Genomic DNA, 115,343 nt, shown 5'->3' with positions numbered 1-115,343 from the left:
TGCCAGCGAGACGCTGGAGGAGCTTTTGATGCGAAACGGCGTTCCTGCGGAAATGCAAAAGTTTTATTTTTGAAGCGAGGCTTTATGATTTAAGTGAATCGCTGTTGTTAAACAAAACAAGCTGCAGTCTAGGGCGTGAACTTCATGCTCTAGGCTGCAGCTTGCTGCTTTTAGATCAGATTATTTTCTTTGTAGGATTCAAAGCCGCGATCGGTGAGCTGCTTTAATTCGAGCAAAAGATCCTGCTCTGTTTTTTTGAAATTAAAGCAAGACTTTCCCTGCATGCGTTTCTTCAAACCGTCTGACATCTCGCTTAGCAATTCAGGAAATATATACGGGCATAAGGTGGTAGCTTATATCATTTTTTTTGCTTGAACCGCCCCAAAAAAATCGGTTTCTTAATTATAGGATATTAGTTAAATATCACGTATGCTGGCAAAATGGATGTTCCTTGCAGGCTGCTTCACAGCGACTTTCGCTGAAAATGGATTTCCGGGCGGAGGAGCTCAAATGGCCGTTTGGCGGGAGCTCTCGCTGAAATAAGTCTAGTTTCTAGCCTTATTTCTGAAAATCCAGCTAGTTTGTTGAGAATAGAGCTAGTTTCTAGCTCTATTCCTGAGCGAATGAGCTCAAATGGCGGTTTGGCGGGGGCTCCCGCTGAAATAAGTCTAGTTTCTAGCCTTATTTCTGAAAATCCAGCTAGTTTGTTGAGAATAGAGCTAGCTTCTAGCTCTATTCCTGAGCGAATGAGCTCAAATGGCCGTTTGGCGGAGGGGACCAGCGTCCATAGGGTTCACGAGGTTCACCTTATCTATTTCAAAACGGACATCATCTTCCCACATAAAAAATGGAATCATGCTGTAAAAGCCATGATTCCATCCCATCAATCCATCAACCCATCCGTTCTACGGATTAAAGATCTTCTGAGCCATCATCGCAAGGTCGAGAATATCGACCTTTTTGTCGCCATTCAAGTCGGCAAATCTTGCAACGTTCCAATCCGGACTGTTGCTATCCTTGCCGTAGTGGCTCGCTATGATCGCCAAATCGCCAACCGAGAACCTGCCGTCATGGTTCAAGTCGCCGTCGGAGCCGCTGCCGCTTTCCACAATCGTTACCGTAAGCTCAGCGGTTGCTGCTTCTGTCTCGTTGCCTTCGCCATCAGCCAGCACCGCTTTGATCACCGAAATTTTGCCGGAGGCCGCAGGGGCGCCTTTCGCTTTAAAGACAACGTCAAGAAGCAGAAGCTCCTGCTTGACTTGATGATCATCGCCTATGTTCACCAGCACGATGCGCGCATTGCCTTTTCCGTCATCCACAACCTTCACGACTTCAATGCCGTCCGCAGCGGAGTCTACCTGCTGCAGCTCGAACAAATTCGCATCATAGCTCAGCGTGATATCCGAAGCGTATACGGAATCCGTCACGTTCGCCGCGCCGAGCTTCACTTTAAACGTCGACCCTTCTTTCACGCTGCCAGCGCCATCCAATGTCATGCTCAGCGGCGCTTGCTCATTCAACGATTGAACCGTGAAGTAGTCAATATCCGCATTCATCGATGTGCTATCCAGCGCAGAAAAACCGTAGATGCCGATCTTGACTTGACCCAGCTCTGCCGTTAGCGGATCTGCGGCCTGCTGCCACTCGGTTCCATTCCAGAAATAAGTCGTATACGCATTGCCGACTTTTTTGATTTTCATAAATACGTCATCCGTGCCCGGATGCTTCGCCATATTCGTCGCCTTCGTATATTTCTTATTTACTTCCTTGGCCGTTTCCAAGCTGTATCCCGCAGCACCGAGCGTATCCCAGACATGGCCGTATCTCACGTAGTTATCGACATCCTGCCATACGATTAAGCCTGCTTGCTGGTGATTTTTACGGATAGGAGCGTTTAGCTTGATCGTTGCCTCAAAATCTTCGCTCGGAAGATCCCGCAGGAATACGTTTTTGATGTCATTCGACCCTTCAAACATTTCCCCTCTTTGCGTCACAATCCGCAAGGAGCCCGGGTTATCCGTAAGCGACCAGCCGCTTGCATCCGGATTATGAATGCTCCATTCATCCTTTAAGGCCGGCTTATCGAATGAATCAAGCCATGCCTTCGGCGAAATCGGCGGCACTGCTTTTACCACGCTTTTGCCGAACTTCTCGATCGCAGCATTTAAAGCGTTAATCGCCTGCTCGATCACTTCGGCAGAAGCATCCGGCTTATCCGATACAGCCTGCGCAGCCGCAATCGCAGCGACCAAGGCATCTTTCGCAGCCTGCGGATACTCGCCAGGGTTAGTGCCAACAACCGCCTTATCCAGCGCCGCCTGTGCCTTCGTAATAACGCTCGTTAAATCCGAGATATGGAAGCTTCCGATTAATTCCTTATGTGCTTGCGCGACGCGGATAAAATCCGCTTTTTCCACTTTGCGGTCATAGGAGAGCAGTCCGTTAATCTCCATTTCAACGTCTGTTATTTGAGTGTATACCGCAGCACTTAGTCCTGTTTTCTTCAATGCCTTCAATTGGTTAATGAAGGTCACATAACGATCCGTCAGCTTCGTTACGTTCTCTTGCTCCTCGTAGCTGAATACGTTCGAGTTCCACTCATGCCCAGGCACCTTCAGGCCAAGTCCGCCATATTCGCCGAGCACAGCGGCCCGGGTATCCGTCGCTTGCGGCGCATTAGGTGCAGGGTACGCGTGCATGTCGACCAAATGCCCGACATTTTTATCCGTCCAGCCGCTCGCATTGTTAATGAGGCGGGTTGGATCATAGCTCATCGCCCAATTCGTCAGCCGTTCGGTTTCGTATTGTCCCCAGCCTTCGTTAAACACGGTCCATACGACAATGGAAGGATGATTGCGGAACTGGTCGATCATTTCTTTGAATTCCTTCTCGAGATGCGCCCGGTTATCGGCAGAATCCCCGAATTTGCTCACTTGATCCTGCCATACCACGACGCCAAGCTTATCGGCCCAGTAGAACCACCGATCAGACTCCACCTTCATATGCTTGCGAATCATGTTCATGCCAAGCCGCTTCGCCGCCTCGATATCGAACTTCAAAGCTTCATCCGTTGGCGCTGTGTATAAGCCATCCGGCCAATACCCTTGATCGAGAGGTCCCATTTGGAAAATAAACTTACCGTTAATGAGCGGACGCGTAATGCCGTCTACTTTGCCGAGCTTAATATCCCGCATGCCGAAATAGCTGGCGACTTCATCCACCTTCGCGGAGCCTTTCACCAGATTAACCTTTAGATCGTACAAGAATGGATCATCAGGCCACCACAGACGCGGATTCGGAATTGGGATCGACAATTCCTCGCCTACCGCTCCGTTTATGCGTGCAACTTCCTGGCCTTCCTTCAACACAATCGCTTCAACTGTTTCATCCGTAACGCCAGCGCTTCCTGTAACCTTCAGCTTCAACAAATCATCAGCAAGATTCGGTGTCATGTCCAGCTTTTCGATCGAGGCAGCAGCTACCGGCTCCAGCCATACCGTCTGCCAAATGCCCGATACCGATGTATACCAGATCCCTTCCGGCACATTCCGCTGCTTGCCGATCGTGTACCCGCCATCGTCTGTCGGATCTGTTACATAAACGATCAACTCATTTTGCCCCGCAGCCAATTGGTCGGTAATATCAAAGCTAAAGCCCGTATAACCGCCGCGATGCTTGCCGACTTCATGCCCGTTGACATAGACCGTCGCTTCAAAATCAACAGCTCCAAAATGAAGCTGCACGCGGCTACCATCCCAATCCGCAGGAAGCGTAAATTGGCGTTTGTACCACATTTTATCTTCCTGACGCTCAAGTCCGGACAGCTGTGATTCGACCGCAAACGGAACAAGAATCGTTTCGCTTAATTTTTTGCCAGTAGGAAGGACCGCTTGCTTCGTGCCGCTCTCAAACTCCCACTCGCCGTTAAGATTTAGCCACTTGTCACGGACAAGCTGCGGACGCGGATATTCCGGAAGGACTTGGTCTTTATCCACATCCTCCGCCCATGGCGTCTTAATCATAAATTCGGAGCCGTTAGTCACTTTGGTAGCTACAAACGTGGATAATGGCTGTCCGTCCTTCCTGACAATGGCCCCTTGCCCGTCATACGTGAGCATGATCGCATTATCCGGCTTGTAGACAGGAATATCCCATTTCAGCTGAATGACCGACGAATCATTTGGACTCAGCGCTGCGCTTGTCGGAATATGATTGCGCAGCCCTGCCGCAACGGTAAAATGTTTTGCTGCATCCGCTGGAACCGTTTGTAGTTCACTGCCAAAATGCAGCTCAGCCTGCATCCCGTCCTGAAGAATGACGCTTTCCTTAGGGCTGTGATTCACAAACCCAGCAGGCAGCAGGAAAGCACTTTCCGGTACAGCTTGCTTCTGCAGGTTAGCTCCCGACCATTTTAGATTAATGTATGCTCCGCCAAAGTCCTGAAAGTATTCTAATTTAAAGCTAACCTTCTTGCCGGCTTCCAAATGGATGGCTGCACTAGTCTGCTCCTTATCCCAATCATTCACCCAGTGATCAATGGCAAGCTTGCCGTCGATCCATAGGCGGAATCCGTTATCAGCCTTAATGTAAAACTTGTAATCATCCGTAGCCGGCGCTTCCAGCTCGCCAGTCCACCTGACCGCATTAAACTCATCCTGTCCGGTAAACGCTTTCAGAATCGGTTTAATATTAGCAAAATCAATTTTTGCATCTACCGTCGTAATCTTTAAGGTTTTAAAATCAAATTGCCCTCTTCCCGATGTAGTGTAATATTCTGCCTTTAATCCACGGTTCTCCGAGCTGGCGCCCGGCGTCTCCTCTGCCGCCATGGCAGTAGACATGCCGAACACCTGCAGGATCATCATCACAGTCATGATAAGCGAAACAGTACGTTTTTTCATTCGTTACAGCTTCCTTCCCTGATTCCTGTTTTTGACGTGCATTTAAAGCAATGTTTTCATTCATCCGTTTTTTACATCGTTTCCCCCCTTCCCGACAAGAGTATTGTACAAATAATCCCATGGGAAGTATTTGTAATATTTGGCGAAAAGTTGTGAATTCCCGCCGTACTTTTACATACACAAAGAAGCCTCCCATTCGCTCAACATGTGAACGAGGGAGGCTTCCAGGCAGCCTGCTGCTGTATCATTTTCGTACAAAAGCTTATCTTATCAATAAGGGCTTTCTATCTTCATGATATCGAGGAAAGGCACCTTCGTTACGCTTCCCATATGCTCGACATGAACCTTCTTCGTTCTTGAATCGAGCGTTGTAATGACGCCTCTCACTTTCTCTTCCGCCGCCCAAATCGTGAGCAGCAGCTCCGTGCCTTCCTGCTTGGCCTCTACTAATCTCTCGCCCAGCTCCTCAAGCTCAAATTCATCCCTTGTTGGCCGCTTCGGTCCTTTTGCCACCTAATTCCCCTCCCGCTATGTATGGCAACCCGTATTTTCAATAAAAAAGGATCTCCTCCGCTCCGAGGAGACCCTAATCCTATCCAGTTAAGTTACGCGAATAGTTCTATTATAGCATGTTGGCGATTGACTCTGTTAAAAGAAAAAACTAGAAATCCATGCAGCGGCCTCTATCCGGCTATTTGACCTTATGATCGTGGTTTCTCCTTAAATAGAACCAGCCTAGCATTAAGGCAGGAAGCAGCACACAGATCGTCAGATCGAACAAAGGCCAATAGTCTTTATTGATTTCATTGTAAATGACGATATTAGGGGCGCTGATTACAGAGCCTACCAATAAAATCATAGCCAGCGGAATCGTCAGCATATTGCTCTCTTTTAACCGAAGCAGTTGGGTTATTCCTTGCGTGATCGCATAGAAGATAACTAGTGTTTTAAAGAACACCGTTACGATCCAGATAAATGCCAGAATAGCCTCTATCCGCTCCAAAAAATTGCCGATCCTTATTTTCTGAGCGAGCACGAACATCGGGTAATACTTCGTTTCCATTAAGCTTGCTCCGAGCACGAACACGCACAGAATGACAGTGATGAATAAAATCGTACCGCTTATGAGAATGCCGAGCAGCAGCGGCTTCATCGTCGCATTATTGCCCGCTACATGAGGCACAAGCATTAAGATAACGAACAGCTCCGAGAACGGTACCGTAAAGGAAATGAATACCCCGTTCATAACAGGTGCCAGACCATCTGCTAGCACCGGCTCCAGCTTGGAGAGATGAATCTGCGGCAGCAGGAATACGGTCATGAGCAGAAACAGCAGCAGAAATAGGGGAAATAGCAGCTCTCCCATCCGGGCAAACGCTTCTACACCAAGGCGGTAAGCAATGATAATAACCGCCATAAATAACATAACAATCGCATTGATCGGTGTTTCCGGCATCAATTGCGTCGTCATGAATTGGCTCATTTCACTGGTTAGCGTCATATGGATATAAAAGAAATAAATGATCAGCAAGATGCCAACCAAGCTCCCCGCCACATTTCCCATGGACTGCTGGATGAACGTGATCAAACCGACTCCCTTCATCATTTTCGCAACCGATCCAAACAATACGCCTACCGCAAGTCCCAGGACAAGGCTAACGAGCATCGTTATCCATGCGTCTTGCTTAGAAGCCGAGGCAAGCAGCGTTGGAATAACCAGCATGGAATCGCCTATCGTATACATAATAACCAATATCATAAATTGTCTAGGCGATATTTTGCCATTGCCGTTTACCACGTCGTCGCTCATCCGTCTCACCTCCTCTTCATAAGGCGTTCCTTGTTCAGTACAGCCCTCCGTAGACAAGCTTGATGAGCAAAAACGGATTAGGCAGGTTCACATTCATAGCTAGCGCACCATACAGACCCGTACCGAGGAGTAGAAGCGTAATAAACACTGCCATCTCCTTCATAAGCTTCTTTTCTTTCAGCTTCGGCAGCTCCCACCAAGCAACGAGTATAGCAAAAACAACTACTCCAATTAATGACGGCATCGTTATCCTCCCGCGCTAAATAGGCTACGATCTCATTTTTGTATTGCCGGTCGTACCCGTTTTGCGGATAAATACTTTGACATGAAAATGCGTTTCCATGACGGGGAACATCCTTGTATTCCATTCCTGCTTAGCCTGCTTCCATAAAGCCGGGTGCTGCTGTCCTAACGTAACGCCAAACCCGAATACATCGGTTTGCAGTTTTTTCGCGTGCCTGATCGAGGCATCTGCATTGCTTTTCATCACTTTCTCTMCCTGCCGCTGCAGCTTTTCAATCGTCTCAGGATCCGTTAGATCTACAGACTTGCAAGCTCTATCCACGATATTAGCCTCTGTTCGAAAATAAATATCCGCTACTGGCTTGCCATCCTTCATTCCCATCTTAATGCGTGATTCGGAAGATTCAATCTCTACCCCCATATACTTATTGCCTTCACATCGTATCTCAACGGAAGTGCTTTCCAAATGATTGGTAATGTCCGTGTAACCCTTGCTCTCTTTTTCATTTAACCAGCCTATTAGCTTATCCTTTTTAAAAACCGCGAGCCCCGTATAGCGAAAGTGTCCTGCCGGCTTAAAGATTTCCACATTTTGCTTCGTCTCCGCTTTTTTTTGGTTTCCTATCACTTCAATGCCTGTTAACGCCAGCTCCTTGCCTTCACCGGACAGCGTGCTTAAAATATCGTCCAGCGTAGTGGAGACGGTAGGCGCCCATGATTTGGCTGAGGTCTCGAGCGACCTAAGCATATTTTGGGTAGGCAGTTTCTCAAGCGGCGTATAGATTTTCAATAACTCCTCCGCTTTCATCCCTTTTGCGATCACGACGTTAAAATCCATTCGCGATTCGTTATCCCGTAGCGTGCTGTCCAGAAACTGGCTTATCCCTCTTCTTGCCATCTTCTCGCCGATGACATAGATTTGCAAATGGCCTAAATATACTTTACGCGGCGCTTCTGCCGTTAACGTGCGCGCAGCCTCAAACATCGTTTTCCCTCTGCCTTGATACAACGTGCCCGGCGGGCGATCGCCGCCTCGCCTCTGCGCGGATATTTCGCTTGGATTAACAACCTGAAAGGACACGACAAACTGCCCATCCTCCCAATCCACGGCTATGCCAAGCACGATTAACAGCTCATTAAGCTCGCGTCTGCTCCAGCAGCCTGTCAGAAGCGCCATGCACAAAATGATCATCACCGTTTTACGCAGCATCATGGCAAAGCTCCTTCCTGCATCTCCCTGCTATTTCTTGCGTTGCCTGATCCGATTGCTTTTCTGCGCTGTGCTTGGCCTTATAAAATGGATCCAACGCGGCATGCGGATAAGCGTATCCTGTTGATTCGATGCAATAAAAGGACTAAGCGGCGACATATACGGCTCTCCGAAGGAACGCAGCGAGCATAAATGCAGCAGCAGAACAAACAAGCCCATAATAATGCCGAACAAGCCGAAGCTTGCCGCGAGCCCCATTAACACGAATCGCAGCATACGTATAGGGATCGATATACTGTAAGCGGGAAACGTAAAGGTTGAAATCGCCGTTACCGATACGACGATAACCATCGCGGCGGAGACGATTCCAGCCTCGACGGCCGCTTGGCCGATAACCAGCGTACCCACGACGGATACGGCTTGACCGATCGCCCGAGGCATTCGAAGTCCGGCTTCCCGCAAAATCTCAAACGTAACCTCCATCGCTACCGCTTCAATAAAAGCAGGGAAAGGCACGCCCTCCCTCTGAGCGGCGAGACTGATTAACAAGGAGGTAGGGAGCATATCCCTGTGAAAAGTCGTAATGGCAATATACAAGGATGGAAGCAGCAGCGAGATAAATCCGCTTATATAACGCAATAATCTTAGAAGACTCGCGTAGAGAGCCCTTTGGTAATAATCCTCGGCAGATTGAATAAAGCTGACAAATTGCGTAGGGACGATCAGCACGTTCGGCGATCCATCCACTAGAATCGCTACTCTGCCCTCAAGCAGCTGCGCGGCTACGCTATCTGGCAGCTCGGTATTGTAAACGGTTGGGAAGATGGACAATTTCGCATCCTCGATATACTCCTCGATATAACCGCCTTCCAGCACGCCATCGATATCAATCGCTTGCAGCCTCGAGCGTACCTCCGAGATAACGGAAGGTTTGGCAATGCCATTCAAGTACATGATCGTAACGTCGGTTTTCGTAATTCGGCCGATCGCAACCGTCTCAATCCATAACCTCGGATCTTTGATTTTCCGGCGCACGAGCGAAGTATTAACCCGCAGCGTCTCGGTGAAGCTCTCCCTTGGTCCCCGGACGGATGTCTGGTTGGTCGATTCCGTAACATCGCGGCCTTTCCACTGGCGAATATCCGCCCGGTAAGCATGGTCGCTGCCGATCAGGAAAATAATCGCTTCGCCAGAGAGCAGCGACTGATACAGCTCGCCTGTCTTCGCGACGGGGTGAAGCGAGCCTATGCCCGATAACAGCTGCTGTGCAAGATCTTTATGATCCATCTCAAGCTGAAGCGAGCGGTTTAGATAGTCAAAAATATAAGTATTAATGATGGTGGCATCGGACATGCCATCGATATATACAATGGCAGCGGTTGACGCATCACTGCCGGCAGAGCGAATTTCACGGATGACAACATCATCGCTGCCGCCCATATCCTTTAAAATCATCTTTAAATTTTGCTCGATATTTGCTGCTAAGGGTTCTCCCTCATGCTCAAGCCGTGATTTATCGTCGATAAATTCCTTCGTTGGCTTTGTCATAGTCAGTTGTCTCCGGTTCCGTTGTCTCTTTCCATTATGACCACGTTGGAAACTCGTTAAACTAAACACCGGCATTCGCCATATACAACAAGAAGCCCTTTGCAGGGTTCCCCATGCAAAGGGCTTCTTTATTATTTATGAACGCTTAACGCCGACAGTCAAAATCTCGCATGGTCCAACCGTCAATTGCAACGACGATTGTCCATTAAGGGCAAGTCCTTCGACTTCGTGCTCAAGCACATTGCTTTTGTATGCTTGTCCGAGTGATCCAGCAGCTGCCTCTGACAGGTTCAGCTCCGTCTCAGCAGGCTTCATGTTAAACCATCTTAGCATGAAATCACCGGACTTCTCGTTCACCTTCAAGGAGGAGAATGCCAGTCCGCTGCCATCCCAGTTGAACAAGGACAATGCTGGAGCAAGCTTGCCAGAGTGGACACCAGTCTGGCTGACTGTCCACGGCACTTGGAATTGATAGCTTCTCGCGTAAGCGCCAGATTCAGCGCCGTCTCCGTTATGCGGGAGGATGGTCAAGCTGAAGCTCTGCTCGCCCAGACATTGTGCTTCCGGAGTAGGGAACACGCCCCAGTCGCCAAGCTCTGCTACCGAACGAAGCAAGGTAATCGCAATGGAATTGCGTCCATCGCGCAGTACTTCGTATTCGTTTAAGCCGAGGTTCGAAACCGTCAGACCCGCATGCTCGCCGCTCACGTCAACGAATGCTTGCTGATGCTGCGCATTGCTTGGATTGATCCACTCCGCTGCCGGCTCGATATCGCGCGTTGCAATCTCGAAAATTGAATCCGCTTGATGGACAGCTGTCTCAAGATCAGTAGGGAACAATACGCGAACCCGGTGATCCTTGGCTTGGTTGTTGAAGGAAGATTTCCATTCCACACCTTGCCCAGAGCGGCTTATTGCGATTTCCGTACGAATCGTAAGCGGGACGGTCGCTTCTGTACGCTGCGACTTCCGGTTAGGGAAATAAACCGCCTCTTGCTTCTCGACTTCAAAATATGGCTCTGCCGAAGCAGGTACCGCCCATTCATGCACGATTTCGATTGCTGCGCGGTAAGGCGTATTCTCGACAAGGCGAATGCTGGCTGGCAGACCCTTCGTCGTTAATGTTTGTTCGCCTGTTGGCTGCTTGTACATGTATTCATTGCCGATATCGCCTGTGTTCTCATATACGCCAAGATCGCGGTAAATTTGACCGCTGCGTTTATCGGTTAGACTAAACGAGCCGTCGGCTTCCACATCGATCCGAACAAATTCGTTCTCCAGCGATTGCTCTCCTGCGACTAGCGATACTAGCGGCAGTTCAGCTGCTTTCGCGTTGCGAACGTAAGCAAATGCTGCCAAACCAAGCGCAGCGACCTGCACCGCTTCAAGCGTTAGACGCACTCTGCGGCTCATATATGGCTGGCGGAATTTGTCATCCGGCAGATCATAGCCAAACTGAAGTCCCAAATCAACTGCCGAATGAGCGATTGCTGTACCAAGGTGATCAACAACTGTTCTTCCTGTTACATCAACGCCGTACATTTTTTGATTCATTTCATCAAGCGACAAGCCGTCACGGAAATAGATGCGTTCGATATCAAGCTCGACTTCAACCACTCCGCTGCGCTCCCAGCCGGTCGTATTATAGACGACAAACGGTAGGACGTCCTCGCCGTATTGCTCGAATACGGTCGTGTCGACCGCATCTGCAATGACGGCTTTGCTGTCGTCAATAATCGCTTCCGCCACATGGCGGCTCTTATCGAAGCGGGTCACCATCTCGCGGTGAACCTCGTCCACGCTGCAGCCGCAAATGCTGTCATGCGGATGGTTCTGCATGAGCGTTTTCCACGCATACGTAAACAAATGATGCGGATACTCATGCCCAAGCGAATACGCAAGCGTAGCAAGCGGCTCCGCTACCTTCTCCAGCATAGCTTGGCCGAGCTGATTCATTTGCTTCAAATAGACGCGTGCGGATGCTGTATTCACAAGCGTTGACCAGCCGTCCGTCCGCTGGCTGCGAAGCTCGCCCTTCACGACAGACAGCTCGCGCGTCAAGGACTCGTTCACAGAAGCTAGGTAATCTTCGAAATTGGAATGAATAAATTCCGTTTCAGGGAAGAGCTGCCTTGCTGTGTCCAGCGCAGCAGACAAATCCTGCTGGATCGGCTGATGGTCGCAGCCGTTCATGAACAGCAGCTGGCCGGTAGCGGCATATTTCTCCGCTTCCACAAGCTTCCGCTCCCAATATTCTTTGGCAGCAGCTTCATCCGTTGGCACTTCCATGCCGTTGCAGTACCAGTTCGCGAATAGAACGCCCAGTACGCGGGAGCCGTCCGGCCCCTCCCAAATGAGCTCGGAGAAGGACGATTCATAATCCGAATCCGCTACCGTGTTATTAAAGCCGGTTGGCTTAACGCCTCTTCCGAACACGGCATTATCAATGCCGGCTTGCTGCAGAATCTGCGGAGCTTGGCCGATATTGCCGAACGTATCCGGGAAATAGCCGACTTTCGCTATCGTGCCGTAACGGCTCGCATCCTGATTGCCGATTTGCAAATTGCGAAGATTCGCTTCGCTGCTCGTCAGGAAGGCATCCTGCAAAATATACCAAGGTCCAATTGGAATACGGCCTTCTTTAATATAACGCTCAAGGCGCTCACGGTTCTCCGGACGAACCTGTAAGTAATCTTCTAGGATGATCGTTTGCCCGTCCAAATAGAAGCTTTTGAAATCAGGATCGGTATCCAGCGTATGAAGCAGCGTATCCATTAGTTTCACAAGCAAGACATGATGCTTCTCATAGGGCAAATACCATTCCCGATCCCAATGCGTATGCGAGATAATATGGGCTGTGCGTTTGTAGGTCATCGTTCAACACCTCTTCTTGTTCGTCATTATGATACGGCTATACACACTTGATCCGGCCGATAGACAGCTAACAGCTGACCCTCTTTATCCACTGCGAATAGAACAGACCTTTCCTTCTCCAGTGCAAAGGAATATCGGACGCCAGTCACAGGGTCCTTCACTTCAATATCAGCATTATGGCTGTACTCCGACACGAATACGTACAGCGCTCCCTCTTGGAAAGTCAGCTTGCGGCCGTAGACGCCCGGCAATTGTCCGCCTGCTATCCACTCCAGCTCCTCGGAACAACCCGCGGAAGCCAGCGCGTATTGGTACAAGGCCGAGATCGGCTCGATACGGTCGTTCAGCTCAACCGGCAGCGGACTCCAAATGATGCGTCCTTTGCCGTGCGCCAGCTCGATGAGCTGATCGCTGCCAAGCGCAGTATCGCTTACCTGTGCTTCCTTCCAAACCTGCGCAATGCGGCGGCTGCCATAAGAGACAGGCAGCACGCGATCTCCGATACGAATTTGTTCCTCGCGGAGCACGTTCACAAGCTCTCTTGCGCCAAACAGCTCCGAGTGGCGATCAACTGGACGCCAATAAGCGTCAAGGCTTGTTGGCCCCGTCAGCAGAAGCGTCGCACCCGTTCGTTCAACATAACCTAGCAGCTGCTCAAGTGCAGTATCGTCTATATTGTGGGCGCTTGGAACGATGACGAGCTTGACAGGATTTGCTTCAAGCTCCTCCAAATGATATTCCGAAGCACCGCGGAAAGGTTTATTCAGCTCGTAAGCAAGCACTCGCGTTGCTTTCGTTGTTGCGTCAAACGCCAGCTTGCGATTTGAGAAATCGTTCGAATAAGGGAAAACGACAGCGGTATCCTCAAGCTCCCGCCCTTTGAACAAGTCTCTGATCCCTTCCATAAACCGTCCAAAATCGTAGGACACATCTGCTTCCGGCTTCTCTGTGCCATCCGCACGAAGCGCGCCGATATGCGATTCATTGGCGTTATCCATATAGAAGTTGGTATTCCAAATCCACTGAACCGCACCTGCTCCGCCAGTCGCAAAGGCATAAGCATATTTGCGCTCAAGGATGTTCCGCAGCTCCGCTTCCGAACGTTTCGCGCGGCCCTCCGGCGTCTCTACATACATGATGCCGGTTTCCTGCACAAGATTAGGCTTGTCAGCTGTTTTCGCAAAGATGCTGTCCCAAACGAGCTGATCATTCAGCCACCACGAATGGACAGTTGTATAGTCAACAGCCTCGCCATAGAAGAATGGGGAAGGCCTTTGCGCGCCGAGCGCTTCATCCTGTCCAACCGTAACCATATGGTCAGGGCATTCTTCTTTGATCGTTGCGTACAGCTCCTGAGCCCAGCGATTATGCATATCCATGGAAAACAGCACATAATCAAGCCAGCGTGTTCCCTTCTTGCCTTGATGCATGTCTTGCACGTCAAAGTTGATTTCCTCTGGCTCCGGCGGCACAGCCGATTCAAAGCTTGGCAGCTGCTCCGGGGTCATGTTCCACAATTTTTGCAGCTTCGTAATCGACCCGTGACGCTCTTTCAGCCAAGCAGCATAAGCAGCCTTCTCGAATGGATCACGCGTTGATCTTGGGCCATCGGAGAAAATACGCGGCGGATCGAACATCGACGGCTCATTAATTAAATCCCAGTCCACATGCTTGGACTGGCTATGTCTAGAGACGATCGCCCGAATAAACCGTTTCTGAGCCTCGACGCTTCTTGGGTCGAGGTATGGATTTTGCCCTTCCCACGTTTCCGGGGTAAAGGAGAAGAACGTAAAGGTTACCTGCAAATCATTCCGCTTCGCCGTGAGCAGAAATGCGTCAATGGCGCGAAGCGCCTCTTCTGACGCATGGCCGTCCACCTGCATCACATTGCGGTAAGCGGTCCATATGCCGGTTCTGATCCAATTGATGCCCGCTTTGCGCATTTGCGCCATATCCCGCTCCCATACGGAAGCGTTCGGCAGGAACAAAAACTTGCGCGCCACATCCGAGGTCATGTATGTCATGCCCACAACCGGCATCGGCCGGCCGTCCTTCATGAAATAATCGCGCTCAGCGGTAACAGGGCTGCCTTCGGCAAGCAGCTCGCGGTCAAAGCCCCAGAACCCTTGACGAAGATAACGAACTTCTCCTTCAGAGGATTCCGCTTTGCATTCCACGCTGTAATAGCCGCTCACAAGCTCAAGCGGAACCGGAATGCGAACGATAAGCTGCTTGCTTGCAACATCCTCTTGCAGGCTGGTTGTAAAGCGCTGCTCCGGCTTGCTGTCATGCTGAACCACAATGGAGAAGCTCCAGCTTACAGGAGATGCGCTTGAAGAACGACTAAGCTTCTGTGCTTGCAGCGTCAGCATAGCCCGCTCACCCGGCTCGAAGGAAGCGTAGTTTGGCTTAAGCCAAAGCTCCGTTACCCCTTCTCCGCAAAACGCCGTCCAGCGGCGAAGCTCCTCAGCTCCCCCGCCTTGCCAGAACTGTTCCGTAAGCGGCTGATTAACGAACAGCCAGCGCCCTCCCGCGAACATCCCCTTCGTATTTTCCCAAAGCACGATCGGAGCGGCTACCTCTCTATCTTCAGCAGAAACGCCTTTTAGAAGCGGGAACAAATGGGCGTCCATTGGACCTGCCGAGCCCATCTGATGAGGCAAATCGCTTGTTTTTGTCACATGCGGCACTAGATTCCAAGTGTTGGATACTTCAAACAACGATTCCTTGCCTTGCAGCAGCGGAATGTCAGCATGCGCAGACAATGTCCTAATCGGAGCTGCGTCAACAGGCAGCGCTTCGTGAATATGAAGCTCGCGGTGATAAGCCGTTTGCTCGGATTCGGTTTCCCATGCGCCATCCGCATTCTTGGTAACGGGATATTTAAACGGAGCTCCGCCAATATTGATCAAGCTGCCGCCGCGTTTCAAATAAGCTAGGATGTCTACCCAAGCTTCCTTAGGGAAATAAGGCGCGTGCATGTTTACGAAGCAGCCGCCGTCCGCATCGCGCAGCGCCTTGCCTAGCGCATTCGCGCGAACAACGTTGCCAATTTGAACAAGCTGCCCCTCGGAATCAGAGCTTAGCCGTGAACGCAGCGGAAACGACGGATCATAAAAAATAATGGTGCTCATGCTCATAGAATGTCATCCTTCATCGCCTGATAGACAAGCTGTGAGAATAGGCTGTTCGACCAAGCGAACCATTTGCGCGTGAACAAAGCAGGATCATCCGAATGGAAGCCCTCATGCATGTAGCCTGTATCCGCGTCGGTTGCTTCCAGCATCGCAATCAAAGCCAGCTTCTCTTCGCTGCTTGTTGCCGTAATCCCTTGCATCGACAACGCCATATGCCAAATGTAGCCAGGAGGCGTATGCGGGCTGCCGATCCCTTTCGCTGCCGTGCCTTCGTAGTAGAACGGGTTATGCTTGCTAAGCGCAAATTTTCTCGTATTTTGATAGATCGGATCATCTGCATTCGTATAGCCAAGATAAGGAATCGACATCAAGCCCGGCGTGCCTGCATCGTCCATTAGGCAATAGTTGCCGAAGCCATCTGTTTCATAAGCATAGATAGGGCCAAATTCCGGATGCTGATAGATACCGTACAGTTGAATGCCATGATCGACATCATCCTCGAGCTTTTTCAGCTCCTTAACGAAATCCATGTCACGGAATACCCATTCCGCTATTTCTCTCATTTGGCGCAGCGCGACCACAGCGAACATATTATCAGGTACGTTATAGTGGAAATCACACGCATCATCGCTCGAGCGGAAGCCCGACCAGATCATGCCGGTATAGTTGATTGGCATGCCTAGGCCGTCATTGCGAAGCGAGTCTGTCGGAATGCCGTTATCACGGATAAAACGGTACGGGGAGCGCTCAAAGTGGCGCTGCTCCGTTTTCCAAAGCTCAACGATGCTGCGCATCGCTGCCTTGAAGCCCGAATCAAAAATATCCGTCAGCTCCGTTTCCTTCCAGTAAGCATGCGCAAGGCGCATCGAGAAGCAGATAGAATCCAGCTCGAACTTGCGCTCCCACACCCACGGAGACATTTCCGTCTCATCCGTAGTATTCCAGTGCCAATCATTGTCCGTTTCGTTAAAAGCATTCGCGTAAGGATCGATCTGGATATAATCGATATGGCGTTTGATCAAACCGCCAATGATGCGCTGCAAGTCCTTATCGTTCTTAGCAAGCGGAACGTAGTGAATGACTTGCTCGACGGAATCGCGCAGCCACATTGCAGGAATATCGCCTGTGATGACAAAAGTAGTGCCATCGTCCATCAGCTTCGTCGTCGTTTCCAGCGTATTGGGGAAGCAGTTTTTGAACAATTGCAGCAGCTTCGGACGGTGCGCGAGCTTCTGCTCCGCTTCCTTGAGTACGTCTTGGACAGCCTGCGGCAGCGTCAGCTCCGGCATTGGAATTTTCGGTAATCTAAATTGCTCCATGATAGTTGCTCCTTTAGGAAACAGATTCGTTATTATTCTTTAACGGCACCAACCGTCAAACCTTGAATGAAATATCTTTGGAAGAACGGATAAGCGAATACGATTGGGCCGGTTGCAAGCACCACCATCGCCATACGCGACGTATCCTGCGGCATCGACTGCAGCACGCCTACGCTGAGCGAAGCATTTTGCGAGTTCTGCATAATAAATTGCATACTATTTTCAATCCGCATCAGCATCGATTGAAGCGGCACTAAATTCGGCGTGTTAATATACAGCAGCGCATTAAACCAATCGTTCCAATAGCCGAGCGTGCTGAACAAACCAATGGTAGCAAGACCTGGAAGAGACAAAGGCAGCACCAGCTTAAAGAAGATGCCAAACTCTCCAGCGCCGTCTATTTTACCTGATTCGATAATAGCATCCGGTACCATCGTTGAGAAGAACGTGCGCAGAATCATAATATAAAAGGCGTTGACCGCAAGCGGCAATATCAGTGCCCAAATCGAATCTTTAAGTCCAAGAAGCTGCGTGACAATAATATAAGTCGGCACAAGGCCGCCGTTAAACAGCATCGTAAAGAAGGCAAAGAAAGCGAAAAAGTTGCGGTATTTAAAGCTGTGGCGCGAGATGGCATAAGCGAACAGCGCCGTGAACACAACGCCGATAGCCGTACCAATAACCGTAACGGCAATCGTTACCCCATAAGAGCGGAGCAATTGATCCCCTGCTTTAAACAAATAGCTGTAAGCCTCTACGCTCCATTTTTCCGGAAACAGCTGATAGCCGTTCTTGGCAAGAGTGGACTCATCCGTAAAGGAGATAACTGTAACGAATAAAAAAGGAAATACGCATAGTAATGCAAAAATACCGGCTACAGAATGAAAAATGATATTCCAAGCGGGCGTCAGCCTATGAAAATCGCGGCCTTTCGTCGTTTGAGCGGACACAGCGGTTTTCCTCCCTTCGCAATGCTTGTCTATTGGGCCGTTAAGCCGCTATGACTAGAACAAAGCATTGTCTTTGTTGAATTTGCGAACGATCCCGTTCGAAGTAATGACAAGAACGAAGCCGATAAGCGATTGATACAGGCCTGCCGCCGTACTCATACCGATTTCACCTGTCGATTTAAGACCACGATATACATAAGTGTCGATAACGTTCGTTACGCTGTACAGCGTTCCGGAATCGCGCGGCACCTGATAGAAAAGTCCAAAATCCGCATAAAAGATTTTCCCGATTGCAAGCAGTGTCAAAATCGTAATAAGCGGCGTTAGCATTGGAATGGTAATGTTGCGAATTTGCTGCCATTTGTTCGCGCCATCGATCATCGCTGCTTCGTAAAGCGATTTGTCGATACCCATAATAGCCGCCAAGTAGATAACGCTGTTATAGCCTACCGATTTCCAAAGGAACACAACTACGATAATGATTGGCCAGTAGGTTGGATCTGAATACCAGTTCACCGGATCGATACCGAACCAGCCGGCAACTTGGTTAACGACACCTCTATCCAAGCTGAGGAAGCTGAATACGAAGTAGCCTACGATAACCCATGATAGGAAGTACGGAAGAAACATTCCCGTTTGGTATACTTTTGCTAATCTTTTGTTCGTAATTTCCGCCAGCATAATCGCCATCGCAACGGCAATAACCAGCCCAAGCACGATAAAGAATATGTTATATAACACCGTATTGCGCGTTATGATATAAGCATCGTTCGTACTGAATAGAAATTTAAAGTTTTGCAGGCCAACCCATTTGCTTTCGATAATGCTTGCCAAGAACCCATCTCGGCTATAACGGTATTCCTTGAACGCGATAACCATACCCGCCATTGGCAAGTAAGAGAAAAAAATAAACCAAAGTGTAGCTGGCAATACCATGATCAACATCGCTGTATTTTTATTAATATCTTTGAGAAAACGCCCTATGGCTCCCACGTGATCACCTCTCTGCAGTCAGATTAATGAGAGAAGGTATGAATCGAATGCCGAGCATTCGCCTCATACCTCCCGCTTGTTTACTTGTTAGCGGCTCTCCACTCGTCAAGCTGACGCTGAGCCTCAGCCATGATTTTATCAAGTCCAGCTGCCTTAAACTTCTCATTCGCACGCGCCAAGTATGTTTCAGGATCAACTGTTCCTGTCATAAGTGCCGCCCAATATTCTTCCTTCACGTTGTTTACGGACGCGATTTCCGTTGTTACCTTCGACGTATCGAAGTTGAAGCCTAGAAGCGGAGCTTCCGTACCTGCATCGTTAAACTTCTTGAACTCTTCCCACTTGTTCGTAGGGTCAGTCGTGTTCAAGTACGTGAGCATAACATTGCCAAGCGAGAAAGTTGGCATATCATAGTTTTTGGATTCATCAAGGTTTTCCATTACATTGTCGCTTGCTTTTTTGTAGTGAACGCCTTCGATACCTGAATCAACCATGTTGCGAAGTACAGGATCTGTGTTAAGCAGGTTCAAGAATTCCATTGCTTTCTCTGGGTATTTCGAGTTAGCCGAAATCGCTTGCATCGAGCCCATTACAGACCAGTTATAGATAAGAGCATCGCTTGCTGGCGTCGATACGACTGGGTAGCCGTAGCTTGCCGACCAAAGGTTATCAGCGAAAGGCTGCGATGTCGCGCGGTCAGCGAACCATTTGCCTGTCGTTTGAACATCTGTCATTGAATCCATAGTAGCGGCTTCAGTTGGGATGTAACCTGCTTTGTAGTACTTGTGCATCGTGTTCAAAATTTGTTTCATTTCCGGTGTTTCTAGTACGTTAACGATTTTGAAATCCTTCGTATCGAGCTTAACAGCCATTGGCAGCTTCTCGATTACATAGTCGTAAGGCACGTAAGGCATTTGGTTTTTATCAACGGCGAACGGATATACGCCCGGCTCGTTTTCTTTGATTGTTTTGAGCATTGGCTCTAGGCTTTCAAGCGTGTACACTTTCGAAATGTCCAGCTTGTATTTGTCTACATACTGCTTGTTGAAGCGCCATACTTCTTGGGCAGGCAGCTCTTTGTTAGCTGGGATGCCGTAGTTGTGACCATCGATTTTGGAACCTTCAAGGAATGCTGGGTCAAGCGTCTCAACGATGCCTTTGCCTTGCTCTTTAAGAAGGTCATCGATTTGCATGAACGCGCCTTTTCTAGCATTTTGAACGTAGTCGAATGCCCATGAAGCTGTAAACATAATATCTACTGCTTCGCCGGAAGCTGTCATTACTTGCAGCTTCTGTGCGTAGTCGCCCCAATCGATCATGTTCATTTTAACGGTAACGCCAATTTTTTCAGCTGTATATTTACTAACTTCAGCCATAACCTTGTCCACATCTTTTTGAGGCGTTCCGATCGTGTACCAGATCAGCTCTACCGGTTTTTCGGCAGTGCCTTCCGAGCTCTCGTTTTTGCTGCCCCCACATGCGCTAAGCACAATGGACATGACCAGCATCAACGTAAGCGCTGGTATAAATCTTTTTTTCTGACTCATTGTAAATCCTCCCCGTATCGTGTTGCGAAGCACAAACCGATTGCGTAAGCATACGCTTACTTTATTGTCTTGTCCCATATTCGCGATGCGTCTTAAGGACTAATATAAAAATAACGGATGTAACGGTTTTCAAATAGAGAACAAAGTAAAGGTATGGTGTACAAATTAAAGAAAAAAGACTGCCCAATCTTGCTTTAGAGCAGTCCTTTATAATCAGTGGGTGAAATGCCGACATATTTTTTGAATTGCTTGTAGAAATAACCAGTTTCCCAGTAGCCTACCTGCATGGCGATCTCCTGCACCTTTAATTGCGTTTCCTTCAGCATTTCCTTTGCCTTGTTGATTCGATATTTGTTGATATATTCGGTGAACGTCTCACTCGTCTCCTTCTGGAATAAGTGACCCAGATAGACCGGATGAATGTTGTATTGCTGGCTGAGCGATTTTAGCGACAGCGCCTGCGCGTAATTTTCATGCACATAATTGAGCAGCTGCTGAATAATCGGGCTTTTCACGTCACGCATAAGCGAATCCACCGTTAACGTTGCTGCTTCCTTGACGACCGAGACCAAACCTTCAATCGTCTCCGCGTGCATGATCTGCACGAAACCCGCTTTGTACAGCTCCGGCTGATCAGCCTGCTTGATTTCTTTGAGCTCCATCTTGAAGCGGATCATCAGCTCGATAGCCATGCTCTGGATATAGGCTGGCGTAACTCCCTCAAGCGCTTGATACAGCTCAAAATCAGCATCAATCGCCGCGTGCAGGCTCTCCAAATCCTTGGCCTTAATAAGCTTCGAGTAGGAAGACCAATCCAGCGGCTGTGCCGCTATATTGACGATGCCATTCTTCTCCGTCAGCGATCCGTAATCCAAGATAGCCGGTTCGTCCATCAGCAGAAAATATTCCTGCGCCTTCTTCGCATGGGCATAGCTTCTTGGCGCTCCCTCGCCCATTTCCTCCACGCTGCCAAGCGAAATTCGCATCTTGCTTGGCGCGAGCCGCTTTTGCATATTGTCAAGAATGCTAATCGCCTTTTCCTTGCCGGCAGCAGGATCATCGAGCATAAACACGATAACCAGGTCGCCATCAATATCGACAAAAGGCAGCATCGACGGGTCTTGAACGGCAAGCCGCTGAGCCGCCTCATAGGATGGCTCAAATTGATTTTCCGTACGGAGAACGGCCGTGACGAGATACGGCGCATCGAGACGAATGTCCAGCATATCGGTCCGCTCGCTCAGCTCATTTGGCGCTATGCGCCCGGTTAACCAGCGATACAATATATTATCCCTAAGAATGCGGATATCATAATCGCTAAATAACCGGTCTGGCCTCGTCGTATTCAGCTTGTCGATCGTACCGACGAGCGTCTCCTGCAGCTCGTCGATATTAATCGGCTTGAGCAAATAATTTTCGACGCCAAGCTTAAGCCCCGACTTAATATAATCAAATTCATTGTAGCCGCTCAAAATAATAACCTTCAAATCCGGCCGAAATTGCCGCGCTTCCCGAATTAAGGTTAGGCCATCCATGATCGGCATCGAAATGTCCGTTAGCAAAATGTCCGCCGCTGATTCCTTAAGCGCCTCCAGCGCATCTTGGCCATTCTCCGCGGAGCCGACGATCTCTAGGCCGTATGCCGACCAATCGATAATATCGTAAAGACCCTCGATGATGAACGGCTCGTCATCTACTACGAAAACTCTATACATGCTGTGCTTCCTCCTCGCTTGGAAACTCAATCGTTACGATCGTTCCAACGCCTTGCGTGCTTGTGATTTCAAGGCCATAGTCCGTTCCATAAAGCAGCTTCAATCGCTCATGCACGCTGCGCAGGCCAAAGGAATCGCCAACCTCCTCCACCGAATCAAGCGACTGGCGGATCGCCTCGAGCCGCGTAGGATCAATCCCGATGCCATTATCCTCCGCTTGAATGCGCACTCGCCCATCTGCCTCATAAACGCTTATGCGGATATGATTATCCGATCTGCGGGGCTGGAGACCGTGCACCACGTAATTTTCTATAATCGGCTGGAGCGCCATGCGCATAATATTTTTGCCTGCCAAGCTCTCGTCGCACACAATCTCGTAGGATAACTTGTCCTTGTATCGAATGCGGAACAGCTCCAAATAAAGACGGGATGTCTCAAGCTCATCCTTAAGCGTGTTTTCGCCTTTGGGCTGCACGAAGCTTTTGAACAGGACGGACAAGCTATAAATCATCTCGCCTACATCCTTCGCCCCTTGCGACACGGCGCGCATGCGAATGACTTCGAGCGTATTGTACAAAAAGTGAGGGTTCACCCTTGCCTGCAGCGCAGCAAGCTCCGTGTGCTTCTGCTTGATTTCCGCTTTATATACGCGGTCGATATGGCGGGTCAGCTCGCCCAGCATATCATTAAAGCTGCGGGATATTTGTCCGAGCTCGTCTTCCTTATCGTCTTGAATGCGTGCCGACAGGTCGCCGCTTTCCACCTTGCGCATGAAGCGGATAATTTTATTCGTTCGTTTCGCAAAATTAGTGACGACCAGAACCGGCACGAGCAGCACCACGATAATGCAAATCGCGCTTATGAGCGCAATGGTATGCTTCAGCCTCTGGTACGCGGCGGCAACCTCTGCTTTTGGCGCTACGCCTACGACCATATAACCCGCTTGATTCTGGGTAAGCGTCGTCACATACGATTCCTGTTCAAGCATCGCTGTATCGAACAGCGATTCGATTTTATCCGCATAGGGATAACGGATGCCATAATAGCGGTCAGAGGAGTCGAATAACACCTCGCCCGTTGGCCCAAGCACAATAATATAGCCCTTTAATTGCTCCTTATAGCTCTCTAGCGCTTGATTTATTCGATCGGAATCAAAATAAACGAGCAGCTGCCCTAAATTTTTTAATGAATTTTTGTCCGTGATCGGTACTCGCATCGCATAGAGCTTCGGATCTTGCTGATCAATCGCTTGGCGAACCCAAGCATTCGGTACGGACATCATGCTATTCTCCAGCGCCATTGCATCCGGTATATAAGAGCGAGAGGCGTTAGTTGAAATCAACTTGCTCACATGCCCCTGCTTATAAGCGAATAAAAACTGCTTCTCCGAGCTGTACAGCAGCAAATTTTCAATATCCGCATCGCTATCCAGCTTATTTTCAAAAAAATCGAGTCCCTTTGGCATATCCACATCTGCTTCATTGGTATAATGGTCCAATTGATATTTCATGTAATCCTCGAACGGATGCTGCAAGAAATAAGTAAGATGAAGCGCTAGCGACTCATTCCTGTACACATCCAGTACCATCGATTGCACGGATTCATATTTGCGGGTCATGTAGCTATTAACGCTATCCATCGCCTTTTTCTGATTTTCCAGCTCGTTGCGAATGATCGATTGCGACATGACATTGAACATGAAATAAGAAAAAGTCACGATCGTTACGGTCGTAATGAGCGCGAACAGCAAAATCATTTTCATAAACAGATTATTTTTGACATAGTTGTCGTACAAGCTTCTAGCCTTCAAAATAAGCTCCTTCCTCGTGCTGCCCGGAACCATTGGTGAGAGGAGAACACGATAAACGCTACAACGCTTAATAATACTTCACGATGATTTGTAGACACAAGTAGGCTTCCTATCCCTAGTTCCAATGTTCTCTCATGAGGCAATGGTTAAAGGCAAGGGTTGAATGACGCCGCGGGAGGAGCGTATAATGAAATGGTGAGGAAATCCGCAGGGATTGGAGATGAGCGCATGACGATTGTCAAAATGCTTCGCAATGTTTCCTTCGGCCTTATATTCGGCGTGCTTGCTATTGGATTATTGCCGTTTCTGGTCATTTTCAACTGGGCGGAGATGCTCAATCTGGTCGAACTGGAAACCTCGCCATTATTTATTCTACTCGGACGTTTTATTGGACCTGTGGCCCGCAAGGGCAGCACTAGAAGCACTAGCCGGCCGGAGCAAAAGAAGAACCTCGATCAATAAAACAAACAGCAGCTTGAATGATTGGAATGAATCATGGCCCGAAGGAAGACACTTGGTTGAAGGTGTCCTGCTTTCGGGCCTTTCTTTTCTCGCTTAAACCCGTTATCTATAGTAAAATGGGGCGATGCAACACTATACGATTATGAGGTGCCTCCATGTCCATTAGCTTTACATCGTCCATTATAAGCCGTTTAAAAAGAGAAATCGCCGACATTCAGATGCAAAGCGCAAGCGATAAGATAAAAAGAGAGAAAGCTCTCGCCAAAATAAAACAGCTGCAAAAGAACATTAAAATGAGCTCGTCCCCAACCGATCTCAGCAGCAAAATGACGCAAATTACGAAGCTAACCGAGGAAGCTGCCCGTATCGAGGCTTCCCAGGCTGCTATAGCCAAGCAGCTCACCGCTAAAAATGCGGAGCTTAGGCAGCAGCTCGCTAAAAACGCCCCGCAGGATTAGAACAGCACAGGACTAGAATAGCAGAGACCTTTCACCAGCTCCATTGAGCGGTGGAGGGTCTTTTTGCTATTTGGTGGCCAGAGCCGCCTGCCTATCCGCTTTTTCGTATACTTTGACCAAACGCGCGCATCCTATTGAAAAAAAGCAGGGCGGGGATTGGATGCATACAGTTTGGAAAGGCGCGATTAGCTTCGGATTGGTTCATGTGCCGGTGAAGATGTTTACGGCAACGGAAGACAAGGACGTCCATTTTCGCCAAATACACAAAGTTTGCGGCATGCCTATTTCTTATGTGAAGACGTGCCCGCATTGCGAAGAAGAAGTTAAGCCTGAGGATATCGCCAAAGGCTTTGAATATGAGAAAGACAAGTTTGTTCTGTTTAATGAAGAAGAACTGGAAGCGATGAAGCCGGAATCGGCGCGGGTCATCCAAATTCTCGACTTTGTTGATCTCACCGATATCGACCCTTTGTATTATCAAAAGGCTTATTACCTCTCTCCTGACATGGCGGGAGCCGGTGCCTATAGTCTGCTCCTTGAGGCGATCAAGCAAACGGGAAAAATCGGCATCGCCAAAATTTCGATTCGGAGCAAAAGCAGCTTGGCGGCGATTCGAGCCGTCGGAAATTGCCTTTGCATGGAGACGATGCATTACCCGGATGAAATCCGGCCTCTGGCGGAGGTGCCTAACCTTCCCGAGCAAACGGTTATTAACGAAAAGGAGCTGCAAATGGCAAAGCAGCTCATCGAGCAGCTGTCGGAGCCGTTTAACGCTGACAAATATACGGATGATTACCGCGCTGCGATGCTGGAGGCGATATCGCATAAAATTGCCGGCGAAAGCGTCGACAAGGTATCCGCGCCTGCCGCTGGCCGATCCAATATCATTGATCTTATGAGCGCGCTTCAAGCCTCCCTCGAGGCAGCTAAAATACCGCCCGCCGCTGAACCGAAAAAACGGAAAAGCAGCCCAAGGAAAGCGAAGGATGTTGTGTCATGAGCAAGGCGTCCCTCCCGCTTCCGAAGGTCCCGATGGCGCCAGTCACCTCACCCGATATTCCAACCGGCCCGGAGTGGGCTTATCAAATCAAATGGGATGGCGTCCGTACGCTTGCACGGCTGGATGGGAGCGGCGGCGTTGAACTATTTTCCAAACGGGTCGAGCCCCGCAATGCCACATTCCCAGAAATCGTTGAGCTTTTGTCGCCGCTGCGCGTGGGATCTTGCATCCTTGATGGTGAAATTGTTTATTTTGACGGCACGCGGCCAAATTTTCAGCGCAGCAAGCTAGGCGTCCAGAAGCGGCCAAAGGGCAATGAGCTGTTGTTTGTCATGTTCGATATGCTTAACGACAACGGCGAAGATTTGCGAAGCTTTACCTTCCGCGATCGGTACGAGAGGCTTGCCGCCAAATTTCCGAACAAGTCGCCGCAGCTATTCGTTACCGACCTATTCGACGACGGGCAGTCCCTTTGGGAATGGCTCATCGAGCGGGAATGGGAAGGGCTCATCTCGAAACGTCTGGACAGTCCATATACAGAGGGCAAAGGCCATACGGATTGGTTTAAAAAGCGCAAGGAAGTGCGAATCGTCGCGGACGTAGTCGGCATCAAATTAAAGGATGGCCGCGTCTCAAGCCTCGTGCTGCAATATGAAAACCGATACATCGGACATGTGTCGGGACTCGACAACGCCTCCAAAAAAATGCTGCTGCAGTTCATGCAGGAGCATCCTGGCGATTGCCCCTTCCCTTCGCTCTCGGCAGGCATGAAAAAATCGGACGTAGCTTGGCTCGCCGTACATTTCCCATGCAGAGTGACCGCATTAGAGTTTACCGACTCCGGCCTGCTTCGCCAACCAAAGCTGCTTGGCTTTGGTGCAGGAGATGGAGGTGGTTAAAAAAGTTGGTGCGGCTGGTTAGGCTGGTGCAGCTATTACTACAGGAGCACAAGCCACATGATTAACAGGAATTTCTCCCGCTAATTCAAGAAATTTCAGCTGCATTTAAGAGTTTACGGGAATTTCTCCTGTTAATTTCGCGTACTTTAGCCAAGTCGTGCGATCCTGCTTCATTTAGCGGGAGTTTTTCCCGTTAAATGGTTTTTCCGGCTCTACAGCGGACAATTAGATGGATATTTTCCCGTTAATTCCTTACAGCTGCAGCGGTTTAGGGTGCGAGTCACAATGCGCACACGTACACGCCGCCTTCTCCCATCATGCAAAAACGAGCCTTAGAAGCGATTCTTCGGCTCGTTTTCGTTTCATATTTTTCTATCCCCGCTAAGCTTTAAGGCCTGTATGAATCGCGTCAAGCAGACGGTGCGTCTCGTCGCAGCCATATTCCCAGAACATGACGCCGCCGAGCTCGTTCAGCTTCACATATTCGCATTTGTGCTGCAGCGATTGTTCGTCCTCGTAGGAGATGAAGCTGCTTCCGTTAAAGAGGTACGGCGCTTTGGCTTCATTGTCCCAGTATCGAACATAACCATTTTTATCGATGTACTCTGCTGCAAGCGTGGTGAAATTCGGCCCATAACCGCCGGTGGTTCCAGCCATTTGGTGCAGCCCATGATTACGATCAGGGACCTGATTCCACATTCGGGAGTAAAATGCCGCGCCAATGACAATCTTCTCCTTCGGCACGCCTGCGCGTACGAACAGGTTAACCGATGCCTCCGTACTGATGCGGAATAGATCACCAGTCGGCGTGTACAAATTCGTATGGTGACCCGTCAACACTTGAAAGCCTCCGCGCATGTCATAAGTCATCAACTGAACAAAATCCAAGTACTGCTGGACTTGATCCATCTCCGTGCCATCTACGTAATATTGATCCGCTCCCGCGGCAATCGTAAGCAGGTAATGCCGGTCATCGCTCGCACCTTGACGATCGAGCGCCTCGCGCATCGTCTTAAGCAGCAGCGTAAAGTTTGTCTTATCTGCCGGGCTCGACGCTATTTCGGCTTCGCCGTAGCAAGGATATTCCCAATCGAGATCCACTCCGTCAAACGGAAGGTCGGTCACTGCGCGAACCGCCGAATTCGCCATGCGGCTTCTTCCCTCTTCGGTAGACGCTGCTTCGGAGAAGCCGCCAGCGCTCCAGCCTCCGACGGACAATATAATAGTAAGCTCCGGGAAATCGCGCTTGATTTTCCATACGGCATCCATATTTTTCAAATGTTCTGTCGTAATCTCATCATTGCGCACATGTCCAAACGCCACATTCAAATGCGTTAATTTCATCAAATCTTCCTGCGTCATATCCGGCAGTACGGAATCAACGGCGTAGCCCGCCACGATATATTTCTGCTTTGTCACCAAGTATCACTCCTTTAGGTTTATTGCTGCCATACACCGCTTAGAAGCTGCAATGCTTCCTTCCCGGTTCCGATCTTATATCCGGATGCGGTATAACGAATTTGGTCCTCGCCATCCAGCACGAAGAGATGCGGGAAACCCGCCTCGCTTGCTGGCGGTCCTGCAATAAAAGCAGGCAGCGAAGCATAGCTGGAATCTCGAACAAATATCGTGTTAGGCGGGAGCTTCGGATAGCTTGAAGGATCAAAGGAAGCGGTCCACTCCAGATCGCCGACAATGAGTACGATTGGGGCACCCAGCTCTGCGAACGGCTCAACCAACTCGCTCATTTCGCGAATCAAATGCTTGGTCGGCTCCCGTTCCGGCTCCATCCATGCGACAATTGCGCCATTGCTTCCGATCAGCTCACCCAGCTTCTTGCTCGTTCCGTCAAGAAGGCTGACGGTACTGCTCCGATCCATCGTTCCAAGCACCGGAATATCGAGCATAGCCTCGCGGAACGTGAGCGGAATTTCCGTTTGTTCTCCTGCCCTAACTGTAAAATAAGTCAAGCGTACGCGTACCGTTCCATCCTTGAGGCGTATGCCTGACGTTAATCGATAGGAGCCTTGTTCGACCTCGAGCGGTTCATCGAACATATCCGATTTGCCGTGCGGGTAAACCAGCGTTTTATAGACTCCGTTCTCCAGCCGCGCAAACGTAAAATTGTCGGAGTACGCAGCTGCGGGTGCATCTGCCGCCGCCTCGTTATCCCGAAGCAGCCGCAGCATGCCGTTGTCATTCTTCTCTAACTGCTCCGCACTCTGCGCAATCAACTGATCCTGCCGCCTGTCGTTCTGCTCTGATTGTTCCGCCGCTCCTTGCGTAAACCACGCATCCTGCCAGCTGCCGCTCGCCATGAATTGCGGCTTTTGCTCGCTCGGATGCAGCCTTGCCGGAATGCCTAAGCTGCGGCAGATCGCCACGAACAAAATATCGACGGAAGCCCGGTCTCCCTTCTTGAGGCCAAAGGTACCTACCGGATTCCCCTTCCCTTTCAAGTTCGGAAGGTCCTCCCATAGCGCCCACTCCCTGTCCAATATACGGACAAGACCTCTTGGATCTTCGCGGAACGAACCCGCTTCCTCTTCGGTAAACGTATCCTGAAAGAAACGTTTATAGGGAACGATCATCTCGTGCTGCACACGCGGGCAAAGGACATAGGGGACAAATAAATCTTCCGAAAGCTCTCCGCGCTGCGACAGCGAGCCGATCAAATGATCTTCAAGCGCAGGTCGGAACGTATCGATAAGATCCTTCTCCCTCATGCTCTCGAGCAATAGCAGCGGCCACTCCCCATGCACGGTGGAATTCTCCTGCAAAAAAGCTGCAATCTCGCGGCTATTTCCGCGCGCCTTGCGCAGCACTTCCCACACCCGCTCCGGCGGAAGTCCAGCGGCGAGCGCAAGCTCCGTCGCTTCTGCTTCGGTAAGAAACGTATCTTCATAGCTGGTACGCAGCTTTGTTCCTTCTTCAATCCGATGATTATGCTTTAACAGCTTCTCCTCGGACAGCGGATCAGAAGACTCTCCGCTCCGCTCCGGCGGAGGAACCATGTCAAAGTCCAAGATTCCTTCCGGCTGCTGCGACTGATTCAAAATAACCTCGAAATAATCGGCTTCAGCGACGGTAACCTTCACTTCTCCCCATATGCCATCCTTCACAGCACGGATCAACAGATCGCCGAAGCCCGTCTTGAACGTTGCCTCGCCCTGCTCATTAGAAGGCAGAATAGCAATCGGATAAAATTCAGCCATATTGTACAGCTCGAAATAAACATCGGCTCCGCTAACAGGCTCTCCTTGCTCATCCTTCACATGGACAGTAATGCTGCGCGTTGGCGCGTAACCCTCTAACAAATTAATTTCGGTGAACCATTCATCGGCTAACGTAATATCCTCAGGTCCCGGATAATTCGCAAAAATCCGCGTATTAATCAGCATCGCCCGCCGGGCAGGCGGACTGAACCAGCCTTGGTTCAGCCGCGCTTCCGGTTCGCAAGCGCCGATGTAGTGCCACTTGCCGTCCGCCCATGCTTCCACCCATGCATGGTTATCGTCACAATGTGCCCAGCGCGGCGTGTATACTTGGCGGGCAGGAATGCCAATGCTGCGAAGCGCAGCAACGGCAAGCGTTGACTCCTCGCCGCAGCGGCCCCGCGCATTCCGAATCATCGTCAGCGGCGATATCGTCCGCAAATCGCTTCCGATATAGTTCGCCTTCTCATGGCACCAATAGTTCGTCTCGAGAATCGCATCTTCCATCGACAAATGCGCGGTCCGTTCCGCCAGCTCACGATACAGAATGCCGCGTGAATCCTCGATATTTTCCGTGTTTACGCGGTATGGCAGCACAAAATGCAGAAACAGGTGATCAGGCACTCGCTCGCCCCATGGCACTTGCCTTCGAATATCCAACGTCTGGCGCACATGGCTCAAAAATAACGTCCCGTCATAATCCGCCAAATCGTTCACCGGCATATAGGCGAATAAATATTTGAGCGCCCATGTCTCTTCCTCGGTCAGCTCTTGCTGAAACACGTCAAACAGCTCAGCCGCTCTTGCCCGGGCGATCAGCTGCTTCTCACGGAATTTACGCTCGATTTGCTCCATCGCATCATGTTCTAGTGAGAACACAGAGGTTTGTATCGCCACTCGCCTTCACTCCTTCCATAGCTTTCCGTCTTCTCTAATGCAATAGATAGACTTTCCGTCCGTTGACGGTGCTGAAATTTGAAATAAGGAGCGGGTCGTTTCAATTTCCGGTAAAATGCTCCAATGCTCATCGTCCTTCTTGAGCAGGTTCGCTTCCTTCGCAAATTCCCCATGGCTGGCAAAGTAATTGCGCTCACGGTAATAAAGCTTGCGCAGCTCCCACTTGATGCGCTCATCCTGCGGCAGCTCGAACGATTCCAGAGCATCCACATCCTCAAACACGACATAACCCCATAGCTCAGGATAATGCATATTAATAAGTCCCATCGGCGACCACACCCAGTTATCCTCTGGATAGGACTTCCCCGTATCCGGGTTCACAACCTTGCGGTACTCGCCATCCTGCACCTCTGCCTGCCATTCGACGCGGGAGAAGTTGACGCGCCAGAACTCACCCTCAGCCGGCGGCCGGCTTTCGGCTGCGCATTCGCGCAAGCTTTGCCAAGGCATCGCCACCTCGATGCTCCACTTCCGGTTCTCCGCTCCCGGCTTGTTCAGCTCGCCGTCAATGTGTACCGCCGTCCGAAGGCCGCTAATATCCCAGCCATTTACCGGAGGGCCTCCGTCACGGTAAGGCTTAACGAGCATTAAATCCCAAACCGTGTTCAGCGCGTTAATTTCGAACTCGTAATAGTTATGGGTGTCGCCGTCGGGATCAATGAAAATTTCAAAATCATTATCATAAAAAATAACCGATTCCCGCTCCGTCAGCGTCGCCCAAATTTGATCCTCAATCAATTCCGCCGCGAAATAAAAATACTCGTCGTCCCAAAGCATTTTGACCCGTGTCTGCTTCGCTGGCTTCGGCTTAAGAGCGCCTTCGATATCGACAAAATCATCCGTCCAGTCCGCCGCTGCCCAAAACGGCTTATCGACACGCCCATCAAGAACGAGCTCTCCTGTCGCACGCTTGCAAATATAATGCTTGGGAGCGTATTCAATCCTAGGCTCCGGCACTTCGTTTAATTTCATCTGATTCCCTCCGATTGTATGTGCTTTAGTCTACGAAGCTAAGCAATCGTTAACACTCATCCCAGAAGCGGCGCAAGTTGTCCATTGCGATGCGGGATGCCGATTGGCATTCCTCCATGCCTTCGAACTCGATGGTGATATATCCGTCATATCCCGAGTCCTTGATAAGCTTGACGATCTTGCGGATCTCAATATCCCCATGCCCTACAATTGCCCCGCGCAAATAGTTGCCGTTTGACGTCAAGAACCAATCCCCGCCCCCAGGCTGCTGGTCATACGGACGGAAGTAAAAGTCCTTGAAATGAATGAGCGATGCGTAAGGCAGATTCTTTTTGACGCCGATGATCGGATTCTCATCCACGCACATGAAGTTTCCGACATCAAGCGTCGTCTTAAAATTCGGCCGGTCAACCGCATGCAGCACACGCTGCACGCGGTCGCTGGACTGCACGCTAAAGCCATGATTTTCTATCGTCGTTGTAATGCCAAACTGCGCGGCGTAGTCAGCGATAAGCTGGCTGCCCTTCACCATAAGATGCAGATGGTCCTCGAACCATTTGATCGTCGTCTTCTCCTCTGGGAGGGTAAAGGCGGTCACGTCATGGCGCATATGGTTCATGCCAAGCCGGTGCACAAGATCAACATGCTGCTTGACCCGGGCAATCTCCTCGTCGAACAATTCATCCGTATCCTGCACAAAATTAGCCGGCATCGAATAGTTCGACAGCGCAATGCCCGCTTCCTTCGCGGTCTCCCGCACGGCATCTGCAAGCTCTGGGTTGTCCACCAGCGTATAGCCATAGGGAACGATCTCCATATGCTCCCCTCCGTTATCCGCAATCCAGCGGATCGCATCAAGAACGGTCATTTCTCCAGCTTTAATCGCGTTCAACAAGCTATAAGAGCTTAATCCCAGCTTCATCGTTTCTTCCTCCTTGGAGAGCATGCAAGACTACTAGATTAGTTATGGGTGACAACAGCGCCGGAACCGCCGTACATATCCAGCTCTTCATCGAATTCCAGCTTAAGGACCGTAACTTGATTATGAGTGTCTTCCGAAGTCATATGAATCCATGTCGTTCCCGGTATGTTGAACCACGGCACGCCGCCGTGAATTTCATGCGCAAGCTCCTTGCCGGAGTGAAGCACCGTAATTTTTTTGATCGGATTCGATAATCCCTTCAGGCACACATTTTCTTTCGGATCATCGTAAACGAACAGGTACAACGTCTTTTTATCCTTCGAAACCGTACTCCCGCCTAGATAATAACGTGGCATAATGCCTTCTTCCGTTCCGAACACCGCTTCCTCGTGCGTGCGAATCCATTCTCCCAATCCTAGCAAAATGTCCTCCTGCCTCTTATCGATCGTCCCGTCTTCCATAGGACCGATATCCAGCAGCATATTGCCGCCCAAGGTAATGCAATCACAGAACATCCGAATGATCTGGTTCAAGGATTTGTACTTGTCATCCGTTGGAACGTATCCCCATGAGCTATTGATCGTCGTGCAGAACTCCCACGGACCCTCCGGGCGCGTAATCGGAATGCCTTGCTCGGGTGTCTTGTAATCGCCATAGCCTTGCAGGCGCGAATTGATAATAATATCCGGGTTAAACGATTGAAGGTACTGCTTGAACGCTGGCAGATTCCACTGCTCCGCGCTTCGTTCCCAGTCACCGTCGAACCAGAGCAAATCAACCTTTCCGAAGTTCGTCAGAACTTCCCGCAGCTGGTCATTGTTGAACTGTAGAAATTTTCTCCACTTTTCTTCATCCTGAATGCCATCGGCAGGGCTTGAAAAACGATTCACCGTACTCAAATCATCAGGCACCCTGCCGCCTTCAAAAACGGACGGGTAATCGGGATGCGACCAGTCGATGAGCGAATAATACATCCCAAGGCGAATGCCTCTGCTCGTAACGGCTTCCGCATACTCTTTAATAAGATCGCGTTTGGCCGGCGTTTTTTTCACAACGTTCAAATCGCTGTACTGCGTGTCCCACAAAGCTACCCCGTCATGATGCTTCGTCGTTAGCACCGCATATTTAGCGCCGGATTGCTCGATCAAATCCGCCCATTTGTCCGCGTCAAATTGGGATGCCGTAAAGCCGTCCAGCTGTTTCATATAATCCTCATAGGACATTCTCCCGTTATAAAAGGACCATGACTCCGCAACGCCGTCTACCGCATAAATCCCATAATGTATAAAAATACCGAGCTTCGCTTCCTTGAACCACTCTTGCATCTCTTCTTGCCCCTCTCCGCTACTTGATTCGGAATACATGCGCAATTGGCGCTTGCACTAACCGTTCATTTTCCGGCAAAAGCACGATAATCCCGTTGTCCGTTCTACGATATTGCAGATTTTCCTGACCTCCTACGAGATCGATCTGGCTGAAGGCTTGCCGGTAAGGAATATGCAGCTCCTCCATCACAGCCTCTTGCTCGTCCTTGTACAAGTAGAAGGCATAAACCGTATCGCCTTTTCTCGTAAACTGGCAATTGTCTACCGAATACGGCTCGCAAATACGCGTCCCATAAATCGCCTCGCCATAGACCTTGAGCCATGCGCCCATCCCTTTGATTCTGCTAATTGCGGTTTCAGGAAGCCTTCCGTCTGGCTGAGGGCCTACATTCAAAGCCAAATTGCCTCCTTTTGCAACAATTTCGACAAGCAAATGAATCAGTTGCCGAACGGTCTTATATTTATCTTCATAACGGAAGGAGAATGAAGTCCCCATCGTGATGCAGCTCTCCCACGGCACATGAAGCGGACGCTCCGGCAAGGTCTGCTCTGGCGTAATCAAATTCTCATAAGGTCCGCCGACGGTACGGTCAGCCGACAGAAGCCAAGGCTGCGTCTCGCGCGCCTTCTCCACCACTTCGCCTAACCGGATGTTTTGGTCGCGATAGTCATTGACCCAGCCTGCATCGAGCCACAGCACATCGATTCGTCCGTAACGCGTCATCAGCTCCATAATTTGCTCATGGGTGAATTGCACGAACTTCTCCCACAAGTGGGGATATTGCTTCGGATCATACGAAGGTCCGCGCGCCGTAAACGATCCGCGCTCCATCCCCGGCGTCCAGTAGTAGGGCGTATGCCAATCCGCTTTTGAGAAATAGGCGGAGATGGCAAGGCCCTTGGCGCGAAATGCATCAAACAGCTGCTTGCAAATATCGGCGTTTTTGTTCATATGGAAAGGGCAATCCGGGCCTGTAATCCGGTAATCGGTCGTATGGGTATCCCACATGCAGAAGCCGTCATGGTGCTTAGTCGTGAAATTCAAATACTTAAACCCGTTCTCCGCAGCTAGGTCCGCCCATAGCTCGGGCTGCAATCGAAGCGGATTAAACGTCTTATTCAGCCCAAAATACTGCCGCTTCAGCTCCTCCGCATCAACATCCCAGTCGATGCCGTCGCGCGACCATTCTTCGTCCTTATCGCTAAGCGCCCATGATTCTACGACGCCAAGCTGAGAATACGGCCCCCAGTGCATCATCAGTCCCAGCTTCTGGTCCTTGAACCATTCGAGCCGCTCCAGCAGAAGTGGTTCCTCTGGTTTTACCCACTGCTCTTCGCTGCTATAGTTGTGCACTCCCTGCTCGACCGCTTGCTCCTCTGCTACCTTCATCTCGCTCATCGTATACCTCCAGCGCCATAGGCTTATTGTTATTTGATCGTTTCTAGTATTCTTTCGCTCTATGTCCAAATTGTAAATTTGTTGATATGATAGGAATCAATTAAACGGCTTGGTCAATAACAGGGGGCAGAATACATGAAACGGAACTACTTTAAATCGAAACTGTTTTTAAAATATATCTGGTCCTACTTGTTTATTTTACTTATCCCTTTAATCCTGATGACACTATTTATCTACCAGAACGCCGTTACCAATCTGAGATCCGAAATCGAACATTCCAGCTTGAGCCAATTAACGCAAACGAAAGTCATCATTGACGGCAGGATGAAGGAATTAAGCGAAATCGCATCCCGCATCTCCTATGACAAGAGGCTGACGCCATTCCGGGTCCATGATTCTTACTACAGCGGAGAAGCTATTCAAGCGCTCGACCAATACAAAGCAACAAGCTCGATTATCGGGGAATTGTTCTTATATTTTCATAACGACAAGAACATTTATTCGGCAAAAGGTCTGTCCAGCCTTGACGTATTCTCAAGCACCTTCAGCTTCAACAACTGGAGCAAAGATACGGTTCTGCAAGACTTGAACCGCGTTAAATTCCCAACGATGCGGCCAGCCGATACCGTTATCCGCAACTCTACCCTGCAGGATACGATGCTCGCTTATTTGGTTCCCATCACGCCATACAGCCCTAATCCGCACGGAACGATTATGTATCTCATCAAGGAATCCGAGCTGACCAGCTTAATTGATTCGATTCTAGGCAACTACCAAGGCTTAACTTATATATTGGACAACAATGGCCAAATTTTAGTAGACAACCGGCAGGGTGAAGCCTTAACGAATGCGGAAGCGCAGTCCTTGTTCGGCCTATCGCCCGGCATTCATGACAAAATTTTAGACGGCAAGCCGCACTCGATCGTATCGGTAAAATCAGAGAACAACGGCTGGACGTACGTGACCGTTATGCCTAGCGCGCAATTTTTCAGCAGCGTCGTGCATGTCCGGAGCTTTATCGTCATGTTGTTCATCATCGTCGTAATCGTTGGCGCTGCGATTGCTCTCTTGCTAGCCAGAATGCAATACCAACCGATCTCTACGCTGCTTGAGTTTGCCAATTCCAAATCCAAACCGAAGCATCAGGCCAATGAAGCTGCCGGAGCCGGCAACGAGCTTGACCGGATCCGAACAGCGCTGCAGGAGTACAGCTCGCGCGTAGATCTGCAAGAGCCTTACGCCCGCAATCATTTTCTGTCCATGCTGCTCAAATACGGAAATGCGCAAAGCCTTACGCCTGAGCTACAAGAAGCGTTCGATGTCCATTTCGACCGTACCCATCACTTTGTCATGGTGATCGGCTGGGGAGAATCGGGCGATACGCACGAAGATAAGCAGGATCGCCAGGAAATTATTGAGCTTCTAGCCCAAATCGAGTTCCCGGAATTGGAAGCGCATGCCTACGGCGTGGAGCTCCCTCAGCTCGAGCAGCTCGCGCTTATAATCAGCTTCAATATGGATGCCGAGCAGCAGCCATTCACGCCAGCTCGCCTCATCGTCGAAGCGGTTCTAAGCAACATGCTGGAAACGTTTGATGCCGCTCCTTCAATAGGCGTTGGAACCTGCTACTCCAGCCCGGATCAGCTGAACCAATCCTTTATCGAAGCTTGCTCCGCCTTCGAGATGAGAGGCTCGAGCGGCCACGGCACCGTCACTTATTTCGAGAAGCTGCTGGACACGACCGACCATACCTTCTGGATTCCGGCTAACTCGCTGATGAAGCTCTCCCAAAGCTTAAAACAGGGAAGCTATGATGTCGCTGAACAGACGATCAGCCCATTCATCCGAAGCCTGCAATCACCTGAAATGTCCGCTTTGCAAAAACGTTGCATCAGCTTCGATATTTTAAATACGATGCTCAAAACCGCATCCGAGCTTGGCATTCATAATTTGATCCAGGATATGGCGCCGAATATGATTTACAGCCATTCGCTGGATGAGCTGGAGGCCGGCTTCCTAAGTCTCGCCTCCCGAATCTGCACGCAAGTGGAGCGGGATAATCAGAAGGAAGAACAATCGCAGATCGACCGGATTGTATCCTATATTGACGAGCATTATAGGGATCATGCGCTCAGTCTGGAGACGATCGCCTTTGAATTCGCAATATCGCCTTCTCATGTCAGCCGATCCTTCAAGGAAAAGATGGGTCTTAACTTTATTCAATACATTTGGCAAAAAAGACTGGAGGAGGTTATGCACCAGTTAAAAACAACAAGCGCTCCTCTTAAAGACATCATCATTCAAGTCGGCTATTTGGATACGCCCAACTTTATCCGAAAGTTCAAGAAGGAAACCGGCTATACGCCCGGCCAATTCCGCAAGCTGTTCTGGGAGAACGGGCAGGCTCCAGCCGTATCCGAGCTGGATGACGAATAATAAAACAACACCCGGTCATGATTTCGCATGACCGGGTTATTTGTGTTTCTTGCTTCATGCCCTTATACGGTTATTTCCTGCGGTCCTTATCTGTCGTAAGCGCTTTGGTAAAGCTCAGCGATACGGTCCCCGCCCATTTTTTTAATTTGCTCTAAATACTTGTCCCAATTGGAGAGAGACTCTTGCCCTGTCACGAACTTCGCTTCCATTTGTTGAACATACGTGTTCAGATCAGATAGCAGAGTAGAAGCTTCCGTTTGCTCTTCATTCGTCAAGTAAACGTTAGGGAATGGCGCTTTGGCGATTGGCACAAGCTTTTCTTCATTTTGCTTATCGATCCATAAGTCAAAGTCGCTCCGCAAACCGATGGAAAGCTCGCTCGAATTCACGCCCGGCGTAAGGATACCGTAGTTTGGCGTAATCGTACCGCGGTATTCGTCACGGTCGCCGCCGCCTGGAACCGGAAGCCATTCTTTCTCATGTTTTTCTTTGTCCTTATATTTCCAAAGCAGATTCTCTGGCCCTTGGCCAAACAATGTAGCGCCTTCATAGCTGTACAGATAATCTACCCAGCGCATCGTTGCTTCCGGTGCGGGGTTGCTGCTCGTAATCGCAAACGTACCGTTTGCCGAAATACCAGGGTGTTTGCCGTAAACAGGAGAATCGGCTATTTCGCTTTTCACAGGCGTCATAAGCGGGTTATCCTCGCTTGGCTCGCCGCCTAGCGTAAAGTAAGGGAAATAGTCGTTGAACACGGCAACTTGATTGTTTTTCCCTTTCGCTTTCTTCTGCTCATCCGTCTGCGAGAATGTCTCATGGTCAAGCAAATCTTCTTTCCATAGGCGGTTCAGGAATGTCAAATATCCTTTGTATCCTTCTTCTTGCGGCGTGTAGTGTACTTTTCCGGCCTTATCCGCATATACGACCTCGTCATAAATGCCCCAGAAGCCGAGGAAGTACATGCGCAAATCATTCAGTTTCACAGAAGTGAGCGGAATTTCATCCTTTTTCCCGTTACCGTTTGCATCTTCATCCTTAACGCGCTTCAGATAAGCATATAGCTCTTCTGTTGTTTTAGGCTCTGATGCCCCAAGGGATTTCAGGAATTTACCGTTGTACCACATCGGGCCGCGGTACCACACGGCAGCCAAATCGACTGTAGGCAGCGCATAAATATGGCCGTCTGGCGTTGTGAATGACTTGCGGATATCGGGATGGTCGTCAAAAATCTTTTTGATATTAGGCGCATATCCCTCATCAATATATTTTTCTAAAGGGATAAGAACGCCTTGTGTACCGTAAGTCACTTGTTCTGCTGGCTTAAGGTCTGCTGCATAGAACATATCCGGCAAATCGCCGCTCGCAAATACGAGGTTCTTCTTGGTAGCAAAGCTATCAAGCGGGGCGTTTTGGAATTCAAGCTTAATGCCTGTCAGCTTCTCCATCTCTTGCAGAACAGGCATCTTGTTCCAATCGGCAACGCCAACATCCTGAGACATCATCTTGAGCGTGATGGGCTCGGTTACGACAGGAAATCCTTCTTTGTTCACCCCTTTGGCCTCATTGGAGGTTGACGCCTCTTTGCCAGCATTGTTGCCGCTTGTTTTCCCCTCGTCATTCGCGGAACCACAAGCTGTTAATACGGAGACAAGCAGCGTGAGGCTAAGCAAAACCGATGATGCTTTCTGTAGCTTTTTCATCCAAAAACCCTCTCCCTTTTTTCATATCATTTATGAGCAAAATCAGCCCTTAACGGAGCCAATCATGACACCTTGCACAAAGTAACGCTGAAGAAACGGATAAATGGCGATAATCGGCGCAGTCGCCACGATAATAACGGCGTATTTGACCAGCGAAGCGATCTCTGCCTTGTTGTTGAGAGCAGATGCGCTCGCCGCATCGAGTGCGCCCCCGCCTTGAGCCGACATCTCCTGCAGAACAAGAATCTGGCGCAGGACAAGCTGCAGCGGGTATTTAGCGGCATCGTTCAAATAAATAAGTGCCGAGAAGTAGCTGTTCCAGTTGCCTACGCCGTAGAACAAAGCCATTACGGCAATGATCGGCATCGACAGCGGCAAAATAATTTTCATGAACAGCCGCAGGTTGGTACAGCCGTCAATCTGTGCGGCCTCCTGCAGCTCTTTTGGAATGGAGGATTGAAAAAACGTGCGGGCTACGATAATGTTCCAAATCGATGCGGCTGACGGTATGACAATCGCCCACATCGTATTGACCATTCCGAGTTCCTTGACGAGCAAATAACTTGGCACCAGGCCGCCGCCAAAAAACATCGTAACCATAAACATGCCCATAAAAAAGTTGCGTCCCATAAAATCCTTGCGGCTTAGCGCATATGCCGCTGGCAGCGTCACCAATAAATTGATCGTCGTTCCAACCACCGTATAAAGGATGGTGTTGCCGTATCCGGTCCAAATGCTCGTGTTCTGGAATACACGCTGGTAGCCTTCAAACGTAATGCCTTTGGGCCATAGCCACATCTCGCCGGAACCGACTAGCTTAGGATCGCTTATAGAAGCGCTGATCATATAAATAACCGGATAAGCTACGACAATAAAAGCCAAGAACACATAGATATAGTTGCAAATGAGAAATACTTTGTCCCGTCCGCTCTCTTTAACGGCGCTCGTCATCGGTCGCACCCCCTTCTTTTACCACAAGCTGTTTTCATTGGTACGTCTTACAATCTGATTCACCACAACTAACACAAACGCATTAATAACGGAATTGAACAAGCCGATCGCGGTCGAGAAGCTGTACTGGGCATCGACAAGGCCTGAACGATACACGAATGTCGAAATGACATCGGATGCTCCCATATTCAGCGAGTTTTGCAGCAATAAAATTTTCTCAAACCCTACTCCTAGAAGACTTCCCATATTTAAAATTAATAATATGGTCATCGTCGGGACAATCGTCGGAATATTAATGTGACGCACCCGTTGGAACCGTGAAGCTCCGTCAATAATCGCTGCTTCATGCAGGCCTGGATCTACGCCTGATAGCGCTGCCAAGTATATGATCGTACCCCAGCCTGCGCTTTGCCATACACCTGAGAGCACATACATCGTCTTAAACCATCTCGGATCAGTCAGAAAATCAGGTGCGTCAAACCCTAGCCATTGAAGCAGGTGCGTGACAATCCCTGACGAAGGCGACAGGAACGTAATGATCATACCCGCCATAACGACGACTGAAATGAAATGCGGCGCATAAGTGACGGTCTGAGCCATCTTCTTAAAGAAGCCGCCCTTAATCTCATTGAAGGCAAGCGCCAGAATAATCGGAATCGGAAACCCGATAGCCAGTTCATACAGGCTAATGCTCAAAGTGTTCCATATCAAGTCCCAGAAGTAATAAGAATCAAAAAATCGGACAAAATGATCAAAACCTACCCAAGGGCTTCCTAAAATCCCTTTTGTCGGTATAAAGTTTTTGAACGCAATTTGTATGCCATACATCGGAAGATAAGAGAAAATAAGAAAGTAGAAAAAGGCGGGGGCGATGAATAGATACAGCTCCCAATTTTGAAACAATCTTTTCCCCACTCTGCTCTTCATCTTGCCCGGCTTCAGCATGCTGCCCGTTGCAATACGTTTAACCTCCTGCATAGAATCACTCCTTCCCCGTTTCGTAATTATTGTTCTTGTTTGTGTTTGGCGATTAGGATTTCACAAATGCTATCGCTTACAATTACAACGATAGCCGACAAACGGAAAACCCGTAAATATGTCGTTTTCCATCTTCATGAAAGCGCATAACTCTTATGAAGATATATAAGGAAAATAACTAGTCCGACTATTCCGACAACAACGATTATGTGTCATTTTTGTCCGAAAACCCCCGGTTTTACTGCATCCGCAAAATATACCAATCGCATTTAAAGCGGCTGACACCCCTTCGGGACAGTCAAAAATGGTGAAATCAAGAATGACATGTATGCGTTTTCATAAAAAGCTTCAAAAAGCGCCTCCAAATTAGCCAGCCGCTTGCGCTACTTTGAAAAGGCATAAAAAAGAGGCCCCGCAAAAGTTCGATGAACTTCTGCACAGCCTCTTATTCAACCTCTGCGGTTATAACCTGCGGCACCTTACTTCGACTCCATCATTGCCGCAAAAGCATCCTCTGTTATTACTCGGCGTGCCGTTACGTAACGCTTCTCATAATAGCTATCGCTCAGCTTCGTAATCGTAACCCCTTTGCTTGTAGAAGAATGAGCGAACTTTCCTTCTCCTATGTAAATGCCTGCATGGGAGACTCCTTTTCCGCTTGTATTAAAAAATACAAGATCTCCCTCACGCAGCTCATCTTTATTGACCTCAGTACCCGTCTCGGATTGAGACTGGGATGTTCTTGGCAGCTTCACATCAAACTGGTTAAAAATATGTAAAATAAAGCCCGAGCAATCAAATCCTTTATTCGTTGTGCCGCCCCATTTATACGGAGTTCCGATAACATCGCCTACTGAAGCGTCAAGCACCGAGCGCTCTGACTTCTCAGCGAGCACGCTCCCTCCGCCAAGCAATAACATGATGCAGGATAAAAATACGACTAAACTTCTTTTCAAAGCTGCTTCTCCCTTCGCTGCCTACGAGGTTAGCTTATGGGTTCGGTTGAAGATCCCTATGCTGTAGGATAATCCTTGAGCAATTCACCCTAGGTGGTTCCCCCGTTTCTTACAAAAACAAAGAATTAGGCACGTAAATAGACTACATAGTATAGTTTAATTCGATTGTTTCAGCCATAATCCTCCAAAATCTATATTAGAATCCTTTCATTTTTCATTATCTTTCCTTTTGGTTTGTCAAATAGTTGATTTATTCATGCCAAAACTGTGCTCGAGCTAGCCGATAAAAAAAGAGTATCCGTATTTACATACAGTTACTCTTTGCTTTTAAGCGTGCTCCAAATGCTTCAAGGTTTGAACAAAAATCTCTTTGACATGGTCATCATCAATGGAGTAATAAACCGTCTTGCCTTCCTTGCGGCGCTTAACGATTCTCACATTGCGCAAATAGCGAAGCTGGTGGGAAACGGCGGACTGCGCCATGCTGAGTACGAGGCATAAATCATGCACGCATAACTCATGGTTCAGCAAAGCATGTATCATTTTAACCCTTGTAGGATCACCTAGCGCTTTAAAAAGCTCAGCCAAATCAACCGCTGTCTGCTCCTGCAGCTTTGCTTGATTTAACACATTCAGATTCATATCGGTGCCTAAACAAGTATCGTCGCATTGTTCTTCCACTACTCGATCCATCTCTCTTTGCCACCGCCTTTATATTCGTACTTTTCATTATATCAGAAAGATTACGTTTAAGGCAGTCTATCCTTGTATATCAAATTTTCGGTCATTTGTCATATGAGCATACATTCATTTATTGCCAATTATGATATGATGCTTTAGAAACTAACCATCGAAACGGAATTTGGAGCTGGTAACCTTGTATATTTACTTTTTCGAAACACTGCTTTATTTGTCCTTTGCCTTTACTGGCGGTTACATATGTCTTTTATTCGTTCCTGACCGCTCAAAGCCAGCCATTAAATATCCAGTGGACTTATTCCAATACGCGATTCTCGGCATTCCATTATTCTCGTTTATGTCAATCATACGAACAACGATTGTCCTCAGCGATTTTGCCGAAAATATGTCCTTTGTGCAAATTTTGCTCATCGTATTAAAGGATTACAACTACGGGAACGCATGGATCTGGAACCTTATCATCTGTACGGTCATGTACATGATCACGGTATTAAGCGGCTTTCAGCATAAGTGGACCAAGTGGCTGCTTGCCATCACCTGGATATGCAGCATACTTGCTCACGGATGGGCAAGCCACCCGACCGGTTTCTCCGCCACATGGGGATTTCTCTCCCAATCCATCCATGTCGCTGCCGTATCGATTTGGCTTGGAACGCTTCTCTTGGCAGCATGGTTCACAAGGGGCGAACTGAGATGGAACGCTTTTATCCGCTGGTTTACGCCGCTATCGATTGTAAGTATGGCGCTTATCATAGCCGCTGGGCTAGTGATGATGTCGCTTATCGTTGACGGATATATCAATTCATGGGGCATCAATTACGGCGAAGCCCTTCTGCTCAAGCATCTTGTCTTTCTGCCGCTTCTCCTTCTTGGCTTTATGAACGGTTTTCTGGCGAAGCTAACGAATAATGGCAAAGATGAACGCAAGCTGCTATGGTGGCTTCGCCTTGAAACGTTTGTAGCCCTTGCGGTTCTTATCATTACAGCCTTTATGGGCGTACAGGAGCCCCCGCATGAAGACGAGTTTGAGCTGCCGACGCCTTCTCCGTTATTTAAGCGGCTGCATGGCCAAATGCAAACCTTAGACCTGCAATGGAGCTGGGGTTTTGCGCCGCTTGCGATGATCGCACTCGGGCTCATTGCTCTGGCTATGCTGATTCCTCTATATAAAAGAGAAAAACGCGGCCTATTTATCACAAGTATGTTAATGGGTATATTGCTTCCGTTCCTCGGTATACTCTTATCTGTTAAGTAAAGGCACGAGATCATTTCCTGCGAATATGATACCATCGGACTGTTTAGAAACAGCTCGATGGTTTTTTTATGTTTTTATGTCACATTTGGGGAGAATAAGTTTGACATAAATGTTGGATTCGCATATTATATGAGCAAGTATTCATATATTGATTTTGAAAGAAGGCTAACGTATGAATGAATATCGCATAAAGGGGCTGTCCTGCGGCGGATGCGCCCTCCGTATGGAGGAAGAGATCAAGCAATTGGAGCATGGCGATGATGCAAAGCTTAGCTATAACTCAGGAAAATTAACGGTTAATCCGCAAATTTCCATGGTCGAAGTCAGAAAAATTTTAAAATCGGACAATGCCTACATCGAATCGAGCGCGGAATCAAATACCGAGCACAATCATAATCACCATGATCATGACGGTCATACGCATGATGGACATGATCATGGTCATGACCACAGCCATGAAGACGGCAATGGGAAAATGCTGAAATTGCTCATTACATCCGGCGTTGTTTATGTCGCGGCATTGCTGCTTGACGGCGTACTCGACAAACAAGCGGTCATTATTTTGTACGTGCTTGCGACGATTATTAGCGGCTACACCACCTTTTTCCGCGGACTCAAAAACCTATTCAAACTAAAATTTAATATCGATACGTTAATGACGATTGCATTAATTGGCGCGGTTGCCATTGGCGAATGGAAGGAAGCTACGCTCGTTGCCATTTTATTTGGGCTTAATGAGCTGCTCGAAGGGTATGGAATGGAGAAGGCGCGGCGTTCCATGGAGGCTTTACTCCAAGTTGCCCCTAAGGAAGCCTTAAAGCTGGACAACGGCCAAGAGGTGATCGTTCCGATCTCCTCCCTGCAAGTCGGCGACTTCGTGAAAATAAAGCCCGGCGAGAAAATCCCATCGGACGGTACGGTCACAGACGGGAAAAGCTCGGTGAACGAGGCTGCGATTACGGGAGAATCGCTTCCGGTTGAGAAGGAATCCGGCGAGCCCGTATTTGGCGGCAGCATTAACAATGAGGGACTGCTGGTCGTTCGAATCGATAAAGCGTACAAAGATTCTTCCTTGGCTAAAATACTCCATCTCGTGCAAGAAGCACAGGAAACCAAAACGCCAACTGAACTCTTTATTAATAAATTCGCCAAATATTATACGCCGCTTATTATGCTTGTTGCAGCGCTTGTTATGCTTGTGCCTCCGCTCCTCTTTCAAGGAGATTGGATGACATGGCTTTATCAAGGCTTATCGGTACTCATCGTTGGCTGCCCATGCGCACTGATTCTTTCCTCCCCCATTGCGATTGTTTCGGGAATTACGAGAAATGCACGCAACGGCGTACTGGTCAAAGGCGGCGTGTTCCTAGAGCAGCTTGGCAAGATCGATACGCTCGCTTTTGATAAAACAGGCACTTTAACGAAGGGCGAACCGCATGTCGCTCAATTGGAAGCTTATGAAGAGGAACTGTTTTTCCAAGTGGCTGGAGCGATCGAGAAGTCCTCTTCCCACCCGCTGGCAAAAGCGATTATGAAGGAAATAGACAGCAGAAGCATCATCGTGCCTGAACCGGATGAGATTCAAACGCTGACTGGCCGAGGGATTAAAGCGCAGGTTAACGGTCAGACGTACTGGCTTGGCAATGAAAAGAGCATCGCGCATATTGCGGTTCCAAGTCCAATCCAAAGCCGCATCGAACAATTAAAAGACGAAGGCCTCACCCTTGTACTCGTTGCAGACGAGCAGCAGATTCTAGGCATGTTCGGCATTGCAGACGAAATTCGTGAGGAAAGCCGCTCTGTCATTGCAGCTTTGCACAAGCTGGGAATTACAAGCACCGTCATGCTGACAGGCGATCATCAGAAGACCGCTGCCAAAGTGGCTTCGGCTGTCGGCGTCTCCGAATTTTACGGGAGCCTGCTTCCGGAAGACAAAGTGAAGCGAATTAAAGAGCTTTCTGCCAACCATAAAGTAGCGATGATCGGTGACGGCATTAATGACGCTCCTGCTCTCGCGTCCGCGCAGCTCGGCATTGCGATGGGCAAAGGAACGGACAGCGCGATCGAGACGGCGGATATCGTCCTTATGCAGGATCATTTGGGCAAGCTTCCGGAAGCCGTTTCGATTGCCAAGAAGGTCAATCGCGTCATTCGTTTCAACATCGTTGTCTCGCTGGGGCTGAAAGTAATCGCGCTCTTGCTTACGATTCCCGGCTGGCTCACCTTATGGATCGCCATTCTCTCCGATATGGGAGCTACCGTATTCGTTACGCTGGTCAGCTTGACCCTATTAATCGAAGGCAAGAAACGTCTCGGTTAAGCACATCATATAAAGAGCCGCTAGAAACATTCTAGCGGCTCTTTGCTTGCACGTTTATTTGAGCTCCTTCGGCTTCGATTGATCGTCTGCTTTCTCATCCGGGTCTATTATACCTTTTGCGCCTCTTCTGAACTCGGACAACGTCGTGCCAATCGCTCGGCCAAGCTGTGGCAGCTTGGATGGTCCAAAGAGCAGCAGCCCTAAAATAACAAGCAATATAATGCCCGCGACACCAATATTCATCGGCATTTCAATCTCCCCATTTCCTGCTTGGTCCTAGAAGTTAACCAAAAGAGCCGTTACATACATCATCAAAATGCCAAGCGTCAGACTGGAGAAGTTAAGCCATGAGACGGAAGGTGCCCCTGCAGCCCTAGCGTCTCTTAAAATCATTTTGAAAATCACATAAATGACTTGAACGATGGCACCTGCGCCAATCCCGAAGAACAACGCTGCCAACGTCTGATTAAAGACGAATCCGCCGACCCAAGTTCCGATAATTGCCGGTCCTCCGCCCAAGACGGCTAAGGCGAGGAAGGTTTTGAGTGTCGGCTTCGCTTTCAGGAGCGGCGCTGCGATTCCAATTCCTTCGGTGATATTGTGCAGCGTAAAACCAATAATAAGGAATGATCCGAGCGCAGCCTCTCCCGCTGCAAAGGCAGCGCCAATTGCGAGACCTTCTCCGAGATTATGAAGACCGATGCCGCCGGCTATTTTGAAGGATACCTGCTTGCCCGCGTCAATTTGGCTTAGAGCCTTCTTCGATTTCGTCTGATCTATGGCAATCAGGAACAAGAAGCTGAGCGCCGCCCCGAACCAGACCAAGCCTGTTCCTTGGAATACGCCAGGTGCTTCCGTGCCAAGCTCTATCCCTTCTTGAATGGTGTCTATGGCAAGGAAAAATAGTAAACCAACCGTAAATGCCATAACCGCCTGAATACCTTTAGTTGAGAAGCGGCGCATAAAAGGATACCATAATAGCCCGAGCCCCACCGGTACAACGCCAACATAAAAGCCAATAAGCGAATATTGCAGGAACCGGTTCGTATCCGCAGCCGGCGTTTTTATCGCAGCCGCAACTTCCCCTACAAAGATTAAGCCGTTAGAGGTGATGAGCTTAATTTCATGAGGATCACCCTCTACCCATGGATAAGGGATCATAATCGTCGCGCTGCCGAACCTCTCCAGCGTCGGGCTTGGTGAATAAGTCGCATTCCAAAAGGAGCCATCCACCACCACTTGAGCAACGGTCAGCTCCTTAGGCCCAGAATTGAGAACACGAACCTCGAAGCCATCATCTGTCAAAACAATACGTTCCATATTCAGCACTTCTATCGGTGCTGCTTGCTGTTCCTTCACGCCTGTACCCCATGTCGCGATGATTGAAATCATGCCTGCCAGCAGCAGCAAAGGCAGTACGCCAAGCAGCCAGACGACTGCTCGATTAGGCTTCTTCATTACCTTTTCGGTCTGCACACCATACACCCCCTCGTGTTATCCGACTTCAAAAAATCCCATCCAGCCGAGCTCCGTGAACTCACTCTGGTGCGCATGGAACATATATTTTCCTGGAGCGGGGAACGTGACTTCAATAATGCCTCTCTCCCCCTGGCATAACATAATCGTATCCGTATAATAAGGCCTCGCGTCCGGATCAGCTCCAGTCGCATAATAATGAAAGAAATTAGCATGCAAATGGAAGGAGTTAATCGGATCAAATTCTGTTAAATTGCTTATATAGATTCGCACCAGCTCTCCTGTTTTCACCTTAATCGGCCGCGATTGATAAGCAAAAGCGTAGCCATTTACGGTATATACCTCGTTTTCGCCATCCAAATCCAAGTCGAACCCATTCATCACCATGCTCAGCTCTTTTGCCGGCTTCCTTGGTTTCTTCGGATCAATAATGAACTGCCCATAAAGCCCTTTGTGGATATGTCTGGCGAGCGGGGGAACATGACAGTGATAAGGCTGAAGCCCTGCTGGCCTCGCTTCAAACTCATACACAAATTCACCGCCGGTCGGCACTGGCTCCAAGCCGTCCATATTCGTTGGATGAATGCCATGCAAATGAATAGAGTGCGGATGCGCCGAGCCGTTCCCGAACTTGATTCTGACGATGTCTCCCTCCGTGCAGCGCAAGGTTGGTCCCGGAACTGTACCGTTGAAGGTCCACCCTGGAAACTTGAGGCCTTTCGCTATTTCCACTTCAGCATCCCATGCTTGAATATCGTATTCCCTTATCGTTCTTCCATCCGGCGAGGTGCTAACGACCCCGTAATCGAAAGCGGTTAACGCTTTAACCGCTGCTTCCAATCCCGGCGTTGAATCCGTTCCCGGATCATAGCCATGCGCCATCCCTTGCTTCATTTGATCTTTGAGCGTATGGTGCATTTCCTCCTTGCCCATCGCACTGGCAGACTTGCCGAATAGAGCAGTAGTGTTTAAAAAGCTGCTCCCAAGCACACCGAGCAGGCCCGCTGCTCCGACTTTAAGAATGCTTCTCCTTGAAAATGACCGATTTGGATCGAGCGGCATGACATCCACCTCCATGTTTATATAAGGAAATTATTTTGCCCGGACGCAAAATAATTAATAAAAAAATTTTATTTTACTTAGGGACAAAAAGTTTACTCAAGGAAACTTTTTTGAATATGTAAAATATATGCTAACCTAGGCGCTTTGTAAAGTGTTTTTTTCATTGCTTGTTCCCTCTTTATTGAGAGAGTAAAAGACCGCCAAGCTGCTTGGCGGTCTAGTCGATTTAGTTTATAAATTGCAAAGCTTGCAGCATACGTTTCAGCGTTACCGCAGCTTGCGCGCGTGTTGCTTGTTCATTCGGAGCAAACGTTTTTTCCGAGACGCCTCGTATAAGTCCTTCTTTCAAAGCCTGCGATACCGCTTCTCTTGACCATTCGCCAATATCGGGGGAATCGGCGAAACGGTCCAGCAAAGCGATGTCGCCTTGGATTTCCTTTCCGCCCGCTTTCATCGCGCGAATCATCATCGTCACCATTTGTTCGCGAGTGATGTTGGCATTTGGTTTAAAAGTACCGTCCTCGTAACCCGTGATCAATCCGGATTTAAGTGCTGTGCCTACGGCACCGGCGAACCAGTCGCTTGGCTGTACGTCGCTGAATCCGCCCGCCTTGGTTTCAACTAACCCAAGCGAACGAACCAGCATGGCTGCAAATTCCGCACGCGTAATGGAGGAATCCGGCGCAAAGTACAGACCGGTTTTTCCTTTTAAAATCCATTTATTCGCGAGCAGCTCTACATCCGCCTTTGCCCAGTGTCCTTGCAAATCGCTAAACGATTTGTCGGATTGGATGACAGTGTAAACACTATTGTGCGGAGAACGAATCGTTATCTCGGAAGAGCCGTTTTTCGTTGTAATTAAAGCTGGCACAAAAAATAGGTTGTTGTTCGAATCGACCCATACCGCCGTTACCTTACTCGGGTCAACCGGCAATGTCCCCAAGCTAATCGTACGATTGACGTAAACACCGCCGAAGTCGGCTATTTCATTGCCGCTAACCGTGACCGTAAATTCGATTGGGTTCTTAATGGATTGCTCCGCATCCAAGCTTTTTACAGCGGCCTTTATCTCCTCACCGACCGTGCCGGTTACTTTAGAGATCATGACGTTTACGGTTGATCCTTGAGCAATATCTTTTAGCAAACGTATCGGCAGCTCATAGCTTGCGCCATTTGCTTTAATTTGAATAACCGCGCTGCCTTGCTTACTGAGCGCATGCAAGATCGCATTGCCCGGCAGCTCAACATTTACGATGGAATCGCTGCCTTTTACAGCAATGACAACTACCGGAACCGCCAACGCTTTTTCAAGCTTATCTGCGTCTATAGCAACCTTCGATACGGACGTCCCGTCAGCGGCTGTTTCTTTCGTTACTTTCGCATCCTTTTCAACATCGATGATGCCCGTATTTGGCCCGGATGGCGATGTCGTTGTGCTGCCAGGATTTGTCCCCGGACCGGTTGGACCACTAGCCTCAGTAACGGTTATTGCTGCTGCTGCCTTTATGGACGTACCGGCTATCGTCGCCACAATCGTTGCTGTTCCTGCTTTTATACCAGTAACGAGACCGTTTGCATCTACTGCTGCAACGTTAGCGTCGCTGGACAGCCAATTTACCGTTTTATTCGCGGCATTACTAGGTAATACCGAGGCTTCAAGCTGCTCGGCAGCGCCTTTATTGATCGTCAGGCTGCTCTTGTTCAGCGATAATGATTCCGCAAACACAGCCTCCAGCAGTGTTGGCGCCGAGATCATAAATTTGCGCGAATACGGGTCTGTTCCCTTAGACCTTGCCGTTATTTTAGATAAATCAGTCACATCACTTGGCAAAATAAAGCTTGTTTCGCCTGCCGCTAAGTTAGCCAGCACCGCTTCGCCGTTGTAAACCGCGTAGCCTTCGCTGGATGAATTGGAATCCCATTTCACGGTTTTAGCGGTACCGCTATCTTCAAGCAAAAGATTCTGCGGAGGCGTTGGCGCATTAAATACTTGCACTTGCGTAAGCCGTGGCGGCCCCGTAAGATCCGTATCCGTATTGCCGCCTGACGCGTTCTCAACCGTTACTTTGATGTACCGTGAATGATAGGTTTTGCCAAGGTTTATCGGGTATGAGCTGTCTTCGGAATCAACGCCGCCGTTAAGGTTGCCGGTAGCAAACGTGTATCCCTCGGCTGTCTTTTTATCCACTTGCTTAAATGCCACAGCTTCAAAATCAGCAGCCGATGTATGGTTTCCGATATCATCCGATACATAAACAGTTGCGCCTTTTAATCTCGTTGATTTGGCAAGCAGCCTGATTTGGCTAAAATCCATCGCTTGCCCAAGGTCGATGACGAAGCTTCCTTTACGCTCACCGTCGGCGCCGAGCCATGAGTAATCTCCGATTTGATCGAGACTGGTCACATTCGTAACCGGCCAAAGCTTCGGATCCTGCAGCACCCCGCTCGTCAGCTTGTTGGCATTTCCGTATACATTGCTAGTAACGGACTGCAACTGGACCGCATTGGCTCCTACCGTAGGGCCTATGTTATACGCTTTTTTATTAAGGGCAAGGTTCACCGAGGATATGCCTGATGCTGCCTTGCTTATCGTGATGTCCGAGAGCTGAAGCTCCGCATCATAGGCAGAGTTTGTGCCGTTAGCGGAGCTGCGGTAAATGCCCCATTTTGGACGCAAATATTGGTCAAAGGCAGCGGGATATTCGGTTTCAAAACCGCCGCTTCTCTCCGGTCTTCTCCATAAGTCTTTGCCGCCGTCGGTTGCGCCTTTGTCTGCGAACGGTTGAAAAACATCCGGGTTGTCAAACGTATATATTTTGCCGGTAACCATATCGGTAATCTTAACGGTGAACCAGCCCGAGTCCGAAATAAGCGCGTCAAGCTCCACCTTAATCCAGTGGCCGTCGATTTCCTTTAACGGAATTCTCAGCATCGTCTTGTCGCCGTCGTATCGGTTATGGTTCACAACAAGCGTCCTCGTCGTCGTCCCCGAAATTGACATTGCGAGAATGTATGCGCCGTTCTCACCGCCAGAGTTGCCGCCGGGCAGCGTATTGGCCTCTTGTGCATTCACTGCCTTGAGCTGGAAGAGATGCCTGAAGTTCGGCTGGTTCCACTGGTTGCCGTCAGGAATATTCCAGAGCCATTCATAGGAAACTAAGTCGCCCTCATATGCAGTAAAATCGTTGGTCGAATCCTCGCTTGGGCGAATTTCAACTCTTTGCCTGTCCGTAATGGAAGCTCCGCCTACGACATAACCTTTTTCCGGGTCAAAAACGCCTTTATGGGCGTATTCGCCGTCGCGAACCTTTTCTTCGAATTCATTGTTCATGCCTCTGCCATGCGCCGTGACTTTAAATACGTTTTTGTTAAGCGTACTGTCCCAAACGGTCTTTATATGATCGTCCGCCGCAGTCGCCAAAGGCTGATTGCCATAATAACCGTGGTAGGCGTCCCTTATGCGCTTGGTCACGCCTTCCACCGGCTCATCCGTTTCCATTGCGCCGCCCAAAATGTTATATGGAGACACGCCTTCAATGGCGTTCATCTTAATCGTCTTATGATTCGCGCCATAGCCGCGGGCGGTTACGTCCAGTGCAAATCGGGATGGATCACCGTTGTTGAAATGGAACGCAAACTCATTAGTGCCAAGCGGAAGTTTAGCAAGATAGGAATGAGCAAATGTAACCGTATTGCCCGATGACGAATAATCCGTATCCGCAATAAGCGTATGGCCTCCATTCGTTATGCTCGCCAGGGTCTGCCCGTCAGCAAGGCTAATCGTTGTCGTTATGGGTGCCGCCTGATCCCATGTGCTGTAGGTCGCTTTAGCCGGTTCGAGTATGGTTGCGTTAGCTGCCCAGTCTTTCCCGTAAATGGCGAGTCCAGACAGACCCATCATCGCGGCGCTATCTTCTGTACGCGAATCACGGGGACCAACCAGTACCGTGTTGATCATCACATAACGTGCTGTAAACGGATACAAAAACGTCTTCGTATCAAAGCCCCACTGTTGCCCGTTGTATGTAACATAAGACCATAAGCCTTCCGTTTCCGTACCGCCTGCGAGCGTCCAGCCGTTTCCTTTCCAGTCGTAATTGTACGCCGAATCCGAAACCGTGGGCGCGCTTTCCCATGAATCGATATTATTAGAATAGTAGACTTCAAATCTAGTCGCGTTGCTTTGGATGTTCGGGATCGAGTTGGGTATTTCAAGATACAGCTTATCAATCGTTTTGGGAGCGCCAAAGTCGAGGGTTAAAGCCAGCGTGGATGGCGAGTAGTCATTCATATATACGTTTGAGCTTGAAAAACGCCAATAACCACTGCCCCCTGTTCGCAAAGCGTCTGACCCCGGATGACCAGCATCCTCCGAGCTTGCCTTGAGATTCACATCTGCCACAGGCGTAAAAAGCGATGGGTCCAACAGGTTGACAGAACCTGCTGTCGAGCTTCCCGCTGCATCCGTTGATGCCGGAAAGACGCTAATAAGCGATAGAACAAGCGCAAACGATAGAACTGAGCTGAAAACCTTTTTTAAACCTTCTTGCTTAAACATCATAAAGCCTCCTTAGAGTCCATTAATGATTCATTAAACGCGGGCGAAAAAGATTAGCTGCATGTCGAGATCCTACTTGCGTTGCAGAATTGATAGATAGAATAGCGGGTAGCCTACACATTCATTTTAAGGAAACGGTTGTGTTGAAATCGCTTACAATTATTCCTTTTACGCTCCTCCTCCTTCCTAGCAATTGTTATCTTAAAATACGAGCCCCCTTCCGAATATGGAAAAATTTACGATTGGGGTGGCATTATTTATTATTTAGCGGGAAATACGCGGAGCTTCCATTCGCTTTTCACGACAAAAGAAGAGACCTTCTACAAGTTACATGAACTTGTGAAAGGCCTCTTCTATTCCATAAACGGCTGTTTTCTCAAACCTATCTCTGCTTCTTATTGCATGCTTTTGCTCTTGCCTAATCGAATCACATGCCAGGAATGTTTAGCCAGGCGAGCCTCCAGCAAGCCATCCTGCACAGACGAATGCCCATCGCTATGCGGCTTTACGTTTTGCCCCGCAATCGAATTTACAGCTTTTAAATTCTCGTTCTCCAATACGATATGCTCTATTATGGCGTAGTTAGTGAAGCTTCTCATATCGCATGCTAGACTTAGCGACTCCTCCAGACTGCGATTGAGCGCAAACACCGTTAATTCCTCCGTCTCAGGATTATGGACGGCTACACTATCCAAATACGGCACGTCCGTAAACTCTTTCGAATCGTATTTATCAGAGGAAATGACCGGCTGAAGCGCAATTCCTCTGCCATAGACAGATGCATGCATATACGGATAATAGATCGTTTGCTTCCATGATCCGCCTCCGTTTACCGTCATAATCGGCGCTATTACGTTAACAAGCTGTGCGAGGCAAGCGATCTTGACCCGATCAGCATGCTTCAAAAGCGTAATCAGCATACTGCCTACAAGCAGCGCATCCTCAAACGTATAAATATCCTCAAGCTGAGGCGGCGCAATGGACCAAGGCTCAATTTGTTTATCTGCCTCATTCGAATGGAACCATACATTCCATTCATCAAAGCTCAGATTAATCGTCTTCTTGCTGCGCTTCTTAGCTTTAATGTAGTCGCAGGTCGATTTAATCGTTTTGATAAAATGGTCCAGATCCATGGAATAAGCGAGGAAGCTGGCGGTATCGCCGCTTCGGTTGCCATAATACTGATGGAGCGAGACGTAATCCACAACCTCATACGTATGCTCAAGCGAAATTGCTTCATATTGCGGGAAAGTAGGCATGCCCGTATTGGAGCTTCCGCAGGTGACCAGCTCGATCGTCGGGTCTACCCATTTCATCGCCTTCCCCGTCTCCAGCGCAAGTCGCCCGTATTCCTCCGCTGTTTTGTGCCCGATCTGCCAAGGACCATCCATCTCATTGCCTAGGCACCAAGTCTTAATCGCATGGGGCTGCTCGTAACCATGCTTTTTGCGCAAATCGCTCCAATACGTACCGCCTGGATGATTGCAATATTCAAGCAAGCTGCGAGCTTCGTCAATGCCGCGAGTGCCGAGGTTAACCGCCATCATCACTTGCGCGTTCACGCTGCGCGCCCAATCTACGAACTCATTCGTTCCGAATTGATTGGTCTCAATCGTTCGCCATGCAAGCTCCAATCTTCTTGGCCGTTCCTCCTTCGGTCCGACTCCATCCTCCCAATTGTACCCGGATACAAAATTGCCGCCCGGATAACGGACGATAGGTACCTGCAGATCGGTGATCAGCTTCGCGACATCCTTGCGAAAGCCGCTCTCATCGGCTTCAGGATGACCCGGCTCATAAATACCGCCATAAACGGCGCGGCCTAAATGCTCGATAAAGGACCCATAAATGCGCGGGTCAACTTCGGAGATGGCAAAATCTTTTTCTAACGTCATTTTCGCTTTAAGTGTCATGGAATCACCTTTCTTTTTGAAAAGATAGTTTGGTATGCGAGCTGCCTTAGCCTTTGACTCCGCCTGCGGTCATGCCTTCGATAAAATACTTTTGGAAAAATAAAAACACGAGCAAAATGGGGACAATCGCCATCACCGCGCCTGAAATGAGCATGTCGAAATTGTTGCCGTAAGGCGTGAGGAGCGTCGCGAGGCCAATCGGAATCGTCAGCTGCTCGGTCGTACGCAGAACGATAAGCGGCCATAAGAAGTTATTCCATGCGAATAGCGCTTGCAGGATTGCCATCGACGAGAAAGCAGGCGCCATAAGCGGCATCATAATTCGGAAAAAAGTTTCGAACTCCGTAGTGCCATCCACACGGGCAGCGTCGAGAAAGTCCTTCGGGAGGCCGCCGGCATATTGACGGAAGAAAAAAATCGGCAATGGAGCAACGACAAAAGGCAATATGACGCCCCATATGCTGTTAATCAGCTTCAGGTTAATCGACAGCTTGTACAGGGGGAGGATAATAATTTCGATCGGCACCATCATCGTAATCAGCACTAGAGCAAAGATGAAGTTGCGAAACCGAAAGTTATAAACCGCGAGGCCATAGCCAACCATGGAAGAAAAGAGCAAGCACAGCACCGTGAAAATAGCCGTAATCACCAAGCTGTTTTTGTACCAGGTTAAATACAGCGAATCGCCCGTGAACAAATAAGCATAGTTTTTAAAAGAGAAGATTTCTGGGCTGATCTTCAGATTTAATCCAAAGCGCATAAGCTCCTGCGCAGGCTTGAAGGATGCGATCGTCAATGTAACCAGCGGAAACAGCGCGAACGCTGCGAAGATGATAAACAAGAGAAGCAGCAATACGGTATTGACGGTCCATTTATGTTTCTCTGCATGATTCATCCCCTACTCCTCCTTCTTGAACATGCCGAATAATTTAAGCTGGCTGATCGTGATAATAAAGGTGAGAACTAGAAGCACGATACCAACCGCAGAGCCAAGACCCAAATTATTTTGCTCAAGCCCATTTCGGTACAGATAGCCGACGATCGTAAGTCCGATATCATTCGGTGAACGGTTGCCGTTCCACAGCATATAGCTTTCCGTGAACATGGAATAACCGCCGTAGATACTAATCGTGAATACGTAGATCGTAATTGGCTTCAGCAAAGGCAATGTGATTTTCAAAAATTTATTCCAGGTTGATGCGCCGTCAATCTCTGCCGATTCATACAGCTCCTTCGGGATATTTTGCAGTCCGGCCATAAAATAGAGCAGATTAATGCCAATCCATCGCCAAGCTGCAAGCGTTATTAGCGTCAGCATCGCGAGATGCTCCTTGCCAAGCCAGCGCTGCTTCTCAAAGCCAAGCGAGGTGACAATGGTATTCATAAGCGAGCCTTCCAATTCTCCAAAAGCTAGTCGAAAAATGGTTCCTGCTACAACGACGGAAGTTAGCGCAGGAATGAATAACGTGGAACGAAAGAAGTTTTTGGCAACCATCACCTTTGAGTTCAGGAAAACAGCCAATACAAGAGGAATAGGGATCAGGAGACACAAAGAAAATAGCGTATATTTACTGCTGTTAATGATCGATTTTAGAAACGTCGGATTCCATAAGTCCTTGTAATTCTCAATCCCTATAAAGGCTACCTGCCCGGGGAGAACCTCCTGAAAGCTCATGACGATAGCCGAAATGACCGGATAGGCAAAAAATACGGCAAACGAGATCAAGAAAGGCAATACGAAAAAGTAAGGGGCCATCTTCTGTGAATACAAAATGCTAGAGCTTGCGGAAGCTTTAGATGTTTCCACTGCCTTTAACGCCTCTGGCGAGCCTTTTGCCATAAAACCCTTCCTCCTTACCAAGCGTAAACAGCTGAAGCGGCTATTTGAAGGCTAAAGCTTGTTTCGCAGCATTGAATCACTATCGTGGAATAGGCAGTATCACTAGCCCTCGCGAGGCTAGTGATACCTTCTCATTCTATTATTTTAGCTGGGCAGCCGCTTCCTTCAGTACTTTATCCACATCCTCGTTGTCGAGCAGTATGCGAACAAGGATCGAGGTTTTGAAAGCATCGGAAATCGTTGGCGTATTTTCATTAATGTTCACGCCTTCAATTTCGCCTTTGATATCCGTCAGCACGTCAAAAATATCGTCTCCGAAATACTCCGTAAATTTATTCGGCTCACTCAGCGCTGGGTCTGTCCATACATCCGAGCGGAGCGGGTCAAATCCAAGCTGCTTCCAAATTTGAATGTTGCCTTCCTTGCTGATCTTTGCGAAAGCAAGGAATGCTTTGGCTAATTCCGCATTTTTGGTCGTTTTCGTGATAGCTGTCCCAGTCCCGCCCATACCTGCGGAACGAGGCTGTCCTTCTGCCCATGCCGGCATAGGCTTAATTGCAATCTTGCCTTTCAGATCCGGCATATAATCGGTGAACCGCCCCATATACCACATCGGCATCCATAGGGAGGCAGCACCGCCGCTGTTCATCAAACCATAGTACTCCTCACTGTGATGGCCAGTTCCCGGCGCTGCGATAGCGATGCCTTGTTTAACTAGACTTTGCTGCCATTTGAGCGGATCTGCTACAATCGGGCTTGTAATATTAAGCTTGCCATCCGCTGTTTGGAGATCGTCATTGCCCGGCGCCTGCGCTACCTGAGGCCATAGCGACCACAGATCTCCGCTTTCGAGTGTAGCCATCGGAATGCCCGTTTTATCCAGCACTTGCTTGCCAGCAGCTTCATAATCAGCCCAAGTTTTAATTTGATCTGGATTAACGCCAGCCTTGTCGAGAATCTCTTTGTTGTAGTAAATAACAGCTGCGCCAACATGGAAGTCAATGCCGTAATAATTGCCGTCTTTCGAGTAAATATCCAGCCTTGATTTCACTAAATTATTAATCTCAGGCTCAATGATATCGTTAAGGGGAAGCAGCTGCGGGTCGCCTTTAAGAAAATTCGGGAATTTATTCAGCTCAATATCCGCCATATCCGGTGCTCCTGTTCCCGATTGAAGCGCTACCAAAAGCTTGTTATGCATATCGTCATAGGGAAAAGTGTTAGCGACTAGCTGAATCTGTTGCTCCGGGTTTGCTTCATTCCAGCGTTTTGCCATATCCTCATAAAACTTTTGATGCAGCTCGTTAAACGTCCAGAATTCAATTTTTGTCGTTTTCACACCGGTTGCAGCAGAGTCTTCCTTGTTCGTAGTGCCGTTCTTCGTGCCGCCGTTATTACCCGAGCAAGCAGCCAGAACAACGGTAAACATGACTAGACAAGAGAGCATGACCAACAAATGCTTTTTCACTTGTATTCCCCCTTAATAAGTATGCTTCTATGCTTAATCCCATTGGGATCAATGCCGCTACTTGGGTGAAACTCGTTTGTTTTATACTTTTATGTATTTACTTTATAAAAATCTAAACTGTTTGATATTCCCATCATAATGAGGACGGTTTTGTTTGTCAATCACAAAATGTATGCGTTTACTTTATTCATTTGTTTTAACCTTTACTAAACTAAGATCGCCTTCTTTTTACACAAAAATGGATGTTTTTCGCAACACGAATGAATATCTTTAGAAAAACGTTGCTTTCCGCTGCCATCCATCCCTCTTTTTACATAAAAAACCTATCCCTTCTCATTCGTTATCATTTGATTTATAATAAGTTAAATCAATTACTTGTCAGGAGAGGGGCGACTACTCACATTGATCCATATCAAAGAGCTCCGTTCAGGTTTAAACATCTTTAAAGCGCTTAGCTCGGAAATCCGAATTGAAATACTTGAATTGCTGACCAAACACGATAGCTTGAATTTAAATGAGATCGCTGAGAAGCTTGGGCTTACCAACGGGGCGATTACGATGCATATTAAGAAGCTTGAGGAAAGCGGCTTAATTGATATCACGACAGCGGTTGGCCGCCATGGCCGCCAAAAAATATGTTATTTGAACGAGGATTTATTATCTGTCGAATTGAGGAGCAAAGGCAAACAAAATGTATACGAAGTAGAGTTGCGAGTTGGCCACTATTGCGACTACCATGCCGAACCAACGTGCGGATTAGCTACAAAAGACAGCATCGTTGGGGAATTCGACAATCCTCGCTATTTCGCTGATCCTGAGCATATCAATGCCGGAATCGTATGGCTGAGCAAAGGATATTTGGAATATCGAATCCCAAATTACCTTAAATCCAATCAACGCTTCAGCGAGCTGCAATTTATATTGGAAATCGGCTCCGAAGCACCCAGCTTTAACAACGACTACCCTTCCGATATCGTGTTTAGCGTAAATGGAGTAGAGCTTGGCATGTGGACCTCCCCCGGTGATTTCGGCCTGGAACGCGGCACGTATAATCCGGAATGGTGGCCGCCCCACTTGAATCAATACGGCTTGATCAAGCTGGTGCGCGTCAACGAGAACGGCTCCTTCATCGACGGCTGCCTAATATCGAATGTTACGATTGCCGATATCCAGCTGAATGAGAATACAGATATCAAATTCAAGGTTGCCGTTGCAGAAACAGGCAATGTGGGCGGCCTTACCATTTACGGCCAAAGCTTCGGCAACTATAAGCAGGATCTCATCGCTAGAATTATTTATGATGAGGTTGATAGGGGTTAAGCCAACACAAATAAAAGGCTTCTCGATAAGTTCAGATGAACTATTGAGAAGCCTTTTAATTTAATAGTATCGTTTTCTCGTCTCTCCTTGGTTTCCCTATTTCCAACTTAAGGTCCACAAGATTTTCAACTGCAGGCGCCTATTCACCTGAACGCGTTTTTATAGCAAACAATGCCAATATCACATTAATTGGTCAGTCGCTCACACAATTGATTCTGTGCATCAAACGAAAAAAAATGATACTATGTATGATGGGTAAAGGACTTTGCTATAGCTTATATCGATTTTATATGTTGCAACAGGAGGAAGTAATATGAGTAACGACCAAAATTTTTGGCTTGATTTACCAAAGCCGTTTTTTATATTAGCGCCAATGGAAGATGTCACAGATGTTGTATTTCGTCACGTCGTTAGCACAGCTGCAAAACCCGACGTATTTTTCACGGAATTCACAAGTACAGATAGTTATTGTAACCCTGCAGGAAGAGACAGTACTCGCGGTCGGTTAACGTTCACAGAAGATGAGCAACCGATCGTCGCTCATATTTGGGGCAATAAACCTGCATTTTTTGAACAGATGAGTATAGATATGAAAAAACTAGGCTTTCGTGGTATCGATATAAACATGGGATGCCCGGTCCAAAACGTCGCATCCAATGGAAAGGGTTCTGGATTAATACAACATCCTGAAGTTGCAGCCGAAATTATTCAAGCAGCAAAAGCAGGCGGATTGCCGGTTAGTGTTAAAACAAGATTGGGTTACTTTGAAATTGACGAGTGGCGCGATTGGTTAGGACATATATTGAAACAAGATATTGCGAATCTTTCCATTCACCTTCGTACAAAAAAAGAGATGAGTAAAGTAGAGGCGCACTGGGAACTAATCCCTGAAATAAAAAAATTACTCGATGAAATTGCACCAAATACGCTGTTAACTATTAATGGAGATATTCCTGACCGCGCAACAGGATTAAAATTAGTGGAACAATACGGCGTTGATGGTGTCATGATTGGCCGCGGCATTTTCACCAATCCATTTGCTTTTGAAAAAGAACCTAAAGAACATAGCGCGAAGGATTTTCTCCATTTGCTACTTTTACAGTTGGATCTTCACGATAAATATTCAAAAGAAAACGAACCACGTCCATTTAAACCGCTTCTTCGCTTTTTCAAAATCTATGTGCGTGGATTTAGAGGCGCAGGCGAACTAAGAAACCAATTAATGGATACCACGTCAACAGATGAAGTACGTCGTTTAGTAAAGCCTATTTTAGATCAAGTATTAGATTGAAGCATTCCCACCTGTGCATGATTCAAAAGACTTGCTGTTAAAACAAGATAGAGTTTTCGGTATCATGTGTATAACTCTCTTTCAAAATAATGGAGAGCACTGAACCTGCTTTCGGTGCTCTCAAGACATAAAACATAAACTGACGTATCCAAAGTTGCAGACTATATAAAGAATGAAATGACCCACAGACAAACAAAAGAGAGTACTCATGGTGAAGTACTCTTAGCGCTAATCGGTTACACGATATATATCTCTATTCAAACAGTTGAAATTTATATTTCTTTATCCCCTCTGGATATTTGGTCATCAACTCAAACCTCCTATTCTCGTTTGGTTCAATCCCTAATGAACCAATGGCATATGTCCAATCAGTATCAATCACATTATCATTTGCATCCATATATATAGCCATAACCTTTATGTAGGAATACGATGTGTCTCCATTATTCTTTACTGATCCTATTGCACGAATGTAATCTCCATCTCGACTCACTTCTATATCAGTGAGATCAAGCATAGGAACTGCATCTTTATTTATTCCGTCCAGCAATTCAGTAAGGAAATCCATATCCTCTGACTTTATTACAACATCCGATATAACCTCAAATGCTTCTTCTGTCTTTCCTTGCTTATGTAATTCATTAGCTTGTGCCACCAATTCATTGTATTCACGGTCAGAGCTTGAATTAACAATATCCGCACCGTTTGAACATCCAGAGAATATGAAAATAGATGAGGATAAGGCAATGAATATTAATATTGCATTACGCACTTCAAACACCACTCCCGTTTATCCTATGAAGTACCTGCTTCCCATTTATGCCCACAACTCATACAGCCAACCATTAGCTTCTTACTTCCAATAAGTCCTCCTAGTAGTCCAACTCCTCCTAACAAAGCACCTCCAACAGCTGCCTTACCAAGGCTAAAGCCTTTGTCTCCTGCGGACAACTGAGTGGATTTGCATTTTGGACAACGCAATATCTCGTTTGAATTATCCGTATCTTGAAACAACTGTTTGTTTGCTGGCTTCTAATGAGGTTTGAAGACTCTCAACAGGAGCACATAATAACTGTATTGAACTTATAGCCAATGTCATTCGATTGACAGCTAATATAATAATTTTTTCCTGATTCATGCAATAACTTCATATCAAACATACGATTCCACATTTCAACCAAACTAGAATAATTACCTATGAATATACTAACATATTCCAAATGAATTGGAGCATAAAAAGTTGGCTAGAAGACGTAGAAAAAATCTACATTTGTTGAATTGGCAATGCAACTTGCAAATGTCTTCTCTGTCGTGTTCTTGCACCGTCAGTCATCAAGAAAATCCTGAAAAGCAAATTTTAACAACATAAAAAAGACTACCTCCTGTTTTTTAGGAAGTAGTCTACACTTTAGAAAATAGTTTTTAACGTGACCAGTTCTCACGATGGACGAAAATAGTCTAAACTATTTCACAATGTATAAGGGTTTAACCCCTTATTACATCATGCCGCCCATGCCGCCCATACCGCCCATATCAGGCATGCCAGCGCCAGCACCCTTAGGTTCTGGTTTGTCAGCAACAACCGCTTCAGTTGTCAAGAACATAGCTGCAACGGAAGCTGCGTTTTGTAGAGCTGAACGTGTTACTTTAGCAGGGTCAACGATACCGGCTTCGAACATGTTCACCCATGCGCCAGTAGCTGCGTTGTAGCCTACGCCGATTTTTTCGTTTTTCAGACGCTCAACGATAACGGAGCCTTCTTGGCCTGCGTTAGCTGCGATTGTGCGAAGCGGCTCTTCAAGGGAACGAAGAACGATGTTTACGCCTGTTTGCTCGTCGCCTTCTGCTTTAACAGCAGCAACGGCATTATATACGTTAATGAGGGCTGTACCGCCGCCCGATACGATACCTTCTTCAACCGCTGCGCGAGTGGAGTTGAGGGCATCTTCGATGCGGAGCTTGCGCTCTTTCAATTCTGTTTCTGTAGCTGCGCCGACTTTGATTACTGCAACGCCGCCGGACAATTTTGCAAGACGCTCTTGAAGCTTCTCGCGATCGAAGTCGGAAGTTGTTTCTTCCAGTTGAGCGCGGATTTGGTTCACGCGAGCAACGATGTCAGCGGAGTTGCCGCTGCCGTCAACGATGATTGTTGTTTCTTTTGTGATGCGGATTTGACGAGCGGAACCTAGCGATTCAACGCCAGTCGATTTCAGCTCAAGGCCGAGTTCTTCTGTAATTACTTGGCCGCCTGTAAGAGCAGCGATATCTTGAAGCATTGCTTTGCGACGGTCGCCGAAGCCTGGAGCTTTAACCGCAACGCAAGTGAATGTTCCACGAAGTTTGTTCACTACTAGAGTAGCTTGAGCTTCGCCTTCAACATCTTCAGCAATGATTAGCAATTGCTTGCCGGATTGTACGACTTTCTCAAGAACCGGAAGGATCTCTTGAATGCTCGTAATTTTTTTGTCAGTGATCAGGATGTAAGGGTTGTCGAGAACCGCTTCCATCTTGTCTGTGTCCGTGATCATGTAAGGGGACACGTAACCGCGGTCGAATTGCATACCTTCAACCACTTCAAGCTCTGTAACAAAGCCTTTCGACTCTTCTACAGTGATAACGCCGTCGTTGCCCACTTTTTCCATTGCTTCTGCAATCAGTTGGCCAACTTCATCGTCAGCAGACGAGATCGAAGCGACTTGAGCGATCGATTGTTTGCCTTCGATTGGTTTCGAGATAACTTTCAGCTCTTCAACAGCAGCTCTAACCGCTTTCTCAATACCTTTGCGGATAACCATAGGGTTAGCGCCTGCAGTTACGTTTTTCAAGCCTTCGCGAATCATCGCTTGAGCAAGAACAGTTGCGGTAGTTGTACCGTCACCTGCTACGTCATTTGTTTTTGTAGCTACTTCTTTAACGAGTTGAGCGCCCATGTTTTCAAAAGCGTCCTCTAGCTCGATTTCTTTAGCGATGGATACGCCGTCATTCGTGATGAGCGGGCTTCCGAATTTTTTCTCAAGTACAACGTTGCGGCCTTTTGGACCAAGCGTTACTTTAACTGCATTTGCAAGAGCGTCAACTCCGCGCAGCATTGCGCGACGAGCATCTTCACTAAATTTAATTTCCTTAGCCATTAACGTAAAACCTCCCAAAATAGTTTAAGTAGAACTGCTATGTCTTGCCTTCTATGTGTCCCTAAGCGGGCTGTTATTCAAAAATCGCGTGAATTTCGCTTTCTTTCATAATCAAATACTCTTTACCTTCGTATTTGATTTCAGTACCGGCATATTTGGAGAAAAGAACACGGTCGCCTTCTTTAACTTCCAAAGCAACACGAACGCCATCTTTCAGCGTACCGCTGCCAACTGCTACCACTTTACCTTCTTGCGGCTTTTCTTTCGCCGAATCCGGCAATACGATACCGCTAGCTGTTGTTTCTTCTTTCGCGATTGCTTCGATCAATACGCGTTCACCCAAAGGTTTGATCATTGAAAATAGCCTCCTTCAAAATTTGTCGCTTCTTTTATTCTCGTTAGCACTCGAAACCTTCAAGTGCTAACAACTATTTTTATCATACTCATTTTCAAAGTTAATTTCAAGTGCTTGGTTTTAATTTTCCGTTAATTTACACTATACCCAAAGGAACAACAATCATTCCCGCCTCTTCCTCCTGTTTGATCGTCACTTTGACGCCATAAATATCCTTCATCGTTTGCTCCGTAATGACCATCTTAGGCGCTCCCGCCATATGTACCTCTCCGTCTTTCATCACAATTATGCTGTCGCTGTAGCGAACCGCTTGATTCACATCATGCAGCACCATCACAATGGTCAAGCCATATTCAACGTTTAAGCTTTTGATCAAATCAAGCACTTCTATCTGATAATACATATCGAGGTAGGTCGTAGGCTCATCCAAAAATAAAAAAGGCGTCTTCTGCGCCAGCGCCATTGCAATCCATATGCGCTGCCGCTCGCCGCCAGACAGCTGATCCAACCTCAAATGCCGCTTCTCAACGAGCTTCGTGCATTTTAACGCCCATTCAATAGCGAGTTCATCCTCCGTGCCGCTTTGCGTCCACATGCTGCGATGGGGGAGCCGTCCGTAGCTCGTCAGCTTCTCTACCGTCATATCAGACGGCGCTTCATTCTGCTGATGCACGACCGCTATTTGGCGGGCCAGCTCCTTCGGCTTAAAATCGGTTATGTTTTTCCCATCCAATATGACATGGCCGCTCTTCGGGGCAAAATTACGCGCCATCACGCCCAGCAGCGTCGATTTGCCGCTCCCGTTAGGGCCGATAACCGTCGTAATCCGACCAAGCTCAACGTCCGCGGATATATTTTTCAAAATATCGGGCTGTCTTTCATAAGCATATGTAATTTGATTAAGCTCCATGAATGCGGTCACCCCTTCTCAGCATGAATACTAAAAATGGCCCGCCGATAATCGACATTATAATAGAAGCCGGAATTTCGGTCGGTGCCAGAATCGTTCTGCCGAGCGTATCCGCGCTTAATATGAGCAAAGCTCCGGCTAACGCCGAAAAGGGGATAAGCAGCCGATGATCCGAGCCGATCAACAATCGCGCAATATGAGGAACAAGCAGGCCGACAAAAGCGATCAAGCCGCCAACGGCTGTCGCAACCGAAGCAAGCAGCACCGCGATAATAGAGATAATTAGACGCGCTCTCGTCACGCTAAGACCTAAGTTTCCTGCCGTTTTATCCTGCAAAGCCAGCATATTGCACCACGAGCATACGAAAAGCGACAAAATAAGCCCGATCACGCCATAAATGCCTAATATCTCAACATCGCTCCATGTTTTCATCGTAAAAATAGAGCTGATCGCCTGATTGACCGAGGTCACCGCATAGCTTCCGCGATAATTAAACGATTGTCCGAGTCCGGTGAAGGTTGCATTAATCGCGACGCCTACCAAAATAATGCGCATCGGGCTCAGCCCTGTTTTCCAAGAGAATGAATACACCAAGAAGCACGCAAACGCGCCTCCTAAAAATGAAAACAGCGGCATCCAAAAAAACATCGCCGGAAAAATCGTCACCATAAGCAGCGAAATAAAGCCGGCTCCCGAAGAAATGCCGATCACGCCCGCGTCGGCAAGCGGATTACGCATGACGGCCTGAAGCAGCACGCCAGAGACGGCAAGCGCCGCTCCTGTCAGCAAAGCGACGATAATGCGCGGCAGCCGCAAATCTTTGACAACCTCTACTTCCTCATTCGTTCCGCTGAACAAGCCCTCCGTAAGCTCTACCAAGCCAACCTTTATACTGCCCGTTGTCGCAGAAATCATGATAACGCCAAGCAGCAAAATAATTACGCCCACAAAGCTGACAATTTTTTTGTTTATTTTCATGGATAAAGCATCTCCATCAAAGCGTCCATCGCTTCATTGGCCGCTAAGCTCGCAGTCGTTCCGAACAGCGCCTCTTCCAGGTCATACACCCGATCATTTTGCACCGCGTTAAAATGTTTCCAAATATCGTTTTTCTTAAACTCCTTGTCGAACATCTTAATAACCTCCTCCGGCATTCCGTGCGCGGCCCGCAAAATCACATCCGGGTTAGCCTGCTGCAAATACTCGGTGTTGGAAGCCAAATATTCGACGGTCTCGCCCTGCACGATATTGACTCCCCCAGCCAGCTTCACAAGATCTCCGATATACGAATTTTCCGTTGCAACGAGGTAACTTCCCGGCACGCCTAGCAAAATAAGTACGGTTGGCTTTTGCTTGCCTTCCATTTTGTTTGCCATCTCCGCTATTTTCTCGTCATAGCCAGCTGCAATTTCGTTTGCCTTCGCCTCTTTTCCATAAGTCTTGCCTAGCTCAATGATCGCCGCTTGCATATCGGCAAGGCTCGTCAGGTCAAGGAAGTTTGCCTTTACGCCTACATTTTCAAATACTGGCTCCAGATCGTACTTCAGCGTCGTTACCGATAGCACTTCAGTAGGTTTTAATGATTTCACAAGCTCCATGTCCGGGCTCATCGGATTGCCCACCTTGGTTGCCGTTTTGTACCGCTCAGGCAATGACTTCACGCTTGTAGGAATGCCGACGAGATCAACGCCCAGCGCATCCATGATCTGCGTAACCGCCACGGTCGTCGCGATCACGCGATGCTCTTGCTCCTCCCCCTCCTCATCAGTCTTTTTCTCATTGCCTACTGCCGTTTGCCCCTTGGCCTGTTCGTTATTGATCGTTTTCACGTCACTTTTAATGCCGCCGCAGCCTGCTAGAGCGACCATTAAAGCGGCTATGATGATCGTCCATAAGAATTGCTTCATCTCTTCCCTTCTCCTCCCTAAAAACACCGCAGAGGACACCATCCATATGGCGCCCTCCCGCATGTCATTTTATAATGGTGCGGCTATTAGACCTTTTTGTTCATCGCTCGCTTACGCAGCATCCAAATCGCGATCGCGCCGACTACAGCAATAAGAACGGGGATCGTCACGACCCAAAACGTTCTGCTGCCCGATTGCTCCTGCACATCGAGCACCTCAGCTGCGACAACCGCTGGATCAATCGAAGCCTTTACGGTCTCTGCTTCAGCATCCAGCGCTGCCGTTTGCCCCGCTTCCTCCGTAGGCGCAGGCTGTTCAGAGGCTGTCTCCGCTGGCACCTCGCTTGACGATTCCTCTACCGCTGGCTGTTCGCTTGGCGCAGCTGACGGTTTGGCAGTTTCCTCTTGCGAGGCGGCTATAGCAACCTCCGGCTTCCCTTGAGCCGGTTTCGTCGTTTCAATTGCCTCAGCTTTGGTCTCTGGCGCAACTGTCGCTTGTGCGTTCACCGTATCGGTGGCTGCTGGCTTAACAGGCTTTGCACCCGTTGCTGGTTTAGCCGTGCTTGCCGGCTGTGCGGGCTTCCCCGTTGCGGCCGGATTTTTCTCCTCCTGCTTGGCAGGCGCCGTTTCTTTGGGCTCGGACTGTGCTGCCTTCACGAGCTTAAAGCTATCCTGATCGAATACAATACGAATGGTGTAATCATGATCATAGTCAATGTCCGCAACCGTCACATGGATTTTCGAAGTAACCGGCTTTGACAAATCATCGGCCTTAAACTCGACTACTCTTTTATCCTCTGTCATATCCCTGCTAATGACCTTCGCATCCGCATGGCCGCCAGCACTCGTCACCTTAAATTCCGTCACCCATTTGCTGTGATTGATAGTCAACCGAATCGTCGGCTCACCCTTCTCGATCAGAACGGTCGCCGGCTTTTCCCAATAGTCATTAGCCATCGATACCGAATCATCCTCCGCTTTGAGAACGAGATAAGTAGCGGTATAGGTACCGTCTGTCCGATCGGATTTTGCCTGCACGGCAGATGCGGCGAGCAGCAGGCTTATCGCACTAATGACCGCTATGATATAAGACCGATAAAATCGTTTCATCATCATTTTAAACCTCCATTATTTATGTAAAAATATAGTATATATAATCATTATAAATAGGTTTTTATTTTCTTTTTTAAAATATTATCTCATTCATTCCGCATTCATAAGTAATGATTATCATTCTCATTATAAAACAAAAAAATATATTCCGATTATTTGCGCTTCATTTCTAAAACCTTCATAAAACCTGCGATTAAAGCCGGTTCCATCCCCTCATGTCTCACGCTCTACCGCTCGGCAGCCTATCCCATTCACGGGCCCCATCCCCTATAAAGTGACTCCTCTCCCTAAATTAAGCTTAAAATCTTAAACCACAGACGATGTTACTCCACTTTCAAAGCAATCGTCAACCTTTATTAAATTTTTAAATAATCGATATTTCGTTTATATAAATGTGTTAATCTCAATACAATAAAAGTAAAAATTTTCTTTTTAGAAATTTGGCTGGAGGGTCCTATGAATAAAGGCTTGTTGCTTTGCTGCGCCGCTCTGCTGCTCACTGCTGTAGGGTGCAGCGGACAAACATCACGAACAAATGAGTTTTCGGATCCGCCCCCCGCGCGGATTCAAGTAAAGGACTTTGCTGGACGCATGATCACCTTTGACAAGGTGCCAGACCATATTGTCGCTTTGAGCAATGGTGAAACGGATATTGTGTACGCGCTAGGCGGGGAACTGGTAGGCAGACCTGCTTCAACCTCCTCCTCACTCCCGGCTGCAGCAGAAAAAGTGGAGCAAATCGGCTCTGCCCATGAGGTTGATCTTGAGAAAATCACGCTGCTCCGCGCAGATGTCGTGCTCGGCAACAATCCGATGAATACAAAGGATGTCCCCGTACTTGAAGGGGTTGGCTCTAAGGTCATTCTCACAAGCGCCAATTCCGTTAATGAGATAAAAGCGCAAATCACTTTATTCGGCCAGCTTCTGCAAAAGGAAGCGCGGGCGCAGGAGCTTAATCAAACGATAGACGACAAGCTGAAGCAATTTCATACAGCAGCAAACCAAGAGAAACCGAAAGCTCTGCTCGTCTATGGAGCACCGGGAACTTATATGGCTGCTTTGCCAAACTCGCTCAGCGGCAACATCCTAGAACTGGCAGGCGGTACGAATATCGCGTCCAACTATCCGAGCCTGCAAAGCTATCCGCAGTATGCGCAGCTCAATTCGGAGCGGATTGTGGAAGCAAACCCCAGCCTTATTCTCATTATGACCCATGGCAATCCGGAGGAAGTGAAGAAGGGGTTTCTAAAGGAAATGCAGCAAAACCCTGCCTGGAGCAGCCTGGATGCCGTGAAGCAAAACAAAGTGGAAGTATTGCCGTCCGACTTATTCGGCTCCAATCCGGGAACTCGCATTATTGAGTCGCTCGAATGGCTGCACGACATGTTGGAGACGGCAGCGCAGCGCTGAGAGGAACAAAATGAATAAACAATTGCGAACAAAAAGAAGAAGGATCGCTTTGGCGGTCGCCCCGCTGCTTCTGTTATTAAGCGCTTTTTATGGATTGTCATACGGCTCCGTATCGATATCGCTCAAGGAAATATGGCTTATCCTTACGACTGATATACAATCGGCGCAGCAAACGATCATTATGAATTTAAGGCTGCCTCGCGTATTGGTTGGTTTGCTGACAGGCGCATGCCTGGCTGCTGCCGGCGCTATCCTGCAGGGAGTTATGCGCAATCCGTTAGCGGATCCCGGCATTATCGGGGTATCGGCAGGCGGCGGGCTTGCCGCCGTTATGATGATGGTGCTGCTGCCGCAGCTAAGCTATTTGCTGCCTGCCGCAGCTTTTGCTGGCGCATTTGCAGCGTCAATCATCATTTATCTCATATCGTGGGATAAAGGCGCTTCTCCCGTCAAAATCGTCCTCGCCGGTGTCGCGATCAACGCCCTGCTTGGCGCCATTATGAACGGCATCATGGTCGTTTACAGCGATAGGATCCAGGCGGTTTTGCCATGGCTGTCGGGGGGATTGAACGGCCGGAGCTGGCATCATCTGTCTTTTATGGCTCCGTACGCGCTAATCGGCCTTGCTCTCACGTTTCTTGCTATCAAGCCCGCAAATGTGATGCTGCTTGGCGATGATTCCGCTAAGCTGCTCGGCCAGAAGGTAGAGCTGCAAAGATTGCTGCTCATCCTCCTTTCTTCCTTGCTGGCAGGCGCCGCGGTCAGCGTCGCCGGATTAATCGGCTTTGTCGGGCTCGTTGTCCCGCATGCGGTAAGACTGCTCATAGGAGAGGATTACAGGTATCTCCTCCCTGTCTCCATAGCAGGCGGTGCGGCGCTGGTCGTGTTGGCCGATACGATCGCCAGATCATGGTTCGATCCGATCGAGCTTCCGGTTGGCATTTTGCTTGCATGCATTGGCGCACCGTTTTTTCTACTATTATTAAGGAAACGGAGTAATTGGCGATGACAGCTAACGATACGGCAATTGATTTAAAGGAGCTTGCGCTTGAGATGGGAATGTTCCAGCTCATCGACATTTCTACTGCGGTCCCGCTTGGCAAAATGACAGGCATCATCGGCCCGAACGGCTCCGGCAAGTCGACCCTGCTCAAAATCATCGCCAAGCTGCTGGATGCAGACAAAGGGGAGATTGCCATTGAAGGCAAGGCTGCTAAAGCCTATTCAAGAGCTGACTTTGCCAGAACCGTCTCCATGCTTCCGCAAGCGAAGGATATGCTTCCCGAGCTAACCGTCCGCGAGCTGATTGCATACGGACGTTCTCCCCACAAACGTTTGTTTAGACAGAAGCTAACCGATGAGGATCAGCAAATTATAGATTGGGCGATGAAAACGATGAGCATCCGCCGCCATGACGATCGGATGTTCCATACTCTATCGGGAGGTGAACAACAAAAAGCGCGTATTGCGATGGCTCTGGCCCAGAAGACCAGCATCATTTTGCTCGACGAGCCCACGACCTACTTAGATATCTCCCATCAGCTTGAGGTTATGGGCATGCTTCGTAAAATTAATCAAGAGCATGGCATCACGATTGTGATGGTCCTTCATGACCTGCAGCAAGCTGCCGCCTATTGCGATCATTTGATTGCAATGAAGGAGGGTGAGATTGTCTCAAGCGGTAATCCGCAATCGGTTATTACTTCTCGCTTTTTGAGGCAAGTGTATGAAATCGAGGCTAAAGTAAGCTTCGCAGAAAACTATCCCGTCATTATTCCCATACCAAAAAAATACGAGGAGGATGCAACAATGATTATTGTGACGAATACATCCCATATTACGAAAGGGAACGGCGACAAGCTGATCGAACGCTTCGATCGAATCGGCAAAGTAGAAGCCATGGAAGGTTTTCTCGGACTAGAGGTGCTGCTCACGCAAAATACGGCAGACTACGATGAAGTATCCGTCGTCACGCGCTGGAACTCCAAGGATGATTTTAAAGCTTGGACAAAAAGCGAGGCATTCCGTGAATCCCATTCCCACCGCAAAACGCCCGACTACATTATTTCAAACAAAATCACCTTCCAAGAGGTCAAAATAAAGCGCAACCCGCTTCCGCCTGTACAGACCGAAGCTTTCCCTGAAGCGCAGGCACAATAACAACCAAAGAAGGCAGACGACGGAATTGTCCGTCGTCTGCCTTTTTCATGACCAGCCTCGCTTACTTCAATGCCGTATCGATGCCAAACGGCTGCCCCGACCACGCCTTCTGCGCCGTCCATGCCTCATCTGCCCCGCTCCAAAACGGATGCTCGCTCGGCAAGCCTAATGGCAGAAACACCGCAGCGCACAGATAAAGGCTTCCGGTTGAAATATAACGCTCGCCTATATTCGGCTGATGGCCGCAGAAGCCGATGGTGAGCCAGCCGTCCGGCGTAAAGTTGCCAGGCTGTTCAAGCGTCCTCCGAATGGCTGCCGTTAGCGCGCAGCGAACCTGCGCGGCACTTACATCCTCAGGCAAAGCGTCCAGCAACGCGCTTTGGGCCAAGCTCTGGAAAGCGCCAAAGCGGTAGGCGAGCGACCGCCCAATCGGCGGATATGTTCCATCAGCTGCGATCAGTCGCTCTAACACGCCCGCATAGCGGCTGGCACGGCTCGTTATTGCAGCCCGCATCGCGTCCCATTCCTCGTAGTGATCGCCTGCAGCGGCAAGCACATCAACGAGCATCGGCTGAATTACGAAGCTGTTGTAATAGTCCCAGTGAAAATCCGGACCATCCCCGTAAGCCCCATCACCCAAATACCACTGCTCATGCTGCTTTAAAGCGTAATCGATCCGCATAGGGTCCCAGTCGCTCTCTCCAAGCTTAAGCAAAGCGGATTCGATCGTTGCAGCGAACAGCAGCCAGTTCGAGAATACCGGCTTCCTCGTCCGCGTATGCTTCAGTGCAGCAATAACATTAGCTTTCACGCGCGGCGAAAGCTTCTCCCCAAGCTCTATAGGGGCACGAAGGATCGCTTGCGCCAAAAAAGCCGCATCAACGATCGGCTGGAAGCCATCGCTAAAGTTCATGCAATCCGGCGACTCCGGATCGGTGCCAGCATCGATTGCGGTGCGGGCGAGCTCAGCATATCGGCTGCGCAGCTCTTCCTCTACTCCTGTAAGCCCTCCGTTTTCAAGCCAAGGAGCCATACCGGACAAAAGCCGCCCGAGCGCTTCCAAATGGGTGTATTTAGCTCGGTCCGCCAATAAACCCGCTTTTTCTTCCTCACTCGCCCCTTCAATTTCTGCGCATTCAACCGGCATCTTTTCCTTCAGGCGGCGCTCGGCGAGTGCTGTAAGCACTGGGTCGCTTATCGCTAACAGCTGCTCCAGCCAATATTCGCGGGCTGGAAGCGAGCTATCCATCTGATGTTGATTCAACATGCTCAATCCCCCCTCCTACCAGAACGTCTCGGCATTTCCTCGTAGCCGCGCCAAACCTTCAACGAAGAAATAGTCACCGTAAATAAGCGGTACATCGATATTTCTGCGCTCTGGATAATGGCTTGTCCCATGCAGAATCAAGCCTTCTTCCGGCGAATTGTCCCAAGCGCCGTAATGCTCATACATCGTTCGCAAGATTCTTTCTCCCGCAGCTTGATAAAGCCCGGATTCCTCATCTGGGACCGCTCTTGCAATTTCTAGCAAGCCGCAGGCCGCACAGGCGCCAGCCGAGGTGTCACGGTAACGCTCAACGCCTGAAGGCAAGCGGAAATCCCAATGCGGCACCGAGTCCTCAGGCAAGTTCGCAACGAAGAAATGAGCGACCCGCTTTGCTGCCTCCAAATATCTTATCTCGCCCGTATACCGGTAGCTAAGCGCCATCCCATAAATCGCCCACGAAGCTCCGCGCGACCAGGCAGAATTCGGAGCAAAGCCTTGACCGCCGTTTACGCCTTCAAAATCCCCCGTTTGCGGATCAAATACAACGATATGATTAACGGAGCCATCCGTCCGGATAAAATGCGCCAGCACCGTATCCGCGTGCTCCATCGCCAAATGCTTAAATCGCGGATCGCCGGTCGTTTCGCTCGCCCAGTAAAGCAGAGGCAAATTCATCATGCAATCGATGATCGCCCAGCCTTCGTTGCGATCGCCCTCGCCCCAAGGATTCCAAGCCCTTATGTAATTCCCTTTTACATTAAACCGTCCGCTAAGCACGCTGGCAGCAAGCAGCGCCCGTCTGCGCGATTGTTCCTCGCCAAGCAGCTTATAGCGGGCTACGCTCGTCAGCGACCAAATAAAGCCAATGTCGTGGTCCAAACGGTCATAGCCGAATAGCACCTCATCGAGCTGCTGCTCGCATGCTTCGGCAATATCCTTATAGCGCTCATCCTTTGATTCCGAATCACGGTATAATAACCAAAGCAAGCCCGGCCAGAAGCCCGCCGTCCACCAATGGGGCGCTTCCAGCACATAAGCGCCATCCACGCTTGCATGCGGAAATCTAGCGCCAATGCGGCTGCTCGTTCGCGTTACCTTCTCATGTACCTTTTCCCAAGCTTCATTTACCCACAACTGTTCCATTGCCATTCCCTCTCCTCGCAGCCAATAAATGATTTATGAGTCAAATTGAAAAATAAATTCAGCAGACAAAGCTGGTCCCGTGACAGCCTTAGCTTGAAAATCAAGCGTATACCAAAAGCGCTCATGCCCAAAATGATCGGTATCGCTGCGCGGAGTCACGGCAGGCTCCCATAGCTGATGGTTATAGGACATGCTCAATTGCCGCTTGCCTTTTAGCAGAACTCGGCCCTCCCCAGCTAACTCGGGAGCAATAAAAGTGATGAACCGCTCCGTCACGGTATGCTCCTTCTGCCCGCTGCTTGCTGCAAATGCAATCGTGTCAGTCAGCGTCAAAACTGGCAGCCTATCCTTATTCCAGAGGAAGCGGCGCTTGAAGCATTCAAGCTCGGCATGACCATAAGCCGCGCTTAATTCTAGCGTCAGCTGGTCAGAGAGCTTGTCTGCAGACGCTTCCATAACGGTTGCTCGGTATGTAGCGCCATTTTGCTGATGACAGCCATCGATGATCGGGACAGAATGTCCCTGCGAGCCATTGCACCAAAGCGTGTACCGCTCCTCGCCAAAATATTGCGCCGTATACATCCCGCTGCCCAAATCAGCCAAATACGTTTGTCCATCCGCATGCACGATAAAGTGGCCAGTATCATTATGGTTATGGGGCTCCTCATTATGGCCGCCCTTAGCCGCAAAGCTATAGCTGCCGCCATCCTCCGCAGCATGCCTGGACAAAAGCCACTGCACATCGGGCAAATAATACGATTCTGAGGGCCAGATCGCCACGCTGCCGGAAGCGTCTGACTCCATCCATTCCTCGCGCACCCATACCAAATTACGAATTGCAGGCGCCCAGCGGCCGCAATGATCTGCCGAATAGTCCGCTCTCAAGCTCGCATCCGGTACGATTACCTCTTCATATTCACCATGCAAGCAGCAGCTAAGTCCCATAAAGATGCCGCTTGAAGCGGGCGAATCAGAGAAATTGACGACCGTGCTGCCGCCTGTAAAGCTTTTCTGCTGGAAAAGCGCGATCTCCTTCACCTTGTCTGAATCAAATAAATTGATTTTGCCGTCTGTCGCCGACTTTAGGAGCTGGGCAAAATAGACGTAGTAGCCGAATCCGTACTGCCAGTACAAGTAACCTTCGGCGCATGCGCCATCCTCTCCGAAGCCGCTCAAATAACAATCCAGCGAATGAAGCACCCGCTCAAGTACCACTGACAAACGCTCCGTATCATCAATCAGGTGAATAGCCGCAGCGCCTATCGACCCGGCGCATACCGCGGACCAATTGTGCTCAGCCGTCTCCCAGCCATACGGGCCTTGGTTCAAAAAAGGACGGAATATCCGCTGCTCCACCTCTGCTTCTATCCGCTCGCGGAGCAAAGCAGGCAGGCGCTCGCCTAATAACAAGCTGACTTCGCTAAGCGCAAAACCCGTCTCCGCAGCAAACAAATCGATGTCCGGCTTCTCCGCTCCCGCATTAAAGTGGGCAGGCAGGCACCATGTAAACTCATTGCAAATCGACCAAATGATATTCAAAGCGGCTGTTTCATACCCCTTATTGCCCGGCTCCAGAAGAGCCATGATGACAAAAGCGTTCAGCCTTTTGCGCCGTTCAAAATAAACGCGCTCGTACGCCAATCGTTCTCCCGTTTCGCCGTATACACGAAATAGCGAATAGGTAAGCTCAGGATCAGCCGTCTGCACCAAGAGGTCAGCCTCCGACTTAATTTCCATAATCAGCGTCTGATTCGTTTTGGACTCCCGCAATCGTGCAACAAGCCTATCTGATGAGCTCTCCGAAGCAAGCAGCGTGAGTCCGCGCCTTCTGCTAAGCTCCAAAACTTCCTTCATTCGCTTGCGATTCATTGTTCGTTCGCTCCTATTACATTTGTGTAAGCTGCCGAGCACGGCGCACATTCATCATTCTCACAAACTCATTACGTAAACGCTTGCAGAAAATCATGAACACTCATTACGATCTTTCTGCCTCTTTATCGATTGTACCAATAGTTAGGGAATAGTAGAAGGCTGAAGTTATTCACCTATTTGCAAATGATTGCATTCAGTCAACGATTCCAATCTATTGCGTAGTAATTTCTACCGTTAATTTCTCCTTTTCCAGTTAAACCCACTTGTCGATCGCAAAAGCCAAAAAAAACTACCGCACAGCGATTGCTCGCAAAGCGGTAGTTAGTGGTTCATGCTAGTTTTCCTTGCAATACAAGCCGCCCATAATGAACGCAGTCAAATCCTCGCTCATCGTCTCCAGCGATGGATGCTCTTCTTCAAGCAAGATCGCCCAATAATCCGTATGTCTATGAAATAAAAGCGCGCCGATAATAGACATCAAAGCGGTATCTAGTGAGCGAAAATGGAACAGCCCCTGTTCCTCGCCCTGCTTTAGCCAGTGGCGCAGCAGCTTCCACATCGGCATGACATGCTTGCGTATTTTTTGAATGCGGTCCGTGTTCATTATGATTTCCTGCTGGATGATGCTGATGAGCTCATAATCGCTATATCTAAACCTCGTTACCTCGCGAATAAGCAGCCGCACGCCTTCTACAGGATTAAGCGTCGAATCTATCCCAGCGATTTGATCATTGGGAAAAAAGTTCTCGAATAAAGCGCCGAACATATTTTCTTTTCCGCCAAAATGATATGACACGAGCGCGATGTTAGCTCCAGCCTCCTCGCATATTTGCCGAACGGTCGTTTTTTCAAAGCCGTTCTTTGCAAACAGCTTTTTGGCTGCTAACAATATTCTAATTTTTATATCCGCGTCGCCTGTTGTCATGATCATCCTCCATGAATCCATATTTCTTTTATTTAGTTCTATTTACGGACAAACAGCAAGCGAGTGCCAACTTTTATCGTTTTTGGCCTGCAATTACCGCTTGAGGCTGCTGCTGCTGAACCGCTTGCCGCTTTGCCGCTACAGCAAGGACGCTGATTGCAAACGCGACAACCGCAATTATGACTAATTTCAGCGCGTCAGGCGTAGCAGCCGGACCGCCGAACAAGATGTTCATCGTTCCGTCCACCGCATAAGTAGCTGGAAGAGCATCGCCTAGCTTAATGTAGAAATCCGACAACAATTCACGTGGAACGATTGCGCCGGAGGTAACCAGCTGAGCCGACAACAAAATAATGTTAAAGAGCATGCCTGCCATCCCAAACAAATATAGGAACATTTGGGAAACGAATATGAAGGTTAGCAGGAAGAGCAGCTGGAACAACCAAATGTGAAGGAAGCCCTGATCCATTTGGCCGCCAAAGGAAGCAAGCATCGTCGAGCCAACTAAGGATACAAGAACAGCAGCTACAACATTAATGATGCTTCTTGTACCGAATCGGCGCCATCTGCTGACAGTAGCGCTCGTAGCCATGGACGACTGCTCAAAATTCATGCCCATGATCATGGCGCCAACATACGATGCAAGCACCATCATCATCGGAACCATCTGATTGTTCATACCTTTTACCGCATTCGTCGATTGAATATCCGACGTAACGCGCTGCGATAATCCTTGAGCCGCAGCCGCTGCTTGCTCAGCAGGCATGCTCATATTGCCAAGCACCGCCTGAATGCCGCCTGTTACGGCCTGACGATTAACCTCTGCTGTAATTTGCGCAGCCGCGCCGCTCATGATGCTTTTAATAAGCGCAGGATTCGATTCATTAATATAATATTGGATCGAAGCTGTTCCGTCTGCCGCTGCCGCCTTTTGCGAGAAATCCGCCGGTACAACAACGACCATTTGAAGCTCACGCTCATCCAACTGCTTTTTAGCTTCATCAACACTGTCTACCTTCCTCATATCAAAAGGCAAGTTTTGAATTAATCCGCTTGAAATTTGTTGCCCCATTTGCTGATCCTCATTCACAACCGCAATCCGCAGCTGATCCACACGATCCGTGACGCCGTTATAACCCGTCATCCAAATGACCGAAAAAATCACTTGGAACATTAATGCCGTAATAATGCCCACCCAGGTAGTCGGCCTTTTCATAAATGCTTGAAATGCATGTTTCATTCTTATCCACTCCCGCTCTCTCTATTTAAACAACCGTTTTAAACGATTGTTTAATTATTGCTTGGAGAGGCTTGTCTTGTCAACAAAAAAAAGAAGAAGAGCTATTTTCTCTTCTTCCCGCTATACATGATTGGGTGACTCTCCGTAATCGGCTTCCCATTTGGCATCTGCCGCCAGCTGCTTTTTGTGCACCGTTCCGGATAGAAAAACACTGATTTCATACAAAATGATTAAAGGGATGGCCACCAAAACATCTGAAATGAAATCAGGCGGCGTAATAACAACCCCGATAAACACCATAATAAAATAGGCAAGGCGACGCATTTTGCGAAGCCGCTTCGGATTTACTAATCGAATGGCCGTCAAAAACATAATGACGAGCGGCAATTCGAATAGGAGCGATATCGGAATCAACAGATTAAACATAAACGTAAAATATTGGGCGATGCCGTATGTTTCCTCTAGATTCAAATGCTGCGAAACCGTTCTTGTAAAGTTGAATGCGAGCGGAAACACAACAAAATACGAAAACGCCAATCCGATCAAAAACATGAACAGCGCGAATGGCACGTATTTGAGCGTAGAGCGCTGCTCGTTCTTGCGCAGTGCTGGCTTTACGAACGCCCAAAGCTGATACGCAATGACAGGCAGTGCCAAAATCAAGGCGATAACAAAAGCGAATTTCATATACATCCCGATGCCGTCCCATAGCGAGAAAGTATGTAAGGAAATCGTATTGGCCGGCTTCTGGCTCATAAGAAAGTTATAAGCAGGCTGCGCGAAAATAAGCCCCACGACTAAACCTAAGGTTAGTATGATGAGCACATACACGAGGCGTTTCCGAAGCTCGCCAAGATGTTCAAGAAGCGGCATTAGCCCTTCTTCGCGCAGAAGCGCTTTTCGTGATTTTTGGTCCGAGTGGTTTTTTGCTTCCGATCCCACCTGCACTTACCTCCTTCGCCTAGCGTTTACATCCCTTTGTTCAAGAAAAAAGCGGGCCCGATTAGTCCGGAAGCCGCTTATTGTCTTTATCGATATTTTCCGAGCGATTCACTTCAGCCCGACTCGAATCCTTGTCCTTGCGGTCATCGTCTTCCATGATGTCTTTGGCGCCTGCTTTAAACTCACGCAGCGTCCGTCCAAATGCGCGTCCAAGCTCTGGCAGCTTGTTCGGTCCAAACAGAAGCAAAGCAACCAAGACAAGCAATATAATACCCGTTGCACCTATCCCTGACATGATGTTACCTCCTCAAAGCTTTACGAGTAATGATACTTCGTAAGCGTTATACATTAGCAGCTATTTAGTCCGCCATATCCCATGCTGACAATATCTTCACGAACGATCGTATCTCCAGCCAGAATACGCGGCAGTAGAACATCGAATGACGTATAAGGATCATGCATGACACAGCCCGGCAAGCCCATAATAGGAACTCCGTTCAAATATCCGATGAGCAGCATCGAGCCCGGCAGCATCGGCGTTCCATAGCTTACGATATCCGCTCCAGATGCTTTAATTGCGCCTGGCGTGCGATCGTCGGGATCAACCGACATCCCGCCTGTTACTAGTATCATATCATAACGCTGCTCAAGCAAATAGTGTATTTCCTTGACAATTGTTTGTCTATCATCCGGCGCAAATCGCTGCTCCCCAACCTCTGAGCCAAGCTCCTCGAGCTTGCTTCTTACGGCCGGACCAAATTTATCTTCGATTCTGCCGTTAAACACTTCTCCGCCTGTCGTCAGCAATCCCGCCCGAATTTTCCGGAAGGGACGTACGTGAAGCGGCGACGCTCCCCCGTTCGCAATCCGGTATTCGGCTGCAAGTCGCTCTACCTTCTCGACCTTCGCTTTGGATACGACGAGCGGTATCGCCCTTGTTGCCGCCAGCTGTTGACCAGGCTTGACGACCGTATTGGTCTTAATTGTAGCCAGGGCAATCTCCCCTAGCTCATTAATGGCATCAACTATACCTTTATCGATGGAGGCTAGGCCAAGCATATTCGACTTTATGCTTACTTTCCCCTCATGAGGTTCAGATAATAGCAATTGATCGCCATATAAAGCTTCAGCCATTCGAATCGCCGCATCATCTTCATGGAGCTCGTTCTCGCCAAGCTCCATAATATAGATATGCTCTTTCCCGATATCCAGAAGGCTCGGAATATCCGATTCTTCCACCACATGCCCTCTTTTGAATAAACGGCCCTTGAACTCGCCTGGAATAATACGCGTCAAGTCATGGGCAAGACGCATTCCAATCGCATCATATACGGATACTTCTCGAAGTATGGTTGTGCCGTGCTGCTCTGTTCCGTCCTGTGCATGCTCAAGGTTCCGGCTCATAAGCTATGCTCCCCCAGCTGACCGGATAAAATGCCCAATGCATGCGGCAATTGATCCATGATCGCCATTAGACTCTCATGTACGCCCTTTGGACTCCCTGGCAGATTCACGATAAGCGAGCTGCCTCTAATGCCGCATACGCCTCTCGAAAGCATCGCTCTTCTCGTTTTCTGGAGCGCGCCCATCCGCATCGCTTCCGCAAGTCCCGGAACAGCGCGGTCAATGACCTTAAGCGTCGCTTCTGGAGTAACATCGCGCTCCGCAAGACCTGTTCCGCCTGTCGTAAGCACAAGATCAGCATGGAAATACTCGGTCATTTCAATGATAGCTGCCATAATTTCGTCCTGCTCATCCGGCACAATCCGGTAATCGACAATTTCTCCGCCAAGCTCTTCCTCAATTAACTCACGAATAACTTGCGCGCTCGTATCTTCACGTTCCCCGCGCGACCCTTTATCGCTTGCTGTTAATATTGCTACCTTCCACCGCATTTACCATTCCTCCCATCCCTAGTCCGCTCATGGGTTTGACGAAATTCGATAATCACCGCTTTTGCCGCCCGTTTTCGATACCAGCTGCGTTGGTCCAATCACCATATCCTTTTGCAGCGCCTTGCACATGTCGTACACCGTTAAGGCTGCGGCTGACACAGCTGTCAGCGCCTCCATCTCGACGCCGGTTTTTCCGGTTGTCTTTACAGTGCCTTCTATGTAAAGCTCATCCGTCCCATTATCGCTGAATACTACATTTATGCCTGTGAGCGGGAGCGGATGACACATTGGTATCCAATCAGCTGTTTTTTTTGCGGCCATGATTGCGGCAACCTGAGCAACGGCCAGCACATCGCCTTTTCCAACCTTGCCTGCCTTGATTTGAGCTAATGTGTCAGGGTTCATCGTTACTTTGGTTTGTGCGACCGCTGTGCGTGAAGTGACTTCCTTATCAGAGATGTCCACCATCCGCGCCCGGCCCTGCTCGTTAAAATGCGTCAGCTCCACCTCTATCGCTCCTTTTAGCCTAAACGACTCTCCACCCAAAAAGGCCGTCGCCGCTTCGTTAATTTAGCTTGCCTCTCATTTTCATTAAAGCAAGTAAACGCCTGACTCCGATATCCATCCATCCATTTTGAGATCATGTTCCTCTAACCGAACTTCAGCAATGAACTGTGCCTCAAACGACATCCCGAGCCATAACGTCTTTGTTGTTTTGTCATTTCCTCCAGCTACCGCTTCCGCAAATCGGTCATAATATCCGCCGCCGTAACCAAGGCGTCCGCCATTCCGATCAAAAGCGATACCCGGAACCAATACGATATCAGGTACATAACCTTCTTCGATTGGCGGTGTCACAGCGGGATTCGGCTCCATAATGCCGTAAGCACCAGGCATAAGATCGTCCCAGCTGCGCAAATAATGAAGAGTCATCGAACGATCGGACTCCACGCACCTTGGTACAATTACCTCTCTTCCCGCTTGCCAGCAATCTTCAATGAGGCTGGTCAAATCGAGCTCGCTTCGAAAAGACACGTAAACCATAAGTTTTGCTGACAAATGATGCTCAAGCCATTTTCCTGCATTCGCGCAGGCAAGGTCTGACCATAATTTCCGCTGCTCTGGCAGCAAGCTGTTGCGCTTTATCGCCATCTGTTTTCGTATGTATGCTTTATCGACAAGTTGATTTTGCTCAGCCAAAAGCACTCACCTATTCTGCTTCCCATCATTTTCTTTCATTAATAGTAGTTTACCACTGTTATGCAACTTTCGCCAATGTTAGCGCTCGTTTATGGTACACTATTGAGTAGTAAAAGCATTCGTTCTTTACAATTTTTTGTTGGAGGTTTCAAAATGCTGCTGCAAGTTTCTAACGTAACGAAGAGCTACGGCGTAAATGTCGTATTATCCAATATTTCTATGCAGGTACAAGAACGAGAACGAATCGGTCTCGTTGGCGTTAACGGCGCAGGCAAATCAACGCTCCTAAAAATTATCGCCGGCGAAATGTCCGCTGACTCAGGCGCAATCCATAAAGCAAAAGAAACAAAAATCGGCTATCTTGCTCAGAACAGCGGCTTGCAATCCGATCGGACGATCGAGGCGGAAATGCGAGCTGTGTTTGCCCATTTAATCGAAGCTGAACAGGAGCTGCGCGAGCTTGAGGTCAAAATTGCCGATCCGGCGCTTCATGAAGATGAGAAACGTTATGCCGATACACTCGATCGGTACGCTAAACGCTCAGATTGGTACCGTGAGCAAGGCGGCTTTGAAATCAACACCCGCATTAACAGCGTCCTTCACGGTATGGGCTTTGGCAGCTTTCCGCCTGATACGTTAATCGCTACATTAAGCGGTGGACAAAAGACTCGGCTTGCTCTCGCCCGAATTTTGCTTCAAGCGCCCGATTTGCTCATGCTTGATGAGCCTACCAACTATCTCGACATTGAGACATTAACCTGGTTGGAATCCTATCTGCGCGGATATTCGGGAGCGATTCTTGTCGTATCCCATGACCGCTACTTCCTAGATGCGCTCGCCCAAACGATTATTGAAATCGAGCGCCATACTTCTAAGCGCTACACCGGGAACTATAGTCGCTATATGGAGCTGAAAGCTGCCGAATACGAGATCAATATGCGCCAGTTCGAGAAGCAGCAGGATGAAATCTCGCGTATGGAACAATTCGTTCAGCGCAACCTTGTGCGTGCTTCGACAACGAAGCGCGCGCAAAGCAGGCGCAAAGCGTTGGACAAAATGGATCGTCTCGACAAGCCTCAAGGCGATTTGAAGAAGGCTCATTTCACTTTCGAAATCGAGCGCCAGACCGGTAAAGACGTGCTGTCCGTGTCTGATGTATCCGTCACGTTTCCTGGCAAAGACTCTCCCATCTTCCGCAATGTCTCCTTCCAGCTTACTCGTGGAGAGACCGTTGCCCTGATTGGTCCGAACGGTATTGGAAAATCCACGCTGCTGAAGGTGATCGTCGGCCAGAATGAGCCAACTACGGGAACCATTCGGTTCGGAACCCATGTGAAGCTTGGTTATTATGATCAAGAGCAAACGAGGCTAAACGGACAAAATACCGTTCTAGAAGAGGTTTGGGGCAGCTATGCCCATATGGAGGAAGCCCGTATTCGCACCGTTCTCGGCAACTTCTTGTTCAGCGGTGAAGATGTGCTCAAGCGGATATCATCGCTAAGCGGCGGTGAGAAAGCACGTGTTTCTCTAGCCAAGCTTATGCTTGCCGGCGCCAATGTGCTTATTTTGGACGAGCCTACGAACCATCTTGACCTCTTTAGCAAAGAGGTGCTTGAAGCAGCATTGCTTGACTATGAAGGGACATTGCTCTTCATCTCGCATGACCGTTACTTCCTAAACAAGATGGCAGAACGAATTGTCGAACTTAAACCGTCAGGTACGGATCATTTCCTAGGAAATTATGACGAAATGATAGAGAAAAAAAATGAAATCGAGGAAGCACGGCTCGAGGCACTGTCAAAACAGGCTTCAAACTCGAAATCTACAGCTAATTCCGACAATGCGCCTGTTAGCTCCTACGAAGCCGACAAACAAGCAAAACGCGAGGAACGGGCAAAGCAGCGGAAGCTCGAACAGCTGGAGCAAGAAATTGCTGCACTTGAGCAGCAGATTACGGAGCTTGAGGAGCAGCTTGCTGATCCTGCGATTTTTAATGATTATATTCGGATTCAAGAAATCCAAGCTGCTATCGAAGCACGCAAAAACGCTTTATCGAATGCTTACGAGGAATGGGAGCAATATATGTAATAACATTCTTCTGCAGAATCGTGAAACGATGGGATTATGATAACATCCGATTCTAAAGATCAGCTTTCAGCTCGCATGCTGCAGTGGGTAATCGATGCCGTGCACCCGCAAGCAGTCGTTCGATCCATCCAGCGGCTGCATGGCGGAATGTCCTCCATCATGCATAGCATCGTGCTTCATGTAAATGACGACGAATTAAAAGTTGTATTACGGCAAGTCGACAACGAAAAGTGGCTTCAAGAAGAGCCGGATTTGGCGCTTCATGAGGCAGAAAGCTTACGCTTAGTCGCGCAAACCGATGTTTCGACACCTCGAATTCTTGCTTATGACGTAACTGGCGACAGTTGCGGAATACCGGCTGTATTGATGACGCAGCTGTCTGGTACCGTTGTTTTGCGGCCGCCTAGTATGGAGTCGTGGATCGACGGCTTGGCGGAGACGCTCGCTCAGATCCATAAAGTCGAAGCAGACCATTTTACTTGGACATATTTCACGTACCAAGATCTTTCTACTTTCGAGTCTCCATCTTGGTCAACCTATACGGAATGCTGGGACAAGGTTGTCGCGCTAGTAAAAGGGCCGCAGCCAAAGGCAAAACCTTCGTTAATTCACCGTGACTATCATCCAGCCAATGTAGTATGGAAAGATGGCAAAGTAAGCGGTGTTGTCGATTGGGTTAATGCTTGCCGCGGACCTGCCGGCATCGATGTCGGTCATTGTCGAGTCGATTTAGCCCAGCTGTACGACGTTGAGACTGCCGACGCATTTTTGAAAGCATATATGAAATATGCAGGTCCCTCCTTCCAATATGAGCCTTATTGGGATCTCCTGTCCTTGGTCGACATCTTGTTTGGACAGCCAACGGTATATGCTGGATGGGCAGCATTTGGAGTCAACGGATTAACCGATGCATTAATGGCCGAGCGATTGAACAATTATATGCTTAGCCTATTATCAAAATGAAAAAACGGCAGATGAAGGAGCACTCCTTCGCCTGCCGTTTATTATTTACCAGCTAAATGCTTAATTCCGTGAATCATGGAACGATAACCTGACAAACTTAATATTGTTCCAAGCTAATAAGGCCTAGGCGCTGCGCCTCTTTAATCGCTTCCGAACGAGAGCGTACGTTTAGCTTATCGAATATGCGCGACAACTGSTATTCCACATTTCTCTGACTCACATGGAGCATCGCCGCCAGCTCTTTATTGCTAATGCCCGTTGCTACCTCATGCAAAATCGTTTGCTCTTTTTCGTTGATGGATACATCCTCGATCGTTACTTCCGAACGACCAATGGTGACCTCATGACGTCTAAGCTGTTTCAATAGCGAAATCGGGATAACGGTGTCGCCTCTCATGGCACTGCGTATTGCGTTATGCAGCTGTTCTCTGGATACCGTCTTGGATATAAAGCCTGAAACACCTGACTCTATTAACAAATTAAAGTGTGATCCAATCTCATAGCCGGAATAAATAATGACCTTGCGCTGAGGATCCTGTTGAATTAAACGCTTGGTCAATTCTAATCCGCTAATGCCTGGCATATTCAAGTCACATAAGATCAGATCAAAATGCTCTATTTGCACGATATCCAATGCCTCGATCGCTGATAGAACAACCGAGACAGACATTTCACTATCTTGCTCAATCATGTTTTTAGTTCCTTCCCCAACGGAAGGATGATCATCAACTAATAAGATACGAATCACGCGATATTCCCCTCTCCGATCTGCCGGTTGTCATGTCTTCTGGCAACAAAATAACAACCTCTAGGCCGTTACCGCGTTCCGAATAAAATGATATGTCACCTTCTAGACCTGTCACCCGCTCTTTAATACCCGACAAGCCCATATGCTCAAAAGAAACAATCATTTGATTGACATCCATTCCGACACCATCGTCCTGATATCGGAAATATATCGTTCCTTTACGTAGCTCGAGCTCGAGAATGACTAATTTTGCCTGTGAATGCTTGTCTGCATTGCGCAGCAATTCTTGCACGATCCGATAAATAGCCGTAATTTGTTCCTCATTTAGTGGACGGCTGAATGTTTTCGCACGGAAATCAACCGCAAAGTTCACCCTCATTTGCGTATGCTCTATGATCGATTCAACAGCCTCAACGACGCCCATCTCTTTCAAAAGCGGCGGCCGAAGCTCGTTGCAGGTCTCACGAATTTGGTGAATAACATCCAGCAGTCCCTCTTTGATGTCCTCCAGCTCGCGACCGAGGTTATCCGAAATCGGATAGTCCATCATAATGGCTTCAAGCTTTCTGTACCATAGCAGCTGATCCTGGAGCGCCGAGTCGTGCAAATCCGCGGCAAGCTTTCTTCTCTCGTTCTCTGACAAGCAAAATAACAAACGAAGCACCCATGGCGAGGTGGAATGTTCTTTGCGAACCTCAGATTCCAGATCCTCGATTAATCCTTCAATTAAATATAAATTCTCAAATACGATGCTTGAATAGCTGGACATCGTTTTTAGCCAACGGAGCTCGTCCGAGTTAAAGCGGGTATGGTTCGTCTTCATGCCAATCCATAAAATATGGTATCTCGACCGCTGCCGGCCAATAACAAGTCCTAGACCGTAAGGAAGCTCGATTAACTCCCCTACCTGAAGGGAGTTTACCGTTCCAAGCAAAAACTCCGCGGTGATGAGCTCCTCGGGGTGCTCTCCCATCGGATATACCGTGTTCTCTGATTGCTCTACAAGCAAAAAAGTAATTCGTTTTACCGGCAAAAGTTCCGAAATTTCCTGCATCAGAACCGCTTCCAAATCACCTTGCTTCATGACTCTGGCGATTTTGCGAGAGAAACGGTCAAGGCTATCCTGATAGCTGTACATCGCCTTGAAGAGCTTAGGTCTGAATCGCTGATCAATTTGTTCCTTCCCATATAGAAACAACGTCATTCCGATGTAGATGACAAAAAATACGCCAAACCATACGGACCATGACGGATTATTCTCTCCTAGTATTAATATCGCCACTAGCGCGGACACAATGATTGATGGAAAGATGGCTAGTGCAGTGTAGTATTTAAATCTCGTTAAAATAAAATCGATGTCGAACAATTGATTCGAAGTTGATAGATAGAAATATACAATCGGCAAAACGAATAAGAAGAGCGCTGTAAATGCAGCAGGGAAAATTTGGTTCTTTCCGAAAATTTGAGGAAGTAAATTCAATGTCGCAAATGGCGTAAAAGCTACCAGATGTGAGATTAAAGTTATCGTAAACAATGAGTGTAATTTGGTATTGCGATGTTCGATAAACTTGCGAATAAGCTTATATACGCACACTAAATTGCCTAAGAGCAAAATACCGCTAAAGGCCATCTTAATATAAATATAAACTTGTATTGGAAATAGCTCTGTCCAAAAATATAACAAGCTTGTAAAGCCTACTCCGCCCACTACCGCAAATAATAACCGCAGCAGCCTCTTGCTAATGAAGCTTACGTTAAATCTTTGCAAATATATGCTCATGAAGCTCATAAACAACAATGGGATAAGTGGCATTACGAGATAAAGAATGGCGGTTCCAACAGGATCGCTTCGATAAGAAGCCGCTGAGCTGTAATAGCTAATTCCTATCGAAATAAAAAATAAAATGAGCATAATTGCTGCTCTATCGTTTCTACGCTTAACATAAAGAAATCCCGAAAATGCACAAAAAATAATAAGCGATATGCCTGGGATGTATAGCTGAATAAATAGCTCCCATAGCGAGTGTTCGCCTGTCCAGCCTTTTGGAAAGGTGATCTCTTGCTGACTGTTGTCTTTATGTAAAACAAGCACATTATCAGCATACTCTATCGAATTATATTTTTTCACATTTCGAAATTCATTAACCGGCTCGCCGTTTACCTCTAAAATCCGGTCGCCAACCCTAATTCCTTTTACTTCTGCCTGACCCGCGGGCTCTATCGATTTAACGATATAATTATCGCTCGAATCATTGATCAGAATAGCCCCGATTGATGGGATAGTAGCTATAACCGAAGTTAAGTAAACTACTGATGAGAGAAGCACTGCTAGGAAGAGGATTGCTACAATGCGGTTTAAGAATGTAGGTCTCATGCTGTCCTCTTCCCTTCAAACAATATCAAATTCTTAGCCCCACATGTATGCGTATCCGCTGTTTTTCTCGTTTTTGTTCTTCAGTTCACCAAGAAGAGCTTTTTGTTCTGCAGCCGAGACACCTGCAACTTGCAATTGTCCACCCATAGCCATGGACATTTTTTCAGTGCTGTTTACCAATTGACGAATCGCTTCTTTTAACATTTTAACTCCTCCAATTCGTTACTATTATTATAAAAATATACTACTTCTCTACTATAACAGGAATAGAATCGACAGAAAACGCAAAAGTGATTCGTATTTACCGAAGTGACTTTTGCGCGGTGTGTTTTTATGCAATTTTTTGATTTATAATATGTAAAAATGTCGATTTCCAAGGACTAATCTCCTGAATAGAGTCTACCAGCTCTTCAAATCGATTGTAGTGCATCCGGCTCATGACTGAACCATACAAAATAGTGCCTGTTCTTTCGCATGTTTCGAGGAAAAGCTCACGCTTCATGGCTACATCCTCTAGCGAGATCCGTCCTTCAAAATACTCCTTTATCCAGCAATCCGCCTCTGCTTCGCTCTCTATTAAATAAAGCGTGAGCAGCGTACGTTTGCGTTGGAGAAAATCGCTCTTGTCGTCCCATCTCAGCAAATCCCGCAGATCATTTTGAATTTGGGCGGCTATGCCAATTTCAGCTGCATATTCTGCCACCACTTCGTTCCAAGGCTCACCGGCAAGCATAACACCTGTCATACAAGCGAGCTGCAGCAATGTCGCTGATTTTTGCTTAACCATGTCCAAATAGGATTGCTCGTCTACAATCTCATTCATAATGTCGAGCATCTGGCCGTTGGCCGACTGAAGCAGCAGCCTGTTCATCATTTCCATAAGCGCGATTCTCATCGCATCGGAAGGAGCGCTGCTCAGCATTGCTTGCTGCGACAACGTTAATAGCGCCGAGGCAACATGAATCGCCACAGGCTGAGGAGCCTGCATCCAGGGCTTGTGTGGAGCGTCCTGGTCCTGCAAATCATCCAATATGTCCGATGCCAAAATAAACAGCTCAACTGCCGCTGCCGCTTCGTACACTTCGTCGCTATGACCGCCAAACATGCGATAATGAATAACGGTCAGCTGGCCAAACCGAATCGTTTCAGCAAGCTTGTCCTCAATAAAAAGCTCTGCGAATCGTGCAAGAGGTTCAGCAGTAAAAAACCGCTGAACCATCGTCCGCATTTGATGACCAATGAGTGGAATACTATCGTTCACAAGCGATCCTCCGCCAATCAAGATCATTCTATTATACTATGAAATCATAAAGTGAACATACGGTGTACCACATTTACAAAATGAGCTAACCAATGATGCTTCATTATGCCGTAACAGTCGCTGGGATGTTTGCGCTTATTATCCGTTTCGCTATCTTGTTTCTTATTTCCCCCCTCGCTCATTTGATTCATTAAGGTAGCGATCATCTCCATTCGTAATTCCAATAATTCTTTGCGCTCGACTGACGGACTTTCGATGCGATCGCGATGATCCATTTCTAAAAAGCCCTCCTTGAACATTTCCCTTTTAAATCCTTTGCTTAATGTTTGATTATCCTTATACGCTGACACTCCTATCCAGTTCAACTGCATGGTGCATATAAACAGCTTCCATCGTCATGCCGCCGCCGGGCAGCTGCGCGATAAGCGACGATGGATTATCGCATGTAATAAATTCGCCTTTGCGCATCACGCAAACGCGATTGCAGTTCCGTTGAATCTCTTCCATGTCATGCGAGGCAACGACGATCGTTTTCCCCTGTTGCTTAAGCAGCTTAAGCAGCGTCCAATATTCTTTTTTGGCTTGCGGGTCCAGACCCGTTGTCGGTTCATCCAAAAATATGATTTTAGGATCATTTACTAATGCAATTGCAAGTGCCGTGCGCTGTCTCCAGCCGCCTGAGAGGCGCTTTACTAATTTATCCGAATATGGGCTAAGTCCAAATTGTTCAATGATATTGTCCAAATCATTTTTTCGTTTGTAGAAGCCTTGAAACAGCTCCATAGCTTCACGAACATTCATTTTGTCGACCAAAGACGTGCTTTGCAGATGGATTCCGATGTCTTCCTTCAATCGTTCTGCATCATGCACCACATCGTGGCCGTATATGCGGATGCTTCCTTGGTCTGGCATACGAATACCCATTAGCATTTCGAGCAGCGTCGTTTTTCCTGCACCGTGCGTACCGATAATTCCGAAAATCTCTCCTTCATTTACTTTGAAGGATACCCGATCCACTGCCTTATTCGCACCATAGTACTTGCTGACCGAACTTACTTGAATGATCGTTTCCTTTTCCATTCCTTGGTTAACCTCCATTCACACTTAAGCTTTGCGTGAGTTATTCGTTAATATGCTAGATTCATGTTCTCGGTATATTTCATAGCTTCACGATAACGCATAACACAAACTATTTCACCGAAAACATGACTAGTAATTCACGCAAATTTTTTGCGGTACCGCAATGTAAGCGCAACCAAGTGATAGAGGATCAACTATTTCCCAGTCATACTAAATATTAGACGTATTTTGTTATCCACAAAGATATCAACAACTCTGTATAAATTGTTAGTTAATTCTGTCGATAATAAGCAGGCATTATAGTAGTATTTTCGCGGATTTCGTCGTTTCATAGGTACAAACTCATACGTTCCCTATTGTTTATCCATGTTATACACATTATCCACAACTTTAGTATGAAAAAACTATCCCCTTTTCGCACACAATGTGAAGCTTAAGTAAATCCAGTGTTTTCAGGGTTTTCTTCATCTTATACACAAAAAGACACTCGATTGTGGATAACTTTGTGCACAACACTAAATTTGGCAATTAAACGAGGTTATTTTCTCTTGCCGACATACAGCAAATGCGAGGAGGTTCCCAGCAGATGGACGTTATCCGCGTACTCGCAAACAAGCTCCATACATTTTGCATATTCACGCTCTCCAAGCGATTGCCAATAATCGAATTGCTCCTGCGTCAAAGCGCCGGCAACGCTCGATGAGCCTATTAATTTAACCGTTTCAAATCCATGTGCCTCCATAAGAGGTTTTATCTCTTCTATTAAATGATAGTAGACGCCAGTGAACCTGCCTTCGTCCGTATGATTAAAGATGCCGTTGTCCATAAAATCTAAAATGGCTCCCATATTGTCGGTGGGCTTCCAGCTCTGCGGATGCGCAAGCGCTGTGAGCAAATGTCTGATCCTCGTCATAAAAGAAACAAACACATACCCGCCGCTTTGCGTTACGCGGTATAGTTCTCGGACAGCCTGGTTACGTTCCTCCTGCTGCTGCAAATGATACAGCGGCCCCATCATAAGCGAAGCGTCAAATTGCTCATCTTGGAGCATCGTTAAACTTTTAGCATTGGCAGTATAGAATCCTTTAAAGCGCTCTGCAAGCCCAAGCTCCTCCGCCTTATCCTCTGCCTGCTGCACCAGCCTTGGCGTTAAATCCGTTAACGTAACGTCATAACCGCTTCTTGCCAGCTCCATTGCATACTTGCCTGGACCGGCGCCGTTATCGAGCACATGTCCGCTCTCCGGCAAGTATCGACTGATATGAAACCAATTTACGATAAACTCAAGGGGCGCTCTTTCGAGACGCCCCCATTCATCAAATTGGTTGTAGTATTGTATGATTTTATCCATCATAAACCACTCCCTTTATGGTTTAAGCCACAATCAGTTAGCTGCTTTAGCCGGGCTGGATTCCACATACCTTTTTCCCGTTGTCATGACCGCCTGATTGCAAGCTGCGATGTAGGCTTGCGCAGCGGCTAGAACAATGTCCTTGTGAATCGAAGTGCCACGGAAGCGCTGCTGCATATGCACAATGCTCACAACCGCTTCTCCATGCGCATCTTCGCCTGTTGACAAGGAGTGAAGCTCCAGATCCTCAAACTCGGCTGCTACCGGAATCGCTTGTTGAATCGCATGGATAACCGCCTCAATAGGCCCAGCTCCCATCGCCATATACGACTGCTCCGTCCCAAACTCATTTTCCCGAATCGTTACCGTCGCCGTTCTAGACCGCTGCGTACCCGCATGAACATGCAGATCAACAAGCACATAAGGATCTGGCTGCGTCTCTATCAGCTCGCCCGCAATCCGGATCAGCTCGTCATCCGTGACGATCTTTTGCGCGTCTGCCGTTTCCTTGAATTTGTCGTACACATCCTGCAACTGAGCATCCGACATGTCGATACCGTATTCGGAAAGGCGGTGCTTAATCGCATGGCGGCCGGAATGCTTGCCTAGTATGATCATGTTGCGCGGGATTCCCATCGCTTCCGGGTCCATGATTTCATACGTATTGCGGTTTTTGAGCAGGCCATCCTGATGAATGCCTGATTCGTGCTGGAATGCATTGCGTCCAACAATCGGCTTGTTGTAAGCGATCGGGAAGTGCATCGCGCGGCTAACCATACGGGACGTTTCAAAAATCTCACCGATTTGAATGTTAGTCTCCGCTTGAATCGCATCCTTGCGCGTTTCGATTGCCATAACCAGCTCTTCCAACGAGCAGTTGCCCGCTCTCTCGCCGATGCCGTTTACCGTCACTTCAATTTGCGTGGCGCCCCCATGGATCGCCGCAATGCTATTAGCGACCGCAAGGCCAAGGTCATTGTGGCAATGTGCGCTATATCTTACCGTTTCGCCGCCTCTGGCTTGCTTGCGCACTGCGCGGAACAGCTCGCTCATTTCCTCGGGCATGGCGTAACCAAGCGTATCTGGCAGGTTGATAATCGTTGCTCCTTCGGCAATGACCGCTTCTACGAGCTGAATGACAAAATCTCTGCCTGATCTTGTAGAATCCATGGCCGAAAATTCGATTTCATCCACAAATTGTTTTCCGTATGCAACCATCTCGCGGGCAATTTGCACGACCTCATCACGCGATTTGCGCAGTTGATGATTAAGATGAATGTCCGACGAGGAAATAAATAAGTGAAGCCGTCTCCGCGCCGCATCCTGCGTCGCTTTCACAGCAGCGTCAATATCAACCTTTACAGCCCTAGCGAATCCGGCGATCTCCACATGCTGCAGCTCGCGTGAGATTTGCTGCACCGCTGCGAACTCTCCGGGGCTAGAGACCGGAAAGCCCGGCTCTATGACATCGATGCCCAGTTTGCCCAGCTGGCGGGCAATGATGATTTTACGTTCCGGATCCAGGGAAGCACCGGGCGATTGCTCGCCATCCCGCAGTGTCGTATCAAAAATTTGAATTTTTTTCATTTCATTTGTCATGATTATATGCCTCCTAAAGGTGGGTTGGATTGTTTTTGGGTACAAAAAAAAGCTCGTCGTCTCCTTGTAAGAGACGACGAGCTTTACGCTGCCGTGGTACCACTCTAATTGGCCAGTCCTTGATGCAGAAGCATGGGCGAGGCACATCCGCTAGGACGTCCTGCTGCTTTCTGCGGGGATCTGAGCCCGCTTAAATGCCCGATGACGGCGGCTAGCCGTAACGGTGTACGCGTATTGTCAGCTGACAATCCGTTTCCACCAATCCGCTCCCAGGCGAGATTCAAACTTCAGCTTCGACTGCGTCGCACCACCCCGCAGCTCTCTGTACGATTTCGAGTGACTCACCGCAATGCGATGAGCAAGCCTCGAATTTCGTTATGCCAGCCTATTGTTCTACTGCTCCTGTTCATAGCGTTTCCACTCTATGTTGTTTGTTCCTTATCGCTTTCATGCTGCATACTTCACTTCCTAGACAACAAGAAAAGCCTGTCGTCTCTTGAATCAAGAGACGACAGGCTATAAAAGACCCGCGCGGTACCACCCTTGTTGACACCCATACGTTCGCAAACGAGCAGGGACGCCCAACTTAAGCATATGGCCAACTCCGGATGTTGACTCACATGCACCCGATTACGGTGGTTAACCGTAACAATGTACCTGCATGGCTATTGGCAAAATGCCGCCACCGTTTCCACTGTTCCGCTCCCAGGTGAGCTTCAAGCATCCTTCGACTGCGTTGCACCAACCCGCAGCTCTCTGTCATCGGAGCGATGTATGAATGATGCTCATTCATAAGCGCGCTGCCGACATTCCCGGACTAGCTTTACTGTTCCTGTTCATTGCGTTTGTAACGTATGAAGTTGAAGTTTGAAGTATTGTTGCTTATTATATGCTCTTCAAAATAGTCTGTCAATTCCATTTCCAAATTTTTTTTGGAATCGAACATTTCCAGCATCATGCAGCCGTTCTATCAATTCGATGCAACCGCAGCTCCCTATTAAAGCTTTCTTACTTGCTCACTGACCAGCTCTCCAGCGAGAAGCCCGGGTCGCCCTTCATTTCGAGGTCCGTATATTGCGCACGTTTAAGCTTAAGATATGCAGCCGCACCGATCATCGCCGCGTTATCCGTACAGAGCGAATTCGGCGGAATAAGCAGCGGCACCTTGTCCGACTCGCAGCGAGCCGTTAACGCCGCTCTGAGGCCCCGGTTAGCGGCAACTCCGCCGCACAGCAGCAGCTGCTTCGCGCCAAATTGCCGGACAGCGCGCAGCGCTTTTGTAACAAGCACCTCGGTGACCGACTCTTGAAAGCCGCGTGCCAAAGCCGATTCATTAAGGACTAAGCCCTTCATTCTCGTCTGGTTAATAACGGCCAGCACCGCTGATTTCAAGCCGCTGAAGCTGAAATCATAGCTATCCGCCTCAAGCCATGCTCTTGGCAAAACAATCGATTCCTCCGCTTCAACAGCGAGCTTATCGATATGCGGTCCTCCTGGGTATGGCAAGTGAAGCGCACGCGCAACCTTGTCATAAGCTTCGCCGACCGCATCATCCCTTGTACGGCCTACAACGCGAAAATCGCCCTCGCTTTCCATCAGCACAAGCTCCGTATGCCCGCCGGAAACAACAAGCGCCATACAGGGATAAACAATGTCATGGACAAGCTCATTGGCATAAATATGACCTGCGATATGATGCGTGCCGATCAGCGGAATATCGAGTGCCATCGACAAGCTTTTGGCGGATACAATCCCAACAAGCAATGCGCCTACGAGGCCAGGACCCTGCGTTACAGCTATAGCCGACATGTCCTTCAGCGTCAGGCCTGATTCCTTAACCGCCTGCTCGATAATGAGTGTGACCGACTCCACGTGCTTGCGTGAAGCGATTTCCGGCACAACGCCTCCGAACCGTTCATGAATCTCGATTTGACTGGATACCACATTGGATAAAATATGCTTGCCGCCGCGAATGACAGCTGCCGATGTCTCGTCGCAGCTCGTTTCTATCGCCAAAATAATATCATTTGCCCGCTCGGCATTTGCTGCTCTCTCTGACTGACTCACGTTCATTGCTCCCCTGTCTTCAACTGCTCATGGTCAAGCTCTGCCCACATAATAAGCGCGTCTTCATTGTTATCCGAGTAATAGCGCGGGCGAATGCCTGAAGGCTCAAAGCCGTATTTCCGGTAAAGCCGCTGCGCGATTTCGTTGGAAGGACGAACCTCGAGCGTCATTTTGACAGCGCCAAAAAAAACTGCCGTCCGCTGCAGCTCCATTAGCAAGCAGCTGCCCAGCCCTTGTCCGCGATAGTCCGATCTTACGGCTATATTCGTTACATGCGCCTCGTCCATAATGACCCACATGCCGCCGTAGCCAATAACCTCGCCCTCATATTCCATTATCATATATCTGGCAAACAAATTGTTCACCAGCTCATTCGTGAACGCCTCTGCCGTCCAAGGACTCGAAAAAGCTTCATGCTCAATAGCTACGATTGCCGGGATATCAGCCATCGTCATTGAGCGATAAATGAGCTTGTTCACGTCTACTTTCATACCTTAGCCCCACCTTCCTGCTTTGCCTTCCATACGACTTCCGCTTCGGTGAGCTGCGTGTAGTTTGGAATAAAAGTATGCGGGTTCTCGGTGAGACCTGCTTCCAGCCGTTTGCGTCCAAGCTCTGCTATCCATTTGCCTTCTTGGACAAACGGCTGCAGCCGGACGGTTACTCCTGCTGAATCGCCGATTTCCTGCAGCCGTGCCGCACCTGGCTCGTGAAGGGATAAATCCCCGACCAAGGAGATGCTTTGAACGGCGCCTTCCGGCAGTTCAGCCAAACGCTCTTTCAACTGTTCGACAAAATCCTTCATAAGCCGTACGCCATCCTCTGACCAGCGGCTCCACTTCGCATGATTCGTCATCGAGAAGCAGGACGAATAAACCTGGCCGCGCCTAGCGTCCATTATTGGGATAACCCAGTGTTCTCCGTCGCCAACTGCTCTTGTCTCTTTCGCTTGCGCGCCTAATTGTTGATGCCAAGCACCGTAAGCAATCGCCTCTAGGCTGGATACGCCGACAAGCGGCTTCTCCCAAACCCAAGCAAGCGTCTTGGCAACCGAAACCGCAATGCGCATGCCCGTGTAGGAGCCTGGCCCATTGCCAACAGCAATCGCTTCGATATCCGTTTCCGTTATGCCGCTATTCTGCAGCATATCCTTGATATGCGATACGACATGAACCGAATGATTTCTTTCCGCTAACGACTGAATTTCAGCCAATACCTCATTTTCGCTAACGATAGCCGCAGCCATCGATGCCGTCGAGGTGTCTAATGCCAAAATCACTCCAGCTTGATGCTTCTGCTCTGTTCTCATCTGTCCGCTCCTAACTTGTTCACGGCCTCGCACCAGCTTGCGTACATTTGCCCGTAGCCAGTCAATTGAATTCGCCGTGCTTCATCGCCAAGGTGCTCGATATACAGCTCCAGCCTCTCGGCTGGCAGCAGCTCTTTAATCAAGCTTGCCCATTCCACGATCGTTACGCCATCGCCAAAAAAATAATCATCTAACCCAAGCTCATCCGCTTCCTCCAGAGATAGCCTGTACACATCCATATGATAAAAGGGAAGCTTATCCCCTTCATATTCTTTAATAATCGTGAATGTCGGACTGTTCACAATGCCCTTAACGCCAATCGCTTCGGCAAAAGCTTGCGAAAATCTCGTTTTGCCCGCGCCAAGATCGCCGTCCAGCGCAAGAAGCGAGCCTGAATCTGCCATAGCAGCAAGCTGCTTAGCCAGTGCTATCGTATCCTGTTCGGATTGCGCCACCCAAGTGGCCTCACCTATCTGTTGTTGCATGCTAATCACCCGTTCATCACAAAAAATGATTGTATCCGCGCTTCTTAAGATTTATTCGCTTCTCGTTCGAAGACAGTAGTCCGCTTCCCTTGCTTGCTTGATTGTAGCGTATAAGCTGTACGTCCGGCTCGCCCGCTTCGGTTTCCCCGATGATAAAAAAAGGAATGCCCTCCTGCTGGAAGGCGAGCTGCATCGCTTCGGCATCCTCAGACGCCATCGTGCCTAGCAATACGTAATCCTCTCCGCCATAGAGCATCCACTCCAGCGGATCAACGCCCGCGCTTGATGCATAAGTCGACATGCTTCCGCTCCTTGGCAGCCGCTTCTCATGAAGCATAAGACGCAGCCCTGATGCCTCTGCAATCTCCCACGCTTCGCTTGCCAGACCGTCGCTTACATCATTAAGCGAATGACAGCTGCCCCGCTCAAGCAGCAGCCTGCCTGCCCGCACCGACGGATTTGGCCGCTGGTGCGCCTTCACCACAGCCGCAAGCTCCTGATGCCCCGCATCTGCGGATGCCATAACAGCTCCACGCGCCTCCTCGGCAAGCAGCGCATGCAAGCCCGCCGCCGACATGCCTACCGCGCCGGTCACAAACACCGCGTCGCCCGGCTTAGCGCCCGAACGCCGCAGCTCGCGCCCCGCTTCAACGGTTCCCGTCACCGTTACCGCCACTACCAAATGCTCCGGCGACGACGTCGTATCGCCTCCCGCAATCGCAACCCCGTAGCGCTCGGCGCACTCGTACAGCCCATCATACAGCCTCCGCATCCGCTCCGGCGTATACGCGGGCGGTACGCTGACCGAGACGAGCGCATGCAAGGGCACGCCTCCCATCGCGGCAATATCGCTTATGTTCGCGGCAAGCGCCTTATAGCCGACATCCTCGTCCCGCATCGTCGACTGCTTGAAGTGGACGGTCTCCACCATCGTGTCGACCGCCAGCAGCAGCCGCTTCGGCTCGGCTACGCCATCCGCGGCCGCGGCCAGATCAACAACCGCGGCATCATCGCCGATGCCGGCAACAATGCCCCTCCGCCGCTGCCATTCGTCCTCTTGCCTGCCTGCTGTCCAGTGATGAATGCTCTCAAACTCGTCCAATGCGATGATCTCCTTCATCCTTATCCGATAGCCAGCCGGTTCAACGGCTTCGCTGTCCCTATGCAAGGACTACTATCATCATTAGTGAATATCCCGTTTCTTAAACCGTCCGCCCTTCACATCATGAATATTGCCTACTGCGAGAAATGCCACAGGGTCCAGTTCATGAACGATCGACTTCATCTTCGCTTCCTCAAGACGCGTAATGACGCAAAAGATAACGCGCTTGTTTCCGCCTGTAAAGCCGCCTTCGCCGTGCAAATAAGTAACGCCCCTGCCGAGCCTGCTCATAATAGCTGCGCCGATTTCCTTCGCTTCGTCGCTAATGATCCATACTGCCTTCGATTCATCGAAGCCCTCAATCGTAATATCGATCATCTTATAGGCAATGTAATAGGCGATCAACGAATACATCGCCCGATCCCAGCCGAACACAAAGCCCGCGCTGCCAAGGATGAACAGGTTAAAAAACATAACCGTCTCGCCTACCGAGAACGGCAATCGCTTGTTGAATACAATCGCAACGATCTCCGTGCCGTCGAGCGAGCCTCCGAATCGGATAACCATACCAACGCCGACGCCCAATATGACACCGCCAAAAATAGCAGCCAGAAAAGGCTCTACAGTAAGTGGCGGCACCGGATGAAGCAAAAAGGTTCCGAGCGACATCACCGATACGCCATACAGCGTCGAGATTGCGAAGGTTTTGCCAATCTGCTTATAGCCAAGAAACAAAAAAGGAAGATTTAACAGAAATAGAAACAGGCCCAGCGGCACTTTCGTTAAATGGGAGGCCATAATCGATATACCGACAATACCGCCATCAATAATGTGATTTGGTACGAGAAAAATTTCCAGTCCAACCGAGACCAGCGCTGCACCGAGTGTAATAAACAGCACTCTTCGCAGCACTTCTAGCTTCGAAAGCTTGTGGTGCTGTACTGCTCCCATAATGAACGCACATCCCTTACTAGCTCTATTTCTCATTATTTTACCTTAAACACTATCAGATATAAAGTAACTCTATCATTATTGCAAAAAGAAACCTCCCATATGAGCAGCAAAGCAGCCGCTAATGGAAGGTTTCTCTCAAAGCCTGTTTAACCGATTACTGCAAAAGCCTCGACCCCAGCCGGAATCGATTTTGTATGATACACTCTACCAAAGCTGTCATAGACTTGAAGCGTATAATTGGCCGTTGTCAAAGTCGGTGCCTGACTGAAATATACAGCTCCGAAACGGTCGAACGCCGCTGTCTGCACAAGTGTCGTACCTCTAAACAATGCGCCATAGAAGCCTGTCGTATTAAATGGAACACCATTTAAGTCTACCCACAGTATCGTTAAAAGGCTGAATGTCGGACCGTTTTGCAGCTTGCGGACCTTCGTTCTCTTCAACAGCGCCTTGTTCTTTTTCTTTGGACCTAATATTGGCGGTTTGACTCGATTTGCCATGCCGTCACTCCTTCCCGCATTTATTAAAATATGCGGGTGAGTGCAAGGCGGTATGGTCAAGCCCCTACGCCTAATGCCTATTTATGTCCAGAAAGGCAATTAGAGCTCTTTTACAATGGTGATGAATAGCTCGTCCTTCAGCTCGATCTCATACGGCGAAGCGGGCTGAGTGCCATTTGCCTCCATAATAATACGGACGCGAGGACGATGCACGGCAAGCTCATTGTTTTCTGATACGACGCCTACCTGGCCGGTGCTGAGCAAGAGCGAGGTGGAAATCGGATAAATCGATATATGTCGACAAAAAAGCTTGATAAGGTCCAGATCAAAAAAAGTGCCGCCCGCAGCGAACAAAAACTCGATCGCCTCGCTTGCCGTATAACGCTTTCGGTGCGGCCTTGGCGAGGTCAATGCGTCAAAAGTGTCGGCTAGCCCAACGATTTGTGCATACATATGTATTTCATTTTCCTTGAGCCCGCGCGGGTAGCCCGAACCATTAAAGCGTTCATGATGCTGCAGGGCGCAATGCGCGGAAACGATCGATATATCATGATACTTGCGTAATATATCAAAGCCATCCTTCGCGTGGCTATGAATGATTTTGTGATCCTCCGCCGTATATCTGCCTGTATTCGCCAGCAGCTTCTGCGGCACCTTCGTCATGCCGATATCGAAAAGAAGAGCGCCAATGCCAAGCTCTTCAAGCTGATTGCGATTAAACCCTTTCGCCATGCCCATAATGCCCGCGAGTACCGCGACGTTAAAGGAATGCTGAAACAAATAACCATCCATAGCATGAATGCTGGTTAGATTGACGAGCATATTAGGTCGTGAGGACAGATCCTGCATAATTTGTCCGAATACCGCTCGGAAATTTCGGCCCATGTCAGGAGCGATCGTCCGTCCCTTTGTCACAGTCTGGTCTTTAAAGGAGTTCATCGTTTTATAAATGGTATCGACTGCTTGCTTGCGCGTTTCCTCTCGGATCGTATCCTCGGGGATCAAGTCCTCCGTCAGTCCGTCCTCGATGAACAGAAAATCAATGCCCAAGTTTTGCAATCGATCAATGTAACGATCATTTAGCTCTACCCCTTCTCCCAGAAGAACGTTGCCGTTTTCTTGAAAGATAGGTTTTGCCACCTTGTCTCCCGGCTTGACCATTCCAATTTGCACTTTTCTCATTAGATTAGTTCCCGCCTTCGATAGTAATAGCGCCTTTAACCGGATAGCTTCTATTTTATCAGAACTGGCTCAGACTGACTATGCAAGCGCCATTAAAAAAAAGGCTGAACGCTGCCGTTCAAGCCTCTAAGCTAATTTGCGTTTGACGATCCGATTACGGCCACTATATTTCGCTTCGTACAATGCGGCATCCGCTTGTGCGAGAAGCTCTCGCAGAAAAGCTTTTGGGTCTGCAAGATCGGAAGGCTCAAAGTGCTCAATCGAGATGACGCCCATGCTGACCGTAACGGATATCGGCTGCTCGCCGATGCCAGTATTCACCCTGTTCTGCTCAACCGATTCCATGAGCTTCTCGGCAATCTGATCCGCTTGTTCCCGGTTTGTATGCGGCAAATAAACGGTAAACTCTTCCCCGCCGTACCTAGCCAATATATCCGTGAACCGCAGCGCTCCCCGGACGGCATCAACCGTGCTGCAAAGCACTTCGTCGCCGACCAGATGACCATGTTTATCGTTGATCGATTTAAAATGATCCAAATCAAATAGAAAGATAGAAAAAGGTATGCCATAACGGATATTGGTAACAATCTCTTGCTCCAGCTGATACAGCAAATATCGGCGGTTAAAGCAGCCTGTCAGGCCATCCGTTATCGCCATATGCTCCAGCTTCTTATTCGCTTGGAACAGTTCATCCTGCATAATAAGCAAATCGCGATTGCGATCCTGCAGCATCTCATTCTGATTATTCGTTTCTTCCACAAGCAATCTAAGCTCCGTTACATCCTGAAAGGTCAGCACTCTGCCCACCGGCGTTTTCTTATTGTTAAGAATCGGAGAGGATTGCACGATCACATGGCGATACTTATCATGTTGGATCGCTATCTCGAATTCATGCCTCTCGAGCGGGCGCGTGCGCTGCGCTTCCATAAACGCTTTCAACTCTTTGGAAGCCTCTCCCTTGAACTGGGAGCCCAGGAGAGCGGGATTAAATTTGTCTCCGATCCGCAGCCGGAAAATCGGCTTTATCACTTTATTCACTTCAATGATCGTATCGTTCTCATCCAGCACGATAATGCCCATTGACATCGTATTCATCACGTCGCGTTGAACGGTCTGAATGATATCGAGCACTTTATTCCGTCTTATGGCATGCACCAAATATACGGCGGCAAAGGCCATGCCTACCGATATAAGCGGAATATAGCGATTAAATCGTTCAATGATAAATATATTGAGCACTAAATCGCCGATGGCGAACAAGACGAGCACGAACATGCCATTGAACGCCGTTTTGATTTGCGTGCGCTGCCGCTCGGCTTTCTCCACCCTCAGCTTGTAGAACATAATAATAAACGACACGACCATATAGAGGACCAGCTGTACGACCATGATCCAGTATAACGGCCCATGCTGAAGCTGCTTCAGCGGAGTAAGCTCGGTATTAATTTGAAGAAACATGCCGTTTGGATTCACGATGACTGCAGCAACCGAAATAAGCGCAGGCAGCGCTAAAATGAACAACCGGCTCTTTCGTATTACATACGACTGGCCGGTAAGAAAAACGATAAATACGAACCAACCGATTCCTAGCAGCGAAAGCGCTGTGTATGAGACGGAAAGGTAGAAGAGTTTAAAGTGAGTTTCAGTCGTTGTCTGCGAAACAAACTGAAAGAGCGTCCAGATCATGAATACGGTATGTAGAAACAAATAAATACGATGCAGAACCGTTACCGTACTTGAGGCTAACACGTAGAAAAACAAGCCGAACAGCACTAGAAACATACTAAAGTCTAGCCAGATCATCCATCCCAATACGGTTCACCCATCCATTTGACAGCCATCTTCTTCCATTGTAGCAAATGTTAATTGCATCGACAATTATTTAATTTTTAGCATCTGGCTTGGAAGATTGCTTCGGCCATCGGTCGGCAAGCATATGCTCTAGCGATGGAGAAATGCTCAAAAACTGACGGAATTGCTCGTATTGCTCCCATTTTTTCACCGAAATCCCTTGCTGCTCCGAGCGTACAGCGCGAATGAGCAAGTTTTTTGGCGTATGCTCCGGATCGACAAATTCAAGCATTTGAACCTTGTAGCCGAGCACCTCAAGCAGCGTTCCGCGAGCGGCATCCGTTGCCAGCGCCGAGAAGCGCTCCTTTAGCAGCCCTTGCGAGAGAAGCGGTGACAGGACATCGCTGCTGACCTGCTTGAACAGCTCATGCTGGCAGCATGGCACCGACATAATAACGGAGGCTCCCCAGTTTACCGCTTTGGCAAGCGCGGCATCCGTAGCCGTGTCGCAAGCATGAAGGGTAACGACCATATCGGCAGTCTGCAGCTCCTCATACTCCGCGATGTCTCCAACGAGGAATTGAAGCTTGTCGTAGCCAAGCTTCTCCGCAAGGCCTGAGCAAAACGCGATGACATCCGCCTTCAAATCAAGTCCGATAATGTTGATTTTCCGCTGCTGCTCAACGGCTAACAAATGGTAAAGCGCAAACGTCAAATAAGATTTTCCGCAGCCAAAATCAACAATCGTAAGCTCCCGGTCCGTCGGCAAATACGCCAGCACATCGGTAACCATCTCTAGAAAACGATTGATCTGCCGGTATTTATCCTGTTTCTTTGCATGGACGAGCCCCTCTGGCGTCATGATGCCCAGCTCGACAAGGAATGGCGCCGCTTTGCCTTCGGCCAATATCCGCTGCTTTTGCCTGTTATGCTCCAGATTTACCGGACGCGCCCCCGCAGTAGCGGGCTTCCTCAGGATAGCGGCCTTGCCCTTCTTGCTAAAGAGCAGCTGCACATCGGCCTCAGGCGTCTTCACCAGCGCTTGCCGGTAATTCTCTTGAAGCAGATCGATGACCCTCTCGGCAGCCTGAAGCTCCGCAACGTTGTCATGCGTCACTTTATTTGCAAAATGATATTCAAACTGATAAAACAACCCGTTTTTCAGCTTCAGCGGACGAATGATTGTTTTAGGCGCTGCCCCTGCGTCCTTGCGCTTTGGCTGGCTTAGCGTAGCCTGCAGCAGCTCCCCGCTTTTGACCCAATTCGTGATATCTAGCTGCCATTGTTCTGTCATGCTGTACCTCTCACTCCTAAAAAAGATAATGGAGCCAAGCTCGCTTTCGTAAGCTTATGCTATAAACCTTGTCTATTCTTTCAAAAGGGCTTCCAGCCCTTGCTCAATTTCCTCGCGCGGCAAGCCGCCTGCCACAAGACGCTCATCGGGCTGCAGCAGCATTCGCCTATAAATATCCTCCGCCGCGGACGGGGTAAGCGCGTTATCGCCCAGCAGCTCGTGCATCATATTTTCGGCTAAATCAAAGTGCCCCTCTGCCTCATGCCACTCCATCATCAGCCGCTTGGTGGATAAGGGAAGCTCATACGGCAGGAGCCGCTCAAGCAGCTCCTTGATTTGTCCTCGGGGCTCCACAATCGTAGGCTCGGCATCTACAAGCGATAATCGCAAAAACAGATGCAATGCTTTAACATACGCTACGAAGCTTTCGTCCTCGCGTCCCAGATCACCGTTAAGCTCGGCCTCTTGCTTCATTAATATCGCTATAGCCTGCATATGATCGGTTTCAAGCACCCCGTTTGTCGTCATCATCCGCATTAAATCCTCGTCGGATAAGGAACGGATAAGCTTGCTGCTGAGCCGGAAGCGTTTATCGAGCAGCTCGTCAATGAAGAGAAGCGCCTCCTCATGCTTCCGCTCGCGCCGCAAATTCATAATTTGGCCAACAGCCTCCGTCATCTGTTCAATCATTCTCATGAAATAATCGCGCTGAAACATATGCTTCCCCCTCCCTCATACGTCTTACTGCTTGGATTTCATGAAGCTAAGTATCGCTTGGACTAACTCCTTCGGCTGCTCAACCATCCCCATATGGCCCGCGCTGTCCAGCACGACCTTCACGGTTGATCCGTTTGATGCGGCAAAAGTGCTATCTGTCGGAATGACTTTATCGTTTGCTCCTGAAACTAGCAGTACAGGAAGCTCGGTCTGTTCGATAATATGCGTGCGGTTAGCTCGGATTTTCATGCCTCTTGCCGTACCGACCGCTCCTTGCAGCGAGGTGCCATAGCCGATTTGTTTCGCTCGCTCAATCTCGCTTGGCATTGCCTCCACATTCGCCGGTGCAAACAGTTTAGGGATGAGTCCGTCCACAAATGGCTGAACCCCGCTTTCCTCCAGCGCCGCAACCGCCTTATCGCGATTTTGCTTGGCCGCTTCGCTGTCTTCAAGCGCTGTCGAATGGATGAGCCCAAAGCCCGAAAGCTTCTTCGCATACATCTCAGCGAGCGCAAGCGTGATGTACCCGCCTAAGGAATGCCCTAGCAGCACCGCATTATGAATTTGTAGGGTGATGAGCATTTGGGCGACATCCTCCGCATACATTTCCATCGTATAGACGTCCTCGTTTGTCGCGGAGCTTCTTCCATGCCCGCGGGCATCAGGAGCGATGATACGTACATACTGCTCAAGCTCGTCAACGATAGGCTCCCAATAAGCCGAGCTGCCGCAATAACCGTGAAGCAAGACGATTACCTCGGTAATGCCGTCAGCCGCTCCACCGTCATCAGGATGGGAATCATAATAAGCGAGCTCAACACCGTTATTCAAAAATAGCTTCCGCTGCGCAATCGAAATTTTCTCAACATTTGCTTCTGTCATTGCCAACACGCTCCTCTATACATTTGGTATTTGTAAAAGATTGCTTTGGTTTATCGGCTTGCCCTCATGCTTGCTCCAGGCTAGATCAATGGCTGACACTATTTCTTTGGCCATTTGCAGCACATGATAAAGGGAGGTTGTTTGCAGCATCCAATAAGCCTTAGGGCCGTTTGCGTTCACAACGCCTGCAACGCTGTAATGCCCAATTGCCGGCAGCCGCCTGCCGATAGCCTTTCCAGGCTCGATAGGGCCTTCAGATGCGATAAAACGGCCAACCGATCCCGGCTTGCCAAGGCAGGCGTCGACCGCTATGACGATCGCATCCTTATGTATCGCTTGAGCCGCTTGCTCTACGGCATGCGCATCGCAGGGCTTCTCTAACGTGCCGATGACATTCGGCCAGCCGCCCTCCTGCAACATGGTGCCCACCAGCGGGCCAAAGGAATCGCCGGTTGAACGGTCGCTGCCGATGCAAATAAATACAATGCTGCCCGGGTGGCTATGCCTTTCTGCAATGGCATCAAAAAATTGCTCTATATCCTTCTTCGCTGCTTGTTCCGTTGCCCTGCACCTGCCCTGTGATCATTTGCTTTTCATTTCTGCTTTAATTGTATCCAATTTCATGATGCTGTTCAATTTGTGGTCATTCGCATTTGAAACATGGTACAATTGCTGCAATGCAAAACGTACGAATAAGCCTATGCTTCGAGGCCGCTTTCGGCTCGCAAAAACTTTAGGAGGCACTCAATGAACAATTTACAATTGCAAACGCAGGAAAATGTGGAGTATATGATTGAAGTTATCAAAACAAAGCTCAAAATGGCTTCTGCCGCAGCCATGCAGGCTTCAAACTTCGACCTCAATAAATATGAGGATATAAAAGACCTGTATGAGGTCGTTGCTTCGAAGGACAAATTCAGCATCAGCGAAGTCGAAGCACTCGTCTCCGAGCTAGGCAAGCTGCGAATTCAATAAAATTTTTAACTATCAAGAAAATTATTCCAGTATCAGACATTTCTTTTCATTATTCTACAAAACAAGAACCGAGCCTGGCACTTTAGCCTAGCTCGGTTCTTTTTGGGCTGGTGAGTGAGCTTATTCCTGCTCTTCCGCCTCTACTTCAGCCGCTTCTATAGACAGCTTAATCGTAACGTCCTTATGCTCTCCTTTGAGGAAATGCGCGATTCTCTCCAGCTTATCCGCAAGCTCAGGCCCGCTCAGCGTCGTGTTCAAATGGTAATCGAAGCTGTCGGTCAGCTTCCGATCCGAATACGCGCTTTGGCCGCCCCATGCCCGATCTCCGCCCGCATTCGCTCTAGCAAGCAGCTGCTCTTGAACCGGATAAAATTTATCGGATTTATTTACGACTCTTTCGTAAATGCGCAGCTTCTTAAGCAGCATGTAATACTGGGCAGAATGCTTGAAATTCCAAGCTTCCCGAATGTCTTTAAGCGTATAATCCATCTTCCAACGTTTCAGCTTTTCAACTTGCTCATCAGTGCTCAGCTGCAAAAAATCGTCTAAGGGCAGCATTTTTTCGGACATCTAGACCCCTCCGCAAAATAGTTTATAGAGTAATGAATTAATAATTTAAAAAGATTTTTTTATCATATAAAAAATACCATAAATTTTGGCTGTTTACAAATTAATATAATTTCACAATGCATTTTATCATTCATTTTATAAAAAAGCGGCTCAACAGTAGAAAACCCCCATTCAAACGCGTTTCGCTCCGCATTGATGGGGGTCTGCTTTTTATGCTGTTTTATGCTCTCTGGAGACCGGTCGATGTTAAGAATCGCTCGAAGGCTTCGGCGCCTGCGGCCGTACGTTTGTATACGCCGGCATCCTTCAGCACATCAAGAAACTTGCTGCCCGTTTCGGTTTGCACGATCGTTTGGGCTTGTTCAGCCGCATTCGAGGTGCCAAAGCGCTCGGTAAGGGACAAGATCCACGCCGCATGCTTGTGTAGAGGATGCGAGGTTTCCTGAAGCTCCTCTGCGGATGCAGACGAAGCGCCTGTCAAATAAGCGGCGATTTGCTCAAGCTCATCCTTCAAACGGCCTGGCAATACGGCTAGCCCCATCACTTCAATCAAGCCGATGTTTTCTTTCTTCACGTGGTGCAGATGCTGATGCGGATGGAAAATACCGTCCGGATGCTCCTCGCTCGTTCGGTTGTTGCGCAGCACCAGATCAACCTCGTACTCGCCGTTATCCCGCAGCCGCGCAATCGGAGTGATCGTGTTATGCGGCGTAAGCGTGCCGTCCTCTTGCTTGGTAAAAGCAAGCACATCCGCGGAAGCATCGCTGTAAGCGCGCCATTCGTCCAGAAGGCGGCAAGCCGCGCCATGAACGTCAGCCTTGGTCGAGCCGTTTACCCGGACGACCGACATCGGCCAATTAACGATGCCAAAGCGAACGCCAGGAAGCTTTGCATCTACAAATTGCGCATCTATTGAAGCAGTCTCCATCGGAAACACGTGACGGCCGCCTTGGAAATGGTCATGGCTTAGAATCGAGCCGCCTACGATTGGCAAATCAGCGTTCGAGCCGATAAAATAATGCGGAAATTGCTCAACGAAGTCCAGCAAGCGCGCGAAGGAGGAATGGGAAATAACCATTGGCTCATGTGCGCCTTTGAAAATAATGCTGTGCTCGTTGTAATATACATATGGTGAATATTGGAAATACCATTGTTCCTTCTGAAGGGTCAGCGGCAATACGCGCAGGTTCTGCCGTGCAGGGTGATCGGGACGGCCGGCATAACCTACATTTTCGACGCATAGCAGACATTTCGGATATTTCGCTTGCGGCATCGTCTTGAGCAGCGCGATTTCCTTCGGGTCCTTCTCAGGCTTCGAAAGGTTGATCGTAATCTCCAGCTTGCCAAATTCCGTCTCATGCAGCCAGTACAGGTTTTTGCGAATGCGGTCCATGCGGATGTAATTGGAATCGATGCTTAGATTGTAAAAGGCATCGGTTGCCGCCGTCAGCCCCTCCTCCTTCACCTGACGGGTGAAGGCAGCGCTCGCCTCGGAAGGCCGTGGAAGCAAGAGGCCCATAATGCGGGCATCGAGCAGATCGCGATAAGTCGTCGTATGATCTGGAATCAAACCGATTGTATAGCCATAATCGAGCAATGGCTCAAGCAGCGGAACAGCGCTCTCCAAGCTTTCCTCCTCAACGTTGCCCTCAAAGGGCTCCGCGAAGCCGAATAAGCTCAGCAGCTCATTTCTTGCCGCATGGGTATCCAGCGGGTCGTTCAGCAGCTTCCGCTGCTGCGCGAATTGCAGCAGCCGTTCGATTAGAATCAGCGCATCGTTTGCTGATGTCACTTGTTGTTCATTTGCCACGTGATGCAGCTCCTTTCCGTTAAACGGCGTCTTTAGCCGTTGTAACCATTCGGATTGGCCTCATGCCAGCTCCAAGCGCTCTTAATAATGTCCTCCAGCTTGTCACGCTTAGGATTCCAGCCAAGCTCCTTGCGAGCGCGATCCGATGATGCGACCAGAATGGCAGGGTCGCCTGCACGGCGTGCTTCAAACACGGCAGGAATCTCTTTGCCGGTAACCGCACGCGCGATCTCGATCACTTGCTTCACCGAGAAGCCCGTTCCGTTGCCTAGGTTGTATACGGCACTATCCGCGCCGCCGCGTAGACGGTCAACCGCCAGCACATGCGCATCTGCGAGGTCGCTGACATGAATATAGTCACGGATGCAAGTGCCGTCTTGCGTCTCGTAATCTTCTCCGAACACGGAGATATGTGGCCGCTGGCCAAGCGCCGCTTGCAGCACGATTGGAATGAGATGCGTCTCAGGGCTGTGATCCTCGCCGATTTTGCCGCTCTCATGAGCGCCTGCCGCGTTGAAATATCGAAGCGATACGAATTTGATGTTATGAGCGACATCAAACCATTTCATCATTTTTTCCATCGCCAGCTTCGTTTCGCCATAAGCATTGGTAGGCAGCGTGCGGTCATACTCATCGATCGGCACATTTTCCGGCTCGCCGTAAGTTGCGGCAGTGGACGAGAAGACGATTTTGCGAACATTGTATTCGTTCATCTTCTCAAGCAGGCAAAGCGTGCCAAAGACGTTGTTGTGATAATATTTGCCAGGGTCCTTCATGCTCTCGCCAACGAGTGAATTCGCCGCAAAGTGAATGACCGCATCAATTTCGTTCTCTTTAAAGACGGTATCCATAAATTCCGCGTCACGAAGATCGCCAACGTACAGCTTGCCTCCAAGCAAAGCCTCGCGATGTCCCTGCTGCAAATTATCGACGATAACGATCTCCTCGCCGCGCTCCTGCAAGGCTGCTACAGCATGCGAGCCGATATAGCCAGCTCCCCCGGTTACTAATACTGCCATGATTCATTTCCCCTCTCCATATGGTTATTGCTATTTAAAAGCTTTTTATACGAGCCGCTCTACGCCGTTGCCGATTGTACATACATAAAAGTCCGCCGTTAAGCCGGTTGCTTCTTTATATTTGCGTCCAACCTCTTCTTGGAACGCTTCCACGCTATCCTCATGCACAAGGGAAACGGTACAGCCGCCGAACCCTGCTCCCGTCATGCGTGAGCCAAGCACGCCCGGCACCTCGCGAGCCGCCGCTACCATCGCGTCAAGCTCGGCTCCCGTTACTTCGTAAAGGTCGCGCAGCGAATCATGCGAGCCATTCATCAGCTGGCCGAATTGTTCAAGGTCATTCGCTTTGAGCGCTTTGATCGACTTCAATACGCGGTCGATTTCTTCCACTACGTGCTGGGCGCGTTTTCTGACGGTTTCTTCCTTGATCAAGTGCTTCGCGGAATTGAATTGCTCCAAATTGATTTGTCCTAGCAGCGTAATCTCCGGGAATGCCGCTTGCAGATCCGCTACAGCTTGCTCACACTGCGCACGGCGCTCGTTATAGGCGGAGTCTACCAAACCGCGGCGCTTGTTCGTATTGCCGATCACCAGCTTGTAGCTGCCTGACTCGAACGGTACAAGCTCATACTCAAGCGTGTCGCACATAAGCAAAATCGCGTGATCCTTTTTGCCGTTCGCTACTGCAAACTGATCCATGATACCGCATTTTACGCCGTTGAACTCATTCTCCGATTTTTGCGAGAGCAATGCGATTTTTACCGTATCCGTCTCCAACCCTTCCAGCGATTGAAGCGCGTAAGCCGTTACTACTTCAATCGAAGCGGAAGAGGAAAGCCCGGCGCCGTTCGGAATTTCGCCGTGGTAAAGCAAATCGTAGCCGCTGCTGAACTGTACGCCGCTTTGCTGAAGCTCATGGACGATGCCCTTCGGGTAGTTCATCCAATCATCGGCTTCGTCATACACGATCGTATCAAGCGAGAAGCTCTTGGAAGCCGGGAAGTTGGTCGTTGCCAGTCCCAGCTGATTGTCTGAACGTTTCCGAATGAGCAGCGTCGTGCCAAATGTTAATGCGGCAGGAAACACATATCCGCCGTTATAGTCCGTATGCTCGCCAATCAAATTTACACGGCCCGGAGCATGGAACACCGCGATGTCGCTTGCGTCTCCGCCGTATTGCTGTATGAATTGCTGTGTTAGCGCGTCAATGTTTGCCATTTGCTATCACGTTCCTTTTAGTCAATTTTTGTGTGGTTGTTTGCAATTTCAGTATAAGATAACCATCTGCAAAACGAAATGGCGCTAAGTGCTTATTATATGGATTAATGTGACTTAACTTATGGCCTTAGGACATGCTATGATAATGCAAAACCTACATTTGACCCTATTTTCATTCGAATATAAAGCAGGTGTAAAGTATAATGCAGCAGGATATGTATACGGTAGCCTCCAATCCGATTATAAGCAGCGATGAGCACGCGCCCCTTAACGTATTGTTTGCGGGCGAGAGCCAGACGAAGCCGCTCCACCGCCTTGGTCCAAAGGTATATGACTTCTACTTGATGCACATCGTGCTGAGCGGCAAGGGCATCTTCATTTGCGACGGCGCAAGGCATGAGCTGCGCGCTGGCCATACGTTTCTGATTGAGCCGGAGCAGCTAATCAGCTATGAATCGGACCATGACGATCCATGGCGCTATCGCTGGGTCGCCTTTAATGGCATGCAATCGGCGGAGCTCGTCACAGCGGCGGGCTTAACGGCGGAGCAGCAGGTCGTCTTCAGCGCAGACAAGCGGCGGGCTGCCGCGTTGTTCCGGCAAATTCACGAGACCTTTCGGCGCGGCGGCGCTGCGGCGGACATGATGGCTGCCGGATACCTGCATCTGCTGCTTGCCGAGTACAAAACCGTGCTGCAAGCCCGCAGCGAAAGCCCGCTCCGTACCGCCCAGGCGGAGGGCGACCATCTGCTCCAGCAGGTCGTTCATTACCTGTCTACGCAATATGCGCATCCCGTATCGATCGAGCAAATGGCAGAATCGCTTGGCTACAATAGAGCGTATCTATCGCGTTTATTCAAGCAAAGAACCGGCGAATCGCCCGTTACGTTCCTGCTCAAGCTCCGTATCGACAAAGCGCGCCGCATGCTGCGGGAGCGGCCAGAGCTGACGATCGAACAAATTTCGGCTTCGGTCGGCTTGCAGGACGCCCTTTATTTCTCCAAGCAATTCCGCCGTTTCCACGGCCAATCTCCAACAGCCTACCGCGAGACCATGAGAGGTCTAGCGGAATAACAAAGCTAAGTTAGTATCAACTAACGGTCGCTTCATATTCGCAAATTCGGGTAATACTACCATAGGGAGTGATGACCTATGAAAGAGCTGCATACCGGCAACCTATACTGGCCGGTTACACTAGGCGATACGCGGGAGTATGAACCGCTTCGGCAACACAAAAAAACACAGGTAGCCGTCATTGGGGGCGGCATGTCGGGATCGGTTTGCAGCCTCATCTTCACGAGAAGCGGCCTTTCCACCATTATGCTTGAACGCGGAAAGGTAGCAGGCGGAAGCACCTCGGCGAATACAGGGCTTTTGCAATTCTCTAACGACATTATGCTTTGTGATCTAATCGACCAGATCGGGGAGCGAGATGCGCAGACTTTCTACAAAGCATGCAAGGATGCCGTCAATATGCTTGCCATAACGGCCGATTCGCTCTCCTTGGACGTTGGGTTCAAAAGAAGAAGCAGTCTCTACTATGCCTCTTCCGAGCAGCAATTGCCTAAGCTCAAAAAAGAATACGAAGCGTTGAAGGCTTGCGGCCTTGATGCCGAATTTTGGTCGCCGGAAGAAATTATGAGCCATTTTCCATTCCGCAAATCAGGCGCTATCGTAACGCACGGCGATGCCGAAGTAAACCCTTATCAATTCGTAAACGGTGTGGCGAGCGCCGCAGCCGACGCCGGCCTTCAGATCCATGAACAAACGGATATTGTAGCGCATGATACACTGCCAAGCGGTCTCCACCGCCTGCGCACCGCCGATGGGTTTGAAATTGAGGCAGAGCATGTCGTATATGCAGTCGGCTATGAGCCTGAGGAGCTTCGGGGCAAGCTTGTCAAAGCGGATTTGAACCGTTCATACGCGCTCGTTACCGGTGTTCAGCCAAATCTTCAAAGCTGGCATGAGCGGTTTCTCATTTGGGAAACAGCGCGTCCTTACCTATATATGCGTACGACGGTTGACGGACGTGTCGTCGTTGGCGGTCTGGATGAAGAGATTGAGCAGCCGCTTCATAGCGGGAAAGCTAGGCATAAACGTAGCGAGAAGCTGCTTGAACAGCTGCAGGCGCTATTTCCCGACCTGCAAGCGCCTATCGAATTCGAATGGAATGCCACATTTGGCGAATCACGCGACGGACTTCCGTTTGTGGGCGCCGATCCGGCATGGAAAAACGTCTATTACTGCTTAGGCTACGGCGGCAACGGCACGGTGTACAGCATGATCGCTGCCCATCTCCTGCGAGATCTTATTCGCGGCGATAGCCATCCCTTAACGGATATCGTGAAGCTGGATCGCAAATCGTTAGCCAGTATATAAAATAAAGAAGCCTCAACCTGACGCATGGATTCCCTGGGGACTGACCCCATAACGTGAGACAAATCAAAACACCTTCAAGAAAATGCAACCATGTCGTAAGATATGGAGACAACCTTGGAGGTGTTTTTACGTTGGCAACAAGAGTAAGTTACCCAGTGGATATAAAGACAAAAGCAATTGAAATGAGAATAGCAGGCATTCCGGTCAAGGAGGTAATGGAGCAACTCAACATACGAAATGAAACGCAAGTGAAAACTTGGATGC

Annotated in this window: 94 protein-coding genes, 1 pseudogene and 1 riboswitch (1 of these 96 only partly in view); of the genes and pseudogenes, 19 read left to right on the top strand and 76 right to left on the bottom strand. The window is 48.8% G+C overall.

The annotated features are described in order from the left end of the window. Positions 1-73 carry the 3' portion of an ImmA/IrrE family metallo-endopeptidase gene (locus tag ADU23_RS13690; protein ID WP_053374249.1) on the top strand. The gene continues 338 nt to the left of window position 1, outside the view, so the window shows 73 of its 411 coding nt (coding positions 339-411); its start codon lies beyond the left edge, outside the window; its stop codon occupies positions 71-73. Positions 74-905: 832 nt separating this feature from the next. On the opposite strand, the gene ADU23_RS13685 is transcribed toward ADU23_RS13690, so the two are convergent. From ADU23_RS13685 to ADU23_RS13620, 14 genes are all read right to left on the bottom strand, one after another. Continuing rightward, positions 906-4,901 (bottom strand): sugar-binding domain-containing protein, encoded by a 3,996-nt coding sequence (locus ADU23_RS13685; RefSeq protein ID WP_053374248.1) that lies wholly within the window; start codon positions 4,899-4,901, stop codon positions 906-908. 270 nt (positions 4,902-5,171) lie between these two features. Further along, positions 5,172-5,414: a YolD-like family protein gene (locus ADU23_RS13680; RefSeq protein ID WP_053374247.1), complete on the bottom strand. Its 243-nt coding sequence runs from the start codon at positions 5,412-5,414 to the stop codon at positions 5,172-5,174. 178 nt (positions 5,415-5,592) lie between these two features. Then, complete coding sequence (locus tag ADU23_RS13675) at positions 5,593-6,711, bottom strand: GerAB/ArcD/ProY family transporter (RefSeq protein WP_053374246.1); 1,119 nt, start codon at positions 6,709-6,711, stop codon at positions 5,593-5,595. A 34-nt stretch (positions 6,712-6,745) separates the two neighbouring features. Beyond that, on the bottom strand, positions 6,746-6,955 hold the full coding sequence (locus tag ADU23_RS13670) for a hypothetical protein (protein WP_053374245.1): 210 nt from the start codon (positions 6,953-6,955) through the stop codon (positions 6,746-6,748). 24 nt (positions 6,956-6,979) lie between these two features. Next, positions 6,980-8,167 (bottom strand): Ger(x)C family spore germination protein, encoded by a 1,188-nt coding sequence (locus tag ADU23_RS13665; RefSeq protein WP_231637373.1) that lies wholly within the window; start codon positions 8,165-8,167, stop codon positions 6,980-6,982. A 27-nt stretch (positions 8,168-8,194) separates the two neighbouring features. Continuing rightward, the gene (locus ADU23_RS13660) at positions 8,195-9,712 is read right to left on the bottom strand and encodes a spore germination protein (RefSeq protein ID WP_053374244.1); all 1,518 of its coding nucleotides are present in this window, start codon (positions 9,710-9,712) and stop codon (positions 8,195-8,197) included. Between the two features lie 135 nt (positions 9,713-9,847). Continuing rightward, entirely contained in the window at positions 9,848-12,586 is a 2,739-nt protein-coding gene (locus tag ADU23_RS13655; RefSeq protein WP_053374243.1) for an alpha-mannosidase, read from the bottom strand. 26 nt (positions 12,587-12,612) lie between these two features. Then, positions 12,613-15,726, bottom strand: a complete 3,114-nt coding sequence (locus tag ADU23_RS13650; RefSeq protein WP_053374242.1) for an alpha-amylase family protein — start codon at positions 15,724-15,726, stop codon at positions 12,613-12,615. Beyond that, positions 15,723-17,042, bottom strand: a complete 1,320-nt coding sequence (locus ADU23_RS13645) for a glycoside hydrolase family 125 protein (RefSeq protein ID WP_053374241.1) — start codon at positions 17,040-17,042, stop codon at positions 15,723-15,725. Before ADU23_RS13645 ends, ADU23_RS13650 begins: the two co-directional genes overlap by 4 nt. 32 nt (positions 17,043-17,074) lie before the next feature. Beyond that, on the bottom strand, positions 17,075-17,992 hold the full coding sequence (locus ADU23_RS13640; protein ID WP_053374240.1) for a carbohydrate ABC transporter permease: 918 nt from the start codon (positions 17,990-17,992) through the stop codon (positions 17,075-17,077). Positions 17,993-18,046: 54 nt separating this feature from the next. Continuing rightward, positions 18,047-18,985, bottom strand: a complete 939-nt coding sequence (locus ADU23_RS13635; protein ID WP_176707838.1) for an ABC transporter permease — start codon at positions 18,983-18,985, stop codon at positions 18,047-18,049. 80 nt (positions 18,986-19,065) lie between these two features. After that, positions 19,066-20,532, bottom strand: coding sequence for an ABC transporter substrate-binding protein (locus tag ADU23_RS13630; RefSeq protein WP_053374239.1), 1,467 nt, complete (start codon positions 20,530-20,532; stop codon positions 19,066-19,068). Between the two features lie 194 nt (positions 20,533-20,726). After that, complete coding sequence (locus ADU23_RS13625; protein WP_053374238.1) at positions 20,727-22,247, bottom strand: response regulator transcription factor; 1,521 nt, start codon at positions 22,245-22,247, stop codon at positions 20,727-20,729. Then, positions 22,240-24,057: a sensor histidine kinase gene (locus ADU23_RS13620; protein WP_157265775.1), complete on the bottom strand. Its 1,818-nt coding sequence runs from the start codon at positions 24,055-24,057 to the stop codon at positions 22,240-22,242. Before ADU23_RS13620 ends, ADU23_RS13625 begins: the two co-directional genes overlap by 8 nt. Before the next feature lie 192 nt (positions 24,058-24,249). On the opposite strand from ADU23_RS13620, the gene ADU23_RS13615 reads away from it, so the two are divergent. From ADU23_RS13615 to ADU23_RS13600, 4 genes are all read left to right on the top strand, one after another. After that, complete coding sequence (locus ADU23_RS13615; protein ID WP_053374236.1) at positions 24,250-24,519, top strand: hypothetical protein; 270 nt, start codon at positions 24,250-24,252, stop codon at positions 24,517-24,519. A 155-nt stretch (positions 24,520-24,674) separates the two neighbouring features. After that, entirely contained in the window at positions 24,675-24,977 is a 303-nt protein-coding gene (locus tag ADU23_RS13610; protein ID WP_053374235.1) for a hypothetical protein, read from the top strand. Positions 24,978-25,137: 160 nt separating this feature from the next. Then, on the top strand, positions 25,138-25,977 hold the full coding sequence (gene ku, locus ADU23_RS13605; RefSeq protein WP_053377620.1) for a non-homologous end joining protein Ku: 840 nt from the start codon (positions 25,138-25,140) through the stop codon (positions 25,975-25,977). Beyond that, positions 25,974-26,876, top strand: coding sequence for an ATP-dependent DNA ligase (locus ADU23_RS13600; RefSeq protein ID WP_053374234.1), 903 nt, complete (start codon positions 25,974-25,976; stop codon positions 26,874-26,876). Before ku ends, ADU23_RS13600 begins: the two co-directional genes overlap by 4 nt. A gap of 381 nt (positions 26,877-27,257) precedes the next feature. Here the strand turns inward: ADU23_RS13600 and ADU23_RS13595 are convergent, their stop codons facing one another. From ADU23_RS13595 to ADU23_RS13570, 6 genes are all read right to left on the bottom strand, one after another. After that, positions 27,258-28,238 carry a glycoside hydrolase family 18 protein gene (locus tag ADU23_RS13595; RefSeq protein WP_053377619.1) on the bottom strand — a complete coding sequence of 327 codons (981 nt, stop codon included), beginning with the start codon at positions 28,236-28,238 and terminating at the stop codon, positions 27,258-27,260. Between the two features lie 77 nt (positions 28,239-28,315). After that, positions 28,316-30,988, bottom strand: coding sequence for a transglutaminase domain-containing protein (locus ADU23_RS13590; protein ID WP_157265771.1), 2,673 nt, complete (start codon positions 30,986-30,988; stop codon positions 28,316-28,318). Positions 30,989-30,994: 6 nt separating this feature from the next. Continuing rightward, positions 30,995-32,020 (bottom strand): carbohydrate-binding family 9-like protein, encoded by a 1,026-nt coding sequence (locus ADU23_RS13585; protein ID WP_053374233.1) that lies wholly within the window; start codon positions 32,018-32,020, stop codon positions 30,995-30,997. Positions 32,021-32,069: 49 nt separating this feature from the next. Continuing rightward, positions 32,070-32,942: a sugar phosphate isomerase/epimerase family protein gene (locus tag ADU23_RS13580; RefSeq protein WP_053374232.1), complete on the bottom strand. Its 873-nt coding sequence runs from the start codon at positions 32,940-32,942 to the stop codon at positions 32,070-32,072. A gap of 38 nt (positions 32,943-32,980) precedes the next feature. Next, positions 32,981-34,267 carry an alpha-L-fucosidase gene (locus ADU23_RS13575; protein WP_053374231.1) on the bottom strand — a complete coding sequence of 429 codons (1,287 nt, stop codon included), beginning with the start codon at positions 34,265-34,267 and terminating at the stop codon, positions 32,981-32,983. Between the two features lie 19 nt (positions 34,268-34,286). After that, complete coding sequence (locus tag ADU23_RS13570) at positions 34,287-35,666, bottom strand: alpha-L-fucosidase (protein WP_053374230.1); 1,380 nt, start codon at positions 35,664-35,666, stop codon at positions 34,287-34,289. A 135-nt stretch (positions 35,667-35,801) separates the two neighbouring features. Here ADU23_RS13570 and ADU23_RS13565 point away from each other — a divergent pair, with 135 nt between their 5' ends. Then, entirely contained in the window at positions 35,802-38,102 is a 2,301-nt protein-coding gene (locus ADU23_RS13565) for a helix-turn-helix domain-containing protein (RefSeq protein WP_053374229.1), read from the top strand. An 86-nt stretch (positions 38,103-38,188) separates the two neighbouring features. On the opposite strand, the gene ADU23_RS13560 is transcribed toward ADU23_RS13565, so the two are convergent. From ADU23_RS13560 to ADU23_RS13540, 5 genes are all read right to left on the bottom strand, one after another. Further along, positions 38,189-39,802, bottom strand: a complete 1,614-nt coding sequence (locus tag ADU23_RS13560; RefSeq protein WP_053374228.1) for an extracellular solute-binding protein — start codon at positions 39,800-39,802, stop codon at positions 38,189-38,191. Between the two features lie 42 nt (positions 39,803-39,844). Further along, positions 39,845-40,753, bottom strand: coding sequence for a carbohydrate ABC transporter permease (locus ADU23_RS13555; RefSeq protein ID WP_053374227.1), 909 nt, complete (start codon positions 40,751-40,753; stop codon positions 39,845-39,847). Between the two features lie 18 nt (positions 40,754-40,771). After that, positions 40,772-41,698 (bottom strand): ABC transporter permease, encoded by a 927-nt coding sequence (locus ADU23_RS13550; protein ID WP_231637605.1) that lies wholly within the window; start codon positions 41,696-41,698, stop codon positions 40,772-40,774. 512 nt (positions 41,699-42,210) lie between these two features. After that, positions 42,211-42,687 (bottom strand): C40 family peptidase, encoded by a 477-nt coding sequence (locus ADU23_RS13545; RefSeq protein WP_053374225.1) that lies wholly within the window; start codon positions 42,685-42,687, stop codon positions 42,211-42,213. 3 nt (positions 42,688-42,690) lie between these two features. Next, positions 42,691-42,829, bottom strand: a riboswitch (cyclic di-AMP (ydaO/yuaA leader). Positions 42,830-43,014: 185 nt separating this feature from the next. Further along, positions 43,015-43,380: an ArsR/SmtB family transcription factor gene (locus ADU23_RS13540; protein ID WP_053374224.1), complete on the bottom strand. Its 366-nt coding sequence runs from the start codon at positions 43,378-43,380 to the stop codon at positions 43,015-43,017. 184 nt (positions 43,381-43,564) lie between these two features. Between ADU23_RS13540 and ADU23_RS13535 the strand changes: the two genes are divergently transcribed. Both ADU23_RS13535 and ADU23_RS13530 read left to right on the top strand, forming a co-directional pair. Continuing rightward, positions 43,565-44,641: a copper resistance D family protein gene (locus ADU23_RS13535; protein ID WP_053374223.1), complete on the top strand. Its 1,077-nt coding sequence runs from the start codon at positions 43,565-43,567 to the stop codon at positions 44,639-44,641. Positions 44,642-44,813: 172 nt separating this feature from the next. Beyond that, positions 44,814-46,961 carry a heavy metal translocating P-type ATPase gene (locus tag ADU23_RS13530; protein WP_053374222.1) on the top strand — a complete coding sequence of 716 codons (2,148 nt, stop codon included), beginning with the start codon at positions 44,814-44,816 and terminating at the stop codon, positions 46,959-46,961. A gap of 54 nt (positions 46,962-47,015) precedes the next feature. Here ADU23_RS13530 and ADU23_RS13525 read toward each other — a convergent pair whose 3' ends face one another. The 8 genes from ADU23_RS13525 to ADU23_RS13490 form a co-directional block, all read right to left on the bottom strand. Then, positions 47,016-47,204, bottom strand: a complete 189-nt coding sequence (locus tag ADU23_RS13525) for a twin-arginine translocase TatA/TatE family subunit (RefSeq protein WP_331459243.1) — start codon at positions 47,202-47,204, stop codon at positions 47,016-47,018. Positions 47,205-47,237: 33 nt separating this feature from the next. Continuing rightward, positions 47,238-48,437 carry a ZIP family metal transporter gene (locus tag ADU23_RS13520; protein ID WP_231637372.1) on the bottom strand — a complete coding sequence of 400 codons (1,200 nt, stop codon included), beginning with the start codon at positions 48,435-48,437 and terminating at the stop codon, positions 47,238-47,240. Between the two features lie 18 nt (positions 48,438-48,455). After that, a complete protein-coding gene (locus ADU23_RS13515; RefSeq protein ID WP_053374220.1) occupies positions 48,456-49,499 on the bottom strand; it encodes a multicopper oxidase domain-containing protein in 1,044 nt (347 codons plus the stop codon). A 226-nt stretch (positions 49,500-49,725) separates the two neighbouring features. After that, positions 49,726-54,057 (bottom strand): S-layer homology domain-containing protein, encoded by a 4,332-nt coding sequence (locus tag ADU23_RS13510; protein ID WP_053374219.1) that lies wholly within the window; start codon positions 54,055-54,057, stop codon positions 49,726-49,728. Between the two features lie 395 nt (positions 54,058-54,452). Beyond that, positions 54,453-55,970: an arabinosylfuranosidase ArfA gene (arfA, locus tag ADU23_RS13505; RefSeq protein ID WP_053374218.1), complete on the bottom strand. Its 1,518-nt coding sequence runs from the start codon at positions 55,968-55,970 to the stop codon at positions 54,453-54,455. Between the two features lie 46 nt (positions 55,971-56,016). Further along, positions 56,017-56,865 carry a carbohydrate ABC transporter permease gene (locus tag ADU23_RS13500; RefSeq protein ID WP_053374217.1) on the bottom strand — a complete coding sequence of 283 codons (849 nt, stop codon included), beginning with the start codon at positions 56,863-56,865 and terminating at the stop codon, positions 56,017-56,019. 3 nt (positions 56,866-56,868) lie between these two features. Then, positions 56,869-57,810 (bottom strand): carbohydrate ABC transporter permease, encoded by a 942-nt coding sequence (locus ADU23_RS13495; protein WP_053374216.1) that lies wholly within the window; start codon positions 57,808-57,810, stop codon positions 56,869-56,871. A gap of 139 nt (positions 57,811-57,949) precedes the next feature. Then, a complete protein-coding gene (locus ADU23_RS13490; RefSeq protein ID WP_053374215.1) occupies positions 57,950-59,278 on the bottom strand; it encodes an ABC transporter substrate-binding protein in 1,329 nt (442 codons plus the stop codon). A gap of 402 nt (positions 59,279-59,680) precedes the next feature. On the opposite strand from ADU23_RS13490, the gene ADU23_RS13485 reads away from it, so the two are divergent. Then, positions 59,681-60,598, top strand: coding sequence for an ArsR/SmtB family transcription factor (locus tag ADU23_RS13485; RefSeq protein ID WP_053374214.1), 918 nt, complete (start codon positions 59,681-59,683; stop codon positions 60,596-60,598). A 313-nt stretch (positions 60,599-60,911) separates the two neighbouring features. Then, the gene (locus tag ADU23_RS13480; RefSeq protein ID WP_053374213.1) at positions 60,912-61,889 is read left to right on the top strand and encodes a tRNA dihydrouridine synthase; all 978 of its coding nucleotides are present in this window, start codon (positions 60,912-60,914) and stop codon (positions 61,887-61,889) included. 253 nt (positions 61,890-62,142) lie between these two features. On the opposite strand, the gene ADU23_RS13475 is transcribed toward ADU23_RS13480, so the two are convergent. The 7 genes from ADU23_RS13475 to isdC form a co-directional block, all read right to left on the bottom strand. Beyond that, positions 62,143-62,661 carry an FxLYD domain-containing protein gene (locus ADU23_RS13475; protein WP_053374212.1) on the bottom strand — a complete coding sequence of 173 codons (519 nt, stop codon included), beginning with the start codon at positions 62,659-62,661 and terminating at the stop codon, positions 62,143-62,145. Between the two features lie 724 nt (positions 62,662-63,385). Then, positions 63,386-65,020: a chaperonin GroEL gene (groL, locus tag ADU23_RS13470; RefSeq protein WP_053374211.1), complete on the bottom strand. Its 1,635-nt coding sequence runs from the start codon at positions 65,018-65,020 to the stop codon at positions 63,386-63,388. 73 nt (positions 65,021-65,093) lie between these two features. Beyond that, positions 65,094-65,375, bottom strand: a complete 282-nt coding sequence (gene groES, locus ADU23_RS13465) for a co-chaperone GroES (protein ID WP_053374210.1) — start codon at positions 65,373-65,375, stop codon at positions 65,094-65,096. A gap of 136 nt (positions 65,376-65,511) precedes the next feature. Further along, positions 65,512-66,285: an ABC transporter ATP-binding protein gene (locus ADU23_RS13460; protein WP_053374209.1), complete on the bottom strand. Its 774-nt coding sequence runs from the start codon at positions 66,283-66,285 to the stop codon at positions 65,512-65,514. Beyond that, positions 66,275-67,258, bottom strand: a complete 984-nt coding sequence (locus ADU23_RS13455; protein WP_053377616.1) for a FecCD family ABC transporter permease — start codon at positions 67,256-67,258, stop codon at positions 66,275-66,277. The genes ADU23_RS13460 and ADU23_RS13455 overlap by 11 nt, the downstream gene beginning before the upstream one ends. A 2-nt stretch (positions 67,259-67,260) precedes the next feature. Beyond that, positions 67,261-68,193 (bottom strand): heme ABC transporter substrate-binding protein IsdE, encoded by a 933-nt coding sequence (gene isdE, locus ADU23_RS13450; protein ID WP_053374208.1) that lies wholly within the window; start codon positions 68,191-68,193, stop codon positions 67,261-67,263. Between the two features lie 86 nt (positions 68,194-68,279). Then, the gene (gene isdC, locus ADU23_RS13445; RefSeq protein ID WP_053374207.1) at positions 68,280-69,305 is read right to left on the bottom strand and encodes a heme uptake protein IsdC; all 1,026 of its coding nucleotides are present in this window, start codon (positions 69,303-69,305) and stop codon (positions 68,280-68,282) included. 456 nt (positions 69,306-69,761) lie between these two features. Between isdC and ADU23_RS13440 the strand changes: the two genes are divergently transcribed. From ADU23_RS13440 to isdG, 3 genes are read left to right on the top strand one after another with little or no spacing between them, the layout of a single operon-like run. Next, entirely contained in the window at positions 69,762-70,715 is a 954-nt protein-coding gene (locus ADU23_RS13440; protein WP_053374206.1) for an ABC transporter substrate-binding protein, read from the top strand. A gap of 10 nt (positions 70,716-70,725) precedes the next feature. Continuing rightward, complete coding sequence (locus ADU23_RS13435; RefSeq protein WP_053374205.1) at positions 70,726-71,724, top strand: FecCD family ABC transporter permease; 999 nt, start codon at positions 70,726-70,728, stop codon at positions 71,722-71,724. Next, positions 71,721-72,875, top strand: a complete 1,155-nt coding sequence (gene isdG, locus ADU23_RS33945) for a heme oxygenase (RefSeq protein ID WP_053374204.1) — start codon at positions 71,721-71,723, stop codon at positions 72,873-72,875. The genes ADU23_RS13435 and isdG overlap by 4 nt, the downstream gene beginning before the upstream one ends. A 61-nt stretch (positions 72,876-72,936) precedes the next feature. On the opposite strand, the gene ADU23_RS13425 is transcribed toward isdG, so the two are convergent. The 11 genes from ADU23_RS13425 to ADU23_RS13375 form a co-directional block, all read right to left on the bottom strand. Continuing rightward, positions 72,937-74,142, bottom strand: a complete 1,206-nt coding sequence (locus ADU23_RS13425; RefSeq protein WP_231637366.1) for a DUF2264 domain-containing protein — start codon at positions 74,140-74,142, stop codon at positions 72,937-72,939. Positions 74,143-74,157: 15 nt separating this feature from the next. Continuing rightward, a complete protein-coding gene (locus ADU23_RS13420; RefSeq protein ID WP_053374203.1) occupies positions 74,158-75,291 on the bottom strand; it encodes a glycoside hydrolase family 88 protein in 1,134 nt (377 codons plus the stop codon). A 27-nt stretch (positions 75,292-75,318) separates the two neighbouring features. Then, positions 75,319-77,154, bottom strand: coding sequence for a heparinase II/III family protein (locus tag ADU23_RS13415; RefSeq protein ID WP_053374202.1), 1,836 nt, complete (start codon positions 77,152-77,154; stop codon positions 75,319-75,321). Positions 77,155-77,491: 337 nt separating this feature from the next. Then, positions 77,492-78,082, bottom strand: coding sequence for a TetR/AcrR family transcriptional regulator (locus ADU23_RS13410; protein ID WP_053374201.1), 591 nt, complete (start codon positions 78,080-78,082; stop codon positions 77,492-77,494). A 73-nt stretch (positions 78,083-78,155) separates the two neighbouring features. Beyond that, on the bottom strand, positions 78,156-79,322 hold the full coding sequence (locus ADU23_RS13405; protein ID WP_053374200.1) for a YhgE/Pip domain-containing protein: 1,167 nt from the start codon (positions 79,320-79,322) through the stop codon (positions 78,156-78,158). A gap of 120 nt (positions 79,323-79,442) precedes the next feature. Further along, positions 79,443-80,195 carry a twin-arginine translocase subunit TatC gene (gene tatC, locus ADU23_RS13400; protein ID WP_053377614.1) on the bottom strand — a complete coding sequence of 251 codons (753 nt, stop codon included), beginning with the start codon at positions 80,193-80,195 and terminating at the stop codon, positions 79,443-79,445. Between the two features lie 130 nt (positions 80,196-80,325). Next, positions 80,326-80,559, bottom strand: a complete 234-nt coding sequence (gene tatA, locus ADU23_RS13395) for a twin-arginine translocase TatA/TatE family subunit (RefSeq protein WP_053374199.1) — start codon at positions 80,557-80,559, stop codon at positions 80,326-80,328. A gap of 53 nt (positions 80,560-80,612) precedes the next feature. Next, the gene (locus ADU23_RS13390; RefSeq protein WP_053374198.1) at positions 80,613-81,668 is read right to left on the bottom strand and encodes a molybdopterin-binding protein; all 1,056 of its coding nucleotides are present in this window, start codon (positions 81,666-81,668) and stop codon (positions 80,613-80,615) included. Continuing rightward, positions 81,665-82,159 (bottom strand): MogA/MoaB family molybdenum cofactor biosynthesis protein, encoded by a 495-nt coding sequence (locus ADU23_RS13385; protein ID WP_053374197.1) that lies wholly within the window; start codon positions 82,157-82,159, stop codon positions 81,665-81,667. Before ADU23_RS13385 ends, ADU23_RS13390 begins: the two co-directional genes overlap by 4 nt. Positions 82,160-82,186: 27 nt before the next feature. Next, entirely contained in the window at positions 82,187-82,666 is a 480-nt protein-coding gene (moaC, locus tag ADU23_RS13380; RefSeq protein WP_053374196.1) for a cyclic pyranopterin monophosphate synthase MoaC, read from the bottom strand. An 84-nt stretch (positions 82,667-82,750) separates the two neighbouring features. Then, a complete protein-coding gene (locus tag ADU23_RS13375; RefSeq protein ID WP_157265768.1) occupies positions 82,751-83,359 on the bottom strand; it encodes a 5-formyltetrahydrofolate cyclo-ligase in 609 nt (202 codons plus the stop codon). 153 nt (positions 83,360-83,512) lie between these two features. Here ADU23_RS13375 and ADU23_RS13370 point away from each other — a divergent pair, with 153 nt between their 5' ends. Together ADU23_RS13370 and ADU23_RS13365 are read left to right on the top strand one after the other, a co-directional pair. Beyond that, a complete protein-coding gene (locus ADU23_RS13370; RefSeq protein WP_053374194.1) occupies positions 83,513-85,447 on the top strand; it encodes an ABC-F family ATP-binding cassette domain-containing protein in 1,935 nt (644 codons plus the stop codon). 36 nt (positions 85,448-85,483) lie between these two features. Beyond that, the gene (locus tag ADU23_RS13365) at positions 85,484-86,410 is read left to right on the top strand and encodes a phosphotransferase family protein (RefSeq protein WP_053374193.1); all 927 of its coding nucleotides are present in this window, start codon (positions 85,484-85,486) and stop codon (positions 86,408-86,410) included. A 97-nt stretch (positions 86,411-86,507) separates the two neighbouring features. On the opposite strand, the gene ADU23_RS13360 is transcribed toward ADU23_RS13365, so the two are convergent. The 21 genes from ADU23_RS13360 to yyaC form a co-directional block, all read right to left on the bottom strand. Then, the gene (locus ADU23_RS13360; RefSeq protein ID WP_053374192.1) at positions 86,508-87,158 is read right to left on the bottom strand and encodes a response regulator transcription factor; all 651 of its coding nucleotides are present in this window, start codon (positions 87,156-87,158) and stop codon (positions 86,508-86,510) included. After that, the gene (locus ADU23_RS13355) at positions 87,136-89,532 is read right to left on the bottom strand and encodes an ATP-binding protein (protein ID WP_053374191.1); all 2,397 of its coding nucleotides are present in this window, start codon (positions 89,530-89,532) and stop codon (positions 87,136-87,138) included. Before ADU23_RS13355 ends, ADU23_RS13360 begins: the two co-directional genes overlap by 23 nt. Positions 89,533-89,565: 33 nt before the next feature. Then, positions 89,566-89,736: a competence pheromone ComX gene (gene comX, locus ADU23_RS32770; protein WP_157265765.1), complete on the bottom strand. Its 171-nt coding sequence runs from the start codon at positions 89,734-89,736 to the stop codon at positions 89,566-89,568. 127 nt (positions 89,737-89,863) lie between these two features. Then, a complete protein-coding gene (locus ADU23_RS13350) occupies positions 89,864-90,793 on the bottom strand; it encodes a polyprenyl synthetase family protein (RefSeq protein WP_053374190.1) in 930 nt (309 codons plus the stop codon). A gap of 44 nt (positions 90,794-90,837) precedes the next feature. Then, positions 90,838-91,068 carry a hypothetical protein gene (locus tag ADU23_RS13345; protein WP_053374189.1) on the bottom strand — a complete coding sequence of 77 codons (231 nt, stop codon included), beginning with the start codon at positions 91,066-91,068 and terminating at the stop codon, positions 90,838-90,840. Positions 91,069-91,129: 61 nt separating this feature from the next. Continuing rightward, a complete protein-coding gene (locus ADU23_RS13340) occupies positions 91,130-91,873 on the bottom strand; it encodes an ABC transporter ATP-binding protein (protein ID WP_053374188.1) in 744 nt (247 codons plus the stop codon). A 538-nt stretch (positions 91,874-92,411) separates the two neighbouring features. After that, positions 92,412-93,224 (bottom strand): class I SAM-dependent methyltransferase, encoded by an 813-nt coding sequence (locus ADU23_RS13335; RefSeq protein ID WP_053374187.1) that lies wholly within the window; start codon positions 93,222-93,224, stop codon positions 92,412-92,414. 33 nt (positions 93,225-93,257) lie between these two features. Next, complete coding sequence (locus ADU23_RS13330) at positions 93,258-94,823, bottom strand: 2-isopropylmalate synthase (RefSeq protein ID WP_053374186.1); 1,566 nt, start codon at positions 94,821-94,823, stop codon at positions 93,258-93,260. Positions 94,824-95,831: 1,008 nt separating this feature from the next. Then, positions 95,832-96,890, bottom strand: a complete 1,059-nt coding sequence (gene tsaD, locus ADU23_RS13325) for a tRNA (adenosine(37)-N6)-threonylcarbamoyltransferase complex transferase subunit TsaD (RefSeq protein WP_442950607.1) — start codon at positions 96,888-96,890, stop codon at positions 95,832-95,834. Between the two features lie 2 nt (positions 96,891-96,892). Then, the gene (rimI, locus tag ADU23_RS13320; protein ID WP_053374184.1) at positions 96,893-97,381 is read right to left on the bottom strand and encodes a ribosomal protein S18-alanine N-acetyltransferase; all 489 of its coding nucleotides are present in this window, start codon (positions 97,379-97,381) and stop codon (positions 96,893-96,895) included. Then, positions 97,378-98,199, bottom strand: coding sequence for a tRNA (adenosine(37)-N6)-threonylcarbamoyltransferase complex dimerization subunit type 1 TsaB (tsaB, locus tag ADU23_RS13315; RefSeq protein ID WP_053374183.1), 822 nt, complete (start codon positions 98,197-98,199; stop codon positions 97,378-97,380). Before tsaB ends, rimI begins: the two co-directional genes overlap by 4 nt. After that, positions 98,196-98,684, bottom strand: a complete 489-nt coding sequence (tsaE, locus tag ADU23_RS13310; RefSeq protein ID WP_053374182.1) for a tRNA (adenosine(37)-N6)-threonylcarbamoyltransferase complex ATPase subunit type 1 TsaE — start codon at positions 98,682-98,684, stop codon at positions 98,196-98,198. Before tsaE ends, tsaB begins: the two co-directional genes overlap by 4 nt. Positions 98,685-98,700: 16 nt before the next feature. Then, positions 98,701-99,792, bottom strand: coding sequence for a thiamine-phosphate kinase (gene thiL, locus ADU23_RS13305; protein ID WP_063846192.1), 1,092 nt, complete (start codon positions 99,790-99,792; stop codon positions 98,701-98,703). Positions 99,793-99,867: 75 nt separating this feature from the next. Next, positions 99,868-100,737, bottom strand: coding sequence for a YitT family protein (locus ADU23_RS13300; protein WP_053374181.1), 870 nt, complete (start codon positions 100,735-100,737; stop codon positions 99,868-99,870). Between the two features lie 149 nt (positions 100,738-100,886). Further along, positions 100,887-101,240, bottom strand: coding sequence for a hypothetical protein (locus tag ADU23_RS13295; RefSeq protein WP_053374180.1), 354 nt, complete (start codon positions 101,238-101,240; stop codon positions 100,887-100,889). 99 nt (positions 101,241-101,339) lie between these two features. After that, entirely contained in the window at positions 101,340-102,422 is a 1,083-nt protein-coding gene (locus ADU23_RS13290) for an HD-GYP domain-containing protein (RefSeq protein WP_053374179.1), read from the bottom strand. A gap of 126 nt (positions 102,423-102,548) precedes the next feature. Next, positions 102,549-104,225 carry a histidine kinase N-terminal 7TM domain-containing diguanylate cyclase gene (locus ADU23_RS13285; RefSeq protein ID WP_231637601.1) on the bottom strand — a complete coding sequence of 559 codons (1,677 nt, stop codon included), beginning with the start codon at positions 104,223-104,225 and terminating at the stop codon, positions 102,549-102,551. A 79-nt stretch (positions 104,226-104,304) separates the two neighbouring features. Next, a complete protein-coding gene (locus ADU23_RS13280) occupies positions 104,305-105,507 on the bottom strand; it encodes a class I SAM-dependent methyltransferase (RefSeq protein ID WP_053374177.1) in 1,203 nt (400 codons plus the stop codon). A gap of 72 nt (positions 105,508-105,579) precedes the next feature. Beyond that, on the bottom strand, positions 105,580-106,224 hold the full coding sequence (locus tag ADU23_RS13275; RefSeq protein WP_053374176.1) for a DUF6483 family protein: 645 nt from the start codon (positions 106,222-106,224) through the stop codon (positions 105,580-105,582). 24 nt (positions 106,225-106,248) lie between these two features. Further along, complete coding sequence (locus ADU23_RS13270) at positions 106,249-107,106, bottom strand: alpha/beta fold hydrolase (RefSeq protein ID WP_053374175.1); 858 nt, start codon at positions 107,104-107,106, stop codon at positions 106,249-106,251. Between the two features lie 15 nt (positions 107,107-107,121). Beyond that, a complete protein-coding gene (yyaC, locus tag ADU23_RS13265; protein ID WP_053374174.1) occupies positions 107,122-107,643 on the bottom strand; it encodes a spore protease YyaC in 522 nt (173 codons plus the stop codon). A gap of 210 nt (positions 107,644-107,853) precedes the next feature. Between yyaC and ADU23_RS13260 the strand changes: the two genes are divergently transcribed. After that, the gene (locus tag ADU23_RS13260; protein WP_053374173.1) at positions 107,854-108,081 is read left to right on the top strand and encodes a DUF1128 domain-containing protein; all 228 of its coding nucleotides are present in this window, start codon (positions 107,854-107,856) and stop codon (positions 108,079-108,081) included. 120 nt (positions 108,082-108,201) lie between these two features. Here ADU23_RS13260 and ADU23_RS13255 read toward each other — a convergent pair whose 3' ends face one another. The 4 genes from ADU23_RS13255 to ADU23_RS13240 all read right to left on the bottom strand — a co-directional run bounded on the left by ADU23_RS13255 (position 108,202) and on the right by ADU23_RS13240 (position 112,698). Beyond that, complete coding sequence (locus ADU23_RS13255; protein WP_053374172.1) at positions 108,202-108,651, bottom strand: hypothetical protein; 450 nt, start codon at positions 108,649-108,651, stop codon at positions 108,202-108,204. Between the two features lie 220 nt (positions 108,652-108,871). After that, positions 108,872-110,461 carry a UDP-glucose--hexose-1-phosphate uridylyltransferase gene (locus tag ADU23_RS13250; protein WP_157265762.1) on the bottom strand — a complete coding sequence of 530 codons (1,590 nt, stop codon included), beginning with the start codon at positions 110,459-110,461 and terminating at the stop codon, positions 108,872-108,874. Positions 110,462-110,493: 32 nt separating this feature from the next. Next, complete coding sequence (gene galE, locus ADU23_RS13245; RefSeq protein WP_053374170.1) at positions 110,494-111,480, bottom strand: UDP-glucose 4-epimerase GalE; 987 nt, start codon at positions 111,478-111,480, stop codon at positions 110,494-110,496. A 45-nt stretch (positions 111,481-111,525) separates the two neighbouring features. Beyond that, on the bottom strand, positions 111,526-112,698 hold the full coding sequence (locus ADU23_RS13240; protein WP_053374169.1) for a galactokinase: 1,173 nt from the start codon (positions 112,696-112,698) through the stop codon (positions 111,526-111,528). Between the two features lie 203 nt (positions 112,699-112,901). On the opposite strand from ADU23_RS13240, the gene ADU23_RS13235 reads away from it, so the two are divergent. From ADU23_RS13235 to ADU23_RS33565, 3 genes and pseudogenes are all read left to right on the top strand, one after another. Next, on the top strand, positions 112,902-113,771 hold the full coding sequence (locus tag ADU23_RS13235; protein ID WP_063845996.1) for an AraC family transcriptional regulator: 870 nt from the start codon (positions 112,902-112,904) through the stop codon (positions 113,769-113,771). A 78-nt stretch (positions 113,772-113,849) separates the two neighbouring features. Further along, positions 113,850-115,079 (top strand): NAD(P)/FAD-dependent oxidoreductase, encoded by a 1,230-nt coding sequence (locus tag ADU23_RS13230; RefSeq protein ID WP_053374167.1) that lies wholly within the window; start codon positions 113,850-113,852, stop codon positions 115,077-115,079. Positions 115,080-115,210: 131 nt separating this feature from the next. Further along, positions 115,211-115,343 (top strand): annotated as a pseudogene (locus ADU23_RS33565) (IS3 family transposase); the annotation flags it as partial.

Source organism: Paenibacillus sp. FJAT-27812, from assembly GCF_001273905.1.
GTDB lineage: Bacteria > Bacillota > Bacilli > Paenibacillales > Paenibacillaceae > Pristimantibacillus.
The sequence above is the reverse complement of the archived record's forward strand: the minus strand, read 5'-3'. Positions and strand labels throughout refer to the sequence as shown.

Excerpts from the sequence above, each read along its gene's own strand:
- ADU23_RS13685 (WP_053374248.1), bottom strand. The coding sequence starts at position 4,901 with ATGAAAAAACGTACTGTTTCGCTTATCATGACTGTGATGATGATCCTG.
- ADU23_RS13675 (WP_053374246.1), bottom strand. The coding sequence starts at position 6,711 with ATGAGCGACGACGTGGTAAACGGCAATGGCAAAATATCGCCTAGACAA.
- ADU23_RS13670 (WP_053374245.1), bottom strand. The coding sequence starts at position 6,955 with ATGCCGTCATTAATTGGAGTAGTTGTTTTTGCTATACTCGTTGCTTGG.
- ADU23_RS13660 (WP_053374244.1), bottom strand. The coding sequence starts at position 9,712 with ATGACAAAGCCAACGAAGGAATTTATCGACGATAAATCACGGCTTGAG.
- ADU23_RS13655 (WP_053374243.1), bottom strand. The coding sequence starts at position 12,586 with ATGACCTACAAACGCACAGCCCATATTATCTCGCATACGCATTGGGAT.
- ADU23_RS13650 (WP_053374242.1), bottom strand. The coding sequence starts at position 15,726 with ATGAGCATGAGCACCATTATTTTTTATGATCCGTCGTTTCCGCTGCGT.
- ADU23_RS13645 (WP_053374241.1), bottom strand. The coding sequence starts at position 17,042 with ATGGAGCAATTTAGATTACCGAAAATTCCAATGCCGGAGCTGACGCTG.
- ADU23_RS13630 (WP_053374239.1), bottom strand. The coding sequence starts at position 20,532 with ATGAGTCAGAAAAAAAGATTTATACCAGCGCTTACGTTGATGCTGGTC.
- ADU23_RS13625 (WP_053374238.1), bottom strand. The coding sequence starts at position 22,247 with ATGTATAGAGTTTTCGTAGTAGATGACGAGCCGTTCATCATCGAGGGT.
- ADU23_RS13615 (WP_053374236.1), top strand. The coding sequence starts at position 24,250 with ATGGTGAGGAAATCCGCAGGGATTGGAGATGAGCGCATGACGATTGTC.
- ADU23_RS13610 (WP_053374235.1), top strand. The coding sequence starts at position 24,675 with ATGTCCATTAGCTTTACATCGTCCATTATAAGCCGTTTAAAAAGAGAA.
- ku (WP_053377620.1), top strand. The coding sequence starts at position 25,138 with ATGCATACAGTTTGGAAAGGCGCGATTAGCTTCGGATTGGTTCATGTG.
- ADU23_RS13600 (WP_053374234.1), top strand. The coding sequence starts at position 25,974 with ATGAGCAAGGCGTCCCTCCCGCTTCCGAAGGTCCCGATGGCGCCAGTC.
- ADU23_RS13595 (WP_053377619.1), bottom strand. The coding sequence starts at position 28,238 with ATGACGCAGGAAGATTTGATGAAATTAACGCATTTGAATGTGGCGTTT.
- ADU23_RS13585 (WP_053374233.1), bottom strand. The coding sequence starts at position 32,020 with ATGAAATTAAACGAAGTGCCGGAGCCTAGGATTGAATACGCTCCCAAG.
- ADU23_RS13580 (WP_053374232.1), bottom strand. The coding sequence starts at position 32,942 with ATGAAGCTGGGATTAAGCTCTTATAGCTTGTTGAACGCGATTAAAGCT.
- ADU23_RS13575 (WP_053374231.1), bottom strand. The coding sequence starts at position 34,267 with ATGCAAGAGTGGTTCAAGGAAGCGAAGCTCGGTATTTTTATACATTAT.
- ADU23_RS13570 (WP_053374230.1), bottom strand. The coding sequence starts at position 35,666 with ATGAGCGAGATGAAGGTAGCAGAGGAGCAAGCGGTCGAGCAGGGAGTG.
- ADU23_RS13565 (WP_053374229.1), top strand. The coding sequence starts at position 35,802 with ATGAAACGGAACTACTTTAAATCGAAACTGTTTTTAAAATATATCTGG.
- ADU23_RS13560 (WP_053374228.1), bottom strand. The coding sequence starts at position 39,802 with ATGAAAAAGCTACAGAAAGCATCATCGGTTTTGCTTAGCCTCACGCTG.
- ADU23_RS13555 (WP_053374227.1), bottom strand. The coding sequence starts at position 40,753 with ATGACGAGCGCCGTTAAAGAGAGCGGACGGGACAAAGTATTTCTCATT.
- ADU23_RS13550 (WP_231637605.1), bottom strand. The coding sequence starts at position 41,698 with ATGCTGAAGCCGGGCAAGATGAAGAGCAGAGTGGGGAAAAGATTGTTT.
- ADU23_RS13540 (WP_053374224.1), bottom strand. The coding sequence starts at position 43,380 with ATGGATCGAGTAGTGGAAGAACAATGCGACGATACTTGTTTAGGCACC.
- ADU23_RS13530 (WP_053374222.1), top strand. The coding sequence starts at position 44,814 with ATGAATGAATATCGCATAAAGGGGCTGTCCTGCGGCGGATGCGCCCTC.
- ADU23_RS13525 (WP_331459243.1), bottom strand. The coding sequence starts at position 47,204 with ATGAATATTGGTGTCGCGGGCATTATATTGCTTGTTATTTTAGGGCTG.
- ADU23_RS13515 (WP_053374220.1), bottom strand. The coding sequence starts at position 49,499 with ATGCCGCTCGATCCAAATCGGTCATTTTCAAGGAGAAGCATTCTTAAA.
- ADU23_RS13510 (WP_053374219.1), bottom strand. The coding sequence starts at position 54,057 with ATGTTTAAGCAAGAAGGTTTAAAAAAGGTTTTCAGCTCAGTTCTATCG.
- arfA (WP_053374218.1), bottom strand. The coding sequence starts at position 55,970 with ATGACACTTAAAGCGAAAATGACGTTAGAAAAAGATTTTGCCATCTCC.
- ADU23_RS13500 (WP_053374217.1), bottom strand. The coding sequence starts at position 56,865 with ATGAATCATGCAGAGAAACATAAATGGACCGTCAATACCGTATTGCTG.
- ADU23_RS13495 (WP_053374216.1), bottom strand. The coding sequence starts at position 57,810 with ATGGCAAAAGGCTCGCCAGAGGCGTTAAAGGCAGTGGAAACATCTAAA.
- ADU23_RS13480 (WP_053374213.1), top strand. The coding sequence starts at position 60,912 with ATGAGTAACGACCAAAATTTTTGGCTTGATTTACCAAAGCCGTTTTTT.
- groL (WP_053374211.1), bottom strand. The coding sequence starts at position 65,020 with ATGGCTAAGGAAATTAAATTTAGTGAAGATGCTCGTCGCGCAATGCTG.
- groES (WP_053374210.1), bottom strand. The coding sequence starts at position 65,375 with ATGATCAAACCTTTGGGTGAACGCGTATTGATCGAAGCAATCGCGAAA.
- ADU23_RS13460 (WP_053374209.1), bottom strand. The coding sequence starts at position 66,285 with ATGGAGCTTAATCAAATTACATATGCTTATGAAAGACAGCCCGATATT.
- isdE (WP_053374208.1), bottom strand. The coding sequence starts at position 68,193 with ATGAAGCAATTCTTATGGACGATCATCATAGCCGCTTTAATGGTCGCT.
- isdC (WP_053374207.1), bottom strand. The coding sequence starts at position 69,305 with ATGATGAAACGATTTTATCGGTCTTATATCATAGCGGTCATTAGTGCG.
- ADU23_RS13440 (WP_053374206.1), top strand. The coding sequence starts at position 69,762 with ATGAATAAAGGCTTGTTGCTTTGCTGCGCCGCTCTGCTGCTCACTGCT.
- ADU23_RS13435 (WP_053374205.1), top strand. The coding sequence starts at position 70,726 with ATGAATAAACAATTGCGAACAAAAAGAAGAAGGATCGCTTTGGCGGTC.
- isdG (WP_053374204.1), top strand. The coding sequence starts at position 71,721 with ATGACAGCTAACGATACGGCAATTGATTTAAAGGAGCTTGCGCTTGAG.
- ADU23_RS13425 (WP_231637366.1), bottom strand. The coding sequence starts at position 74,142 with ATGTTGAATCAACATCAGATGGATAGCTCGCTTCCAGCCCGCGAATAT.
- ADU23_RS13420 (WP_053374203.1), bottom strand. The coding sequence starts at position 75,291 with ATGGCAATGGAACAGTTGTGGGTAAATGAAGCTTGGGAAAAGGTACAT.
- ADU23_RS13415 (WP_053374202.1), bottom strand. The coding sequence starts at position 77,154 with ATGAATCGCAAGCGAATGAAGGAAGTTTTGGAGCTTAGCAGAAGGCGC.
- ADU23_RS13410 (WP_053374201.1), bottom strand. The coding sequence starts at position 78,082 with ATGACAACAGGCGACGCGGATATAAAAATTAGAATATTGTTAGCAGCC.
- ADU23_RS13405 (WP_053374200.1), bottom strand. The coding sequence starts at position 79,322 with ATGAAACATGCATTTCAAGCATTTATGAAAAGGCCGACTACCTGGGTG.
- tatC (WP_053377614.1), bottom strand. The coding sequence starts at position 80,195 with ATGCCGCTTCTTGAACATCTTGGCGAGCTTCGGAAACGCCTCGTGTAT.
- tatA (WP_053374199.1), bottom strand. The coding sequence starts at position 80,559 with ATGTCAGGGATAGGTGCAACGGGTATTATATTGCTTGTCTTGGTTGCT.
- ADU23_RS13390 (WP_053374198.1), bottom strand. The coding sequence starts at position 81,668 with ATGAGCCGGAACCTTGAGCATGCACAGGACGGAACAGAGCAGCACGGC.
- ADU23_RS13385 (WP_053374197.1), bottom strand. The coding sequence starts at position 82,159 with ATGCGGTGGAAGGTAGCAATATTAACAGCAAGCGATAAAGGGTCGCGC.
- ADU23_RS13370 (WP_053374194.1), top strand. The coding sequence starts at position 83,513 with ATGCTGCTGCAAGTTTCTAACGTAACGAAGAGCTACGGCGTAAATGTC.
- ADU23_RS13365 (WP_053374193.1), top strand. The coding sequence starts at position 85,484 with ATGATAACATCCGATTCTAAAGATCAGCTTTCAGCTCGCATGCTGCAG.
- ADU23_RS13355 (WP_053374191.1), bottom strand. The coding sequence starts at position 89,532 with ATGAGACCTACATTCTTAAACCGCATTGTAGCAATCCTCTTCCTAGCA.
- comX (WP_157265765.1), bottom strand. The coding sequence starts at position 89,736 with ATGTTAAAAGAAGCGATTCGTCAATTGGTAAACAGCACTGAAAAAATG.
- ADU23_RS13345 (WP_053374189.1), bottom strand. The coding sequence starts at position 91,068 with ATGGATCATCGCGATCGCATCGAAAGTCCGTCAGTCGAGCGCAAAGAA.
- ADU23_RS13340 (WP_053374188.1), bottom strand. The coding sequence starts at position 91,873 with ATGGAAAAGGAAACGATCATTCAAGTAAGTTCGGTCAGCAAGTACTAT.
- ADU23_RS13335 (WP_053374187.1), bottom strand. The coding sequence starts at position 93,224 with ATGGATAAAATCATACAATACTACAACCAATTTGATGAATGGGGGCGT.
- ADU23_RS13330 (WP_053374186.1), bottom strand. The coding sequence starts at position 94,823 with ATGACAAATGAAATGAAAAAAATTCAAATTTTTGATACGACACTGCGG.
- rimI (WP_053374184.1), bottom strand. The coding sequence starts at position 97,381 with ATGAAAGTAGACGTGAACAAGCTCATTTATCGCTCAATGACGATGGCT.
- tsaB (WP_053374183.1), bottom strand. The coding sequence starts at position 98,199 with ATGAGAACAGAGCAGAAGCATCAAGCTGGAGTGATTTTGGCATTAGAC.
- tsaE (WP_053374182.1), bottom strand. The coding sequence starts at position 98,684 with ATGCAACAACAGATAGGTGAGGCCACTTGGGTGGCGCAATCCGAACAG.
- ADU23_RS13300 (WP_053374181.1), bottom strand. The coding sequence starts at position 100,737 with ATGGGAGCAGTACAGCACCACAAGCTTTCGAAGCTAGAAGTGCTGCGA.
- ADU23_RS13295 (WP_053374180.1), bottom strand. The coding sequence starts at position 101,240 with ATGGCAAATCGAGTCAAACCGCCAATATTAGGTCCAAAGAAAAAGAAC.
- ADU23_RS13290 (WP_053374179.1), bottom strand. The coding sequence starts at position 102,422 with ATGAGAAAAGTGCAAATTGGAATGGTCAAGCCGGGAGACAAGGTGGCA.
- ADU23_RS13285 (WP_231637601.1), bottom strand. The coding sequence starts at position 104,225 with ATGATCTGGCTAGACTTTAGTATGTTTCTAGTGCTGTTCGGCTTGTTT.
- ADU23_RS13280 (WP_053374177.1), bottom strand. The coding sequence starts at position 105,507 with ATGACAGAACAATGGCAGCTAGATATCACGAATTGGGTCAAAAGCGGG.
- ADU23_RS13275 (WP_053374176.1), bottom strand. The coding sequence starts at position 106,224 with ATGTTTCAGCGCGATTATTTCATGAGAATGATTGAACAGATGACGGAG.
- ADU23_RS13270 (WP_053374175.1), bottom strand. The coding sequence starts at position 107,106 with ATGACAGAAGCAAATGTTGAGAAAATTTCGATTGCGCAGCGGAAGCTA.
- ADU23_RS13260 (WP_053374173.1), top strand. The coding sequence starts at position 107,854 with ATGAACAATTTACAATTGCAAACGCAGGAAAATGTGGAGTATATGATT.
- ADU23_RS13255 (WP_053374172.1), bottom strand. The coding sequence starts at position 108,651 with ATGTCCGAAAAAATGCTGCCCTTAGACGATTTTTTGCAGCTGAGCACT.
- galE (WP_053374170.1), bottom strand. The coding sequence starts at position 111,480 with ATGGCAGTATTAGTAACCGGGGGAGCTGGCTATATCGGCTCGCATGCT.
- ADU23_RS13240 (WP_053374169.1), bottom strand. The coding sequence starts at position 112,698 with ATGGCAAACATTGACGCGCTAACACAGCAATTCATACAGCAATACGGC.
- ADU23_RS13235 (WP_063845996.1), top strand. The coding sequence starts at position 112,902 with ATGCAGCAGGATATGTATACGGTAGCCTCCAATCCGATTATAAGCAGC.
- ADU23_RS13230 (WP_053374167.1), top strand. The coding sequence starts at position 113,850 with ATGAAAGAGCTGCATACCGGCAACCTATACTGGCCGGTTACACTAGGC.